72 protein-coding genes, 2 tRNA genes, 3 rRNA genes, 1 other RNA gene and 1 pseudogene (1 of these 79 only partly in view) are annotated in these 115343 nt (G+C 33.6%); 34 read left to right on the plus strand and 45 right to left on the minus strand.

Annotated features, from left to right (window positions below; all coding sequences use genetic code 11):
* From LNP27_RS10575 to LNP27_RS10585, 4 genes are all read right to left on the minus strand, one after another.
* Window positions 1–1354 carry the 5' portion of an alpha-ketoacid dehydrogenase subunit alpha/beta gene (locus LNP27_RS10575; protein WP_229941575.1) on the minus strand. The gene continues 1055 nt to the left of window position 1, outside the view, so 1354 of the gene's 2409 nt are visible here — the first part of the coding sequence; the start codon lies at window positions 1352–1354; its stop codon lies off the left edge, out of view.
* Between the two features lie 186 nt (window positions 1355–1540).
* Window positions 1541–2239, minus strand: a complete 699-nt coding sequence (locus tag LNP27_RS15305) for a hypothetical protein (protein ID WP_346432386.1) — start codon at window positions 2237–2239, stop codon at window positions 1541–1543.
* Complete coding sequence (locus LNP27_RS10580) at window positions 2240–4288, minus strand: gluzincin family metallopeptidase (protein WP_346432387.1); 2049 nt, start codon at window positions 4286–4288, stop codon at window positions 2240–2242.
* A gap of 188 nt (window positions 4289–4476) precedes the next feature.
* Window positions 4477–5205 carry an LOG family protein gene (locus LNP27_RS10585; RefSeq protein ID WP_229941576.1) on the minus strand — a complete coding sequence of 243 codons (729 nt, stop codon included), beginning with the start codon at window positions 5203–5205 and terminating at the stop codon, window positions 4477–4479.
* 486 nt (window positions 5206–5691) lie between these two features.
* Between LNP27_RS10585 and LNP27_RS10590 the strand changes: the two genes are divergently transcribed.
* Window positions 5692–7899: a response regulator gene (locus tag LNP27_RS10590; RefSeq protein WP_229941577.1), complete on the plus strand. Its 2208-nt coding sequence runs from the start codon at window positions 5692–5694 to the stop codon at window positions 7897–7899.
* 139 nt (window positions 7900–8038) lie between these two features.
* Here the strand turns inward: LNP27_RS10590 and LNP27_RS10595 are convergent, their stop codons facing one another.
* Window positions 8039–9292 carry a DEAD/DEAH box helicase gene (locus tag LNP27_RS10595; RefSeq protein WP_229941578.1) on the minus strand — a complete coding sequence of 418 codons (1254 nt, stop codon included), beginning with the start codon at window positions 9290–9292 and terminating at the stop codon, window positions 8039–8041.
* Window positions 9293–9420: 128 nt separating this feature from the next.
* Window positions 9421–10461 carry a formimidoylglutamase gene (locus LNP27_RS10600; protein ID WP_229941579.1) on the minus strand — a complete coding sequence of 347 codons (1041 nt, stop codon included), beginning with the start codon at window positions 10459–10461 and terminating at the stop codon, window positions 9421–9423.
* A 90-nt stretch (window positions 10462–10551) separates the two neighbouring features.
* On the opposite strand from LNP27_RS10600, the gene LNP27_RS10605 reads away from it, so the two are divergent.
* Window positions 10552–11436 carry a hypothetical protein gene (locus LNP27_RS10605; RefSeq protein WP_229941580.1) on the plus strand — a complete coding sequence of 295 codons (885 nt, stop codon included), beginning with the start codon at window positions 10552–10554 and terminating at the stop codon, window positions 11434–11436.
* A gap of 49 nt (window positions 11437–11485) precedes the next feature.
* Here the strand turns inward: LNP27_RS10605 and hutI are convergent, their stop codons facing one another.
* Together hutI and LNP27_RS10615 are read right to left on the minus strand one after the other, a co-directional pair.
* Window positions 11486–12724 carry an imidazolonepropionase gene (gene hutI, locus LNP27_RS10610; RefSeq protein WP_229941581.1) on the minus strand — a complete coding sequence of 413 codons (1239 nt, stop codon included), beginning with the start codon at window positions 12722–12724 and terminating at the stop codon, window positions 11486–11488.
* A gap of 154 nt (window positions 12725–12878) precedes the next feature.
* Window positions 12879–13928: a glutaminyl-peptide cyclotransferase gene (locus LNP27_RS10615; protein WP_229941582.1), complete on the minus strand. Its 1050-nt coding sequence runs from the start codon at window positions 13926–13928 to the stop codon at window positions 12879–12881.
* An 88-nt stretch (window positions 13929–14016) separates the two neighbouring features.
* Between LNP27_RS10615 and ffs the strand changes: the two genes are divergently transcribed.
* From ffs to fsa, 3 genes are all read left to right on the plus strand, one after another.
* Window positions 14017–14114: signal recognition particle sRNA small type (gene ffs / locus LNP27_RS10620), an RNA gene on the plus strand.
* A 112-nt stretch (window positions 14115–14226) separates the two neighbouring features.
* Window positions 14227–15030 carry an SDR family oxidoreductase gene (locus LNP27_RS10625; protein ID WP_229941583.1) on the plus strand — a complete coding sequence of 268 codons (804 nt, stop codon included), beginning with the start codon at window positions 14227–14229 and terminating at the stop codon, window positions 15028–15030.
* A gap of 150 nt (window positions 15031–15180) precedes the next feature.
* Window positions 15181–15837, plus strand: a complete 657-nt coding sequence (fsa, locus tag LNP27_RS10630; RefSeq protein WP_229941584.1) for a fructose-6-phosphate aldolase — start codon at window positions 15181–15183, stop codon at window positions 15835–15837.
* A gap of 105 nt (window positions 15838–15942) precedes the next feature.
* Here the strand turns inward: fsa and LNP27_RS10635 are convergent, their stop codons facing one another.
* The 3 genes from LNP27_RS10635 to LNP27_RS10645 form a co-directional block, all read right to left on the minus strand.
* Window positions 15943–17379, minus strand: a complete 1437-nt coding sequence (locus LNP27_RS10635; RefSeq protein WP_229941585.1) for an MFS transporter — start codon at window positions 17377–17379, stop codon at window positions 15943–15945.
* Between the two features lie 169 nt (window positions 17380–17548).
* Window positions 17549–18250 carry a LytR/AlgR family response regulator transcription factor gene (locus tag LNP27_RS10640; protein WP_229941586.1) on the minus strand — a complete coding sequence of 234 codons (702 nt, stop codon included), beginning with the start codon at window positions 18248–18250 and terminating at the stop codon, window positions 17549–17551.
* On the minus strand, window positions 18240–19292 hold the full coding sequence (locus LNP27_RS10645; RefSeq protein WP_229941587.1) for a sensor histidine kinase: 1053 nt from the start codon (window positions 19290–19292) through the stop codon (window positions 18240–18242). Before LNP27_RS10645 ends, LNP27_RS10640 begins: the two co-directional genes overlap by 11 nt.
* Before the next feature lie 339 nt (window positions 19293–19631).
* Between LNP27_RS10645 and LNP27_RS10650 the strand changes: the two genes are divergently transcribed.
* The 6 genes from LNP27_RS10650 (at window position 19632) to LNP27_RS10675 (ending at window position 29588) form a co-directional block, all read left to right on the plus strand.
* Window positions 19632–20111, plus strand: coding sequence for a carboxypeptidase-like regulatory domain-containing protein (locus tag LNP27_RS10650; RefSeq protein ID WP_229941588.1), 480 nt, complete (start codon window positions 19632–19634; stop codon window positions 20109–20111).
* A 57-nt stretch (window positions 20112–20168) separates the two neighbouring features.
* Entirely contained in the window at window positions 20169–22664 is a 2496-nt protein-coding gene (locus LNP27_RS10655) for a TonB-dependent receptor domain-containing protein (protein WP_229944063.1), read from the plus strand.
* Between the two features lie 11 nt (window positions 22665–22675).
* The gene (locus LNP27_RS10660) at window positions 22676–24241 is read left to right on the plus strand and encodes a RagB/SusD family nutrient uptake outer membrane protein (protein WP_229941589.1); all 1566 of its coding nucleotides are present in this window, start codon (window positions 22676–22678) and stop codon (window positions 24239–24241) included.
* A gap of 332 nt (window positions 24242–24573) precedes the next feature.
* Window positions 24574–26604 carry a beta-N-acetylhexosaminidase gene (locus LNP27_RS10665; RefSeq protein ID WP_229941590.1) on the plus strand — a complete coding sequence of 677 codons (2031 nt, stop codon included), beginning with the start codon at window positions 24574–24576 and terminating at the stop codon, window positions 26602–26604.
* Window positions 26605–26751: 147 nt separating this feature from the next.
* Window positions 26752–27840 (plus strand): glycoside hydrolase family 18 protein, encoded by a 1089-nt coding sequence (locus tag LNP27_RS10670; protein ID WP_229941591.1) that lies wholly within the window; start codon window positions 26752–26754, stop codon window positions 27838–27840.
* Window positions 27841–27968: 128 nt separating this feature from the next.
* The gene (locus tag LNP27_RS10675) at window positions 27969–29588 is read left to right on the plus strand and encodes an ABC-F family ATP-binding cassette domain-containing protein (protein WP_229941592.1); all 1620 of its coding nucleotides are present in this window, start codon (window positions 27969–27971) and stop codon (window positions 29586–29588) included.
* 230 nt (window positions 29589–29818) lie between these two features.
* On the opposite strand, the gene tamL is transcribed toward LNP27_RS10675, so the two are convergent.
* The 3 genes from tamL to scpC form a co-directional block, all read right to left on the minus strand.
* Complete coding sequence (gene tamL, locus LNP27_RS10680) at window positions 29819–32113, minus strand: translocation and assembly module lipoprotein TamL (protein WP_229941593.1); 2295 nt, start codon at window positions 32111–32113, stop codon at window positions 29819–29821.
* Window positions 32106–37109, minus strand: coding sequence for a translocation/assembly module TamB domain-containing protein (locus LNP27_RS10685; protein WP_229941594.1), 5004 nt, complete (start codon window positions 37107–37109; stop codon window positions 32106–32108). The genes tamL and LNP27_RS10685 overlap by 8 nt, the downstream gene beginning before the upstream one ends.
* Before the next feature lie 498 nt (window positions 37110–37607).
* Window positions 37608–39113, minus strand: a complete 1506-nt coding sequence (gene scpC / locus LNP27_RS10690; protein ID WP_229941595.1) for a succinyl-CoA:acetate CoA-transferase ScpC — start codon at window positions 39111–39113, stop codon at window positions 37608–37610.
* A gap of 157 nt (window positions 39114–39270) precedes the next feature.
* Between scpC and LNP27_RS10695 the strand changes: the two genes are divergently transcribed.
* The 4 genes from LNP27_RS10695 to LNP27_RS10710 all read left to right on the plus strand — a co-directional run bounded on the left by LNP27_RS10695 (window position 39271) and on the right by LNP27_RS10710 (window position 44405).
* A complete protein-coding gene (locus tag LNP27_RS10695; RefSeq protein WP_229941596.1) occupies window positions 39271–40101 on the plus strand; it encodes an AraC family transcriptional regulator in 831 nt (276 codons plus the stop codon).
* A 381-nt stretch (window positions 40102–40482) separates the two neighbouring features.
* The gene (locus tag LNP27_RS10700; RefSeq protein WP_229941597.1) at window positions 40483–41727 is read left to right on the plus strand and encodes a TolC family protein; all 1245 of its coding nucleotides are present in this window, start codon (window positions 40483–40485) and stop codon (window positions 41725–41727) included.
* Window positions 41728–41764: 37 nt separating this feature from the next.
* Window positions 41765–42817 (plus strand): HlyD family secretion protein, encoded by a 1053-nt coding sequence (locus tag LNP27_RS10705; RefSeq protein ID WP_229941598.1) that lies wholly within the window; start codon window positions 41765–41767, stop codon window positions 42815–42817.
* Between the two features lie 4 nt (window positions 42818–42821).
* Window positions 42822–44405: an efflux MFS transporter permease gene (locus LNP27_RS10710; protein WP_229941599.1), complete on the plus strand. Its 1584-nt coding sequence runs from the start codon at window positions 42822–42824 to the stop codon at window positions 44403–44405.
* A gap of 160 nt (window positions 44406–44565) precedes the next feature.
* Here LNP27_RS10710 and LNP27_RS10715 read toward each other — a convergent pair whose 3' ends face one another.
* The 3 genes from LNP27_RS10715 to LNP27_RS10725 form a co-directional block, all read right to left on the minus strand.
* A complete protein-coding gene (locus LNP27_RS10715; protein ID WP_229941600.1) occupies window positions 44566–45003 on the minus strand; it encodes an acyl-CoA thioesterase in 438 nt (145 codons plus the stop codon).
* Window positions 45004–45205: 202 nt separating this feature from the next.
* Window positions 45206–45595 (minus strand): DUF1398 domain-containing protein, encoded by a 390-nt coding sequence (locus LNP27_RS10720; protein ID WP_229941601.1) that lies wholly within the window; start codon window positions 45593–45595, stop codon window positions 45206–45208.
* A gap of 247 nt (window positions 45596–45842) precedes the next feature.
* Window positions 45843–46172: a hypothetical protein gene (locus LNP27_RS10725; protein ID WP_229941602.1), complete on the minus strand. Its 330-nt coding sequence runs from the start codon at window positions 46170–46172 to the stop codon at window positions 45843–45845.
* A gap of 284 nt (window positions 46173–46456) precedes the next feature.
* Here LNP27_RS10725 and dnaK point away from each other — a divergent pair, with 284 nt between their 5' ends.
* The gene (gene dnaK / locus LNP27_RS10730; RefSeq protein ID WP_229941603.1) at window positions 46457–48343 is read left to right on the plus strand and encodes a molecular chaperone DnaK; all 1887 of its coding nucleotides are present in this window, start codon (window positions 46457–46459) and stop codon (window positions 48341–48343) included.
* Window positions 48344–48471: 128 nt separating this feature from the next.
* On the opposite strand, the gene uvrA is transcribed toward dnaK, so the two are convergent.
* Window positions 48472–51303, minus strand: coding sequence for an excinuclease ABC subunit UvrA (gene uvrA, locus LNP27_RS10735; protein WP_229941604.1), 2832 nt, complete (start codon window positions 51301–51303; stop codon window positions 48472–48474).
* Between the two features lie 299 nt (window positions 51304–51602).
* On the opposite strand from uvrA, the gene LNP27_RS10740 reads away from it, so the two are divergent.
* The gene (locus tag LNP27_RS10740) at window positions 51603–53180 is read left to right on the plus strand and encodes a GMC oxidoreductase (RefSeq protein ID WP_229941605.1); all 1578 of its coding nucleotides are present in this window, start codon (window positions 51603–51605) and stop codon (window positions 53178–53180) included.
* A 345-nt stretch (window positions 53181–53525) separates the two neighbouring features.
* Here LNP27_RS10740 and LNP27_RS10745 read toward each other — a convergent pair whose 3' ends face one another.
* The 9 genes and pseudogenes from LNP27_RS10745 to LNP27_RS10790 form a co-directional block, all read right to left on the minus strand.
* Complete coding sequence (locus tag LNP27_RS10745; protein WP_229941606.1) at window positions 53526–54443, minus strand: HipA domain-containing protein; 918 nt, start codon at window positions 54441–54443, stop codon at window positions 53526–53528.
* A 357-nt stretch (window positions 54444–54800) separates the two neighbouring features.
* Window positions 54801–55024: pseudogene (locus LNP27_RS10755) on the minus strand (helix-turn-helix domain-containing protein).
* Window positions 55025–55229: 205 nt separating this feature from the next.
* A complete protein-coding gene (locus tag LNP27_RS10760) occupies window positions 55230–56066 on the minus strand; it encodes a hypothetical protein (RefSeq protein WP_229941607.1) in 837 nt (278 codons plus the stop codon).
* Between the two features lie 27 nt (window positions 56067–56093).
* On the minus strand, window positions 56094–58970 hold the full coding sequence (locus tag LNP27_RS10765; protein ID WP_229941608.1) for a type I restriction endonuclease subunit R: 2877 nt from the start codon (window positions 58968–58970) through the stop codon (window positions 56094–56096).
* Between the two features lie 2 nt (window positions 58971–58972).
* Entirely contained in the window at window positions 58973–60511 is a 1539-nt protein-coding gene (locus tag LNP27_RS10770) for a Fic family protein (protein ID WP_229941609.1), read from the minus strand.
* Between the two features lie 255 nt (window positions 60512–60766).
* A complete protein-coding gene (locus LNP27_RS10775; protein WP_229941610.1) occupies window positions 60767–61144 on the minus strand; it encodes a GxxExxY protein in 378 nt (125 codons plus the stop codon).
* Window positions 61145–61355: 211 nt separating this feature from the next.
* Window positions 61356–62549 (minus strand): restriction endonuclease subunit S, encoded by a 1194-nt coding sequence (locus tag LNP27_RS10780; RefSeq protein WP_229941611.1) that lies wholly within the window; start codon window positions 62547–62549, stop codon window positions 61356–61358.
* Entirely contained in the window at window positions 62549–63556 is a 1008-nt protein-coding gene (locus tag LNP27_RS10785; protein WP_229941612.1) for a virulence RhuM family protein, read from the minus strand. Before LNP27_RS10785 ends, LNP27_RS10780 begins: the two co-directional genes overlap by 1 nt.
* A complete protein-coding gene (locus tag LNP27_RS10790) occupies window positions 63557–65131 on the minus strand; it encodes a type I restriction-modification system subunit M (RefSeq protein ID WP_229941613.1) in 1575 nt (524 codons plus the stop codon). It lies immediately after the preceding gene.
* Window positions 65132–65582: 451 nt separating this feature from the next.
* On the opposite strand from LNP27_RS10790, the gene LNP27_RS10795 reads away from it, so the two are divergent.
* Window positions 65583–66353, plus strand: a complete 771-nt coding sequence (locus LNP27_RS10795) for a hypothetical protein (RefSeq protein WP_229941614.1) — start codon at window positions 65583–65585, stop codon at window positions 66351–66353.
* On the opposite strand, the gene LNP27_RS10800 is transcribed toward LNP27_RS10795, so the two are convergent.
* Together LNP27_RS10800 and mnmE are read right to left on the minus strand one after the other, a co-directional pair.
* Window positions 66339–66557, minus strand: coding sequence for a hypothetical protein (locus LNP27_RS10800; protein WP_229941615.1), 219 nt, complete (start codon window positions 66555–66557; stop codon window positions 66339–66341). The two genes, LNP27_RS10795 and LNP27_RS10800, sit on opposite strands and share 15 nt — an antisense overlap.
* A 149-nt stretch (window positions 66558–66706) precedes the next feature.
* On the minus strand, window positions 66707–68110 hold the full coding sequence (mnmE, locus tag LNP27_RS10805; RefSeq protein WP_229941616.1) for a tRNA uridine-5-carboxymethylaminomethyl(34) synthesis GTPase MnmE: 1404 nt from the start codon (window positions 68108–68110) through the stop codon (window positions 66707–66709).
* Window positions 68111–68288: 178 nt separating this feature from the next.
* Here mnmE and LNP27_RS10810 point away from each other — a divergent pair, with 178 nt between their 5' ends.
* The 3 genes from LNP27_RS10810 (at window position 68289) to LNP27_RS10820 (ending at window position 71932) form a co-directional block, all read left to right on the plus strand.
* Window positions 68289–69119: a universal stress protein gene (locus tag LNP27_RS10810; RefSeq protein WP_229941617.1), complete on the plus strand. Its 831-nt coding sequence runs from the start codon at window positions 68289–68291 to the stop codon at window positions 69117–69119.
* 71 nt (window positions 69120–69190) lie between these two features.
* Window positions 69191–70024, plus strand: coding sequence for a universal stress protein (locus tag LNP27_RS10815; protein WP_229941618.1), 834 nt, complete (start codon window positions 69191–69193; stop codon window positions 70022–70024).
* A 135-nt stretch (window positions 70025–70159) separates the two neighbouring features.
* A complete protein-coding gene (locus LNP27_RS10820; RefSeq protein WP_229941619.1) occupies window positions 70160–71932 on the plus strand; it encodes a MutS-related protein in 1773 nt (590 codons plus the stop codon).
* A gap of 376 nt (window positions 71933–72308) precedes the next feature.
* On the opposite strand, the gene dnaN is transcribed toward LNP27_RS10820, so the two are convergent.
* The 5 genes from dnaN to LNP27_RS10845 all read right to left on the minus strand — a co-directional run bounded on the left by dnaN (window position 72309) and on the right by LNP27_RS10845 (window position 77234).
* The gene (gene dnaN / locus LNP27_RS10825) at window positions 72309–73427 is read right to left on the minus strand and encodes a DNA polymerase III subunit beta (protein WP_229941620.1); all 1119 of its coding nucleotides are present in this window, start codon (window positions 73425–73427) and stop codon (window positions 72309–72311) included.
* A gap of 104 nt (window positions 73428–73531) precedes the next feature.
* The gene (gene gldG, locus LNP27_RS10830; protein ID WP_229941621.1) at window positions 73532–75217 is read right to left on the minus strand and encodes a gliding motility-associated ABC transporter substrate-binding protein GldG; all 1686 of its coding nucleotides are present in this window, start codon (window positions 75215–75217) and stop codon (window positions 73532–73534) included.
* Window positions 75217–75942 carry a gliding motility-associated ABC transporter permease subunit GldF gene (gene gldF / locus LNP27_RS10835; protein WP_229941622.1) on the minus strand — a complete coding sequence of 242 codons (726 nt, stop codon included), beginning with the start codon at window positions 75940–75942 and terminating at the stop codon, window positions 75217–75219. Before gldF ends, gldG begins: the two co-directional genes overlap by 1 nt.
* Window positions 75943–76005: 63 nt before the next feature.
* Window positions 76006–76302 (minus strand): putative quinol monooxygenase, encoded by a 297-nt coding sequence (locus tag LNP27_RS10840; protein WP_229941623.1) that lies wholly within the window; start codon window positions 76300–76302, stop codon window positions 76006–76008.
* A gap of 92 nt (window positions 76303–76394) precedes the next feature.
* Window positions 76395–77234: an SAM hydrolase/SAM-dependent halogenase family protein gene (locus tag LNP27_RS10845; protein ID WP_229941624.1), complete on the minus strand. Its 840-nt coding sequence runs from the start codon at window positions 77232–77234 to the stop codon at window positions 76395–76397.
* A gap of 157 nt (window positions 77235–77391) precedes the next feature.
* On the opposite strand from LNP27_RS10845, the gene LNP27_RS10850 reads away from it, so the two are divergent.
* A complete protein-coding gene (locus tag LNP27_RS10850; RefSeq protein WP_229941625.1) occupies window positions 77392–78342 on the plus strand; it encodes a PhoH family protein in 951 nt (316 codons plus the stop codon).
* 34 nt (window positions 78343–78376) lie between these two features.
* Here LNP27_RS10850 and LNP27_RS10855 read toward each other — a convergent pair whose 3' ends face one another.
* Genes LNP27_RS10855 through LNP27_RS10865 form a run of 3 tightly spaced genes read right to left on the minus strand, consistent with a single transcriptional unit; the run spans window position 78377 to window position 80006 of the window.
* Window positions 78377–78796 carry an Rrf2 family transcriptional regulator gene (locus LNP27_RS10855; RefSeq protein WP_229941626.1) on the minus strand — a complete coding sequence of 140 codons (420 nt, stop codon included), beginning with the start codon at window positions 78794–78796 and terminating at the stop codon, window positions 78377–78379.
* Window positions 78797–78806: 10 nt separating this feature from the next.
* On the minus strand, window positions 78807–79061 hold the full coding sequence (locus LNP27_RS10860) for a ferredoxin reductase domain-containing protein (protein ID WP_229941627.1): 255 nt from the start codon (window positions 79059–79061) through the stop codon (window positions 78807–78809).
* Window positions 79062–79100: 39 nt separating this feature from the next.
* Window positions 79101–80006, minus strand: a complete 906-nt coding sequence (locus LNP27_RS10865) for a globin domain-containing protein (protein WP_229941628.1) — start codon at window positions 80004–80006, stop codon at window positions 79101–79103.
* Window positions 80007–80250: 244 nt separating this feature from the next.
* Here LNP27_RS10865 and LNP27_RS10870 point away from each other — a divergent pair, with 244 nt between their 5' ends.
* From LNP27_RS10870 to LNP27_RS10880, 3 genes are all read left to right on the plus strand, one after another.
* Window positions 80251–81087 (plus strand): Cof-type HAD-IIB family hydrolase, encoded by an 837-nt coding sequence (locus tag LNP27_RS10870; RefSeq protein ID WP_229941629.1) that lies wholly within the window; start codon window positions 80251–80253, stop codon window positions 81085–81087.
* A 33-nt stretch (window positions 81088–81120) separates the two neighbouring features.
* Window positions 81121–83469 carry a S9 family peptidase gene (locus LNP27_RS10875; protein ID WP_229941630.1) on the plus strand — a complete coding sequence of 783 codons (2349 nt, stop codon included), beginning with the start codon at window positions 81121–81123 and terminating at the stop codon, window positions 83467–83469.
* 109 nt (window positions 83470–83578) lie between these two features.
* A complete protein-coding gene (locus LNP27_RS10880; protein ID WP_229941631.1) occupies window positions 83579–84532 on the plus strand; it encodes a phosphoribosylaminoimidazolesuccinocarboxamide synthase in 954 nt (317 codons plus the stop codon).
* Between the two features lie 79 nt (window positions 84533–84611).
* On the opposite strand, the gene LNP27_RS10885 is transcribed toward LNP27_RS10880, so the two are convergent.
* The 3 genes from LNP27_RS10885 to LNP27_RS10895 form a co-directional block, all read right to left on the minus strand.
* On the minus strand, window positions 84612–85151 hold the full coding sequence (locus tag LNP27_RS10885) for an SRPBCC family protein (protein ID WP_229941632.1): 540 nt from the start codon (window positions 85149–85151) through the stop codon (window positions 84612–84614).
* Between the two features lie 23 nt (window positions 85152–85174).
* Complete coding sequence (locus LNP27_RS10890) at window positions 85175–85636, minus strand: DUF1801 domain-containing protein (protein ID WP_229941633.1); 462 nt, start codon at window positions 85634–85636, stop codon at window positions 85175–85177.
* A gap of 155 nt (window positions 85637–85791) precedes the next feature.
* Entirely contained in the window at window positions 85792–86880 is a 1089-nt protein-coding gene (locus LNP27_RS10895) for a M42 family metallopeptidase (RefSeq protein WP_229941634.1), read from the minus strand.
* Window positions 86881–86962: 82 nt separating this feature from the next.
* Between LNP27_RS10895 and LNP27_RS10900 the strand changes: the two genes are divergently transcribed.
* The 6 genes from LNP27_RS10900 to rrf all read left to right on the plus strand — a co-directional run bounded on the left by LNP27_RS10900 (window position 86963) and on the right by rrf (window position 93943).
* On the plus strand, window positions 86963–87637 hold the full coding sequence (locus LNP27_RS10900) for a DUF4294 domain-containing protein (protein ID WP_229941635.1): 675 nt from the start codon (window positions 86963–86965) through the stop codon (window positions 87635–87637).
* A gap of 1062 nt (window positions 87638–88699) precedes the next feature.
* Window positions 88700–90213: ribosomal RNA gene (locus LNP27_RS10905) — 16S ribosomal RNA — on the plus strand.
* A gap of 211 nt (window positions 90214–90424) precedes the next feature.
* Window positions 90425–90498: transfer RNA gene (locus LNP27_RS10910), tRNA-Ile, on the plus strand.
* 106 nt (window positions 90499–90604) lie between these two features.
* Window positions 90605–90678 (plus strand) — tRNA-Ala (locus tag LNP27_RS10915).
* A 138-nt stretch (window positions 90679–90816) separates the two neighbouring features.
* Window positions 90817–93705 (plus strand): 23S ribosomal RNA (locus tag LNP27_RS10920).
* Between the two features lie 128 nt (window positions 93706–93833).
* Window positions 93834–93943: ribosomal RNA gene (rrf, locus tag LNP27_RS10925) — 5S ribosomal RNA — on the plus strand.
* Together the 16S, 23S and 5S rRNA genes with 2 tRNA genes alongside form the textbook arrangement of a ribosomal RNA operon.
* Window positions 93944–94166: 223 nt before the next feature.
* Here the strand turns inward: rrf and LNP27_RS10930 are convergent.
* From LNP27_RS10930 to LNP27_RS10950, 5 genes are all read right to left on the minus strand, one after another.
* Window positions 94167–94961: a 4'-phosphopantetheinyl transferase family protein gene (locus LNP27_RS10930; protein ID WP_428979004.1), complete on the minus strand. Its 795-nt coding sequence runs from the start codon at window positions 94959–94961 to the stop codon at window positions 94167–94169.
* Window positions 94962–95089: 128 nt separating this feature from the next.
* The gene (locus LNP27_RS10935; protein ID WP_229941637.1) at window positions 95090–96361 is read right to left on the minus strand and encodes a thioesterase domain-containing protein; all 1272 of its coding nucleotides are present in this window, start codon (window positions 96359–96361) and stop codon (window positions 95090–95092) included.
* 36 nt (window positions 96362–96397) lie between these two features.
* Complete coding sequence (locus LNP27_RS10940) at window positions 96398–100408, minus strand: non-ribosomal peptide synthetase (protein WP_229941638.1); 4011 nt, start codon at window positions 100406–100408, stop codon at window positions 96398–96400.
* A 217-nt stretch (window positions 100409–100625) separates the two neighbouring features.
* The gene (locus LNP27_RS10945; protein WP_229941639.1) at window positions 100626–101537 is read right to left on the minus strand and encodes a cupin-like domain-containing protein; all 912 of its coding nucleotides are present in this window, start codon (window positions 101535–101537) and stop codon (window positions 100626–100628) included.
* Between the two features lie 18 nt (window positions 101538–101555).
* Window positions 101556–108146 (minus strand): polyketide synthase, encoded by a 6591-nt coding sequence (locus LNP27_RS10950; RefSeq protein WP_229941640.1) that lies wholly within the window; start codon window positions 108144–108146, stop codon window positions 101556–101558.
* A 763-nt stretch (window positions 108147–108909) separates the two neighbouring features.
* On the opposite strand from LNP27_RS10950, the gene LNP27_RS10955 reads away from it, so the two are divergent.
* From LNP27_RS10955 to LNP27_RS10965, 3 genes are read left to right on the plus strand one after another with little or no spacing between them, the layout of a single operon-like run.
* Window positions 108910–109443: a T9SS type A sorting domain-containing protein gene (locus LNP27_RS10955; RefSeq protein WP_229941641.1), complete on the plus strand. Its 534-nt coding sequence runs from the start codon at window positions 108910–108912 to the stop codon at window positions 109441–109443.
* Between the two features lie 4 nt (window positions 109444–109447).
* Window positions 109448–110179 carry a hypothetical protein gene (locus LNP27_RS10960; protein ID WP_229941642.1) on the plus strand — a complete coding sequence of 244 codons (732 nt, stop codon included), beginning with the start codon at window positions 109448–109450 and terminating at the stop codon, window positions 110177–110179.
* Window positions 110176–113187 carry a fibronectin type III domain-containing protein gene (locus LNP27_RS10965; RefSeq protein WP_229941643.1) on the plus strand — a complete coding sequence of 1004 codons (3012 nt, stop codon included), beginning with the start codon at window positions 110176–110178 and terminating at the stop codon, window positions 113185–113187. The genes LNP27_RS10960 and LNP27_RS10965 overlap by 4 nt, the downstream gene beginning before the upstream one ends.
* Window positions 113188–115343 lie beyond the last annotated feature (2156 nt).

A 115343-nucleotide genomic window follows, 5' to 3' on the forward strand; every position in this document is an offset into this window, starting at 1 on the left:
AAAAAACATTTAATGCTGTTTCTGAGAAAAGATTACTACTAAATTTCTTTTGCGTTTTAGCCGTGTAAGAAATAATCCATTGTGATAGTATTTCTTTCTCATTTTCATTACGTAGTAAACGCAATGCTTTTCGAGCTGTCACTAAAATTTCTTTTTTGATAGGAGATTTTATGCCATTCAATTCAGTTGCAAATTTTAATATTGCCTCTTGATTAACGCTTGTTTTTGCTATTTCTTGTAATACAGAAATTAGCTCTTTTTGTTCTGCAATTATAGGTTCCAAGAACGCATTCCAAGCTGCTTTTTTAGCTTCTAAAACCTCTTTTTTAGCTTGTGCATCAATAGCATCAAGTTCTTCAGGAGTAGCGATATTAATTGCAATCATCCACAATCGCATTTGGCGCAAACAATCATAATCTCGTTCCCAGGACAATCTTTTACCGTCCTTATATCGTTCATGTGAACCTGAGCTAGAATGTCCTTGCGGCTGAGTTAATTCAGTAACGTGAATTAATACAGGAATATGATTTACTCTAGCAATATCCGCGGCTTTTTCATAAGTAGCAATTAAGTCAGCATAATCCCAACCTTTTACTTTTAAAATTTCAAAACCATTTGTATTTTTATCTTTCTGATAGCCTTTTAATATTTCTGATATGCTTTCCTTAGTAGTTTGATGTTTGGCATGAACCGAAATTCCATATTCATCGTCCCAAACACTCATTACCATTGGCACTTGTAAAACTCCAGCTGCATTTATAGTTTCAAAAAAAAGTCCTTCAGAAGTACTTGCGTTTCCTATGGTTCCCCAAGCAATCTCATTTCCTTCATTAGAAAAATTAGAAGCATTTGGAATTCCAGTAACCTGTCTGTATATTTTTGATGCTTGAGCGAGTCCTAATAATCTGGGCATTTGTCCAGCAGTAGGAGAAATATCAGCACTTGAATTTTTTTGTTTTGTTAAATCTTTCCAAGACCCATCCTCATTTAAACTATGAGTAGCAAAGTGGCCTCCCATTTGTCGTCCTGCTGACATTGGTTCTTGTTCTATATCGGTTTGAGCATATAATCCAGCAAAAAACTGTTCGACCGTCAATTGACCAATAGCCATCATAAAAGTTTGATCACGATAATATCCAGATCGAAAATCGCCGTTTTGAAATGCTTTAGCCATTGCTAGTTGTGGCACTTCTTTTCCATCACCAAAAATTCCAAACTTTGCTTTTCCAGTCAATACTTCTTTGCGACCTAAAAGGCTGCATTCACGGCTTATTGTGGCTGTTGTATAGTCATTTAAAACTTCTATTTTGAAATCCTCAAATGTCAGTGTGGTGTTGGTATTTTCTTTTATCATAATTAAAAAGTATAACTTTATGCTGCAAATTTACGGAAAAACTAATTCTTTTCATAGTTGATTTTGTAAAATAGAATTTAATTTTTGTATTCTATTCTAATAAAAAGAACTTTATTTTTTTGATATATGTAATTTTATAGCAATTTTTTTAAGAATAATGTAGTTATTGGCAGCAGTTGTATTCGATTAAAACCATTTTCGATTAAAAAGATTGATTAATGTTTTAGGTGAAAAAGTGACAATAAAACGTATTTTTTCGTTATAATTATTTTGTGCCACTTCCCATCCATTGTTCGAATATATAGGGAAGTACAGTTCAAAATAGTCAGTTACGAGATTCATACGGATGCCGCTATCAAACACAAATTTTGGTTTTACGCCTTGATTTTTAATTAAACCTATGTCGCCATAAACTTCGATCCAGTTCCAAATGCTATAACTTGCGTTAAAACTAGTAATCCAGCGATTCGCATAAGGTGTTGCTATTTTAGATTTAAAACCACCTTCGGCAATAATGTATTGCTGGCTAAAAAAGCCTGTACTTTCAGATCTTCCTAAATAATTATAATCAAAAAGGTAGTCTGAAGGTCTATCTAGCGAGAAGCTAAAAAAATCCGATTGCGTTTTATTGTATAAAAAAGTCCCTGCGTAAAAACGTAAGTTAATTTGGCGATTGTCTTCAAAAAGTTTTCTGTACTCTAGTTCGCTGGTAATCTTTCCAAAATTGCTAGAAACTTGTATATTAGAAGCAAAATTAAAATGATTGGTTACTTCTGTTTTAGTATTGATATATCGCGCATCAAAAACTGAATAATTATCTGGAGAATTATCAATTACTAAGGCACTTTTCTCCTTGTTTACGATTACTTGCCTGAATAAAATCAATTATTTTCTATTGTCTCTAAAATTTGCTTCTCTAATCCTTAATTGTATTGTAGGGTTTAATTTTAGGTAAGTAGCATCCTCCGCGTAGTGAAAATAAGAACCACTAAGCGAATATCTGGCACTATAAAGCGTACTATTTCTAAAATAATGATTAGCGGCAAAAACACCTGAGCCAGATAAGTTATTAGACTTTGTGGAGTAGGATGGATTAATATCAAAGTTAAAAGGTTTTTCTAAGATGGTTTTATTATGCAATCGTAATCCTGGTGTTAGACCATCATATAAATTATATCCTAGTGACGGCACGTAAAGAATCTGATTGTAATACGGATCTTCTAAATCTTTCATAAAAGCAAATTTCACTGGTCTATTATTTGGAAAAAAGCCTTCTAGTTTATACCAGTTGTTTCTTAAATTATATTCTGGAACTTCATTTTTTAAATTCAATATAATTTTATCGATGTTGCTTCTAGGAATAGTGAAAGTACTGTCACATGCATCTATATCAAGCCATTGTTTAAAGACAATATCGCCGTTTTTAGTTCCATAAATGGGAATAGGAATGGGTGCTCCAGTTCTGTTTTTAACACCAAAAGTTATACTATCTTTTGTCTTTATTACATTGGAAAACTTATAATCTATAATTGTTCTTGAATTGATAATCGTATTAAAAAACCAATTAATGTTTTTAGTTGTATTTGCTTTTAATAACTCTTCAAAATCTGATTTGTAGACTGTTGCATGTGTGCTTTTTTTGTAAAATGCTCTAATGCTGTTTTCTACCGTATTGTTTTGTAAGTACTCATCTAGGAACCGAATACTTATTCCTGCTCTATATTTACTGGCAATTTGTTCATTAAATTTTATTAAAGAATTCTTTGGTACGCCTAAAGGCTGGTCTAAATTTCTTCGGGCCATTAGCATATAGAAATAACTGTATTGTCCGTTAAAATCTATTTTCGTTAAGTTGAAACTTTTTAGTAATTTCATGTTGGCAATACTACCCATCATTTTAATATCTGGGTAATACTCATCAATATATTTCATCATTGCATATACTTGAATTCCATCGTAAATCCAATTGTCCTTTCTTGGATCTAAGTGTAAACTTGTTTTTAAAAATTCATTCAAGTAGGTTTTTAAAAATTTAATTTCATAAATAAACTCGTCTGGGAAAGGGCTTAAAAACGATGGTAGTTGATTTAATCCATAGAAAGGGTTTCGCTCATAAGAGATTTGCGAAACTAACATTTTTTCATTGGGATATTTGCCAATTAAATCGTTAGTAAAATTAATAATCCTATCGATTGCCACCGCTTTCTGTATTTCGTTTAATTTGTTGTCTTTTAAATCAGTAAGAACTTTAAATGAAGCATTTTTGTAAGTTATAAAATTAGATTTTGGTTCAATAAATAAACTGATTATAGATCTATTTTTCCCCGTTAATCTGTACGAAATAAAACCATTTGCTTCTTGAGATTTTGCGCTATTTAAGTCAGTAGTAATTTCAAGCAAAGCAGGTATTTTTAAATTTATATCAAAATCAGAAATAGCATTTGCAATATCATCTAAGTTGTTATTGCTGTGCTGTACAAATGCATGATCTTCATAACGTGCAGGAGTAAGGTACCAATCTTTTAGTTTTAATGTTCCATTATCACTATAACCATACTTTGTGAATTTATCGCTTGAAATTTTTATAGTGTAGGAAAGGGTAAAAGTTACTTTCTGGTTAGGAACCAATTTTTCTTTAAGTTGAACAAAAATATAGTCCGGATTTTTTTTAGTTCTCTCCCAGAGAAAAGGCTGTTTATTTGCATCAGCGACAATCAAGTTATTTGTACTTCCGCGCTCCTCTTCTTTAGCTAAGTGAAAACCTCTATAGAATTCATCCGAAAAACGCTTAGCTAGCGGGGTGTTTTTATTTGAAAATGCATTGTTCCAATCATTCAATACAATAGTTGTCAAGGTGTCATTTGACTCATTGAAATAAGTGAGTTCTTGCTGTATCTGTAATGTTTTTTTCTCTGAATTTAACACTACAGCCATCTTCGAATGATGTTGTCCATATTGTTTTTGGGATACAAAGAGGACAACCAAAAATAAAATGATTTTACAAAATGATTTCAAGTATTAAATATTAAGATTTTTAAAAAACTAAATATAATTATAATTAGATTACAATGGTAAAATTGCAGTAAAATAAAAAAAAGCTGTCGGTTAGGACAGCTTCATGATTAAAAATTGGGTGATAGATCATATTTTTTGTAGAATGCGTTCAGTATTTCTACCACTTCATCCTCAGTATCTACAATTTTAAATAAGTTTAGATCTTCTGGACTTACAGTTTTTTCTTTTTCAATTAAAACTGTTTTTACCCATTCAATCAGTCCAGACCAAAATTTAGAACCCACTAATATAATAGGAAATTTTGCTACTTTTTTGGTTTGAATCAAAGTTATGGCTTCAAATAATTCATCTAAAGTTCCAAAGCCGCCTGGCATAACGACAAAACCTTGTGAATACTTAACGAACATTACTTTTCGAACAAAGAAATAATCAAAATTCAAATTTTTGTCATTGTCTATATACGGATTAAAATGTTGTTCAAAAGGAAGTTCGATATTCAAACCTACGGATGTACCGCCGCCAAGATGTGCGCCTTTGTTTCCTGCTTCCATAATTCCGGGACCGCCGCCAGTAATAACGCCGTAACCAGCTTTACTAATCTTATAAGCTATTTTTTCAGCTAGTAAATAATTTGGATCGTCTATTTTAGTTCTAGCAGAACCAAAAATGGAAACGCATGGACCTATTCGTCCCATAGTCTCATATCCATTTACGAATTCAGACATTATTTTAAAAATCGCCCAACTATCATTGGTTCGAATTTCATTCCAAGTTTTTTGCTTTAATCTATCTTGGATTACTTTATCCTCGTCATTGTCAAAATCTTCTAATCTCATAATTTATAATTTATTGTATAATTTCTTCTGGTCTTTTCGCCTCATCTAACGTTTTACAACGGTTTTGTCCAAAAGCCCAATTCACTAAATTAGGTCTTTTTTTGATATAGGTTCATACACTTCCTTTTTATTTTTATGTAACATTCGTAATCTATTGATTAGTAAGGCTGAATATCTGTATCGTTTTAAGAAATGGATATTTAAACTAGAGTTTTATAAGTAGATTTAAAAATTAAATTACTTTCGAATCTATCTATAGAAGATTTGGATTTTAATTGGCAACAGAAACACGCCTAAAAAATGTTGATGTTATCGAGATCGTATTACTTTGCATACCGTATTTACTGGGAATTACAGCCACTTATTTATGTCCGCTAAGAATTCATTTTTGTTTAATTATTATCCTCGTTTATTTTTAATACTAATTCTGCATAATTTCACTTATTTTTATTAATATAAAGTATATTTGATAAATTTATCTTAGCTATGCATTTAAAACGTATTATTTTTTTAGTACTCTTAACTTTACATTATTTTACATATTCGCTAGTTGCACAGACAAATACAATTTCGAAAAAGGAAATCAACGATTTAACAAATCAAGCGAGTCACTATTTAAAAGTCGCCGATTTTACTAAATCACTAGAAGTATCTAAAATTGCATTAAACAGAGCGCTTTTTTCTAAAGATTATTTATCAACTACTATTTCATACAATACGATTGCTGCAAATTATGCTGAATTAGCGCAATTTGACAAAGCTATTCTGTACTACAATAAGGCGATGGTTTATGCTAGTAAAATAAATAATGATACTTTAACAAATAAAATAAATAACAATTTGGGTAATATTTATTGCTTCGAAAAGAAGCAGTATCTTAAAGGGATTCGTTATTACGAAAATACCATTAAATACAGTGAAAAAATAGCTGATTCCAGTCAGATTTTCATGACGAAATTAAATATAGCTTGGGCTTATTTTGATGTTGGTCAATTTAAAGAGGGCTATCCTAATCTAGAATATGTCAATAAGTACAAAGAAAAATTTGGTAATGAATCGAATATTTCGGCTGTAAATATGCTAAATGGAATGTATTTTTCTCATAAAAATGATAAAGTAAAGGCTTCTTCTTATTTTTTAAGCGCTATAAAACTCGGAATAAAAACTAATCAAAAATCTGATTTATCTTATGCACACTTAGAATATTCTAAACATTTGTCAAAGATAGGAGAATACAAAAATGCCTATGAAAATCTTACTAGATATAATCAAATCACAGACGAACTTTACAACAAAGAAAAACTCGAGAAAGCTAATATAGCTGGAATGAATATAGAGTTAGATGAATACAGACGTCAGATTGATAAATTTGCAATTGAAAAGGAGGCTAATCTTAAAATAGTAGAAAAATCTAAAATAATTGTTCTTCTGTTTATAGTAATCGTGATAGTTTTACTTTTTTTGCTATATACATTAATCAAAAATAATAATTTCAAAAAGAAATCAAATAAGGAACTATCTAGTGCAAATAAGCAGTTAATAATTGCTAAAGAAAAAGCTGAAGAATCTACTAAACTAAAATCACAATTTGTTTCTACTATCAGTCACGAGTTGAGAACTCCGTTGTATGGCGTGGTTGGGATTACAGATATATTAATAGATGAAAATAAAGATTTAGCGAATAATCCGTATTTAAAGTCTCTGAAATTTTCGGCTAAATATTTACTTTCTCTTGTGAATGATATTCTTCAAATGAACAAGATTGAAGACAATAAAATAATATTGGAGGACTTTACCTTCAATATTGCGGATGAAATCGATATGGTCAAAGATTCCCTAAAATTTTTGGCACAAAACAATAATAATGAAGTAATACTTAATATTGATCCTGCTATTCCAGAATATTTAATTGGGGATAAATTACGTCTTTCACAGATTATAGTTAATTTGGTTGGAAACGCTTTAAAATTCACTAAAAATGGAGAAGTTGCTGTACATGTACGTTTACTAAAAATAGAGGGGACTTCTTGTTCTTTAGAATTTAAAATCGTTGATAATGGTATTGGAATAGCAAAAGAGGATCAAAAAAAGATTTTTGAAAAATTTGTACAAGTTGGTAGAAAAGAAACTGACTATCAAGGAACCGGTTTAGGACTGTCCATTGTAAAGCAGCTAGTAGGATTATTCAATAGTAATGTTTCTGTAGAAAGTGCTATTGATGTAGGAACAGAATTTAAATTCATAATTGCATTCGAATATAATCCTAGTAAAACACTTGAATTAATTAATAATATTCGTGTAAACGTAAGTGAAAATAAAGCTATTAATGTTTTAGTAGTTGAAGACAATTTGATTAATCAGTTAGTGACTAAAAAGACAATCGAAAAGAATAATTATAAGTGTAGCGTTGTAGATAATGGATATGCAGCGCTGGAATTATTAGATAAAGAAACATTTGATATCATACTAATGGACATTAATATGCCAATGATAAACGGTTTTGAAACTACAAAAAAGATTCGTTCAAAAGGAATTATAACTCCAATTATTGCGCTTACAGCTTTTGATAAATCTGAAATCACTGAAGATTCACTCGCTGCCGGAATTAATGATATTATCATTAAACCCTTTGATTCTGAGAAATTATTTAACATTATCACGGAGTTGACCACTGAAAAATTAGAAGTGGTTTAATGCTCCTCTTATTTATAGGTGAATAAAAAAATCGCTCAATGATTAGAGTCTTTTAGAGACCATAATCATTGAGCGATTTATGTATATTGTCTATAGAATAATTCCTTTATAAACGGAATATTCAAAAGACAATTGTAAATTAATACCAGCGTTTTTTATTTTGTTTTGAAACTTCCGACTTTCTAGACTTATGAGCTCCGCCACTTCTATTTGAATTGCTTTGTTTAGCTCCAGGTGCAGTTTCTGGGCTTCCTGAATGCCAGCCATAGGGATGGTCGCTTACTATTTTCACATCGGCTTTTATTAGCCTTTGAATGTCTTTCCAGTATTGATGCTCATCTTTACCGCAAAAAGAAATGGCTACACCTTCATTTCCTGCGCGACCCGTTCTTCCTATTCTATGTACATAAGTTTCAGGAATATTAGGTAAGTCAAAATTGATAACAAAAGGCAATTGGTCAATGTCAATTCCTCTAGCTGCAATATCAGTAGCTACAAGAACATTAACTTCTTTATTTTTGAAACCATCTAAAACACGTTGTCTCGCATTTTGAGATTTATCACCGTGAATAGCTTCGGCAGCAATGTCATGTTTTCGTAATGCCTTTACAACATTATCAGCGCCATGTTTTGTTCTTGAAAAAACTAAAACATTAGATAAGTTTTCATTTTTTATTAAATGATATAATAGATTTCTTTTTTCTCCTTTTTCAACAAAATAAACACGTTGTTCAACGCTTTCAGCAGTTGATGAAACTGGTGAAACGCTAACTGTTGCTGGATCTTTAAGAAACATCTCCGCTAATTCTCGTATCGCAATTGGCATTGTTGCTGAGAATAATAGTGTTTGCCTATTATTAGGTGTCAGTTTTACAATTTTTTTGACATCATTTACAAATCCCATATCAAGCATTTGGTCTGCTTCATCGAGCACCAATGTGTGTAAATGATCTAAATCGATAAAACCTTGTTTCACTAAATCTAATAAACGACCTGGAGTAGCAATTAGAATATCGATTCCTTTTTTAAGCATTTCTACTTGTGGAACTTGTGAAACTCCACCAAAAATGGTAAGTTGTACCAAGTTGGTGTATTTTGCATATTGATCAAAATTCTGACCAATTTGGACGGCTAATTCTCGAGTAGGCGTAATTACTAAGGCACGAATTGGGCTAGCTTTTTTAGATGAACCTACAATTCTATGTAATTGATGAATAATAGGAATGGCAAATGCAGCTGTTTTTCCCGTGCCAGTTTGTGCACAACCTATCATATCACGTCCTGATAAAACGATTGGTATGGCTTGTTCTTGTATTGGAGTTGCTTCTATATAGCCTTGTTCAAACACGGCTTTTTGTATACTTTTTGAAAGTGATAAATCTTCGAATAACATATTTTAGGTATTAAATATCTTGTAATAAGTACATAGATAGTGGTGCAAATATAGTATTAATATTTTTGTCACTTAATTGTATGTTAATTAGGATTTGATTTTAGGAGAATTATTAATGAATTTGTTCCTTAATTTATAGATGCTGAATTCGCCTTAATAAAGTCGGTTATCAAGTAGCCAATAAGTTTTCCTATCAAATGATTATTTTTTTCTTCACCTAAATCAGGAGCGCCTTCGCAAATATGCAAATAGGCTGCATTTTTATTTTTAGCAAAAAAGGATATAAATTGCCGAACCTGCTCAATCGAGTAACCGCTCAATGTCATGGCGCTGCTGGCAATATTAGGAATAGCGTCAAGATCTATTTCGAGTCCGAAGAAGTCATTATTAATGAATTCTAAAGCATTTTTCATCTCTGTGTCAAAATCTTTTTCTCGCCTAATATTTACACTATCATACGTATTATAACGCACACGATCTTCTATTTTTTTGATAATGTCCAAAACACTTTTAGAAACGTAATTTTCGTGTAATCCAAAAATAAAATATTTTTTTAGAAAGCCTTCTTCAAAAGCATACGAAAAGCCATTACCGCTATGGCGCCCTTCTAAAATTCTAAAATCAGAGTGTGCATCAAAATTTATAGCGTTGATAGGTTTGCCTTTAGCTAATGCTGCTCCTTTAATATTACCATAGGAATTGTTGTGTCCACCACCGATAATAATAGGTGTTTTACCTAGTTTTATCAAGTTGAAAATAATATGAGAAACATCCTTATCAATTTTGGTGACTAGTTGACTTAATTTCGAACGATCATCTATGTCATTAAAATCTAATTGATCCACGTTTTTCATTACTTCACAAACGTCCAATTGTCCCAAAACGATTAGCTGACTACCTTTACAAAAGCGATTGTGTTGAATATTTGCAATGTTTTTTATCGCAATTTCCCATGCCGAAGCGGCTCCTGGTCGCCCGTAATTTGCTCTTACACCTATATCTTCTGGAATGCCAAGTAAAACATATTTAGCGTGGCTAGATTTTATAAAATCAAGAGAATCAACATCTTTAGGAATGATTATCATTTTCTCTCCAAATTTTATTTCACCACTTCTATGATTGGTTATTCTTGAGAGATCTGTAATTGTGAAAGGGATAATTTTTTCCATTAAAAAAATAATTTTGTTCAAAAATACTATAATTGTGTTAAGTTTCGTTATTAGGTAGTTATATAATGTTAAATTTGAAAAAAAAACAGAATGGAAAATCAAAAAAGCAGTTCAAGTCTTAAGGCGGTAATAGCAGTATTGGCTATTTTATTAGTAGGTAGTTTAGTGTATATTTTTAAAATGTCTTCTGATGTCGATACAGTAAAGACAGAATTAAAAAGTACAATGACCGAAAAAGAATCGGTTATGAAAGATTTGCAAGAGCTTAAGTCAACTTATGATGCTGCGATATCAGAAAATACCTCAATGTCTGATGAATTAATTCAAGAAAGAGACAAAGTAGTTACTTTGATGGCAGATTTGAGTAAGTCTAAGGGTGATGTAGCTTCTTTGTCAAAATATAGAACTCAGTACAATGCTTTACAGTCGAATATGAAAGTTCTAATGGCTGAAAACGAAAGCTTGAAAAAAGACAACACTAAACTTACAACGCAACGTGATAGTACTGTAGTGGTACTAGGTGAGACTAGGAAAAATGTGGAAGCATTAAGTGGTCAAAACGAAGAACTAGCTAAAGCAGTGGAAATAGGTTCTAAATTAACAGTTTTAAATACTGCAGGATCTGCTTTTAAAGTAAGAAGTTCTGGTAAACAAATCGAAACAGATAAAGCAAGTAGAGCTGACGTTCTAAGAGTGAGCTTTACAATTGCTGAAAATGCTATTGCTAAATCAGGATCTAAAACGTATTATGTTCAAGTAATTGATAGTAAAAATAATGTTTTAGGTGAAAAGAAATCAGAGAATTTTGGAGATAATGTTTTAACCTATAGTTTTTTAACTAATGTTAATTATGAAAATAAAACAATACAAGTTTCTGAAGATTTAAGAGGAAAAGATTTTGCTAAAGGAACTTATTTTATCAATATTTTTGATAAAGACCAATTGGTTTCTAAAACAAGTTTTAATCTAAGATAATATTAGAAATTAGTAATACTAAAAAGAGGAGTGTAATGCTCCTCTTTTTTTATGTCAAAATTTCACCTTCTACAACTACTGTTTCAATAAGATTACTACCAAAAGCATAAGGCAATTGATAATACGAGGGAATAGGTTTTGTAATAATAAGATTTGCTTTTTTACCAATGGTTATACTTCCGTGAGTTTCTGAAATTCCCATAGCATAAGCACCATTTATTGTAGCTGCATTAATGGCTTCTTCGGGAGTCATTTTCATTTTGATACAAGCTGTCGCTACCACAAAATTCATATTTCCTGATGGAGTAGAACCAGGGTTATAATCAGTTGCAAGAGCTACTGGAAGTCCTGCAGCAATCATTTCTCGTGCTGGAGTATAAGGAATGCTTAGAAAATAAGAACATGAAGGCAAAGCCACTGGCATTGTTGCCGTATTTTTTAAAGCCAAAATATCTTCTGTTGTCATCACTTCAAGATGATCTACTGAAACTGCCTCGTATTTTACTCCTGCTTGAATTCCTCCAATAGAGTTGAATTGATTCACGTGAATTTTAGGTTTTAAACCTAATTTAATTCCAGCCTCCATAATCTCTTCTGTTTCAGCAGCAGTAAAATAACCGGTTTCACAAAACACATCAATGAATTCAGCAAGTTTGTTTTTAGCAATTTCAGGAAGCATTTCATTTAGCATGCATTCCATATATCCTTTTCGGTTTTCCTTGTATTCTGTAGGAAACGCATGAGCGCCAAGAAAAGTAGCTTTAATGGTTATAGGATAGTTTTGAGCTAGTAGTTGAATAACACGAAGCATTTTAAGTTCTCCTTCAACGGTCAATCCGTATCCTGATTTTATTTCTACAGCTCCAGTTCCTAAACGCATCACTTCTTCTAGTCGCGCTTTTGATTGCTGATAAATCTCCTCTTCAGAAGTTTCGTTGAGTTTTTTTGCTGAGTTTAAAATTCCGCCACCGCGATTAGCAATTTCTTCGTAAGACAATCCATTAATGCGATCAACAAATTCTTGTTCGCGGTTGCCAGCATACACAATGTGCGTGTGACTGTCACACCATGAAGGTAAAACGATCTTTCCTGTTGCATCTATTATTTTATCAGTAGCAATTTTTGGTACATTATCCATTGTCCCAAAATCAGCAATCAAGTTATCTTTAATTAGCAAAAAGGCATTTTTAATGGTAGGAAGAATAGCCATTTCGGCTCCAGAAACTTTAACAATGCTATTTTCTCTAACTTGCAGTAATTCCTTAATATTTGTAATTAATGTTGTCATTTTGCAGTTTTGTTTTTAGGTCTATTTTAAATTCTGTTTTGTCGCTAAGTATATTTTCTTTTAGTTTTATACCGGAAAGGCACTAAGGCACAAATTTTAAGTATAATTTAGTGCATTAGCGCCTTTGTGACAATTATTGATCCTCTAAATAATGTTATTCTGAAACAGAAATTTCAAACATTTTGTCCCAATTTTTTCCAGTTATAAAAATGGTTTTAGTTTTTGGGTTGTAGGCAATTCCGTTTAAAAAATCTTCTGGAGTTACATTTACTAATTTTCTTAAAGCTGACATATCTAAAATGCCATCAACTGCGCCAGTTGAAGGATCTACTATTGCAATGGCGTCTTTTTGCCAAACATTAGCGTAAATTTTCCCGTTAATCCATTCCAGCTCATTAACAGCTTTAATTTTAGAGCTGCCAGAATAAACATTAATATGGTCAATCATTTTTTGATTTTCGGGATTCATTCTCCATATTTTTTCGGTTCCATCTGATTGGTATAGGTATTTACCATCATTAGTTAGGCCCCAGCCTTCAATTTCTTTATCATAATGAAAAGTTTTTTCCAGTTTTAAAGTATTTGCATTGTAGATAAAACCCGTTTTTTCGGTCCATGTCAATTGGTAAATTTTATTGTTTAAAATTGTTATTCCTTCACCAAAATAAGCCTTGTCTAGATCGACTTGCTTAAAGACTTTTCCTGTTTTGTGATCGTATTTTCTGAAGTGCGATGTCCCGTTTTGGCCCGTACTCTCATATAAAGTGTCTTTGTAAAATTCTAGACCTTGGGTAAATTGAGTCGTATCGTGAGAAAAAGTGTTAACGATTGTATACTTATATAATTTGGGTTGCACATTTGAAACCACTTCTATTCTTGTAGTAGCTTCTGAATTTAATCCATCAAAATAAACAACTGCTTTTATATTTTGGTAGCCTAATTTTTGGTCTTTTAATTCAAAGGTTGCTTTTTCAAGATCTTTTTTGGAAGCAATTTTTTTATCATTTGAAAAGTAAACTATACTGTCGATAGTCTTGTTGTTTGGGTTCAAGATTCCCAGCTGTAACGACTCTTGTGGCTGGTATTGTGCCTTAAAAGTACTATTATCGATGGTAAAAATAGAATTTTCACCTTTTTTTGTATCACCACAATTGGTTAATGTAAATCCTAATAAAATGATAAATAGGAAGTTATGATTTTTCATAATTTAAATTTTAGAGTTAACAATATACAACGATATTTTATAGCTGCAAAGGTATTGCAAAAATATAAAAAGTGTTGTATATTTGCACCGGCAAGTCCTACACGACCAGCTCCTGCAGACTCCCCCAGGATGGGAACATAGCAAGGGTACGTGGTTGAGCGGTGCGATGTAGGTCGCTTGCCATTTTTTTTAAATCTTCTGTTTAGGAAGATTTTTTTTTGAAATAAAGATAATAATAGTCTTCCTTCGGGAGGATTTTTTTATTTTTATACATTTCGTACAGTAAATAGCATCAAAAATGGGTAAAGTAGTTCTTATTACAGGAGGTTCGTCAGGAATTGGGAAATCTATAGGCGAGTTTTTGCATCATAAAGGTTTCGTTGTTTACGGAACGAGTAGAAATCCAGAACGCGTATTGAATTCGGTTTTTCCTTTAGTGGCGTTAGATGTCAGAGATTCTAATTCGATTCGCCTGGCTGTAGCCAAAATTATTGCTACAACTGGTCAATTAGATATTGTGATTAATAATGCTGGTGTTGGAATCACTGGTCCTTTGGAAGAAATTCCACTGGAGGAAATGAAAAATAACTTCGACACTAATTTTTTTGGTCCTATTGAAGTTATGAAAGCGGCATTACCACAAATGCGGGAACAAAAATCAGGATTAATTATCAATGTTACTTCTATAGCGGGTTATATGGGTTTGCCTTATCGAGGTATATATTCTGCTTCCAAAGGTGCTTTAGAATTGATAACGGAAGCGTTGCGAATGGAAGTGAAGTCATTTGGTATCCAAATTACTAATGTTGCGCCAGGCGATTTTGCTACTAATATCGCTTCTGGTCGTTATCATGCACCGGTTATCAAAGGTTCCGCTTATGAAGTTTCGTATGGAGAATCGCTGCGAACTATGGATGAACATGTAGATGGAGGTAGTAATCCAAACGAAATGGCCGAAGCTGTTTATAACATTATTCAAACTCCTAATCCCAATATCCATTATAAGGTGGGTGCTTTTATGCAAAAATTATCAATTGTCTTGAAAAGAATCTTGCCTGATAAAGTGTATGAAAAAATGCTTATGAATCATTATAAGTTGTAATTTTGCACCGAATTTTAAAAGCGTGAAGGATTATAGTGAAAAGCCCACAGCATAATGCAGCAATAGCGGAATTATGTGAGTACTTGTAGCGGAAAGCCCAATCCTTGGGTCACGCCCAAATTATAAAACACACAATTAAATACAAATATTATGAAATTTTTTATTGACACGGCTAATTTAGCTCAGATTAAAGAAGCACAAGCATTAGGCGTTTTAGATGGCGTTACAACGAATCCTTCGTTAATGGCCAAAGAGGGAATTACTGGAAAAAATAACATTTTGAAACATTATGTTGCTATTTGTAATTTAGTTGATGGTGATGTAAGTGCTGAAGTAAACGCTTTAGATTACGACGGAATGATTAAAGAAGGAGAAGAGTTAGCTGATTTACATGATCAAATCGTTGTAAAATTGCCTATGACTAAAGAAGGAGTTATGGCTGCTAAATACTTTTCGGACAAAGGAATTAAAACAAATGTAACTTTAGTATTCTCTGCTGGACAAGCTTTGTTAGCTGCTAAAGCGGGAGCTACTTATGTTTCTCCATTCATTGGTCGTCTTGATGATGTATCAACTGATGGTTTAGCTTTGATTGAAGAAATTAGATTGATTTTTGATAACTATGGTTACGAAACTCAAATTCTTGCTGCTTCAGTACGCCACACTATGCATATTGTGAACTGTGCTAAAATTGGTGCTGATGTTATGACTGGACCACTTTCTGCAATTTACGGATTGTTGAAACACCCATTGACTGATATTGGATTAGCTCAATTTGTTGCTGATTTCGAGAAAGGAAATAAATAAGAAGTATAATTTTTTAGATTTCTTACTTACTAAAAAAATCCCATTTGCTAAGGCAAATGGGATTTTTTATTGGTTTGGTTTTTTGGTTATTATATGTAAATAGGATTAGTGGCCTCCTGATAATTTTTCGTCAAAACTTATTCCTTGACTCCTAAGTATTCCACTTACTTTCCAAGCATAAAAAACTAAATAAGCAAAGCACATAACACCAACTATGTAACTATTTTGAATCCCAATTACTTCAGAAACGGAACCTTGTAACCAACTTATAATTCCTCCACCCATAATCATCATGATTAAGAAGCTACTTCCTTGACTCGTATTTTTACCTAGTCCGCTTACCGCCAAAGTAAAGATACATGGCCATAAGGTGCTACAGAATAAACCAACACTTGTAATGGCGTAAACACTTACCATTCCGTGTGTAAACATCCCAATTAGAAGCGCAACAATCCCTAAAGAAGAGAATATAAGTAACATTCTAGCTGGGTTTCCTTTACTCGCAATATCAGCAGCAATAAGCACTAAAATTATTAATCCGTAGATATAAAATGGTGTTAAATCATGTTTAGCAATAGCATTTACCCCTAAAAATACTCCAAAAGCTAAATAAGGAGCTAGGAAACGCAATATTTTTCTTAAGCTAAGATCATTGGTAAAAGCTTCAACAGCTCCTGTCCAACGACCAATCATTAAACTCGCCCAATATAATGATATATATGGCGCAACATCTTGTGTCAAAAATCCTAAATGCGTTTCCATATAAGCTGGTAAATTACTAGCTGTAGATACCTCAACACCTACGTATAGAAAAATGGCAATCATTCCTAAAACCAATTGTGGATATTGTAAGGCCATTTTTTTTGTAGTTGTCGTTTCGTCTGCAACTTCAAGAATAGTTGCTGGACGTTCCGGAATAGAAGAGAATTTTAATAAGATTGCTACCAGCAAAAAGGCTAATCCTAGAATTAAATAGGGAATTTTTACACTCTCGATACTCATGGTAGTGGTTCCATTAGTATTAGCTCCAAAAATAGCGTAGCTAACAATAAGTGGACCAATCGTAGTTCCGAGATTGTTGATTCCTCCAGCCATAGTTAATCGTTGAGAACCCGTTGCAATAGGTCCTAAAGCAATCGCTAATGGATTGGCAACTGTTTGTTGTAAAGAGAATCCTAACGCAACTATAAATAAACCCGATAGCATCAATGGAAATGAACCAGTGTTTGCTGCTGGATAAAACAATAAAGTGCCTACAGCAGAAATAGTTAATCCTAGTGCTAGTCCGTTTTTATATCCAATTTTATTGACAATATCTTCTTTTATTAAAATAGAAATTCCCATGTATATTAGTGAACCCACCGTATAAGCGATGTAAAAGGCTAAAGAAACCCATTGGCTTTCACTTTGTGTTAAATCAAATGCAGTCTTGAAAACTGGTATTAAAATATCATTACTAGCAGCAACAAATCCCCAAAAGAAGAATACAATAGCTAAAGGGATAAATTGCCCCCATTTGGTTTGTAAATTTTCTGAATTCATAATTTAATTTTGGTTAATTTTTATAGATTAATAATTTTGTTCAATGCGTAAATGTATCTTTTAAGGAAATTAAAAAAAAATTATTCATTAAAAAAATGAATAATTTTATACCATCGACACTATTTCTCTTATAAACAGTACGATTCTATTAATAGAATAGAGAAAGTGATTACTCTAAAATTCTAATTTTTACATCTTTGCTATAATTTCGGCCAATTGGTAAAGTATAAGAATGAACTTGTATTCTATTGCCTTCTATAAACTTTACTTTATTGACTGCAATAATATACGATTTATGAATACGGGTAAATTTATCTTCTGGTAACTCTTCGGAAAGGGCGGTCAGTGATTTGTGGGTAATATAAGTTTTATCAGCGGTTACCACTTTTATGTATTCTTTCATCCCTTCGATAAAAAGAATTTCATCGATGATTATTTTTACCATTTTCTTATCAACTTTAATAAAGATATGCGGGTCTATTTTAAGAGTGTCCACTTTCAGGTTGTTTTTCAAATTGAAATCAGCTTCAATTTTGTGGATGCATTTGATAAAACGGGGAAGCGGAATAGGTTTTACTAAGTAATCCAAAACATCTAATTCGTAACTCTCCGCAGCAAATTCCCTAAAAGCGGTGGTAATTACAATTTTAGTTTTATTCTCAATCAATCGGATTAACTCAAATCCTGTCATTAAAGGCATGTGAATGTCTAAAAATACAATATCAATGGTATTATTGTTTATAAAATCTAAAGCTTCTATCGAATTGTGAAAAGTGCCAATGATTTCAAAATCTGCAAAATTCGTGAAATAATTTTGCAGAATTTTTGTAGCTAATGGCTCATCATCAATCAAAACACATTTAATCTTCATTTTGAACAGGTATTTGTAATCGAATGATATAATAATTAAATTTTACTGTTTTTTCTAAAGTGAAATTGTTTTGGAAAATCAATTTCAACCTCTTTTTAGTATTGGATAAACCAATGCCTTTTTTAGTTTTTGTATTTTGTGAAAGTACGAAATTATTTAGTATTTCAAATTGTAGAATCGTATTGTCAATAACTTTACAATTGATCTTAATTCTAAGGTTATTGTTGCAAGGACCTCCGTGTTTGAAGGCATTTTCAATTAGCGTAATCACTAATAAGGGAGGGATTTTTATGTCGTCAATATTCGATTCTATGTTTACGGCCACTTCTACATGCTCAAAACGAAGCTTCTCAATTTCGATATAATTCTGTATATAATCAATCTCTTTTGTCAAGTCCACCATTTGCGTTCCTTTAATATCATACAATACATATTCCATTAATCGCGAAAGCTTCAAGATAACATCAGGAACTTTCTTAGAGGATTCTAAGGACAAAGCATAGAGATTGTTAAGCGTATTGAAAAAGAAGTGCGGCTGAATTTGAGTTTTTAGGTATTTCAGTTTCATCTTAGACTGATTCTGCTTCATAATCGTATTACGGTCTCTTTCCTTTAACCAATTCATCGTAGAGAAAACAGACGAAGCTATAGATAGTACATAAATTTCGCCAATTGTTACCGCAACAATATGGTTAATATCAAATGGGTGATATATTTTATTGGCTTCTGGCCAAATATTCTCGGAAATCATATAATAGGTTAAGCCTGTTTTTGCTATATAAATAACTGCTAAACTGGCTAATAGCGCTAACGTATATTTATAATATTCGAATTTTACAATATAACGCGGAATAAGAACTAACAAGTTAAAGTACACAAATGGGATGTGTAAGGAAAACTCAATTAGATTCGATTTGAAAGAGTAGGGATAGTCATCAAAGTAGGATCCCCAACGCAAAAAGTTTATTAGAAAAAAGATAATCCAAAACCCAACATGGTTTCGGAATTCGGTATTGAATTTTATTTTTTTAATTGGTTTCAATAAAAAATAATTTTTTAGATTAATAGTTCCCTTTTCGAAAAGATTAACACGATTCTTATGCAACTTTAAGGATTTTGAAAGCAAAAATCGAATTTTATTGTCCTAAAATCTAAAACAACAGGATTTTAACATATTAACGACTTTGAAAAAACAGTTGGTATAAGGAATAATGTCGTTCGTTGAAATATTTTGAAATTATTTTGCTAAAAAGTATGTCAATGTACACATTGTATGTAGAAGTAAGTGGTTAATGTTAAATTTTAGGTCGTTAGTATAATTTCTTTTTTTAAGGCATTTTTAACAGATACATTTACACTATAACTAATAAAACCAATAAAAATGAAACAAATTATTTCAATCTTAATGATACTTTTCACAGTGCAAGTTTCGCTTGCGCAAATGAAAACGATCAAAGGTTCGGTAACGGATGGAAATGGTGCTCCAATACCAGGAGTAAATATCAATGTGCAAGGAGAAAAAGAATCCGCAAGTACAGACTTTGATGGTAACTTCTCTATACAAGTTGCTAAAAGTAAAACATTAATTTTCTCTTATTTAGGATTGGAAACTAAAAATGTACTAGTAGGAGAATCTAGTACTATTAATGTACAAATGATAGAGGCCGCTACAAATTCTTTGAATGAGGTTGTTGTAACTTCATTAGGAATCACTAAAGCAAGAAAAACATTAACTTATTCTGCTCAAGAGCTTAAAGGTGAAGAGCTAACTAGAGTGAAAGACGCTAACATTATTAATACAGTTGCAGGTAAAATAGCTGGTGTAGCGATTACTAAAAGTTCCTCTGGTTCAGGAGGTTAGACTAAAGTAGTCATAAGAGGTAATTCCTCTTTTACAAACAATCAACCTTTATATGTAATTGATGGTATTCCATTGTCAAACGGAGGATCGGTACAGCCTAATGGAACTTTTGGAGATTTAGCTGGAGGAAATAGAGATGGTGGAGATGTTGTTTCCTTAATTAATCCAGATGATTATGAGGGAATGACTGTGCTAAAAGGTGCGGCCGCTTCTGTATTATACGGTAGTCAAGGTGCAAATGGTGTTATATTACTTAGTTCTAAAAAAGTAAAAGCAGGTGTAGAAACATTCAATGTAAACTCAGTTACTACATTTGATTCGGAAGCTTATTTACCTGAATTTCAATCTGATTATACCTCAAATGTAGGAGATGCGAAAAGTTGGGGAGCAAAGCAAAAAGTAGAAGGTGATATCAAAGGCTTTTTCAATACTGGAACCACGCAAATTACTTCTATGTCTTTCTCTAAGGCTACTGATGGTGCTTCAACTAGTTTAACGTATGCAAATACAGACGTGTCTGGAGTAATACCAGGAAATCATTTGAAGAAAAATAATTTTGGAATTCGTCAAACATCAAAGTTTTTTGATGATCGATTGAATGTAGCTGTAACCGGTAATTATGTTTCGCAAAAAATTAATAACAGGCCTGTAAATGGTTTATACTTTAATCCAGTGAGTGGTGTTTACTCTCATCCTAGAGCTTTTAGCCTAAATGATTTGAAAAACTATGAAGTTTTTGATATTACTAAAAACTGGAATGCTCAAAATTATCCTGGATTTGCAGCAGTTAATGAAAGTAATGAAAATCCATACTGGCAAATTAACAGACAAAAGTCTTTTGATACAAATAACTTCTTTAATGGCGCTATTGCTTTAGATTATAAAGTTACTGACTGGTTTCGTTTAACTTCTAGATATAGCTATAACAGAAGCGAAAGTGTTTTTGAAAAAGAAATGTATGCTACTTCAGCGTCATCATTAGTGCATCCAAAAGGTAGATATATTAATTCTAGTACCGTTGGAACTCAAAACTATGCAGATATAATTGGTTTAATAAATACTAAATTCTCAGAAGATATCTCATTTAGCGGAACTATTGGAGCAAGTATTAACAATGGTAAAACTGCTGGAGTTACTTTAGATTCTGGAATTGGTGGCGGATTGAAAAATGCAAATATTTTTACTTTAGGAAATTTTGCTAATAATAATGGAAATTTTCAAACTGCTTATCAACGTGAAGTGCAATCCGTATTTGCAGCAACAACATTTGGCTACAAAGATTATTTGTTCTTGGATGCTGCCGCTAGAAATGACTGGTCATCTACTTTAGTAAATACAGATGATCCAAGTTTCTTTTATCCTTCTTTGGGATTAACTGGAATAATTAGCGAAATGACTGCCATGCCAGATTTTGTTAATTTTGCAAAAGTGCGTGCTACTTATGCTCAAGTAGGTAATGACATTGCCGCTTTTATTACAACACCTACTTCTTCTATTATAGCAGGACAACCTGTAAATCCTCCTGTAGGGCCAAGACCTGGAACTACATTGAAACCAGAATTAAAATCAGAATACGAAATAGGAACGGAGTGGAGAATGTTTAATAACAGATTAGGATTTGAAGTTTCATATTACGACTCAAAAACTAAAAATCAATACATGCAAGTTCCTGCTGAATCTACAAATGAAAATGGATACTTAAACTATGCAATTAATGCAGGTAGTATTTCTAATAAAGGATTTGAGGTTGTTTTATTTGCTGATATTGTTAAAAGTGAAAAATTCAATTGGGAATCTAGAATTAATTATTCTCAAAATAAGAGTAAAGTAAATGATATTCCTTCTCAAAATATAGAAGGTAGAATCGTACTGACTGATCCTGGGTCTAACAACTATAGATATTCATTAATTGAAGGGAGACCTTTTGGAATAATTGAAGGGAAAAATATTCAAAAAGATGCTCAAGGGCGCTTATTAGTTGGTACAACTGGAAAACTATCTGTAAATGCTGATTGGGAAGAAGTTGGAAATGCAAATCCAGATTTCATGCTAGGTTTTTCTAACACATTCAAATTTGGAGCTTTTACAGCAAACATTCTGATTGACGGTCGTTTTGGAGGTGAAGTTTTAAGTTTAACAGAAGCTATTAATGACTTTAACGGCGTTTCTAAAGCTAGTGGTGATGCCAGAAATGCGGGTGGTGTAAAAATTAATGGTGCTAAAGCAGATGGAACGGCTGTAACTACAATGGATGCTTTTGATTACTACGACAAAACGGGTGGAAGAAATGGTGCCACAGGAGAATATGTATATGATGCAACTAATGTGAGTGTAAGAGAAATTTCTATAGGGTACACTTTCAACAAAACCAAGTTGCCATTTATGCAATCTGCAAGTATTTCTTTAATTGCTAGAAATTTATTCTTTATTTATAAAGACGCTCCATTTGATCCTAATGTGGCATTGAGTACAGGTGAAGGTTTGCAAGGGGTGGATGTTTTCGGTTTGCCTTCAACAAGAAGTATTGGTCTTAATTTGAATTTAACTTTTTAATCTTAACAATCATGACAATAAATAAAATAAAAAGAACAGCATTATGCCTCTCTTTCCTTACGGCTTTTAGTTGTACGGATAATTTTGAGGAGATAAATACAAACCCAGAAGGAGCAACTACAGAACAATTAGATCAAGACTATAATAGTATCAAATCTCTATTTAAACCAGCTTTTAATCATTTGTATATTTGCGAAACTACATGGCAATACCAAATTCAGCAAAGTTTACAAGCTGATGGGTGGTCAGGTTATATGACTACTCCAGTTCCTTTTGGACCACAAAATAATCATGATTATGTTTTGAATGGAGGATGGAACAGTTATGCCTGGGACGATGCTTACGTTAATATTATCTCGTATTTATACAAGGCAGAACAACGTTCAAAAGATAAATTTAATCAATTTTACGCTTGGTCACTGATATTGAAAGTTGCTACTATGCAAAGAATTACGGATATGTACGGACCAGCTGTTTACTCTAAATTTGGTAAAGGTGTTGCTACTTACGATTCGCAAAAAGACATCTATAATCAAATGTTTAAGGATCTAGATTTTGCTGTTGCAGAGCTAACAAAAAGAAATGCTGCGGGCGAAAAAACAGCATTTGATGAAACTGATTTGTCATTGTATGAGGGGAAATATGCAAACTGGACTAAGTATGCTAATTCCTTGCGACTAAGAATGGCCATGCGTATTTCTAAAGTTGACCCTGCCTTAGCAAAAACGGAAGCAGAAAAAGCGATCAGTCATTCATTAGGAGTTTTTACAAATAATGGTGATGCGTTAAAAATTAAATCTCCTACTGATCTTAACGTAATTGATGTTATGAGTCATAGTTGGGTAGGTTTATTTATGGGCGCTGATATGGAATCTATATTAGGAGGCTATCAAGACCCAAGAATAGCTAAATATTGGAATACTTCAAAAATCACTCCTGGAGAGTATAAAGGTGTAAGAACCGGAATTGTATATCCTTCTGGAAGTACTTATTCTAAATTCTCTCAAACAGGTCCTAGAACTAAAACTGGGGAAATTACTTGGATGTCTACCGCAAAAGTTTATTTTCTTAGAGCCGAAGGTGCTTTGAGAGGATGGAACATGGGCGGAACTGCTAAAGATTTATATGAGGCTGGTATAAAAGCGTCATTTGAGCAAAATGGTGTAGAAGGTGCTGCAGCTTACAGTACAGATAACACTAAACTCCCTAAAGATTATATAGATCCACTTAATCCTGCAAATAATGCACAAGCGATTAGTAAAATTACTGTTGCTTGGGGAACTGACAAAGAAAAAAATCTAGAGAAGATTATTACCCAAAAATGGATTGCTACTTATCCTGACGGACAAGAAGCTTGGTCAGAATTTAGAAGAACTGGATATCCAAAATTGTTCAGAATATCAAATAACCAAAGTAATGGTATTATTAGTACCGAACTTGGCGTTAGAAGGTTAGCTTTTTCAGATTCAGAAGTAACTAATAATAAGGAAGGAGTAGCTTCAGGAGTAGCTGCCTTAGGAGGCCTTGACAATGGAGCCACAAGACTTTGGTGGGATACTACTGCACCAAATTTCTAAGAATTTGAGTTAGTGTCAAATGGCATAAGTAAGCAATTGCTTGTGCCATTTTTTTTGTCAATATTTTACCTTTTTGAAAATTAAGTTTTTCTAAAACGTTTTATTGATTAAATTTAGCTGCTCGTAAAAATTCAATAGTATTCCTTATACTTTAGCGATTTCATAATTATTTAAATTCTAAGATTTAAAAAGTAACCTGAAGGGAACTCTTCAAAAAAAATATTATTATTTTTCTTTAGCAAATGAGCCAGTAGGTTTTTCTAAGAGCTGAAAAAAGCAAATTCAAATGCTAATGATTATTAAAAACAACATTTAAATTTAGTTACTACTATATGAAATATTCCTTAATCTTATTATTTGTGGCTTTTATATCAAATGCCCAAATAAAAAAAGAACAATTAGATTTGATGCCCTGGCCTCAGAATATAAATTTGAGTGACGGTACCTTTGCTTTAAGCAAAAACTTTAAAGTAAACATTACAGGTAATCCTAACCCTAGGATTTTTACAGGTGCAACCAATTTTTTACGACGATTAGACGGAAGAACAGGATTGTTTTTTCAACAAGGCTTTGTGACCAAAATAAATCAAGATCCAACAGCTGAATTACAAATAAATTGTGTTCAAAGTGGTAAAATTGGACTTTATGAAGACGAAAGTTATCAGTTAGACATTCAATCCAATAAAATAACGATAAATGCAACTTCAGATCTTGGTGCACTTCACGCTTTAGAGACATTATTGCAACTATTGCAAAATAATAGTACTTCTTATTATTTTCCTACTGCCAAAATCACTGATTTACCAAGATTTACTTGGCGCGGGCTTATGATTGATGTGGCTAGACATTTTCAGCCAATTGATGTGATCAAAAGAAATTTAGATGCAATGGCAGCCGTAAAAATGAATGTTTTTCATTGGCATTTGACAGACGATCAAGGTTGGAGAATTCAGATAAAAAAACACCCAAAATTGACTGACTTAGCTTCTGATGGTTTGTTTTACACTCAGGAGGAAATTAAAAGTGTTGTTAAATATGCTAATGACAGAGGGATTCTAGTGGTTCCTGAAATTGATGTTCCCGGACATGCCTCGGCAATTTTGACGGCTTATCCTGAAATTGGAAGTAAAATAACAGCTATTTCGACTAATAAAATCGAACGCAATGCGGGAATATTTAATCCAACTTTAGATCCATCAAATCCTAAAACCTATCAACTATTAAGTGAGATTTTTGATGAGGTTTGCCCTTTATTCCCTGGAGATTATTTTCATATTGGTGGAGATGAAAATGAAGGTAAAGATTGGGATTCTAATCCAAAAATTCAGGAATTTAAAAAGAAAAATAAGTTAGTAACTAATCATGACCTTCAAACTCATTTTACAATGCAGTTAGTTCCAATGTTGAAGAAACATGGAAAACAATTGATGGGATGGGAAGAGATTATGACAAAAGACATGTCTAAAAATGCCATTATTCATTCGTGGAAAGGTCCAAATGAAGGTCTCCCAGTTGGACAATCTGTTGCAAATGCAGCAAAAAATGGATATAAAACCGTTTTGTCAAATGGCTTTTATATTGATTTGATGCAAAGCGTAAATGACCATTATTTGAATGATCCCATTCCGCAAAATAGTACACTTACTGCGGAAGAGAAAGCTAGAATATTAGGTGGTGAAGCCACTATGTGGACTGAACTAGTAAGCCCTATGACGTTAGATTCTAGAATTTGGCCAAGAACAGCTGCGATTGCGGAAAGATTATGGTCTAATCAAGATGTTGTTGATTTGAACAGTATGCACAAAAGACTCAAAAATGTTTCATTTCGATTGGAAGAACTTGGAATTACGCATATCAGAAATAAAGCGGTACTTTTAAGAAACATCGCTAACAATCAGGAGATAAAAGCGCTAGAAGATTTTTCGAATATTTGCGAACCACTAAAAATTTATTCCCGAAATAAAGGCGGAACCGAATATCAAATGTATTCCCCACTAACTTTATTTGCAGATGCATGCGCACCTGATGCCTCAGACGCGTTAGATTTCGAAGCGGCAGTAAATCTTTATTTAAAGACCAAAAACGCTAATAATCAGCTATTAGTTAGCAGCTTCTTAAGAAAGTGGATTGCGATTAATACTGATTTAGTGAACTTAAGTTCAAACGCACCTCTTGTGCAACCCATTTTACCTTTATCAAAAAGTTTAAGCGATTTGTCACAACAACTTTTATTGGTAATAGAAAACAAACAAACACCGAATGCAGTTCTTTTGAATGATTTGATAAAACAATGTAATTCTAAAGATCATGCTGATGTGGAATTAGCCGTTTACACTAGTTTGAAAAAATTGATAGGTGCTTAAAAGCGTAATGTACTAAAGTGAATTATTTTTATTGACTTACATTATTTGTGTTTAGATTAGAGGATTGACCTGATAATTTTTTATCAGGTTTTTTCTATTTTTACTAATGAATGCTATGACTACAATATTTAACTTAAATTACTATTCATGAAGTACTTAAAAATGTTTCTTTTAGTAGCTGTTATAACAATAGCGCCTTCAGTTCTCGGACAAAAAAAAATAGCAGTTATTGCTTATTATACTGGTGATGATAAGAAAATTGATGAATTTGAGATTAATAAACTCACCCACATTATTTATAGTTTTTGTCATTTAAAAGACGGTAAGCTAAGCGTAGATAATGCGCAGGACTCACTTTCAATAAAACACTTGGTTTCTCTTAAAATCAAATATCCAAAACTTAAAATCATGCTTTCTTTAGGCGGTTGGGGCGGATGCGCTCCTTGTTCTGAAGCCTTTTCAACATCAGAAGGACGTTTACTTTTCGCAGAATCAGTAAAAAAAGTTAATGATTATTTTAGAACCGATGGGATTGATTTGGATTGGGAATATCCAACTATCGAAGGGCATCCGGGACATTTATATCAAGCGGCCGACAAGAAAAACTTTACAGACTTAATTGTAATGCTACGAAAAACATTAGGGAAGAACAATGAACTTAGTTTTGCTGCAGGAGGATTTCAAAAATTTTTAGACGATGCTGTAGAATGGAAAAAAATAATGCCTTTAGTTGATCGTGTTAATATTATGAGTTACGATTTAGTTAATGGCTATTCAAAAGTTACAGGACATCATGCTCCATTATTTAGTACTAACTCCGCTGAAGAATCAGCAGATCGTGCCGTGCAATATTTAGTTAATATCGGGATACCTTCTGAAAAACTAGTTATTGGAGGGGCTTTTTACACAAGAGTTTGGAAAAACGTGGCAAATAGTAATAATGGCCTATATCAATCTGGAGTTCATACAACAGGCATAACCTTTAAAAATTACACAACTACTTATACAAAAGAGAAAGGTTGGAAGTACTTCTGGGATGATAAAGCGAAAGCGGGACATTGGTACAATGAAACGGAACAATTATTTGCTACAGGTGATGATTTAAATTCAATAGCAGAAAAAACACACTATGTTGTCAAGAACAAGTTAGGAGGAATTATGTTTTGGGAGCTGGTTCAAGACACTCCTAGAAATGGATTGTTAGCTAAAATTCACCAAATTAAAACAGCAAAATAAAATTGGTTTTTTAATTTAAAACTAAAGCAAGCTATTTAAAGAGCGCTGTTTCTAGATAGCCGTTTTTCTAAACCAAAAAATCAGTATTTTTTTCGTACTTTTGCAAAAATTTTTATAAAAAGATATTCATGTTAACAGTTAATAATTTATCAGTTCAGTTTGGCAAAAGGATTTTGTTTGACGAAGTAAATACGACCTTCACCCACGGCAATATATATGGAGTGATTGGCGCTAACGGTGCTGGAAAATCAACTTTTCTTAAAATGATTGCAGGTGAAATGGATCCTACTTCAGGACATATTCACTTAGAACCTGGAAAACGTATGTCGGTTTTAAACCAAAACCACAATATGTTTGACGACAGTACTGTTCTTGAAACCGTAATGATGGGAAATAAAACCTTGTACGCAATCAAAAAAGAAATGGATGCCTTGTATCTTGACTATAATGACTCTAATGCGGATAGAATAGGGGAGTTGCAAGTGCAATTTGAAGAAATGAATGGCTGGAATGCTGATTCTGATGCTGCATCTATGTTATCAAACCTTGGAATTAATGAGGAGCATCATTATACTTTAATGGGTGATTTAGAAGGAAAAATAAAAGTACGTGTACTTTTGGCGCAAGCCTTATTTGGAAATCCTGATTTGCTAATTATGGATGAGCCTACCAATGACCTGGATTTCGAAACTATTGCTTGGTTAGAAAATTTCCTAGCAAATTATGAAAATACTGTAATTGTTGTTTCACACGACAGACACTTCTTAGATTCAGTTTGTACACATATTTCCGATATAGATTTTAGTAAAATAAACCACTACTCAGGAAACTACACATTCTGGTATGAGTCAAGTCAGTTGGCGGCAAAACAACGCGCACAACAAAACAAGAAAGCCGAAGAAAAGAAACAAGAATTAGAAGAATTTATTCGTCGTTTTAGCGCGAATGTAGCCAAATCAAAACAAGCTACTTCTCGTAAAAAAATGATTAGTAAGTTGAATATATCTGAGATAAAACCATCAAGTCGTCGTTATCCTGCTATTATTTTTGACCAAGAGCGTGAAGCAGGAGATCAAATTTTGAATGTGCAAAATTTGAGTGCTTCTATTGAAGGAGATGTTTTATTTAAAGGTGTTGACTTGAACATGGCAAAAGGAGATAAGATCGTACTTTTCTCTAAGGATTCACGTGCTACCACGGCTTTTTACGAAATTTTGAACGGAAATCAAAAAGCGGATTCTGGAACTTTTGATTGGGGAGTTACGACTAATCAAGCCTATTTACCAGTTGAAAATCATTCTTTTTTTGAGAGTGATTATACACTTGTTGATTGGTTACGCCAATGGGTAAAAACGGAAGAAGAACGCGATGAGGTAAACATTCGTAGTTTCCTTGGGAAAATGATTTTTTCAGGTGAAGAAGCTTTAAAAACCTGTAGAGTGTTATCTGGAGGAGAAAAAGTACGTTGCATGTTGTCTCGAATGATGATGGAACGTGCTAATGTATTAATGCTTGATGAGCCTACAAATCACTTGGATTTAGAGTCTATTACCGCTTTTAATAATTCATTGAAAAACTATAAAGGATCTGTGATTTTTACTACTCATGATCATGAATTTTCTCAAACTGTTGCAAACAGAGTTATCGAATTAACTCCTAATGGTGCTATTGATAGATATATGACCTTTGATGATTATCTGGATGATGAAAAAGTTCAAGAATTAAGAGTTAAAATGTATACTGTATAAAAGCTACTTTATAATTAGTCAAAAAAAAATCTCCTGAATTTCAGGAGATTTTTTTGTATAAAACCGTTTGTTTTTATTTGATAACAATGGTTTAGTAAGTAGTAAACATCGTATAATTTCGTATTTTAAAATTAGTTAAAAACGACACAACAGGTTGGTTTTAAGGGATTATTCGCAATGTTTCTTCTTTCGACTTTATGACTTTCGACTTGCTTATATTGTAAATTTTATTAAAAAGGATATCCAATAGCCAAGTTAAAAATTAGATTTTCTTTGCGCCAGGAACCGCTTCCAAAATCTACTTTATCTAAAACCCATCTATTCCCCTCAGATAAATACGGTTTACGTATGGGAAAGGCAAAATCAGTGCGGAGAATTAAAAATGAAAAATCGAAACGCAATCCCGCACCAGCTCCAATAGCTAATTCGCTCATGAATTTTTTTGAAAATTTAGCTCCTGGTTTCTCAGGATCTTCATTTAGTAACCAGATGTTTCCAGCATCTAAAAACAGCGCACCTTTTACTAATCCATAAATTTTAGCTCGGTATTCTGTATTGAACTCTAATTTTATATCTCCTGATTGATCTGGTAGAAAAGTACTTGTATTTGTTGCGGCACCATCAAATGTTCCAGGTCCAACAGAACGCGCTCTAAAAGCCCTTAAACTATTAGTTCCACCAATAAAGAATTGTTTTATAAATGGCATTTCACGTGAATTTCCGAACGCGTATCCGGCTCCCACAATTAATCTGCTCGCTAATTGAGAATCACGTCCTAATTTGTAGTAATGTCTAAAGTCATTTTCTATTTTTATAAACTGACTAAAAGGTACTTTAAATATATTTATGGTATCTCCTTTTTTAATATTTGCTCCAGTAACTAAACCAGCAATATTTCCAGCTAAATCAACAGTACCTTTATAATAGAATGTGTTTTTTTTTCTCTTTTGTGCAGTGTTAGTGTAGGTGTAAGAATATGTTGGTCCAAAAATTAATTGTTTCTCAATAACTTTCCCTAAAGATTCGTTTATTAAAATTTGATCTTTATAAAGCTGTGTAACATTCTGAGGACTGGCAAAAGTGATTTCAGTAACATTCAGCAAATGCTCTTTCCTCTCGTTTTCTTTCCACAAATATCCAAACGATCCTTTAAAAGTTTGTAAAGAGTACAATTTGGTTCTGTTTTGATATTCGTACCCTAAAGTAAATTTAGTTTTTGGTACAAAGCCAGTAGCGGAATGTAACTTGAATGGTGCTACCAATCGTGGCCAAATTAAATTCGCCTCACCTCCAAAACGATACACATTAAAACCATTATTCTGACCAGCAACTTGGACTTCAACACCAGCAAAAGTAGAAATAGTTAACAACTCAGCACCTCCAATCGCATTGCGATTGCTCCAGTTCAGGTTAAGTTCAGTTCCGGTATAATTAGCAGAGTTCGTTTTTGCTAATAATTCTAATCGTAAAGATTTTTTGGGCAACGGGGTCAAAAAATAAATAGCATCTAAGTAGTTACCGGTAGTATCAGAAACCATAAATTGGTTTTTTACAAATTTGAAAGTTCCTAAATTTACTAGTCTATTTAAGGTTAAATTATGGTCAGTGCGATTGTAAAAATCATTTTTATTAAAATTTAAAGCCCTCTCAAAAACATACGGTTTAAACATATTTGTTGAATCGACTATAGTTAAATCCTTGTACTTTTTTATTGATTTACTATTGTCTTTTAAACTATCAATACCTATCGAATAATTTGGATAAACAACAATTTTATTTATTTTATAAGGTGTTTCAGCTAGTTCTGGAGTTTGATCCTTTACTTTTACAATTAGATCCACTTTGTGATCAGCAACAGTACTATCGACTTGTACGATAATATAATCTGGATTAAAGTAGTAATATCCTTTTTCCTTCAATCTTCCGTCAATTCGAATTCTTTCCTGCTTGATTATTTCTAAATTGTATGGCTGATCTTTCTTAAGTAAACTTCGACGACCTGTATTGCGTATTGCTTTTCCTATTACCGATGAATCAGTGGGGAATTTCACATCTTTAATTGTATACCGTTTAGCAGGCTTTACAAGATATTCTGCACTTGCTTTTTTACCCCTTCTTGTAGAGTCAGCAGAAGTTCTCGCATTAAAGTAGCCACTATTTTCTGTGAAATTTTGTAACACACTTTTATTATATTCTAAATCTACTTTGCTGAAATAAACAGGCGCTTCACCCACTTTGTTTTTTAGCCAATGGCGAAAGCCTTTATCTTTTTTAGGAGTTCCAGCAATATTATAAATGTATAATTTAGGTCGCAATCCTAAAATAGTAGCATTAGGTTTTGGTCTTACCAATTCTTTTAACTGGTTTTTAAGTTCTTTCTTCTGCTTACTTGTGGCTTCTTTTCCTTCTACTTTTATGCTTGCACCAGTGTACAACAATTCGCCTTCAGGTAAAAAACGCGTGTTGCTGCAGGATGAAATAAGTACTCCTAAAAAAAGACAATATAACAAACTACTCTTACTCATCTATTTTCTTTTTTGATTCTTGTTTTGTTTTTTTAAGGGCCTTTTTAGATTGGCTAGACGCAATTAACTCTCTGAATTTGTTGTAATCTAAAGTCATTATAAAAGCCACTCCAGTTTCTACAACTTCGCCTTGTAGTGCCACTTGGTATTTATTGACACGATAGGCTCGTAATTTATATCTTCCATCTTTTGACAATTGATAATCAATACTAACATCACCTGCTATATTATTAGCATTTTGATTGGTTTGTTGCGGTCCTTCGATTCCAAAACTACTTCCTACAGTTACTTTCAAACGGTCATTTAGTAATTTTTTAGAGATTCCAATATTCAAATCTGTTTTGTTCTGTCTTTGTCCCGTTGTATAATCGTCAGAGCTATTCAAATCAAAATTGAGTTCTACACCATCAATTAAATCTGCGGCTAAATTATTTAGTTGTTGCGATAAAATTTTACTTACACTTTCCCTTGCTAGTGACGAAACATTAGCTCCACCAGATTCACTTGCAAACGGATTTTCTCCAATAAAGCGATTTAGTAAAAGCAGAGCAAAAACCTGCTTATTCAATTCATCCGTTTGTAGACGTATTTGATTTAGTTTTGCTTTAGTGGTATTGATAATTTCTGTCGATACGCTATTATTTCCCTCGGGCAAAATAATGTCAAATGAAATATCAGGCTTCATCAATTCGCCTGTAATTTTTAAAGCAGTTTCGAAAGGGATTTTCTGTTTGTACGTATTTCTAGTTTCCGCGCTAACAGATCCTAATTGGTCGTTTACTAAGTCAATAGGAGCGGCTTCTGTTTTATAAAGAGCGGTAATATTCACATCAGCACTTGTTGGTTCACCAGTCCAAAGTATATAACTTCCTTTTTTGATATCAAATTTTCTTTTGATAGTATTGAAGCTCATTTCATAACTTCCTTCGGATAATTCATATCGCCCGGTTAATGTTGTTTTACCCGATGGGTCAATACCACCATTCAGCTGAGCTTCCCCTTTTAATTTAATAAAATCTCCATTGGCTTTATCAATTACCAAGGACAATTCAGCGTCTTTATCTATTTCGATATTTACTGAAGCGTTTACGCCTCTTATGTCCATTTCGCTATTCAATTTTTCTAGTGTAACGGTTTCTATAATCTGCGGTTTGTCTTGATCAATAAACTCTATAATTCCTTCTCTGTCGGCTATAGATGGATCAGATTGAGGCAGTACTATAGTAAATTTAGTGTCTTTATTGATTTTGATATTTCCCTCTACAAATGGGTTACCAAGTGTTCCTGTTACTTTCAAATGATTGTCCATAAATAATTCGCCATAGTACAAATCATTGTCTTTTTCTTTTGAATTTACGGCTTGGAAATTCTCCGCATCAACAGTTAAATTGAATCCAAAATTGCTAAAATTAGTACTGTTTATTTTACCATTTATCGCTAAGTCATTGTCGTTTTGGTCTTTGATAGTGAAATTGTTGAAGATAATTGCATCATTTGAAAATACAATTTTATCATTTATAGATTTGAATTTAGCGTTAAGTTGAGTTGCTTTAAATCCAGCATCATTAAATTTCAATTCGCCAATTATTTTTGGTTGCGAAGTGTTTCCTGTAATTTCGAAATTACCATTAAGAAAACCAGTGCTTTCTGTGAGGTTACCCAATGTGAAGCCTTGAATACTTTTTAAATTAAGCTTCTCAATATCTAAATTAAGGTTGAAACTACTTAATTCTGCTCTGTAAAATCCTTCTAGATTAACTTGATTTCCTTGTCCTGTTATTGCTATTTTAGCATCATATTGATTTGGAATTGTATTATTAACAGTAATACTGATGTTACCAACCGTATCTTTTTTAAACGCAAAATCAGTAATATTTAAATCTGAAGTAAAAAGTGGTTTAGTATTTAAATCCTTCACCTTTGCATTCCCATTAATTTTACCACTCAATTGTAAATCACTTTTCTCTACAAAACTAGTTAAAGTATTGATGTCAAAATCCTTAAAGTCGATTGCAATTGGCGCATTTACAGCTTTGGATTCTGATTGAACGATGATATGACTTCCTGCTTTACTTAAATCAAAATCACCTACATAAATTCCTTTGTTACCAATGCTGATTACATTTTCAGGTGCTATTTTCCAAGATTCATAATTCAGTAATAAATTACTAGGTTCTAGACTTACCTCATTATTTCCATCTATACTTTTTAAAGTCCCAGCGATTAAGAATCGTTCTTTTTCTTTTACATCTTTTAACTGTAACGTATAATCAAGAATATTTTCCTTTACTTTTCCTGCAAGACTAGTATAAGGTAGCTGAATTTGTTTGTTTTGAATGTCATCAATAATTAAACTGTAAACTATAGCGTTATCTTTAGTATTAACATCCAAAATTGCATTTGTAATCGTGTTTTCGCCGTAAATAAGTTTGGGAACTGATCCTTTCAAAACAATAGAATCATTGACAGAATTGTATTTTCCTGTCATGTTAATAGGCTCTAGATTCTGTAAATTAGGAATTAATTTATAGATAATTGGATCGTCTTTTACCGCAATTTTAAAATTGAAATACTGATTTTCTACTGCTACTTTTTTAGCATTAGGATTACTGTCATAATATTTTGCAATTGAGTTTGATAAAGCATTTCCGATTTTAGAAAGTTTGTACTTCCCTTCAATATCTGCAACTAGAAAAGGCGAATTTATAGACAGTGTATTAGCTAGCGCAGTAGATTTTGCTACAATACTTATAGAATCTATTGCAAATTCATTTTTTTCATTAATCACATTGATACTGTGTGCATGCACGGTTCCGTTTAAGTAATCTAAATTTGCAGATATAATGTCAGCATCAACAACTCCTCTTATTTTTAAAGGTCCAGCATGCAGATTTAGTTTTTCTAAATCAGCTATATCTACGTTTAGTCTTATTTTTCCAGTAGGATATTTATCTTTAAAACTTCCACTACTGACTAAATCAAACGATAAATTAGGATCATTTGCGGTCGCATTTGCTTTAAAGTTTCCATTAGCAATTGCACCCTTTAAATTCAAATTTTTATATGTATATTGATTGTAATACGCTTTTAAGATAGTTCCGTTTACTGTAGCTGAGGCTGTTTTTGGGTCAAAACCAGTTCCTTTTACGTTCGCTTTTAAACTTATTTTTCCAATAGAATCATTTTTTATTAATTTACCCAAATCAAAATTAATCAGCTCGGTTTGAGCATCGTATTTCTCGCGTTTTTTTCTACTTTGGTCGAAAAACGCTTTGATTTTTGCATCACCAAAACTGCTTTTCAAATTCAAGTTGGTATTAAAGCTGGCAATTGTTCCTTTAAAAGTACCTTTGACATCAAATTTTGAAGGCAATTTGATGTTATTCGGAACTGTTCCCTTTGGTAAAAAATTAGCAATATCTTTTTCAGTCGATTGTAAATCTTTGATATTTAGGTCAAAATAGGCTTTATTGATGTCTGGTAAACCAACGATAGTTCCGCTGGCAGCTAACTTTGTAGCACCAATTCCGCTAACTTCCAGAGCAGGAAATTCTATATTTTTTAGTTTCCCTTTAACTATTCCGTTTATTAGCAGTACCGCATTTGGATTTGTATTAAATGGGCTTGTATTGTTTAAGGTAGGGACGAACAATAGGATATCTTTAAATCCGAGTTTGCTGTTTTTAAAATTAGCAACAAGACCTAGTTCTCCTGGATTTTTTGCTAAAGATTCAATGGAAGGATAACCAATACGAATCTCATCTCTCAATTCAGTTTGGGGAGTTTTTAGATATAATTTTTTAAAAAATGCATTCTTTTTTCCATAGAAAAATTCAGCTTTAAAGTCTTGAATATTCAATCCACTTTTGTCCTTAACCGATAGTGAATTAGCAATGCCAGATATGTTTTCAGTATTGTAATTCAGTGTGTTTAGTTTTAGATTCAAACCTGTGATGTCTATATGGTTGTAATCTAAACCCTTTGATACCGGTGCAAAATTATTGTTGTCGAAACGGAAATTCACTCGTTTGAACTCAGTAGAGTTTACCTTTACTTGCCAACCGCTAGATTCTACAACATCAATAGCTTCTTCGATTTCTTTTTTTTCTATTTTTCCAATTGCTAAATTACCTTCAACACCAGTCAGATCTAGACTTTCAATAATCGCAAATTGATTGTTGAGATCCATTCTGTCAATTTTAGCAAGTAACTTTTTAATGTAAAAAGCAGTTTGTAATTTTGCCGACTCGCTTTTGAAGTCCACGTCAATTTTTGCCAAATCAATTTCCCCAAGTTTTAATTTTAATATAGGTTCAGGTTCATTTTTTTTAGTTGAAGATTCGTTGCTTTTTGAAGACTCAACTATACCTTGTTTGAATTTGAATTTTAAACCATTGATTTTTGCCTTTGGAATTTCAAAGTTCATATTGGTTAGATCAAATGTTTTAATGTTGGTTTGAAAATTATTTAAGTAGGCGTAAATATTATTTTTAGTAATTAAATCATCATACTTAAATTGAATACGATCTAGTTTAATTTCTTGTACTGAAAATTGCATTGGAGGTGAGTCACTCTTCTGTTTTTCAGGAGAAGCAAAGGCTTTGACTATGTAATCAAAATTAAAAACGGAATTGGAATCTCGATTTAAATGGGCGGTTATTCCTTCCAGCTGAACGGAATTTATTTCGACTTTGTTGTTCATTAATTGAAACAAACTAATATCTAAAGCCAGTTTTTTACCAGCAAAAAGAGTGTCTTTTTTTTGGTCTTCAAAATAAACACCTTCAAGAATTACTTTTTTCGGAAGCCCAATTTCAATACGGTTTATTTTAACCTTCGTTTTAATTTTTCCTTCTAAATAAGTAACTGCTTTATTTTTAGCAAAATTTTGCACAGAAGGAACCTGAAGCGCTATAACAAGAATAAGGAATAATAGAATTATGCTTCCCATTATCCATAGCAAAACTTTCAGACTTTTCTTTAAATATTTTTTCAAATCCGGATTTTTTATGGGTTAAAAATAGCGAATTATAATTAGAATTACAATTTCATTACTAAACTCACTAGTTCGTAAAGATCAAGAAATTGACGTAAAAGTCTTTATAAAATTTAAAGATAAAGTTGTAAAATTTAAGTATCAAATTTGCTAATGTTTTTAGTAAAGTAACTTCTGTAAATTGAGATTTAATAAAAAAACAGTAGTTATCTAGTATAATAAAAGCTTTTTAAGAATCATTAACATTGCATTATATTTTGGTAAAACCTCTCTTTTTTACTTGATGGGCGCTTCTATTCTATTAGGTTGTTTAAAATGGTTCTATAATTTTATTTGAAATTTAAAGATAATTAAATTTCATTGTGATTGGTATTGAAGCAACTAGGTATTTATTGTTTTCATATAAATGAAAATAATAAAAAACACGGTCAAGGTTAGTATAAAAAAAACTACAACTTTTTAGGCTGTAGTTTTCAGTATAACATAGAAAAAAGGGAATTAGATTGTGGTTTGCTTCTTCATACTTCCTGTTTCTATAAATCGTAAGTTAAGTTTAAATGCTTCTTCGAGAAGGTGAGGAGTATGACCTCCACGCAGACAAGCACGGTTAAAATAATCAAATAATTCCGCTTTATATTCTGGATGCACACAATTTTCAATGATGACTTGAGCTCGTTCTCTTGGAGCAAGTCCTCTTAAATCAGCGACTCCTTGTTCCGTTATCAAAATGTCGACATTGTGTTCGGTATGATCTACATGAGAAACCATGGGCAAAACGTGAGAAATAATATTACCTTCTTTTGAAGACGATTGAGTGACAAATATGCTCAAATAGCCATTTCTGGCAAAATCTCCCGAACCGCCAATTCCGTTCATCATTTTAGTTCCGGAAATATGTGTGGAATTTACATTGCCATAAATGTCAAATTCAATGGCTGTATTAATTGTAATGACGCCTAGTCTTCGGATTACTTCTGCCGAATTGCTGATTGCTTGCGGTCTAAGAACTATCTTGTCTTTATAAAAAGCGAAATTTTGAAGAGTTTTTTTATAACAATTTTCAGAAACCGTGATCGAAGAGGCTGAAGCAAAACTCATTTTTCCGCTGTCAATGAGTTCAAAAGTGCTGTCTTGCAATACTTCTGAATACATGACTAAATTTTCAAAATTACTTTTGGCAAATCCTGACATAACTGCATTAGCGACTTTCCCAATTCCGGCTTGCAATGGCATTAGTGAATTGGTTAAACGACCTTCTTTAATCTCATTTTCAAAAAATAACAACAAATGATTGGCAATAGCAGCCGTTTTTGGATCGATTTCGGTTGGTTTTGCAGGGCTATCCAGAATTTCTGTAAAAACGATTCCAACCACTTTTTTAGGATCAATACTAATATAATCTTGGCCAATTCGACTATCTGTTGCAGTGATGTTTAAAATCTCTCTATTCGGATACGATTTAGAGGTGTAAACATCATGAATTCCTTTAAACTCCAAAGGGATGGAAGTATTTATTTCGATGATTATTTTATCTGCTAAATGCGCAAAAGTGGCGGAGTTTCCCACAGAAGTTGTAGGTATAACATTTCCGTTTTCATCAATGTAAGTGGCTTCAATTACTGCAATGTCAATTTTAGGAAGATGTTTATTTTCTAATAATTCAGCAGTTTCACTTAGATGTTGATCGATATACAATATCGTACCGTCATTTATTTTTTTTCTCAAACTAGCATCTGATTGAAAAGGCATTCTTTTATATAAAGCATTATTATTAGCTAAATCTGTATCTGTAGTTTGCCCTAAAGAAGCGCCTGTAATCAATGTTATTGCGATCGTTTCCGTTTTAGCCCTTTCGGCAAAAGCAGGTAAAACGGCTTTACTATCGCCTGCTTTTGTAAATCCGCTGGTTCCAATAGTCATTTTGTCTTTGAAAAAAAGAGCGGCTTGTTGCGCAGAAATAACTTTGTCTTTGTAACTTTGAAATCTGATTCTGTCCAATTGCATAATTTGTTTTTATTTTGAAATAAAACACCTAAAAAATGATGTTTCCTTAATGAATGAATTGATTTTTTTGAATATAATTTGTAGGTCTACAATTTTAGCAAAAAATGAAATTGGATAAATATTGTAAGAAGCCATAAAGATATTCATTTCAGCCAGCATGGAAGAGCCTACGATTTTAGCAGAGAAATATTATACGAGAGAGGTTGATACTGATAAAAAAAGTATTTATTGCCATCATGATTTAATGGGAGAATTGAGGATTCCAAGTCATAAACATGAAAAAGGCCAAATGCTGTATGCAGAGGGCGGAATCGTGTATGTTACCACGGAGGCTAAAACTTATTTTCTTCCGGCACGACATTTTATTTGGATTCCTGCTGGAATTGCACATAGCATTCAACCCAATTTTCAAAGCGTAATGATGCGTAATTTGTATTTTCCGGTAGAAATGAATGAAGATTCCTTTTATGGAACCGAAGGGATTTACCCCATCAATGATTTATTGTTGCAAATGATGCTTTTCACCAATCGATGGAATGGAAATCTGAAAAAGGGAAGTCGTAATTATAGTATTGCCCTTGCGATTAAAGCTATTTTACCAGAAATCTGCTTGACAAATTTGCCTTTATCGCTGCCTTCTCCAAAGGATATTCGGTTGATTAAGATTATTTATTATTTAGACAAAAACTTAGGAGACACAATACTTTTTTCGGATTTAGCAGATCGATTTGGTTTTAGCGAACGCTCTTTATACCGTTTGTTTCAAAAAGACTTGGGAATGTCTTTTATTCAATATTTCACAATTCGAAGAATTTTAAAAGCCATTGAATTATTGCTTGAAAAAAAACTTTCGGTAAATGAAGTGGCTCAAGCAGTTGGTTATAATAGCGTACCAACATTTAGTAATACCTTTTTCAAAACTTTAGGACAACGACCTTCGGATTATTTAAACGGTGTGGAGATTCTAAAAAAGAATAGTTATATATGAGTTATCAGTAAAAAGGATGTCGTTTTTTGAAACCTATAAGAGATGTAAGTTTTTTAATGAGGGTAAATTCTATTTATAAGAATGACAATATTCAAATTTCAACAACAATTGTTTAATCCAAATAAACTATTTTTAATAATTGAATTTCGCAATACAATAGTCTTTTATTTTGTCCGAAATGAATAAATATATGACTTTTGTTAATTTTACCACATGAAATAGAGTCGATACCTTTGCGGTAAATACTTTTATATTATGTTTCTCATAAACTGGGTTTTTTCAAACCAATCGAGAATTAATTTTCTGCGAGTTCTATTATCAGCTTTCCTTTTTTTTCAAGTTTCCATAGGATTACATGCGCAGGAACCAAAAGGCCTTACTTTGAATGAAGCAATCCAAGTTGCAAAAGAGAATAATAGGACAATCCAAAAATCCCATATTTTAAAGAAAATTTCCGAAGTCGGAATTCAAGAGGCCAAAAATCTTCGTTTACCGGAAATTGGTTTTAATGCGATGTATTCTAGATTGTCAGATGTTACCTTATGGGAAGGTGGTGGATTTACCAAGCAAATAGTGGTCGCTCCAGAACCTGGTAATACTATCTATGATGCGGTTACTCAATTTGATTTGCCACTTTATGAAGGAAGTAAGATCAAAAATGAAATTAAAAAATCAAAACAAGAAAATGAAATTGCTGAAATAAAAGTGGAGAAAACGCAGAACGATGTTCAATTAGAGGTTACAGCTACTTTTTTGGGAATTTACAAGATGATGGAACTCCAAAAAATAATCGAAGAAAGCATTAAAGAAGAACAAGAACGATTAAATGAAGTGAAAGCATTTAAAAGCCATGGAATCGTTACCAAAAATGAAGTCCTTCGTGCCGAATTACAACTTTCTGACCGTGACTTAAGTTCTTTAACCAATAAAAAAAATATCAGGATTGCACTTCAGGATTTAAAGACACTATTGCAGTTGCCGGAAGACGATGATATTGCGATTAATACAGCTGGCTTGATTGAAATGACACCTGATTTGAAACAGTATGATTTTTATTTTAAGGAAACGATGCAAAACGAAGAAATGCGTATTGCAAGCAGAGAAATTGATGTCAAAAAAACGGAGTTGAAGATGGTAAAGGCAAATGCTTTACCCAAACTAGCCTTGTTTGGAAATTATAATTTAAGGTATCCGATGTATTTGACTTTTAGTCTAGATATGCCTTTTATGTACACTATAGGGCAGGTGGGGATTGAGGCTTCTTATGATATTTCAAATTTGTATAAAAATAAAGCCAAAGTTCAGCTTGCTAATTTGAAAGTACAATTGCAGAAAAATGAATCTGAAATGGTGAAAAATGAGATGGCAGATAAAGTATTTCGTAATTATACACAGTATCAGGAAATCCTAGATAAACTGAAAGTTACTGATAAAGCTTTGGTTTTAGCCCAAGAGAATTATCGTATTGTCAAAGCAAAATACCTCAATCAGTTGGTTCTAATCACCGAAATGGTCGATGCCGATAATGCGTTGCTTCAAGCAAAATTCAACAAAATTTCTACCAAAATTGATGGTGCTATGAAACAATATGAATTGCTTCATACCGCCGGAATACTTAATAAATAACAATCAAAGTTTTCAATAATTTTAGTTTCATTTCTATATGATAATAGCAGAAAATAAATCAAGAGCCCATAAATCGTTTAGCAAATTAATCACTGTTGTTGCCAGTATTCTGGTTTTCAGCGGAATTATTTTGGGTATTTGGTTCTATATTTTTAATAAGAACCATGAAGAAACTAATGACGCACAAGTTGATCAATATGTTACGCCTATTATGGCAAGAATAACGGGATATGTTCAGGAAGTACGTTATAATGAAAATCAGTTTGTTCATAAAGGAGATACTTTGATTGTGATGGATAACAAGGAACATACATCGCATTTGAATGTGGCTTTGGCCGATGTTGAAAATGCAAAAAGTAATTTCACAACAGTAGAAAAAAATGTGGCTACAACTGCTAATACGACTTCGGTTAGACAATCTCAATTGGCGGCTGCCAAAACTCAAGTCTGGAAAACAAAATTAGAATACAACCGCTACCAATCTTTGTTAAAAGAAGATGCCGCAACAGAACAGCAACTTGAAAAGGTAAAAGCGGATTATGAACTGGCCAAAGCACATTATGGCGAAATAGCAAACACCATTCAGTCGGCGGTATTAAATACTTCAGAAGCTTCTGCTAAAATACCAACTGCTCAAACGGTAATTCAGTCCAAACAAGCCGTTGCTGATAACGCTAGTTTGTTTCTATCTTTTACGGTAATCACCGCTCCTTATGATGGTTGGGTGGGAAAAAAGATAATTCAGCCGGGACAAATGATAAAGGAAGGACAAACTTTGGTTTCTATTGTCAGCAAGGAAAAATGGATTACGGCTAATTTTAAGGAAACGCAACTGCAGTATTTGTCTGTTGGACAAGAAGTTGAGATGAGAGCTGACGCTGTTGATGGAAGAAAATTTATCGGAATCATCGAATCTTTATCACCAGCAAGTGGGGCGCGTTTCTCGCTATTGCCGCCAGATAATGCAACGGGTAACTTTATTAAAATCGAACAAAGGATTCCTGTTAGAATAAAATTGAAAGAAAATGATCAACAAACTGATTTTCTTAGAGCGGGCATGAATATGGTGGTTGTGGCTGAACATAAATAAGCAGATGTCAAATACACAGGTCTTTAAATCTTGGGTTCCCAATTGGGCTATAATCGCTATTATATTTTTCTGTCTGTTGCATTCGATGGTTTTGTTGGGCGTTTACACTTCCAATGTGACGTATGCTGCCAGTTTTTTGGATGTGGAGCCAGAAGATTTACAGTTTTCAATGATTGTTACGTATGCTACTTTTTTGACAACTATATTGGTCGAAAGTAGATTGTTTAAGTTTTTTCCAACCAAAAAATATTTTCTGACAATATATAGTCTTTCTGCGCTAACATTCATCTTAACAGCTTACATCGAAAATTTTTCGATATTTATTATTCTTAGAATGGCTGAAGGCGTATTAATGGCATTGCCTTGTGTTCCTTTACGACAATTTCTGATTTCAAGATTCAAGTCAAAACACGCATTAATTATTGGTTTTACCCTTAATTATAGTGCTTTATTTTTGGCAACACCTTTTATAATGAATATTGCAGTTTGGCTTCTTGAAAATTACGATTGGAAATACATGACGTATGGTTCTGCATTTTTCCAAATCGTATGTGTGGGTTTAGTTATGCTTACTTTTAAAAGTCATCGTTTTCATAGAAAAATACCATTGTATCAGGTGGACTGGTCAAGTTTTATTTTTTTGATTACCTCACTTTTGTCAGGAGCTTATTTCTTTGTTTATGGCGAAAAAAAGTATTGGTTTGATTCCCAACAAATTGTAATAGCGCTTGTAGTTTCATTACTAACAGGCGGACTTTTTATCTTGAGACAAATGCTCGTCAAACGACCTACTTTTGACATGAGAGTATTTCGCTATGCCAATTTACGAACAGGATTATTTATATCGGTTTTCTTTTATATTGCGAGATCGACTTTAAATATTTGTCATAGTACGATGTTTACCGTTTGGAATTGGGAACCTTCTAGAGTGGCAAATGTGCAATATTTGAATTTGGTAGGTAATGTTGTAGGGATGATTTTGGCAGGAATATTTTTGGCTAAATCAGTTTCTTCAAAGTATATGTTTATTATTGGATTTTCTCTTTTTGCAGTGTTTCACTTATGGTTTACTTTCCTTTTTGTGCCTGATGTTTCATTGTATGATATTGCTATTCCGTATATGTTGCAAGGAGTTGCAGTTGGAATCATATTTGTGCCATTAGTGTTGTTTACAGTATCTGCTGTACCTACTCATTATGGGCCATTTGCAGGAGTTGTTGGAGTTGCAGGACGTTTTTGGGGGAGCATAATAGGTTTTGCTATTATTCAAAATGCGGGAGTATTTTTACAAAGAAACCATTATTTAAAGTTGAGTCAATTTGTTCTACCGGAGAGTCCCGAAACTCAAACGCGTGTAGTGCAAATCACCCAAAGTTTTATTGCCAAAGGATATGCTGACGATAACGCTAATAAATTAGCCATTAAGCAAATTGTGAGTTCCGTATCCAAACAATCGATTTTATTGTCCAACATGGAAATTTTTACGTTTATGGGTTACGCTATGCTTATTATTGTTGTTTTATTGTTGGTCAATCAGCATTTGAAACAAACATTTGATATTTTTAGAAATAGGATTTGGGGAAACTAGAACAGCAATTAGTAATCTTAATGCTACTATTTTGATTTTCAAAAGAACATGTTCCTGTTGAGATTATGATATGTATTGTAAATAAAAAACTATTCGAAATTTGGAATTATTTAGATTTCAATTTCTAAAATATCCCAAATTTCGAATAGTAAATTACTATTTAAAGTCGAATAAAGTCTTCGCTTTTAGGGAAATGGCTAATCGCCTGTATAGCAATTTCAGGGGTTGGATCTGCTATTTTTCGCAATTTGGTGTCCATCCATGCGCCATCAACTGTTATTACTGCACATAATTTGTTTTCTTCGTTCATGAATTCATGTACAATTGACCAACGGGAAGCGTCCGGTTTCATTTTAGAAATTTTAGTATGTAGTACAATCTTATCAGAAAGTTTAATCTCTTTTCTAAAAATACATTCTTCTCTAAATAATATGGGGCCAAAATGTTGTTGTTGCAAAACTTTCATTGTCAATCCTAGGCTCTCTAAAATCTCTATACGATGTTGTGCGCCAAAATCATAGTAAGCACTATGACGAACATGAAAATTTGGATCTAAGTCAGACCAACGCAAGGATAATTGTTTTGTGAATGATGTCATTATTTTTTTATGTTTTAGTAAAGTATTATGTTGCTTCCCCAAGTAGCTGAATTTGAGAATTTACTATTGTGCTGCCACCTGCTATAAAATTCGAGTAGTAGGAAAGGTAAGGACTGAAAAAAGACTTCTTCAAAGTATGACTTTGGGGAGCGATTAATTTATCGTTGTTACTATATTAGGTATCAAAATATAGTTTTATTTACTAAATTGGTATCTTTTCAATTAAAATAGGCACACCCGAACTGTCAAAATAAGTACAAGTCATTTCCATAATATCAACGCGCCAAGATGCGATTCCGCAATTAGCAGCATCGTTGCAAAATGTGATATAATCAGTTTGTCCATCTTGATGAATTACCAGAAATTCTATAAAGCGTTCTTTATTTGCTGTGGGAGTTATCTGTATGGCAGGATATTTTTCAGTAGCGCTAATCGAAAAGTCATCCACGCCAAAATACGATACTTGGCCGTCTTTCACGTAAGTGTCGTAACCGCGCACGCCTAGTTTAATAAGATCTTTTATGTAATTTGGGAAATCGGCACCTGTTTGAACTTTATCATGTGCTTGCTTTATTTGCTCGATTGTAAACATGTTTTTTAATTTAATGAATGACAAAAGTATTGGTTTTATTTAAAACAGGTAATTAATTAGAACTAAATTCAGGATTGCGACAGAAGTTTTCTTAACTAATAAGTCCTTTATAATTTTAAAATATTCAATATTAATGATCTTTGGAACACTATGGTTTTTATTTATATTTTAAGCGAATGAAAGCTAAAATACAAATGCTAATTTAGATGATATTATTTTACTAAATGATTAAGTCCTAGTTGTATTTTTAGTAATTATGATATACAATTTGCATAATTACTCCAAATACAATAAAAAGAGATATAAAAAAAAGCACTAATAATGATGATCTAGGAGATTTTATAATTGGAATCCCGTCTTTGTAGAAATCCATAACGACACCATTTGCACCATAACCCAAAATTATTTTACAAGGTACTGTTCGATCTTCTTCAATTATAGTAAAAGTGTGTGTTGCACCAGTGATCGATTTTTTTTTGGAAACAGTTTCGCCGTTCAATTGTATGGTTTCTTTTCCTAAATAAGAATTGAAAATTTCTATTTTATTGGTTCCTAATTGTATTGTTGAAAATTTCATGTTTTTTTTTAAATATAGGAATTGAATTATAAATAAGCCAATCAATTTCTGATTTGATTTATTAAATAGATATTGGCTATAGTATCTTTATTAGGATAAAGATGCGCTATAATTATTGAGCTGTACCTATGTCAGTCAGTCTAAAATGTCATCTTGTCATATTTATTAATATCAATTTTAACATAAACTGACATTTTAATAGTGTCATTTGTATTGGCACAAAGATTGACTTAAGGACTTCGAGTGATTAAAACTAATATACAATAAAATTAAATATAGTAAAAATGGGTAAAATAATCGGAATTGATTTAGGTACGACCAACTCTTGTGTTTCTGTAATGGAAGGTAATGAAGCAGTTGTTATTCCTAATGCAGAAGGAAAAAGAACAACACCATCTATCATCGCTTTTGTTGAAGGTGGAGAAATTAAAGTAGGAGATCCTGCTAAGAGACAAGCGGTAACTAATCCAACTAAGACTATTGCTTCTATCAAACGTTTTATGGGACATTCTTTTAGCGAAGTTTCTGCTGAAGCAAAAAGAGTTTCTTACAAAATTGTAAAAGGAGACAACAATACACCACGTGTTGATATTGATGGTCGTCTTTATACTGCACAAGAATTGTCAGCAATGACACTTCAAAAAATGAAAAAAACAGCTGAAGACTATTTAGGTCAAACAGTTACTGAAGCGGTTATTACTGTTCCTGCTTACTTTAATGATGCACAACGTCAAGCTACAAAAGAAGCGGGTGAAATTGCAGGTCTTAAAGTAATGCGTATTATCAACGAGCCAACTGCTGCAGCTTTAGCTTACGGTCTTGATAAAAAAGGAAAAGATCAAAAAATTGCTGTTTACGATTTAGGTGGAGGTACATTTGATATCTCTGTTCTTGAATTAGGAGATGGAGTTTTTGAAGTATTATCTACAAACGGAGATACCCACTTAGGTGGAGACGATTTTGACCACGAAATTATTGACTGGTTAGCTAATGACTTCTTGAAAGAAGAAGGTATTGACTTACGTCTTGATCCAATGTCATTACAGCGTTTGAAAGAAGCTGCTGAAAAAGCAAAAATTGAATTGTCTTCTTCTGCTGAAACTGAAATCAACTTGCCATACGTAACTGCTACAGCTTCAGGACCAAAACACTTAGTTAAAAAATTAACTAGATCTCAATTTGAAAAATTAACTGATGCTTTAGTAAAACGTTCTATGGAGCCAGTTGCTAAATCATTGAAAGATGCAGGTTTATCTGTTTCTGATATTGACGAAGTTATTCTTGTAGGAGGTTCAACTCGTATGCCAAGAATCGCTGAAGAAGTTGAAAAATTCTTTGGTAAAAAAGCGTCTAAAGGAGTTAACCCTGATGAAGTTGTTGCAATTGGAGCAGCTATTCAAGGTGGAGTTCTTTCTGGAGATGTAAAAGATGTATTGTTACTTGACGTTACACCTTTATCTTTAGGTATCGAAACTATGGGTGGAGTTATGACTACATTAATTGAGTCTAACACTACTATTCCAACTAAAAAATCTCAAGTTTTCTCTACTGCTGCTGATTCTCAACCAACTGTTGAACTTCACGTTCTTCAAGGAGCTAGAGCAATGGCTGCTGATAACAAAACGATTGGTCGTTTCAACTTAGACGGTATTCCACCAGCACCAAGAGGTGTTCCACAAATTGAAGTAACTTTTGATATTGATGCGAATGGTATCATCAAAGTTTCTGCAACTGATAAAGGAACTGGAAAGTCTCATGACATTCGTATTGAAGCTTCTTCTGGATTAACTTCTGAAGAAATCGAAAGAATGAAACAAGATGCTGAAGCTAACGCTGAGTCTGACAAAATCGCAAGAGAAAGAGCTGAAAAATTGAACGAAGCTGATGGAATGATCTTCCAAACTGAAACTCAATTAAAAGAACTTGGTTCTAAATTAGCTGATGATCATAAAGTTGCTGTAGAATATGCATTAACTGAATTGAGAATGGCTCACCAATCTCAAGATATTCCTGCAATTCAAACTGCTCTTGATAATATCAACGCAGCTTGGAAAACTGCTACTGAAGCAATGTACGCTCAAGGAGAACAAGGTCAACAAGAAGCTGCACCAAAAGGTGAAGCTACTCAAGGAGACAATGTTGAAGACGTTGAATTTGAAGAAGTAAAATAATAAATACTTGTAAAGACTTGATTTATCGAGTCTTTACTTCTTTTATAAAGAAAAACCGTTCATTTTAGTGAACGGTTTTTTTGTGAATTAAAAACAAAAACTACTGCATGACACAGTAGTTTTTTACTTTATTCCAATTCCTTTTTTAAATATTTTGCAGTATAACTTTTTTTGCTTTTAGCAACTTCTTCCGGAGTTCCTTTAGCGATAAGTTGGCCTCCACCTTTACCACCTTCTGGACCAATATCGATAATGTAATCTGCCAGTTTAATGACATCCATATTGTGTTCGATAATTAAAATCGTATTTCCTTTATCAACCAGCTTATTAATAACTTCCATCAATACTCTGATATCTTCAAAATGCAATCCTGTTGTGGGTTCATCGAGGATATAAAATGTGTTGCCAGTATCTTTTTTAGATAATTCTCCAGCTAGTTTTATGCGTTGTGCTTCGCCACCAGAAAGCGTTGTACTTTGTTGACCTAATGTTATATAACCCAAACCAACATCTTGAATGGTTTTTACTTTTCTGTAGATCTTCGGAATCATTTCAAAAAACGGAACCGCTTCATCTACTGTCATATTCAACACATCCGAAATAGATTTTCCTTTGTATCGAATTTCAAGTGTTTCTCTGTTAAAACGTTTTCCTTGACAGGTTTCACATTCGACATATACATCCGGAAGAAAGTTCATTTCGATGGTTCGAACTCCAGAACCTTCACAGGTTTCGCAACGTCCGCCTTTTACATTAAAGCTAAAACGTCCCGCTTTATAACCTCGAATCATACTTTCTGAAGTCATTGTAAACAGATTTCTAATTTCTGTAAAAACTTCGGTATAAGTCGCAGGATTCGATCTTGGTGTTCTTCCAATTGGACTTTGATCAATATCAATTACTTTATCGATATGTTCCAAGCCTTCAATTTTTTTATATGGTTTTGGTTTTTTGACGCCATTAAAATAATAGGCATTCAAAATAGGGTAGAGGGTCTCGTTAATCAAAGTAGATTTTCCGCTTCCTGAAACTCCAGTCACGCAAATCATTTTCCCTAACGGCAGCTCTATAGAAACATTTTTAAGATTATTTCCAGTTGCTCCAGATAGTTTTAAAAACTTTCCATTTCCCTCTCTACGCTTTGCAGGAACTTCAATTTTCATTTCACCATTCATATACATCGCCGTAATCGTTTGATGTTTCAGGATTTCTGCGGGTGTTCCTTTGCTAATTATTTCGCCACCGTATTTACCTGCTTTTGGTCCAATGTCGATTACATAATCCGCACGTTCAATCATGTCTTTATCGTGTTCTACGACAATCACCGAGTTTCCAATATCGCGTAATTGTTCTAGAGAATGGATTAGTTTATCATTGTCTCTCTGGTGTAAACCAATACTTGGCTCATCGAGAATATATAATACGCCAACCAACTGCGAACCAATTTGAGTTGCTAAACGGATGCGTTGTGCTTCACCGCCAGAAAGTGATTTTGAACTTCGGCTTAAAGCCAAATAATCTAAACCAACATTCATCAAGAAGTTCAATCGATCCTTAATCTCTTTGATAACTTCCGTTGCGATACGCTTTTGTTTATCAGATAAATGGCTATCTAAGTCATTAAACCAAGCGGTCAAATCCGAAATGTCCATATCGCACAATTCAGCTATGTTTTTTTTATTTATTTTAAAGAACAATGCTTCTTTTTTCAAACGAGAACCATCACAAACCGGACAGTTTACTTCGTCCATAAATTCCTTAGCCCATCTTTTTATCGATGTCGATCCGCTTTCATCATGTTGATTTTTGATAAAATTTGAAATCCCTTCAAAGTCAATTTTGTATTCTCGGGCAACACCTAAATCTTTGGAATTGATGGTGAACTTTTCTTTTCCACCATTTAAAATCATTTCCATAGCTTCAGCTGGGATTTTTTCGATGGTGTCTGTCAATTTAAAGCCGTATTTTTCTCCAATAATTTCTAATTGTTTAAAAATCCAAGAGCTTTTATATTCGCCAAGTGGTGCAAATCCGCCTGCTTTAATGGTCAATTTAGGATTTGGAACAATCTTCTTAGTATTAATCTCATTCACCGTTCCTAAACCGTTGCAATGATCGCAAGCACCTTTTGGAGAATTGAAAGAAAATAAATTAGGTTCTGGATTCTGATAGGAAATTCCAGTTGTAGGACACATCAAATTTCTACTGAAATAACGGACTTCACTAGAATCTTGATCTAAAACCATTAACACATTTTCACCATGATGCATGGCGGTATTGATGCTTTCTGATAATCGTTTTTCATTCTCAGGGGATTCATCAATAACCATTCTATCAACTACAATTTCGATATCGTGTGTTTTGTAACGGTCTAATTTCATTCCTAAAGTAATGTCAAGAATATCATTATTTACACGTACTTTAAGGAAGCCCTGCTTGGCTATTTGTTGAAAAAGTTCTGCATAATGTCCTTTTCTAGCGCGAATAACTGGCGCTAAAATATTAATTCTTTTTCCAGAAAAATCCTGAATAATCAAATCTTTGATTTGCTCATCAGAATAGGAAACCATCTTTTCTCCAGTATTGTAGCTATAAGCATCAGCTCCACGAGCGTAAAGTAAACGCAGGAAATCATAAATTTCAGTAATGGTTCCCACTGTAGAACGAGGGCTTTTACTAGTAGTTTTTTGTTCAATAGCAATTACAGGCGAAAGTCCATCAATTTTATCGACATCAGGACGTTCTAAGCCACCAAGGAATTGTCTCGCATAAGCCGAAAATGTTTCTACATAACGACGCTGGCCTTCGGCATAAATAGTATCGAAAGCTAGGGAGGATTTTCCAGAACCAGAAAGTCCAGTAATTACAACTAGTTTTTCACGAGGAATGGAAACATCTATATTTTTGAGATTGTGAACGCGAGCGCCTTGAACTTCAATGGTATTGTCTGTGTCTAACATAATTTTTGCAAAAAAGCAAAGTTACCATTTTGATTTATTCTTTCGATACAACAGTTTAGAAGTTTATGTTAAAGATTATGTGCTTTTATTTAAATCGGCAAGATGAAGTATTTTAATTATTCGCCTGAAATCTATTAAACTGTGAAAAATTTAAATGCAAATCATATGTTCTAATTCCTCTTTTAGTCTAGTAAAGTCAATCAATTGTAAATTAAAGGTCTGATTCTCTAGTATCGATTTTAGTATGCGTGCATATTATTCAAATTAATTGTTTATTTTCGATAGATAAATTAAAAACAATGCGATACGATTATGACTATATTATCATAGGAAGTGGTTTTGGAGGCTCTGTTAGTGCTTTGCGATTATCTGAAAAAGGATATAAAGTTTTAGTTATTGAAAAAGGCAAATGGTACAAAGCGAGTGACTTTGCCAAGACTAATTGGAACCTACGTAAATGGTTGTGGTTTCCGTCAATCAAATTTTTCGGTATTATGAAGATGAGTATCTTTAGGCATATCGTCATAATTTCAGGGACAGGAGTCGGTGGTGGTTCCTTGGTTTATGCTAATACATTACCTGTTCCTAAGACATCATTTTACAAATCAGGAAGTTGGAGCGAATTAGCAGATTGGGAAAATGAACTCAAACCATTTTATAAAACGGCTTTAACCATGCTTGGTGCGGCACGAAATCCCCAATTATTTGATGGTGACATTGCCTTAAAAGAATTAGCAAAAGAAATTGGAAAAGAAGACCAATTTGAAAATCCTGCGGTTGCTGTTTTCTTTGGTAAGCCAGGAGTAAAGGTCAAGGATCCTTATTTTGAAGGTCAAGGCCCAGAAAGAGAAGGTTGTAATTTCTGTGGAGGTTGTATGACAGGCTGTCGCTATGGTGCTAAGAATACCTTGGATAAAAATTACCTGTACTTAGCACAAAATTTGGGTGCAGAAATCCTTGCTGAGAATGAAGTTTATGATGTATTACCTATTGATTCTAATAATGGATCGACTGGATATAAAGTTTATCTTAAATCGAGTACTCAATTCTTGAAAAATAAAAAAGAATTTACCGCAAAAGGCGTCGTTTTTTCCGGCGGAGTTTTGGGAACAGTTAAGTTATTACTTAAACTAAAATCAAAATCACTTCCATTATTATCTGATAAACTAGGGGAAGACATCCGTACTAACAATGAAACCTTAATTAGCGTATCTACTTTAGATAAAAGCAAAAATGTATCAAAAGGGGTAGCGATAGGAAGTTTACTACATACAGATGATAATAGCCATCTTGAGATTGTAAGATACTCTGAAGGTTCTGGTTTCTGGAAATTATTACATCTTCCGCTGTCGAATGGTATAAACACGCTGACTCGCTTAGGAAATATGACAAAGCAAGTTTTTAGCTTGCCTACTCAATATTTCAAAATCTATTTTGTGAATAGTTGGTCAAAAAGCACTGTAGTTTTGTTGTTTATGCAATCTATAGACAGTACTTTAAAATTCAAGACTAATTTCTTTGGAGGTATGGCATCGTCCGTGGGAAAAGGAGTAAAGCCAAGTGCTTACATTCCAGAATCTATGGCGTTAACAAAAAAATATAGTGAAATTATTGATGGAGTTCCTACTTCATTTGTATTAGAATCCATTGCTGGAATTCCTTCAACGGCTCATGTATTGGGTGGGGCAGTAATGGGAAAAGATGCTTCGCAAGGTGTAATCAATAAAAATAATGAAGTGTTTGGATATAAAAACATGTATGTGATAGACGGTGCAATGATATCAGCAAATCCTGGTGTAAATCCCTCGTTGTCAATTACCGCAATTGCTGAAAGAGCTATGGCGCAAATCCCTGCACATGAAAATATAAAATTGTAGATCCTATACTATATAATTGTTTTTAGAATTTAGAAATCAATTTAGAGGCGAACTAGACGTAGACGTGTTCCTTTTTAGAATGAGTAAATTCTTTAACACTCCCTAATGCCGTTAATTTGCCCCAGTTTAAGGTGTCTTAAGTATAAATAAGAGTATATCAGTAAACGTAAGCGCCATTATTTGCCCCCTAAACAAAAAATAAAGCAATAAATTTATTTTGAGGTACAAATAAGGTAAAAATCTAATCAAAATAAACATAATATCAAAAAGAAAATATAAATAAAAACGAGTTAAAACATTGTTTATCATGTAAAATTAGAAGAAAAAGGAATTGGTTAAGAAGCATTATAGGAATAAGGCTATGTGTCTTTCTTCTAAAAGTATAATATATTTTTGTTTGTATTCGTCGGATAGGAAAGAGTTATTAAGCCATTGGATGGCGATCGGCTTATTTTTCTGAAATCGTTTGGCAATTCCTTTTAGTTGTTTGTCGTTTAAGTCTAATGATTTTCCCAATCGTTCGAAATGTTCCCATTTAAGTTTTTTCTTTTTTCCTTCCAGAGGTAAAGCCAGTTCTTCCGTGTCGTCAGGATTTACAATATTTACGTTCAGAAGATCATCGGCAGGAGCTAACGTCCAGGAGTCACTTGTGTTTATCTTGGAGAAGTTCTTGAGATGCATATCATTATTTCGTGTTAAGAAGCTAAAAATTGCTAATTCCAAGAAATACAATTTATCCAATAAGGTATTATCAGAATACTCGTTTAGGGCTTTGCCAATTTTTTCCATCGAGCTTTTGTATTTATCAAAAGCTTCAGTGATTTGGAACATATCTACCATGTGGATTTTTTCACCTGTTGCTGTCCTGTCAATGCGTTTAGTTATATAGGAAAGCTCTCCGGATTGTAATCGTATCAAGCTTGATTTTACCGTATTAATTCCAAAAGCTTCTGCAATGCGCATGGTTACATGTTCATTTGCGGGCATTTCAGGAAATTGTTTGGATGGCGGTTTGAAAACATAATTACCGCCCAAAGCACCTACTACTGTGAGATGCCCTTTGTTTCCCTGCTGAATCGTTTCATTTACAAGCGATAACGAGAATTTTGGTTGTGCCCCAGGGATCGCGACGCTGCGCTCCACCACATTTAGTGCTAAAGCTGTCATTTGTTGTAGGATATGTGCAAATGTAGGTTGGCGTTTTGTTCCAAAAAAATCTAAGCTGCACTTCTCATGAAAATCGCCTCCAATTGTATCATCCAATATTTGATAACACTATAAACATTTTTTATTCATCTTCGTTTGGTATTGCTTGGACACTAGCGGCTCCGATACAATTTTGGCAACAGGCCAAGAGTAATCCCATTCGGTCGTTTTGATTAATTTTCAAGTTCTTGGATGCGATATCCAGTAGCTAGCCTTCCGGGATTAGCCCTTCAAAAAAAGGAAATAATCGTTTATCGGTATATGTTTTAGTGTTTACCAGCATCGTAAATGTGATGAACTACTTTGGATACTCACTTATATACTTTTCTTCATACTGAAAGGTATATTCTCCCTCATCTGTTTCGGTTAGTATTCCCGCTAAGACGTCTTTATAATATATTGATGCCTTTCTCATTATTCTTTCTTATCATTTTTAGATAATTCTCTTGCATTTACTGGTGCTAGGGTATGCCCAAACATTCTGAGCAACTGATTTACCTTCTCCAGATTTAGACTTTCCTTTCCTTGCTCTATTTTTCTAATAACGGTAAGTGCCACTCCAGCCCGTTCCGCAAATGCTTCCTGTGTGAGGTTTACTTCATTTCTTTTTCTTTTACAAAGTCGGCTAGTGTTATCATGGTTATATGCATTTACATCGAATCAATAAAAATATAATGAATTATATGTTAAAGCATATAATTTTATCGATTAAATCAGTTTTATATGCTTTTGCATATACTTATAGACAGTAATTACTTTGAAAAAACGTTGTCATTTAAGTCGATTTATGCCATTTATGTCTGAAAGTGTCAATGGCTTAATTTTAAAGTACAAATTAAAGTATTATTTATATGTTAACGATTTTTCAAACGATTTTAAAAAATCAATACATATTTGACCTAATCTATCAATCAAATCATTGCTAACCATGCTTAATTGATTGGTATGAATTAATAATTTGGTAGGTTTTTCTATATTATCATAATGGACATTGATGTATTCTTTGTTTAGTCCTTGAGAAAGCTTATTGGAACGTTCTTCGTGAAACTTCATTTCAAAAAGTCCCTGTAAATCAATGTTAAAATCTCGAACATAATGACCAACAGCTACAATGGTTATTGGAAATTCTTTAAAAAAAGATTCTCTCAATAATTCAATTCTGTTGTTAATACTTTCTTGTCTAAGCTTTTTTGGAACGTCCTTACTGTAACTTCCTGTAACTTGATTAAGCTCTGTAATAAATGCATTTTCATGAAAGTTTATTAAATCGCTTTTAAGGTTGCTACAATAAACGATATCAGCTATTTTTTGATAATTGTACCAAGTTTTACTCGTTCCCTCTTTTCCTCTTACAATATCACCTTTTTCATTTCGACTTTCTACAGTGTTTCTTTGTCCTTGGTATGGATACAAAGGATTATATGTTGGAACACAATCTCTACTAAACCAATTATCAACATCGGAAAATTGTAGTTTATTATTAAAATTGTTTTCCCAATCATTTGCATTATTGATAACCTCTCTTTTATGCTGTTCGGAAGATTTTAGTATATTTATAGCAGCTTCTTTTCCAATAAATAAGATTTTAGCGTTGGGGTTTCCAGTGCCTAAAAACAATTCCTTATCTTTTGCTAATTGAATTGTTTCTTTAAATTTTGAACTATAAATTACGTTACTCATATTTTTTTTAAATTACTATATAATATACTAAGCCATCATCCCCTTAACAAAAACCTCCACAAACTCCTTCATTTTGGCAATGATTCGATCGCCAATGGTTCGTGCTTGCAAAACGCTGGGTCTGTTGTCCAAACATTGAAAAACTTCGTCTTTTATGGGTTCTCTACCGCTGTATATGTAAGCATCTATTAAAGCTTTGAATTGCGCTTTGTCCAAATGTTCGTCTTCGCAAAGTTTGCCTAATGCCAGCACTTTTTGATCTTGCCAGAATTTCTCAAACTCATCTTCGATGGTATCACCATCTTTGATGTTCGGCATATTCTCGTCAATGAATTTCTGAATCAATTCACGTTTGCTTCGTAGCTGAATATCCGCTCCCAATAAATCAATTATGGCTTTCTTTTGAGCGGCTGCCGCCGATGGTGTTTTTTCTCCTTTCAGTTGTGCTAACAATTTCAGGATATAGGCCACATTAATTTGGTCTCTGTGAATTAATTCTAATTCAAAATCAATATCATCCAGTATCGATGTTTTTTGCTTTTGGGTATCTCTTTTTACTTTCTCGTACAAATCAAGATACTTGCTTTTGTATTTTTCAAATTCCTGTTCCTCAATAGGTAAATCGTCCCAATCAAAATCAGTGTAGGATTGCAAGACATTCATGGCCCGCATTAATTTCCTAAAAGCTTGAACAAACAATGCTTCGGCTTCTTCGTCTTTTAAATCATTTACGCTTTCATAAGTGGGCGTAATTTCTCGTAAAGCTTTTAAAGCTTCATCAAATTTTTCTGCAATTTTTTCATAGTCGGGCATCGTAACCACTTCGATTGCCTCTTTGTTGGAAAACAAAGTAATGGCATCGTCTGTGGCTTTTTTGAGGTTTCTAAAGGATAAAATATTCCCTTGCGACTTCTGTTCGCCTAATATTCGATTCGTTCTGGAATACGCCTGAATCAAACCGTGTTGCTTCAAGTTTTTATCGACATACAACGTATTTACTTTTTTGGCATCAAAACCTGTAAGCATCATATTCACTACAATAACAATATCCAAGCGGTCTTTCTCGTGGTTGAAGTTTTCTTTCTCTCGGTCTTTTAAACGTTGACTTATATTTTTGAAATAGTTCTCAAATTGCTGGGGGTCTTTGGTCGAAAAACTCGTACCATACATTTTGTTATAATCGCCAATATAGGTTTCTAATTTATCTCTGCTGTGTTTGGATTTGTAGATGGTTTGCGGTTCGGCGGCAATATCAAAATCTTCATCACTTGGTAAGTAATCTTGTGCTTCGTCTGAATCTTCGTTTGTGCCATATGTAAAAATAGTAGCAATACGCAAATCGTGTTCTCCAGCGAGTTTCTTTTGCTGAAACAAATCATAATACTGAATCACATTATCGATACTGCTTACCGCCAACAATGCCGAATAATCTCTACTAAAGGTTTTTTGGTTGTGATAGGCAATAATATAATCTACAATTTTATTGATTCTTTTCTCCGAATTCAATACTTCCTGTTTGTCGATATCTTCTACTTCAATATCGATAAAAGTATTGCTCTTGTTTTTGTATTTCCCAATGTATTCTATCCCAAAACGCAATACGTTTTGATCCTTAATGGCATCCGTAATCACGTATTTGTGTAAGCAGTTGCCAAACAAATCTTTGGTGGTACGTTTTCCGTAATCATTCATGGAAGCATTTTCAGCAAATATGGGTGTTCCCGTAAAACCAATTAACTGACTTTTCTCAAAGAATTTGGTAATACGGTCGTGGGTATCTCCAAATTGTGAACGGTGGCACTCATCAAATATAAATACGATTTTCTGATGGCGTAAGCTTTCTATTTTGCCCGCAAATCGTTCCGAAATAGCGTTATTTAATTTCTGAATCGTAGTTAAAACCAATTTGGTGTTATCGGTCAATTGCCGTACTAACGATTGGGTGTTATTGGTAACATCAACGCTGTCTTTCTTGAACGCATTGAACTCATTCATGGTTTGGTAATCCAAATCTTTTCGATCCACCACAAAAACCACTTTGTACACTTCGGGCAATTCCATCAAAATTTGGCTTGCTTTGAAAGAGGTTAGCGTTTTTCCCGATCCTGTGGTGTGCCATATATAAGCGTTGTCATTCGAGTTTTTAACTTGATGAATAATGGCTTCGGTAGCAAAATATTGGTACGGTCGCAACACCATCATGACCTTATGGGTTTCGTTAATCACGATATAATGCGCCATCATTTTACCCAAATGTGCTGGATTCAAAAAAGCAGCTGTAAACTCGGGTAATTCGGTGATGTTCTTATTTTTGGCATCTGCCCAAAAGAAGGTTTGCTTCACCGATTGTAATTTATTGTTGGCCAAATATTTTGTATTCACTCCATTGCTAATCACAAACAATTGCACGTATTGAAACAAGCCGTGATTGCTCCAAAAAGAATGCATTTGATACCTATTAATTTGGTTAAAGGCTTCTTTGATTTCGATACCCGAACGCTTCAATTCTATTTGTACCAAAGGCAAACCATTCACCAAAAGCGTGACGTCAAAACGATTTTTGTAACTTCCTTCTAATGAAATTTGATTGGTAACCTGATATAAATTCTGACTCGTATTTTCGGTATTAAAAAAACGAACATAAAACGAAGTACCATCTTCTTTATCCAATTGAAAACGATCCCGAAGCATTTTGGCTTTTTCAAATACATTGCCTTTGGCCAAATGATTCAAAATAGCATCAAACTCTTTGGTTGTAAAAGTAGTTTCATTAAAAACTTCTAATTGACTTTTTAGATTAGAAACTAAAGCTTCTCCATCCTGAATTTTTACTGCGGAATATTTTAAACCTATCAATTGCTTGATTAAATTATTTTCTAATGTGGCTTCGGATTGATGGCTCATAGTTATTCTTCTATAAATATTTCGTGATAAGTACTTTCTATTTCCTTTACTTCTGATTCTTCCAAAGCAGAAAATTCTCTATTCAAAGCACGTTTGGATAATATGCCTGCTCCTTGTTCTAAAAACCGAACTAATAGCCCGACCATATCATCTGGCATTTCATACGTATCATCAACATACCGCTTAAATTCATCGTATTTACGCAAATAATCGACTTCGGCAGGAATAATATTTACCATAGTATCCTGAACGCAGTCGTAAAGAAATTCTGCTTGTGCGGTTGCATCAAAATAACGGTAATAGTCTATGGTGTCATTTAGGATTTCAACGTTTTTATCCGATGAAGTTTTCCATTTAATTTGATCCAAAACAGGATGTGAATACGATTCTAATGTTTTGCTATAATCATTGATATGAGATAAAATAGATGCCGAAACAGGAAAAATCATTCCTTGCTCTGAATAGTGCATCTTTGCTAATATGTGGTGAATAATATAGCGGTGCAAACGACCATTACCATCTACAAATGGGTGAATAAACACAAATCCAAATGCTATTTTAGTAGCCACAAGAACTGGGTCTAATTTTGAGTGGACTAGAATTTCTTTTGTTGCAAATAGTCCTTTTAGTAAGGAATCTAAATCCTCCTGTTTAGCCGAAATATGATCTGGAATGGGTTCGCCCGTTTCTCGATCTCGATCGCCTACAAATCCTTGTTGTTTTCGAATACCCATTTGGGTAAAGCGATTGCTTTCAATTACTAATTGTTGCAATCGGGTTAATTCATCGATGGTTAAAGGATTAACTCCCGCTTGTCCTATAGCATTTCCCCAGCGTGCTGCGCGATTATTTCTAGGTTTTTCGCCTTCTATGGTAAACGATGCCTTCGAATCTTTTAGCAATAGATAAGCAGAAGCACGTTGTAGCACATCTTTGTGCATTCGTTTTAAATAAGCGTTTTTTTGATTCCCAATATTCGACTGAATATACTGTTCTAACTTTTCGGTTTTTCGAATCAAAGGACAAAAAAGTACCGAACCAGGCAAATTATTGATAATTCGATGGCGTGGCGAACTGATGCCTTCAATAGCATATTGCAATTTTTCATCCACTAATGGAATTGCTTTTTTAATCGTTAAGTCAGGAATGTCTAATTTTTCATTTCGCAACCATTCATATAAAAACCATATTTTTCGGCTGTATATACCTGTTGGCTCGATTTTTAAAAGTGCCAATACTTCTTCGGTTGTGAGTTTTTCAAAGAGTTTTTTGAAAAACAACAAATTGATTCCTTCGTATTTTAAAGCAAATACAAGGTGTTTGTAAAAGCTATCTTCAAAAGCATTTCGGGAAGAAAATACTTTCCAGTTTGCCGTACTATAACTTTTTCTTTTTTCGCTTATAAGCGCCAATTGCTCTGGAAAAGGCATTGGCAGTTGCAAGCTATTTAGTAAGGCACCGTAGCCTACAAGTACTCCTTCTTCTGGTGTTTCCTTCCCTTGAAAAATAGTTATTTTATGAGAATACTGCTGGTGTATCATTGGGTTGTCTTTAAATCACTAAGGAAAAATAGGTATTTATTTGGAATTTTAGGTATTTATTTAATTTTATATGCAAAAACAGGTATTCTTACACAAACATCTCCTGCAACAATCCCTTTTTAAAACTTTGCATTTGATTCATTTCTTGACTCTTGTTTAATGTCAGAACCTTGATTTTCTTGATTTTTTTGAATTTTCTAAATTTCTTGAATTTTCCAAAAAAAAATCCTTTTTAATCCTTTCCATCAAGAAAAATTATGACTTAAGACTGTTATTATGAACTCTTTTAAATTGAAGACTTTTTGCTCCAAAATTAATTAGCAAACCAATCTCGACATTATACGCTTCCAAATAATTCATAGCTTGTGCCATATGAACATCTTCCATTTGTATTAATGCTTTTAGCTCTACCATTATACAATTCTCAACAAAAAAATCGACTCTGCGTCCGCCAATTCGTTCTTTTTTATAAAAAATATCCATTTCAAATTCTCTCTGATAATTTAAACCCATCGCATGCATTTCAATTTCAAGCGCACGTTGGTAAATTACTTCTTGAAAACCATTTCCCAAAGTTTTGTGCACTTCCATAGCCGCACCAATAATCTTTTGAGTAATTTCTTGATATTTCATATTTATTGACTTTGATTATCTTGATTCTTCTTATTGTCTGAACCTTGATTTCCTTGATTGACCCTGATTTTCTTGATTGCCACTAAACGAAATCCTTTTTAATCATGTTTCAGACATTTATCGGAAATATGATTTTCTTGATTGCCACTTAACGAAATCCTTTTTTTCCTTTTAATCCTTTTAATCATGGTTCAGACTATTTAATCATGGTTCAGACAAACATTTGCTGCAACAATCCCTTTTTAAAACTTTGCATTTGATGGATTTCTTGCTTCGTACTTTCTATTTTGACATCGATACTCGATAAAAAAGTGGCGATTTTTTGTTGTTCTTCAATTTCGATTTCAGGAATTTTTAATACCCCCAATGAACTGAAATTTAATGCTGGCATTGTCGTAGAGCTTGATAAATTCATAATGTCTTTTTTTAAATGTGTTAAGACATACAAATAAAACTTATTGTGAACGCTCTTTTTGGGAATCAGTCTAAATAGATTATTTGCAATTACTCCATTGTACCCATAACCTATTAATCCTGGAACTCCATATCTTACCATAAATAAATCATCTTCAAAAATCAAATTTCCTTTGTCTGTGTTTTTTATGAATCTTGGAATTTCTTTATCACTTGTTAAATCAATAATCCTAATAAATCTTTCCATATTATCTGATTTTTCTAAAAACTGATCCTCAATACCACATTGTATACCTTGTTTAAACGAAAATAATTCATTCATTTTTACGCTTTCCCAATCCGCATAATCAGTTCCATTTTCATCTTTGAAGCGCAATTTGCCCGAGAACAATTGTTGCATTACGCCTTTTTTGTATTGTTCTACTAATTCCTTTTTGCGAGAAAGTTGCTGTATTTTTTCATCTACCGCACTTAAAAAAGAAGCAATTTTTTGTTGTTCGAGGGGGGATGGAAAAGGAAAAATAGTTCCTCTTAAGGTTTTTAATGACAAATTTTTAATTGTTGAACCCGTTAATTCCGAGATAAAAAAGTTTTGAATTTTATCTGTATGAAAAACATGAAAATAAAAGTTTGTACTTTCTTTAAAATTAAAATATCCAACACTTTTCCCAAGCATTACCTTTTCATTATTATACTTTGCAATATTTCCAATTGTACCATTTAAAGAAATTAAAATAGTGTTTTCATTTAAGCTTTTATCATTTTTTTTAAAAATGGCATAATCAACTTTTTTAGTTTTATCTGTAATTTCAATTTTACCATTAGTTAAATTATTACCATTGATAAAACAAATATCAGAATCATCTGAATATATTGGCGTACCGTGCAATCCATCACCAATTTTTTCAGCTAATTTCCCTAGTTTTATCTTCTCCCATTCTCCCTTAAACCCAGGAAACCGCAATTTTGGTATATTTTGTATCGTAGCCATTAGTTGCGTTTGTTTTTTAATTTATCTTCCAATTGCTTTAGCTCTTCTAAATCTTGTGCATCGGCTTTTTGAGCATCAAGTTTTTTTCGTTGTGTATTGAACTTTTCGTAAATGGCATACACTTTTTCTTCCATTTGGGCGTGACTTACTTCTCCTTTATGGTCTAACACTTTTTTATCATTAAATTCAATAATCCGATCTATATTGGTTTTCCAAAAATCCATTGTAATATCTTGTCGGTTTTTTGCTCTTAATTCGGCAGTTTCTAGAAATACCACAACAAAACGATTTAAGGTATCTATTTCATCAGGAGTCAAATAGTTTTTTGCAATATAAATATCTTGTTTCCGCACCACGGAACCTTTCCAAGACGTTAATGCCATATTAGGATCGTTTGGATTGGCACGAGAAACTACAATTTCGGCAGCTGTTTTTTCGGTAACAGCGAATAGAATTTTATTTTGAGCTTCGGCAAAAAACATTTGGGTTGCTTTGTCGGTTTTATCATAATCATTACTCAATGAAAATAAATCACGCACTTTTTGATAAAATCGTTTTTCAGAAGCTCGAATGTCCCGAATTCGCGCCAGTAATTCATCAAAATGATCAACTCTGCCATTAGGGTTTTTCAGTCGTTCATCATCCATCACAAAACCTTTAATCATATATTCTTGAAGGTTTTGGTTTGCCCATTGTCTAAACTGAGTACCTCTTTTACTTCGCACTCTAAAACCAATGGCCAAAATCATTGCAAGCGAATAGAAAGTAACGGAATAATTTTTGCCATCTGAGGCAGTTGTAAAGTAATTCTTTACAACTGATTTATCCTCTAATTCTTTGTCTTCCAGTATACTTGCGATATGTTGGCCTACATTTTGTTTAGAGGTGTCAAAAAGTTCGGCAAGCTGATTTTGATTCATCCAAGCGGCACCATCTTTGGTCATAAGTGCGACCGAAGATTTTCCATCTATCGTATTGTATATGATGACATTTTGTTCTTCCATCATTTAAAACGGTGTTTCAATTCCTAATTCGGTACAAAAATCCGCAATCGTCGCATCGGTCGTTTTAGCAAGAGTTGCTAATTCTCTCAATTCAGAAGTTATCGCTTTTAAATCAATCGCATCTTCTTCTTCAAACGTATCTACATAACGAGGGATGTTCAGGTTGTAATCATTGGTTGCTACTTCAGTTAAATTCGCCAAATGGCTGTATTTCGCTTCTTCGCTTCGGTTTTTATAAACGTCAATAATCTTATCAATATCTTCTTTGCGAAGCGTATTTTGAGTTTTTACCTTTTCGAAATGTTGGCTAGCATCGATAAACAAAATACTTCGACTTCGCTCAGTATCCTGGTTTCGGTCTTTCTTCAACACCAAAATACAAGTCGGAATACTCGTTCCATAAAATATATTGGCAGGCAAGCCGATCACGGCATCCAAATAATTTTTCTCTTTGATTAAATACTCACGAATATGACCTTCGGCACCGCCACGAAACAAAACCCCGTGCGGAAGTACAATTGCCATCGTTCCGTTATCAGCCAATTGATGCACCATGTGTTGCACAAAAGCAAAATCGGCTTTGCTACTTGGCGCCAATTTTCCGTAAGCCGAAAATCGGTCGTCATTCATAAACAAAGGACTCGCACTCCAGTTTGCCGAAAATGGCGGATTAGCTACTATGGCTTCAAAACGCAAATCGTAATGTTGTGGGCGTTCCAGCGTATCTTCGTTCTTAATATCAAAACGTTTGTAGTGCACATCGTGCATAATCATGTTCATACGGCACAAGTTGTACGTAGTAGGATTCATTTCCTGTCCGTAAAAAGCACTTACGTCTTTTACTTCCTTAGCCACACGCAACAATAGCGAGCCTGAACCACAAGTCGGATCGTAAACGCTTTTGAGTTGTTCTTTGCCCACCGTTACCAGTTGCGCCAATATGCTACTGACTTGTTGTGGCGTATAAAATTCACCTGCTTTCTTGCCTGCTCCACTGGCAAATTGCCCAATTAAATATTCGTAAGCATCGCCAAGCACATCGCTATCGGTATTTTCTAAATCAAAGTCGATTTCGTCCAAATGAACCAAAACCTTTACAATCAGTTCGTTTTTATCCGCTTCTGATTTTCCTAGTTTATGAGAAGTTAAATCCAAGTCAGAAAACAGATTCCCAAAATCTTCTTCACTTTCTGAACCCATCGTACTTTGCTCAATATGCGTGAGTACTTTGGATAAATCGCCCAGGATAAAATTGTTTTTTCCGCCTGCATTTCCTCTTCGTGCCAATTCGGAAAACAGTTCAGACGGCAGTAAAAAGTAACCGAGTTTGTCTAAAGCTAATTGTTTGATTTCTTCTAATAAGGCAGCTTCTTCAGCATGTCCTTCAATTTCCTGAAAAGTTAAACCGTCTGGTTGTAGGATGGTGTTGGCATACAAGTCCATTTTTGTACTTAGGTATTTGTAGAAGATAAAACCTAATATGTAATCTCTAAAATCGTCAGCATCCATTTTCCCACGTAGGGTGTTGGCAATATTCCAAAGTTGTTGTTCTAATTTTTGTTTTTGTTCGGCTGCCATTAAGCAAGTATTGTTTTTGAATTAAAATAAATGCTAAAGTATCGAATATTTAATGAAGTGTAATGAGGAGAACTGTAAGAAAGTAAAAAAAAACATACTTTTTTGTTTTCCTTTAGTTTCTAATAGTATCCTTTTAGTGATCTTTCAGCTTATAAGCTGTCTTAAAAGCTTTAAATGTAAATACTAATTATACCTCTCTCGTAATATATTTGCGTTTGAAATAAAAAACAATGCCTTTAATTACCTATAAAGTAATAGTTTAAGCTATATGTTTTATTAATCTTAATAAAAGCTATTTATTAATTATTATATAAAAAGTATTTGACTTGTAATTTTAAACAATCACTATATGAATCATTACCCAATTAAAGAACAAGGTAGTAAATTTGATTTTCTATCAAAGGACGAGATGACCGCCTTAATGAAAGAATAATACGAGGATCGGATTGCAATGACAGCCTTAAAAACAAAATACAAACTTCCTCAAAACAATAAGTTTGAAGAGCAGTTTCCATTGAAACAAACAGGCGAAATATGTACTCTATGTAGTGGCGCAATTGTTAAAGTACCACATCATAGAGATTGGAGAGCCAATAAACCTGTGTGCAGAAACTGCGGCCATACAAATGAAGAAAATTGTCGATGTAGAACTTGTTGCGAACAAGAACGTCAAGAGTTAATCAAGAAATATAAAGCTAAAAAAGACCTCATTTTAAATAAATTGCATTCTGAGGGGGCATTGAAGATTTCGTTTGAGAAACTTTCGGTTGAAGAGAGAATAACGCTAGGTATGTTAGTTAGAAATATGTCATCTGAAGATTTAACGTACATCGTTCCGTTTTCCAGTAAAGAAAACTGGAAAAACCACAAAGATTTCATACGTCCGCTTTATAAATCAAAGATTTTAACTGTTCATCCCGAAAGCGATTATAGCTTCATCGAAGTAAAAGAAAATAAATTCAAGGAAACCATTCTTTCTTTTGAACTTCATAAAATGAAATGGAGTATCAATGTTTTAAAAGATGATTTATCAAACGAAGAACTGTACAATTACTTAGCTAGGGCAGAAGATCAATTAAAATTAACCAATGAAGAACTTTTTTTATACTGGAAAAAAATTGCTAAACATGAAGCTCAATTATATCTTGCTTACAATTTTAATCAGGTGCTCAAAATAGAATTTGAGAATGATTTTGCAATAGATAATCTACTGGATAGATAATATCTGTTCGCTTAAAGTATCAATTTCTTTGTTTTCTTTTTTTTCGCTGGCAGTTTTCGGGTCTTGATGTGGGTATAGTTTTAGATACTCAAAATCTCTCAAGTGAATACGTTTGCCAGCGGCATTTACGGTTGATCCTTTGTAGTATTCGAGATATAAACTGAATTTACCGTTTTGTAATTTCTTCTTTAAACTAATTATCATAAGGTGTACATTTTTACACCTTATTTTTGATAAGGTGTACTTAAAGTGTAACAAATGTACAAACTAAAGATAATATAAGAAAGTAAAAACACATCCAAATCAATGGGAGTCAACTAATAGAAAGTATTGGAAAGTTAAAGAAAATGTAATTATTTCCCGATGCAGAAGTTGGCAAAAATATTACCTAACAATTCATCGTTAGAAACTTGTCCTGTAATCGTCCCAAATTGATACAAAGCTTCCTTAATATCAAGCGCCATTAAATCACTAGAAAGGTTGTTTTCTAATCCGTTTTTTACTTTTTGTATTTCATCTAATGCTTTTAGTAATGAATCGTAATGTCTTGTATTTGTTATTATTGTCTCATTATTTCTCAATGCGCCTGTATTGACAAAGGATAATAATTTATTTTTTAAATTATCGACACCAATATTTTGTTTAGCAGATATTAATAAGATATTTGGGATTTGAGTTTGCAGATTTAGGATTTGTTCCTCTGAATATAAATCCTTTTTGTTGCCAATAATAATTAAAGGTTTCAACGGGAATTGATTTTTTATTTTTTCAATTTCCAGCTGTACTTGTTTTATATTTTCACTGTCTAGTGTTCCTCCTTTTGGAGTTAAGGGACTCAAATAGATCACTACTTGAGCTTGCTCGATTTTTTCAAAAGTTTTTCGAATTCCTATGCTTTCTACTATATCTTGAGTTTCGCGAATTCCGGCAGTATCTATAAATCTGAATCCTATGCCGCCAATAACCAATTCGTCTTCGATGGTGTCACGGGTAGTTCCAGCAATTTCAGATACTATCGCGCGTTCTTCGTTTAGTAACGCATTCAAAAGCGTTGATTTCCCTACATTTGGTTCCCCAACAATTGCAACAGGAATTCCATTTTTTATTACGTTTCCTACTGCAAAGGAATCTATCAATCTTTTTAGAACAAATTCGATTCGGTTTAATAATTCATGAAATTGAGCTCTATCGGCAAATTCTACATCTTCTTCGGCAAAATCGAGTTCGAGTTCTATTAAAGAAGCGAAATTTAATAGCTCTTCTCGTAATTTGGCTATTTCATTAGAGAAACCGCCACGCATTTGCTGCATAGCGATTTGGTGTGAGGCTTCATTGTCGGACGAAATCAAATCAGCTACAGCTTCTGCTTGTGATAAATCTAGTTTTCCGTTTAGGAATGCCCTTAGTGTAAATTCACCTGGATCTGCCATTCGACAGCCTTTCCTAAGTAATAGCTGAATAATTTGCTGCTGAATGTAGGTAGAACCATGACACGAAATTTCGATCGTGTTTTCGCCTGTGTAGGAATTTGGACCTTTAAATAGTGATACTAAGACTTCGTCTAGAGTCTTGGAACCATCCATTATGTGTCCTAAATGTAAGGTATGTGTTTTTTGAGTGGTTAATTCCTTATTTTTAATCGACTTAAAAACAGAGTTTCCTATAGCAATGGCATCTTGGCCAGAAATACGAATTATGGCAATAGCTCCCGCTCCTGAAGGAGTTGCAAGTGCTACTATGGAATCATTGGGTATCATACTTGTATTCAATTTTATGCAAAAATAGGTAAAATAGATAAGGCGACAAGACTCAATTTATAATCGATTCAATTAATGTGTTCTGGTAAAAAAATGCTAAACTGATATTTATCATGCTATTTTCCTTTTTTGTTTTGTATTTTTATATATTTAGTTGATAATCAATAAATTGAATTTAATGTCTAAGAAAATACTTTTTCCTACTGACTTTTCTAAAGCTGCTAAGAATGCATTTATATATGCATTGAAATTGGCTGACTCTATTCATGCCGAAATAGTTACAGTACATTTCTACCAAATGCCGCAAGCTAATTATATCAATGTTTCAGAGTATTTAGGAGAAATATATGACGTTAATGAGCTTAGTAACTTTGAAAATTACAAACAGGAGGTTCCTACATTAAGACGAATTGCGGAAGGAAATAATTTAGGTCATATCAAAATTAGCCACGCCTTGATATTAGGCGATGTAGTTCATGAAATTAAAATACTTGCCGAAAATAAAAATTTCGATTTTATTGTCATGGGAACTAAAGGCGCAACTGGATTGAAAGATGTCTTATTTGGTACAATTGCTACCAAAGTAATGAATGAAGTAAGTATATTAACACTCTTGATTCCAGAGGATTGTGAATACAAATTAATTGATAGAATTCTATTTCTAACGCAGTATGATTTAATTGAAATAGAGCCGTTTAATACGGTCTTATCTTTTGCCCAATTATTTCAATCGCATGTTGATTGCTTAAGAATTGTACCTAATCAAGATCGAATAAAAAATAAATGTCTAGAAGAATGGAAGGCTTTATCAGTCCAGAAATCCGTATCTTTTTCTACTAAAGTAGGTAATGACATCGAAGGAATTATTTTAGATTCGATAAAGTCAATAGAAGCAAATATGCTTGCTATGCACGTGCATCACAAAAACTTTGTTGCAAACCTTATTGATAGTAGTCTTTCAAAAAAATTGGCACTTCACATTAATATCCCTATTTTAGCTATTCACTAGCTTATAACTACATACTGACCCTCTCTAAATTATTGCAACATTTAACACACACCTATAAAAACCTCTAAAAAATGAAAAAAATATTATTTCCCACCGATTTTTCAGACACGGCAACTAATGCGTTTGTACATGCTTTAGAATTTGCAAATAAAGTAAATGCTGAAATTATTTTGTTACATACTTTTGAGCTTCCGGCGGTTAACGACCAATATTTTCCTCAGAATTATGCCGATATTTATCAGTCGATAGAGTTAGCTCAATTTGATATGTTTAAAAATGAAATTCCAAAGCTCCGAGCGATTGCTGAGGAGCGCAAATTGGATAAAATAAAAATGGCGCATAGGCTTATGGATGGCGATTTGCTTCATAATATTAAACAGGCTATTAAGGAAGAAAATATTGATTTTGTTGTAATGGGCACAGCGGGGTCAACAGGTTGGGAATCCTTTTTTTTAGGAACAAATGCAGGGTCTGTTATATCAGGGATTAATGTTCCTATGTTGTGCGTTCCTATAGATGCAAAGTTCAAAAAAATAGAAATTATGGGATTCACCACGCGATTCCGACCTAAAGATAAAATAGCATTAAAAATGGTCTTGAAGATCGCTAAGAAAAGCAAGGCTAAAGTGAAATGTCTGTACGTAAAAACAAGCAGTTCTGATGTTAGCCCGCAAACTATAAAAAGTTGGGAGGAGGAGTATGCTAATGAGCCCGTAGACTTTTATGTTGTAGAAAGTGATGATGTCGAGGCCGTTATTTTAGATTTTATTATGTACAAAGAAATTGATTTATTAACTATGCTTACTTATAAAAGAGGTTTCTTTGATCGTATTTTGAATCCAAGTTTGACTAAAAAGATAGCTATAAACAATGAGATTCCAATTTTAGCAATTCCTATAGAGTAAATCTTATTTTTGCAATTGTCATAGCCATTGATTTTAGACTTTTGTCATTGCAATTGATTTTTGCTTGTGACATTGACACTGCCATTGATTTTTACAATCGAATTTGCTTACATTTGTAATTCATTAAAATCAGGAATGGAAATTTACAACGCGAAAAAAGAAGGTTATTTAGTGCAATTAAATAGTATTAACAAAAAGTATAATAGTATAAGTTTTTTGAGGCTTATTTCTATTGTACTTTTTTTTCTTTCAATATATTATTATCTTAAAACTTCTGCCATTTTTTATGTTTGGGCAGCAGTATTACTTTTCATAACTTTTATAGTTTTGATGCGAATTCATTCTAAATTGCTATTCAAAAAACAAGTTAGTCAAGCCTTGCATACGATCAATGACGATGAAATTGTGTACCTAGAAAGAAAAAAAATTCCTTTTGAAAACGGAATAGAATTCAACGATTTCCATCATCCTTATGCGTATGATTTAGACATTTTTGGGGGCCATTCTCTTTTTCAAAATTTGAATCGAACGGCAACTTATATTGGTAAAAAAACATTAGCGAGCAAGTTGCTTACTCTTCTGCCAAATGACGAAATTTTGAATAATCATGCTGCGGTCAAAGAGTTAACAGAGAAGTTAGATTGGCGTCAGGAGTATCTGGCTTTCGCCAAAATTAGTAATGACAGTCAATCCAATTATGAAACTTTACTGAAATGGGGTTTGTTTAACAGTGCGCCTTTGTCAAAGTTTTTGGTCTTTATTTCCTATTTTTCACCCATACTTTTCTTGGCAACGTTAATTGCCTACGTAGTAACTTCAAATGTTACTTTTGTGTCTGTTTTGTCTTATTTATTTGTTTTAAATTTAGTCGTATTGGGTATGGTTACAAAGCGTATTCAATTAGAAATTGCGAATTCTTCGAATATTGACAAAACAATTCATCAGTACAGTTTGTTGCTAAAGAAAATTGAAGAGGAAACTTTTGAATCTGAAATGCTTATCAATTTGCAAAAAAAGTTAACCTTCAAAAAAGAAAATGCAAGCATACATTTTAAACATTTATCTAGTTTATTTTCTAACATGGATACCATTGGTAATTTGGTAACCGCAGTTCTGTTCAACGGAACTTTTCTTTTTAATCTGCATATTTTTAAATCGTTGCTGCAATGGAAAAAGGATCATACCGAAGCACTGGAGGATTGGTTGCAAGTAATAGGAGAATTTGAAATGTTAAACAGCTTGGCTAATCTATCTTATAACAATCCTGATTTTGTATACCCAAAATTAAATACTAATTATGAAATTGAATTTACAAATCTAAGCCATCCTTTGATAAATGAAACTACTAGAGTAGGGAATGATGTACGTTTTTATCCCGAATCTTTTATGATTTTGACTGGTTCTAATATGTCGGGGAAAAGTACATTTTTGCGTAGTTTGGGTATCAATATGGTTTTGATAGGAATGGGAGCTCCAGTTTGCGCCAGTAAGGCAAATGTGCATCCGTTGCCAGTTTTAGTTTCGATGCGATTATCTGATTCATTATCTGATAGTGAATCGTACTTTTTTGCTGAAATCAAACGCTTAAAGCAGATTATGGACGAATTAGAAACCCAACCAGCCTTTGTATTATTAGATGAAATATTGCGAGGAACTAATTCTGATGATAAGCGAAACGGTACGATTGAGGTGGTAAAAAAAATAATAAGCAAGAAAGCTATAGGAGCAATTGCTACGCATGATATTGAGGTTTGCCTAACAACTAGTGATTATCCAAATATATTGACTAATAAATGCTTTGAGGTCGAAATTATTAATGATGATTTGCATTTTGACTATAAACTACGTGATGGGATTTGTAAAAATAGAAGTGCTTCTTTTTTAATGAAGAAAATGGGAGTGATTTAGAGAGGGATGTAAGTGGTATGAGCTACGAATTACGAGGTTAGATTTATGAACGTGGAATGGGGGAATTCAAAAGACGAAATACGAGGTGCTAGGTACGAGATTCGAAGTACAAGTTACAAGGTTTTGCAATTTAATACTATTTGTGTTTATATATTATCAAAAAAAAAATGGCTCGCTGAGCGCTGTTGGAACGCTGTTTTTTGATTTTTCGAAAGGAACTGAAATGAGACGTTTCCAGCATGACAAACCAAAGTAGAAAAATGTAGAAATAGAAAGATGATAAAGCAAAAAAGCCGTTTCGAGAAATCGAAACGGCTTTTTTAAATATAAAAAAATGGTTTGGTTAATAGCGTATTTTAAGAGCTAAATGCGCTGATTAGCTATTTAGCATTACTGGCATTACCAGCATAGTAACTGTTTCGCCTTCTTCTAGTCCGTCTACAGGAGTTAGAATTCCAGCTCTGTTTGGTAAAGACATTTCCAGCATAATCATGTCTGATTGCAAGTTAGTCAACATTTCAGTCAAAAAACGAGAATTATAGCCTATTTGCATGTCATCCCCTTGATAATCACAAGTCAATCTTTCTTCCGCTTTATTAGAATAGTCGATATCTTCAGCAGAAACATTCAGTTCAGCACCTGCAATTTTTAAACGAATTTGGTGTGTAGTCTTGTTTGAGAAGATAGCTACACGACGCACAGAACTCAAAAACTGAGAACGGTCAATCATTAATTTATTTGGATTTTCTTTTGGAATTACCGCTTCATAATTTGGATATTTTCCATCAATCAAACGACACATTAAAACGTAGTTGTCAAAAGAGAAAGTAGCATTTGAATCGTTGTATTCTATTTTAACTTCAGCATCAGAAGTTCCAAGAATATTCTTTAAGATATTCAAAGGTTTTTTTGGCATAATAAAATCCGCAACTTGAGAAGCTGTTACATCAGTTCTTGCGTATTTTACTAATTTATGAGCGTCAGTAGCCACAAAAATTAATCCTTGCGGTGAAAATTGAAAGAACACTCCAGACATCACTGGGCGTAAATCGTCATTACCAGCAGCAAATATAGTTTTACTTATCGCTGTTGCTAAAACATCAGCAGGCACAAGCGTTACAGATGGATCGTCTAAGTTAACTGATTTTGGAAATTCGTCTCCGGGAGCATACGCTAGCGCATATTTTCCAGAATTAGAACTAATTTCTATAGTGCTATTTTCTTCAACTGTGAATGTTAAGGGTTGTTCAGGGAAAGTTTTTAGGATTTCCAAAAGTAATTTTGCAGGAACAGCAACACTACCTTTACTTTCTGAGTCAATTTCTAAAGTAGCAGACATAGTAGTCTCTAAATCAGAAGCAGAAACGGTTAATACTTTGTGATCTAAGTCAAATAAAAAGTTATCTAAAATAGCTAAAGTGTTGCTACTGTTAATAACGTTACCTAAAACTTGTAATTGCTTTAATAAGTACGAACTCGATATTATAAATTTCATCTGTTTTGTTTTATTTTAGAACGTACTTCACAAAAAAGTTAAATACGTAGTAGTGTACAAATATATCTTAAACTATTCTAGTTTCACAATTTTTTTATCAACATCTATTTACTGTATTTTCTTTTTCTAATAAATGTAAAAACAGCACCAAAAAGTAGTAAAATCACTATTGGTAGTCCGATAGTTATGAGTTGCGTTTGCGTATAGTTTGCGTAAACTTTTTCTTTATCCAATAAAGGTAAATTTAAATCTTTACTTCGAATGTTAATAAGTCCGTTGTCGTCCAGCAGATAATTAACGCAATTTATCAAAAAATCTTTATTGTCATACAAGTTGCCGGAACGTTGGTCGTAGCCCAATTCAACCGGTTGAAAGTTTTTATCTAATTGATTTTTTATCAAATCACCATCAGAGATGACAATCATTTTATTAGCTTTTCCAGACGCTTTAAATGATTTTTGTTCGAAAGGTAAAACCCTGTTTTCAAACATAGAATGAAACGAACCTTCGAGTAAAACAGAAAGTGGAAGATTTCCTTTATTTACGTAATCACTGGGCTCTGTTTCTTCTGAAACACTATTCAGGTTTATTTCTGCCGGCGTACCTATTTTTTTCGAATAAGGCGATGATTGAAGCAAAGCGGTCTTTTTAATTCCGTTTTTCAAAGTATCGATAGGATTGGCAAAATCAAATTTTATTCCACCTAAATTCTTCACAATAGGATGCGAACTTTTAGGATATACCTGCGGTGCAAATTTCCAATTGAATTGCTGGTATTGAGTAGCGCTTCCAGCTTCACCAGTAGCTAATTTTATTGGACTTCCTTGTTCATCTTTTACAATATCTGGATTGATTCGGATACCATATTTAAAAAACATATCGTTCAAATTCAAATCTCGAGGATAAGCTAATGTACTTCCTGACGAGTTGTATAAACTATCCATCTCTGCGGAAACTTGGTCAATCAACCATAACGTTTTTCCTCCATTAATGATAAATTGGTCTAAAACTTGTTTCTCTTCATCCGAAAAAGTTTCGGTAGGTTTAGCAATAACAGCTAGATCGTATTTCTCTAAAGCTTGCAAACTCCCCATCGGATTTTTAGCTACTGAATCTAATGTAAATGGTCCTATGAAATAACTTTCGCGAATTTGCATTAGGAATTTAGCCATTACAATTTCCTTTAATTCACCATTTCCTTTAATGATTGCAATTTTCTTTTGCTTGGCTTTAGTAATTTTATTCAAACCTTCAGCTATAGAATATTCGAGATGTTGCACTGAACCAATCACTTTTTGAGTAGTTGAAGCACCCATTATGTTTTTTAGTAGGGGAATATTAACTTCCTTGTTGTTGTAAACGGCAATTGCCCAAGGGAAAACCATTTCCTGTGATTGTTTCCCTTTGTCATCAACCGTTATGTTAACGGGAGTTAGACCTTTGCGATACAAATCTTTTATCTGATCCATACTTTCGTCTTTGTTTTCCAATGGATTTACAAATTCGAAAATTATGTTTTTGTTATACGCTTGAAATTCTTCAAGTAATTGCCTGGTTTCTTGTTGCAAACGCTTGAATTCAGCAGGAAGGTTTCCTTGCATATAAACCTTTATGTACAAAGGGTTTTCTACCTGTTTGATAATGTTCAAGGAAGTAGCAGAAAGTGTATATCTTTTATCACTTGTTAAGTCAAAACGATGAAAGAGGGAACTGCCTATAAAATTTAAAAGTAGTAAAACAGCAATTATGATTGCAACTGATTTTATATTGTTTTTTTTAGCTGTCTTCATTACGATTTAAAAGATTTTAGATTAAAAACAGTAAACGAAAGAAATGCAATTGTAATGCTTACAAAATAGATGATATCTCGAGTGTCTATTACACCTCGGCTCATACTTTTGTAATGATCTTGCATCCCTAAAGCTGAAATAAAGTTTGAAATATTTGGAACAACCGTTGCTAAACCTTCAAATCCAAAGTACAGAAAAAAGCATAGAAAAACAGCAACAATAAATGCTACAATTTGGTTTTCAGAAAGAGTAGAAGTAAAGATTCCAATTGAGGAATAACCTGAAATCAAGAATAACAATCCAAAATAAGAGCCAATTGTACTTCCCATATCAATATTGCCTTCCGGCATTCCTAAGCCATAAATTGTCCAAACATATATAAATGTTGGTACAATTGCCATTAGGATTAAAAGTAAAGCTCCAAGGAATTTTCCATTTACGATTTGCCAAATAGATAATGGTTTAGTAAATAATAATTCTAGTGTTCCTTGTTTTTTTTCATCCGAAAAACTTCGCATGGTTACAGCTGGAATCAAGAATATTAATATCCACGGTGCCAAAGTGAAGAACGGAGTCATGTCAGCAAAACCTGTTTTCAAAATATTATATTCACCTTCGAAAACCCACAGGAATAGACCGTTCATAAGTAGAAAAATGGCAATTACTAAATAGCCAATGGGTGAGCCAAAAAAAGATTTTATTTCGCGTAATACTATTGATTTCATAATGTCATTGTGAGGAAAGAAGCAATTTGACCCTCTTTGTGTTATTACTATTATTTAAAATATTTAAACTAAAGAAGCTAATTTATCGACGCTCCATGCTTCTGGTTTATCATTGAATAATTTCTTGGTAAAACTCCAAATTTCATTAAAAAGCTCTGAATTTCTATAGTTTTCTAAATCCACTTCAGTTTCCCAATAACTGTAAGTAAAGAAAATACTTTTATTGTTTTTATCCTGATACAATTCTAAGAAACGATTTCCTGTAGCATTTCGTATTTTATTTTTGTTCAGCTCGAAATTTTCTAGAAAAGCAGGAATATTTTCCTCATGAAAACTCAATTTTACAATACGTACAAACATTTTTATTTTAGATTTTAGATTTGGAACTCAAGAATTTGTATCTACAGCTATTTGCATTTACTATTATTAAAAATTAAAACTACTTGCTAAAATTATATTTTGACTGTACCAAATACTATATTAATAATAGATCTATGATTTAGTCCAAGTAAACTTGCAGCGCAGCCTGTAGTAGCAGGATTGCTTCTAAAAATAGCGATTTCCAGGAACCCAGCTTCATTAAAAATGGCTAACTTTTCTCCTTCGTAAGACTTAATAGGATATTTATCAGAAATAGCTACAGCCGAATAACTAGGCAAAATTGTTTTGATGTTTTTAGTTTTTAATTCAATTTCATAAGGCCTTCCTTTTGCAACTTCAATAAATTGTTTTTTAGAAATATTTGTAACCACATTTCCAAAATGGTCAATATAAATCACATTTCCTTTAATCGAATTTCCATCTGCAGCAGTAACTGAATGGAGATGTGTGACTTCTTTTATAGCACTTATTTCCTTCCCAATTACGTTCATCAAACCTCCTTTGGAAATATGACAGGCTACTTTTACAAAAACATCAAGATCAGCAGCACCAGTTGGTAAAAGGCCATGAATATTTATAGCTACTATTTTTTGAGGGATAATTTTTTGCGAAAGCATACTTAAAATACCATTATCTGCTGCAATAAAGTAATGATCATTCCATTGCATAACGATATGTCGGTTTTCTTTATTCGCTTCCATATCCACTCCTATAAGGTGAACTGTTCCTTTTGGGAAACTAGCATATGAAGCGCTAATGATGTAACTTGCTTCAGCTGTGTTAAATGGATCTATCTCATGCGAAATGTCAATAATTTTAGCCTCATAATGTTCAGATAAAATCTTCCCTTTTAGCGCACCTACAAAGTGGTCTTTCAAGCCGTAATCCGTAGTTAGGGTAATTATTGACATAAATTTATTTATAACTATTAGTTTTTTTAAACCTAAATTTCATTAAATTTGAGAAGTGCAAAGCTAATAATAGTAAATTCAAAAAAGCTAAAAACAAAACACTAATTCAAATTAATACCGCAATTAATAGATTCATTTTAATTTAAAACAATTTCATTTGAACGAAAGACTAATTGAGCTCATAGACATCGCTCCAAAAGAATTTTGGGGTGCTCAAGACACTCATCTTGAAACGATAAAAAAATATTATCCGAAACTGAAAATTGTAGCGCGCGGAACGACATTAAAAGCTTTTGGAGAAAAAGAGGTCTTAGACGAGTTCGAAAAACGTTTTCAACGTTTGATGCTGCATTTTACGAGATACAATAATATTGATAATAATGTAATTGAGCGCGTCATTCTAGGGGACGCTCAAGAAGACCGAAAATTCCAAGGCCAAGATAGAATTTTAGTACATGGTGTAGGCGGGAAGATTATAAAAGCAATGACGCCTAATCAACAATTACTTGTTGACACGATGGAGAAAAACGATATGGTTTTTGCAGTTGGACCAGCTGGAACAGGAAAAACCTATACAGGAGTTGCGATGGCTGTTAAGGCACTCAAAGAAAAGCAGGTAAAACGCATTATTCTGACACGTCCAGCAGTTGAAGCAGGGGAGAACCTTGGTTTTCTTCCAGGAGATATGAAGGAAAAACTGGATCCATATATGCAGCCTTTATATGACGCTTTGCGCGATATGTTACCTAATGAAAAGCTCGAGGATTATATCTTGAAAGGAGTTATACAGATAGCTCCATTGGCATTCATGCGAGGAAGAACGCTTGATAATGCTTTTGTAATTTTAGATGAAGCTCAAAACACAACGCATTCCCAAATGAAAATGTTTTTGACTCGAATGGGCAAAAGTGCTAAGTTTATGATTACTGGTGACCCAGGTCAAGTAGATTTACCGCGAAGAACTATTTCAGGACTTAAAGAAGCTCTGTTGGTTTTGAAAGATGTTGAAGGTATAGGAATCATTTATCTGGATGATAAAGATATTGTACGCCACCGACTCGTCAAAAAAGTGATTGACGCTTACAAAATGATTGAGAATAATGATTAAAACAAAAAAGACTTCACAAGAAGTCTTTTTTGTTTTAAAATATGGAGCTCCAATTTGTAAATTCTAAATCAGAGAGTTTGTATTGATTTAAGCTTTGAATAAATGCGAGATACGCGGTGTTGAAAACTGATTTTAATTTACAATTGTGTGATTTGAAAACACATGGTTTTGAATCGCAATTTACAACCGGTGTATCATCTTGTTCTAAGAGATGAATTAAATCTCCCAGTAGAATTTCTCTGGCTTTATCTGAAATTAAAATACCACCATTTTTTCCTCTTTTGGTTTGAACCAGTTGATTAGCAGCTAAAAATTGAACCACTTTAATAAGATGATTGCGCGAGATTTTAAAATCAGTTGCCAATTCATCTAAAGAACTTTGCTGATTTTCTTTTTTTTGATCTAAATACATCAAAACGCGCATACTAAAATCAGTAAAGTGATTCAATTTCATAAAAGTAATATTAGTTAAGGCTTAATAATTGTGGGCCAAATTCTTCATAAAGTATATTTTCTCTGCTTACTCCAAGACCAACTAAAGATTGATATTGCACTTTAATAAAAACCGCAGGTCCGCAAATATAATATTTTGCATCTTTAATAAGAATTTCTTCTTTTATTTGTTGCAGGTCTATTCTTCCTTCGATAGCATTGGTTTCTGTTTCAGGTAAAGTTTCATAGAAAACAAAAGATTTTAACCATGTTTTTTCGTTGTTCAACTCTTCAATAGTATCTTTAAAAGCATGAACGTTTTCATTTCAACAACTGTGAATCCAAACCGTTTGGTTTCTTTGCAATGCATTTTTATTGGTTTCCACCATACTCATCATTGGCGTAAGACCAACACCACCACTTACTAAAACTAATGGATTTTTAGCTTCTGGATCTGCATAAAATAGTCCTGCAGGAGCACTAACTTGTAGTAAATCACCAACTATTTTATCGTGTAATGCATTAGAAACGATACCGTCAGGTGTGGTTTGTCCAATTTCTTTTTTTACTGAAATTCTATAATATTCGTTATTAGAATTGGAAGACAAACTGTATTGTCTCGGTTGTTTATGTCCTAATTCTGGAATAAATGTACTTATTGATACGTATTGACCTGGAAAAAAATCGGCTATTTCTTTGTTGTCTTCAGGAGTTAGATAAAAGGAATTAATTTCGCCACTTTCTGCAACAATTTTAGAAATCACAAAAGATCTCCAACCTTTCCAACCGCCTTTTTTGAGACTATTTTTTTGATACATATCGGCTTCATTACGGATCATTATTTGGGCTAGTTCAGTGTATGCACAAGTCCAAGCTTCAATTAATTCAGTAGTTGCTGCTGTGTCTAAAACCTCAATAATAGAGTTAATTAAATGATTTCCTACAATATCATATTGTTCTGCAGCTATGTTCAAACTCACGTGTTTATTTCCAATTGCTTTTAAAGTATTTATCAAAACGGTAGGATCATCGATGTTCTCCGCATAAGCCAAAACTGCTCCTGTTAATGCATTTTGTTGTTTGCCACTGGCTTGATTTGCTATGTTGAAGACATCTTTTAATTCGGGATTATTAGTTAGCATTCTTTGATAAAAGTAAGAGATTAAATCATTTCCCTTTGCTTTTAATACGGGAACTGTTCCTTTTACTAATTCTTTTTGACTTGTATTCATTAGTGTTTATTTAAGTTTTTTACAAATATAAAGACTAATTCTAATTGTTGTATATAAAACGCAACAATTAAGATGTCTTTATTATCATGCTATTTATTTATGAAATAAAAATCATAAAAAGGAATAGTGTTGCTTTTTTTTGGTTAAAATAAATTATAAAAAGTTAAATGGCATTCTGTATTTCTAAACTAGTAGGAAACGTTGTGATTCTCTTTTAAATTGAATAAATTTGGAAATAATAAAAATGAGAGTCAAAAAACAAATGATGTTAAAAGAAAAAATTAAAGTAGTTATTACTGATTTAGATGGAACTTTACTCAATTCAGACCATAAAATTTCTGCTTATACGAAAGCAATTTTTCAAGAATTACACCAGCAAAATTATTTACTAATTGTGGCTACAGGGCGGCATCATCTGGATGCGCACAGTATTGTGGCTGGTCTAAATTGCCCCGTTTATCTTGTAACTTCCAATGGCGCCCGAATTCACTCGCCAAATCATGAGCTTCTTTATTCGATAGATATGGAAAGTGATCTTGTAAAAGGTATTTTTGACCTTGATATTGATTCGGAGATTACTTCAGTACTTTTCAAGGAAAATAAATGGCAAACTAATCATAACAATGATAAACTGAATAGCTTTTCTGAAGAGTCAAAATATTTACCTGAAATAGTTGATTTTAATACTTTGCAAGATTTTAAATCAATAAAGTTATTTTTTACCCACCATAATCACCAAAAGTTAGTTGATCTTAAGGATCAAATTTTAGAAAACTATTCTGATATGTTTAGCTTTGCATTTAGTCTTCCCTTTTGTTTAGAATTCATGGACAAATCAGTCGATAAAAGTGTCGCGATTGCTAAAATATTAGAAATGGAGAACTTTATTTTTGAAGAATCTATTTCTTTTGGAGATGGTTTTAATGATGAAAAAATGCTAAAATCAACAGGAAAAGCTTTAATAATGGGGAATGCACCACAAAGTTTGATGGATACACTTCCGCATTTAGAAACAATATTGTCAAATGACAACGATGGTGTCGCTAAATATTTGTCAGAACAATTTTTAAACAGTCTATAATTATCTCCAAAAAGCACAATTTAAAACCCTAGTATGAATAAAAAAATTATCCTATCCTTTTTCGTTTTGTTCTCTGTTGCAGCTCAAAGTCAAACTTTAAAAATGGAGGAAATCATGAAAGGCAACAGTTTCATTGGTGTTCAGCCAGAAAATGAAAGATGGTCTTTAGATGGTCAAAAAGTATATTTTGATTGGAATCCAACTAATGAATTGGGCAACAGTACTTATTTCTGGAAAAATGGGTTGTCAAAACCAGAATTAGCAACTGCAAGTGATGCCGCTTTTTCAAAAATTGATATTAAAAAGTCATCCAATCCAGATTTGTATTATTACGTAGATAAAGGAAGATTATTTTCTTATTCATTAAAAACTAAAACGGCTAAAAAATTATACCAACAAAGTAGTCCAATTTCTGGTTTGCAAATGGGTTCTGAAGCTGGAGTATTATACTTCAGACAAAATGAAAACCTGTTCCAATTCAATACCAATCAAGGTTCAATCATTCAACTGACTAATTTCAAACGAGGAAAAGGAGAAGATAAAACAACAGAAAAAGAATCGTTTTTGAAAAGCCAACAACAGGAATTGTTTCAGTTTGTCAGAGATCAGGAAGCCTTAAAAAATTGGAATTTATCGAAATCAAAAACTACTAAATCTGATTTTCCAAAACCGTATTATTATGGGAAATATAATTTTGGAAGCTTAAAAGCAGATCCAAAAGGAAATTTTGCTACTTTTAGATTGATTCAAGATTCAGAACGCAGAAATGAAAAAATGGAACTCTTTATCACTGCAGATGGTTACAACCAGATTGTAGATACTAAAGAAAAAGTTTCGGTAGATAATTTATTGTCAACTAAATTTGGAATTTACAGTGTGGCTAAAGATTCGGTTTATTTTGTTGATTTTTCATCGTTAAGTCATATTCAGGATGTTCCTAAATATTTAGAATCCTATGAAAAATTAAAAACTATTGAGAAAAAAGATAAATTAATTGTCGTTCAAGAACCCGTTTATAGTGAAAATGGATCTTATGCTATTTCTGAAATCAGAAGCCAAGATAATAAAGACCGTTGGATTGTAAGTTTAAATTTAGAGAATGGAACTTTTCAAGAACTAGATCATCAACATGATGAAGCTTGGATTGGCGGACCTGGAATTCCTTCTAATTCATACGGAAGAGGAACGCTTGGATTTCTTGGTGATAATGAAACGTTTTATTTTCAGTCAGAAGCAACCGGTTATTCTCATTTATATACTTATAATTTAAAGTCAAAAAAGAAAGTTCAATTGACAAAAGGGAATTGGGAAGTTCGCGATGTTACTTTGGCGAAAGACAAAAAATCTTTTTATTTAACGACCAATACTACGCATCCAGGAAATAGAAATTTCTACAAAATGGAAGTTTCAAATGCTATTTTACAACCTGTTTTGACGAAAGATGGTGCACACGAAGTGAGTTTGTCTCCAGATGAAAATACGCTATTAGTTCGCTATTCGTACAAAAATAAACCTTGGGAATTGTATGTAGCACCTAACAAAAAGAATGCATCTCTTAACCCAATAACGGCTTCTACAACTGAAAGTTTTAAGTCTTATAAATGGCGTGAACCAGAAGTAATCACTTTTGAAGCGCAAGACGGCATTGATGTTTATGCTCGTTTGTACAAGCCAGAAACGAATAATGTTAATAAAGCGGCAATTATTTTTGTGCATGGAGCAGGATATTTGCAAAATGCTCATAATTACTGGAGTAGTTACCATAGAGAATATATGTTTCATAACTTACTGACTGATTTAGGTTACACCGTTCTTGATATTGATTACAGAGCTAGTGATGGTTATGGTCGTGATTTTAGAACTGGAATCTACCGCTTTATGGGCGGAAAAGATTTAACAGATCAAATAGATGGCAAGAATTATTTAGTTAAAAACTTAGGGATTGATGCGAGTAGAATAGGGATTTATGGTGGTTCTTATGGCGGTTTTATTACCTTGATGGGAATGTTGACCACGCCTAACGAATTTGCTTCGGGGGCAGCATTGCGCTCTGTAACAGATTGGGCACATTACAATCACGGGTATACTGGAAATATTCTAAATTTTCCCGAAACTGACCCAGAGGCTTACAAAAAAAGTTCTCCTATTTATTTTGCAGATAATCTGCAAGGAAAGTTGTTGATGCTTCACGGAATGGTAGATGATAATGTTGAATACAAAGATATTGTTCGTTTGTCGCAACGTTTTATAGAGTTAGGTAAGAAAAACTGGAGTCTTTCATCATTTCCTGTTGAAGCACATGGTTTCAAAGAAACCTATTCTTGGGTGGATGAATACAGCCGAATTCTAGATTTATTTAATAGTACGTTGCTAGAAAAATAGATTTTAGTATAAAAATAAAATGTAAGAGTTCCGTTCTTTTCTTTGCGTAACTCTATGAAATAGTTTTAAATTTGCAGCAACAAAAACAACAACACAACACTTAACAAAGATGAGTAATACAATTACGACAACCGACTTTAATTTTCCCGATCAAAAATCGGTTTACCGAGGTAAAGTAAGAGAAGTTTATAATATAAATGATGACCTTTTAGTAATGGTGGCTACGGATAGGCTTTCGGCTTTTGATGTTGTTTTGCCAAAAGGAATTCCATATAAAGGGCAAATTTTGAATCAAATTGCCACTAAATTTATGGAACTGACTCAGGATATTGTACCAAACTGGTTGATTGCTACTCCAGACCCTAGTGTTGCTGTAGGTCATTTATGTACACCTTTTAAAGTAGAAATGGTAATTCGTGGTTATTTATCAGGACATGCTTCACGCGAATATGCTCTTGGTAAAAGAGAAATTTGTGGAGTAAAAATGGTAGAAGGGTTGAAAGAAAATGATAAATTTCCCGAGCCAATCATCACCCCAACTACAAAAGCAGATAATGGCGAGCACGATGCAGACATTTCTAGAGAAGCTATTTTATCAAAAGGAATTGTTACCGAAGAAGATTATTTAGTTTTAGAAAAATACACTAGAACTTTGTTTCAAAGAGGAACTGAAATTGCAGCCAGTCGTGGATTGATTTTGGTTGATACCAAATACGAATTTGGAAAAACTAAAGATGGAGTTATTGTTTTGATTGACGAAATTCATACACCTGATTCTTCACGTTATTTCTATGCTGAAGGATATCAAGAAAGACAAGATAAAGGGGAGGAACAAAAACAATTGTCAAAAGAGTTTGTTCGTCGTTGGTTAATTGAAAATGGTTTTCAAGGTTTAGAAGGACAACAAATCCCAAATATGACTGACGAGTACATAGAAACAGTTTCTGAAAGATATATCGAACTTTATGAGAATATCCTTGGAGAGAAATTTGTAAAAGCTGATATTTCAAATATCAACGAAAGAATTGAAAAAAATGTTGTAGCGTATTTGGCAAATAAATAATCAAGTGCATATAATATAGAAAAACCGCAATTTTCAAATTTGAGAATTGCGGTTTTTTATTTTTAGTTTAACTTCTAGTTTAGTTTTCCATTTTTGCCTTAAGATTTTCCAGTCCTTTTTGTAAATCATTTCCGATCATCTGGTCCATTTTCATAAAAGGAAGCATTAGATTTATTGGATATGGAATTATGCCATTAATTCCCCATTTTACTTTAGTTTGATTCTCCGAAACCATTTCAGTTGACATAAATCCCATTGCAGTATCATTCATAGGTTCTTTGAAGCGAATTTCAAAATCTAGGCGCTTTCCTTCGTTGATTTTGGTGATTTCTTGTTCACCAATTCCCACTTCTTTTACTTTGCTTTCCCAAGCTGAGATTGCGCCAACTGCTCCATCGGTACCTGTAAAAGTAGATTTCATATTTGGGTCAATATTCGCCCAAACACTAAATTCATTTTGGTTTTTTAAGTATTTTACATATTTAAATACGGAATCAACTGGCTTGTTGATTGTGACTTCTCTTTCAACGGCATATTCTTTAGGCATGAAAAGTGCAGCGATAAGCAGCAAGGCTATAATTCCTAAAAGTCCAAAAAAGATTTTTTTTATCATGTTCATAATATCTAAATTAAGGTTAAAAGTTATTTTTGTTTAATAAAATTTGATTCATAACACTTGATCCATTCATCTACTGATATTTTTCGCATTAGTTCTGCAATCAAATTAAACGGAATTTGTTCTATTTTTTTAAAGCGAATGCAACTTTTTCCCATATCTAATTTCTGATTGCTGTATTTGGGAAATTCATCAACAAACCATTCTAATAAATCAGGATTAGCGTAAATTCCCATGTGGTAAAGAGCTATGAAATTTTTCTGGGAAGCGAGGTTTATGAATGGTAAAGGCAATTTTGGGTCACAATGATAGCCTTTTGGATATGTAGAATGTGGCACGACATAACCGATCATGCCATAGCTCATTTGTTCAACAAAACCATTTGGAAGATTTCCAATAATGATTTCTCGAAGTTTATTCATTGGTATTTTTCGATCTTCGGGAAGTTCCTTTAAATAATCGGTTACATTATTAGATTTTGACTGCATCTATAGAATTTTTAGTAAGTAAATTTAACATAAAAGCCGTAATTCTACGATAGAATTACGGCTTTTTATTATAGCCCTGATAGGAGCGATATCCTTTTGTCTCGATTTTCACGAGACAAAAGATAAAGCGGATAGCGGGATTAGCTCCTTAAATATTATTTAAAATAAGAAAAAGTGTCTTCGTTTTCTAATTTTAATAGCGTTTCATAGATTAATTTGATCACATTTTCTACGTCATCACGGTGTACCATTTCGACAGTAGTGTGCATATAGCGTAAAGGTAAGGAGATTAATGCTGATGCAACGCCGCCATTACTGTATGCAAAAGCATCAGTATCTGTTCCTGTAACACGTGAGGAAGCCAAACGCTGGAAAGGAATTTCTTTGGCCATAGCAGTTTCCAAAATTAATTCTCTCAAATTATTTTGAACTGCAGGTGCGTAAGTTACTACTGGACCTTTTCCTATTTTTGTATCGCCTTCAATTTTCTTATCTATCATTGGAGTAGTGGAGTCGTGACAAACATCAGTAACAATGGCCACATTTGGTTTGATAGTCTTGGTAATCATTTCGGCACCGCGAAGACCAACTTCTTCCTGGACAGAATTAGTAATATACAATCCAAAAGGTAATTTTATCTTGTTTTCATGAAGCAAACGCGCCACTTCAGCAATCATAAATCCACCCATACGGTTGTCAATAGCACGGCAAACAAATTTATTTTCGTTCAAAATCATAAATTCGTCAGGGTAAGTGATAACACAGCCCACATGCACGCCCATTTTATCAACTTGTTCCTTAGTTTCACAACCAATGTCAATAAACAGATTGTCAACTTTGGCTACTTCTTCCTTTGCTCTATTACGTGTATGGATTGCTGGCCAACCAAAAACACCTTTTACAATTCCATTTTTAGTGTGAATGTTCACGCGTTTTGATGGTGCAATTTGGTGATCTGAACCACCATTGCGTATCACGTAGATCAATCCATCATCAGTAATGTAGTTTACATACCATGAAATTTCATCTGCATGCCCTTCAATCACTACCTTATAAGGAGCATTTGGATTAATAACTCCTACCGCAGTTCCATATGTATCGGTTATAAATGTATCTACATAAGGTTTCAAATAGTCCATCCATATTTTTTGACCTTCAGCTTCAAAACCAGTTGGAGAAGCATTATTTAAATATTGCTCTAAAAATGTGATAGAGGATTCCTTTAATATCGATTTTGTGCTCATAAAAATATTTTTTTGCTAAATTATAAATTTGGCATTACAGTTGCGTATATAATGTATAATTTTGGCAATTAAAATTTCCTATATGAAGCTATTTAAATTATTGATGTTTTCTCTTTTTAGCATTATGTCAGTAAACGCTCAGGTAACACCTCAGGATACTACAAAAATGGGGTATGAATTACAGGAGGACGACTCTATACTAAATGACACCATTCAACTACCTGAAGTGCTAATATTTAAGGATAAAATGACTCCTGAAGCGAGGAAACAATTCTTAATTCTTCAAAACCGGGTGTATGTTACCTACCCATATGCAAAACTTGCGTCAGAGCGCTTGACTAATTTAAATAAAGGTATGGCGAACCTTAAAACCAGCAGAGAGAAAAAAAGATACTTTAATATAGTTGAAAATTATCTCAATAATGAATTTGAAGCTAAACTCAAAAAACTTTCCCGAAGCCAGGGAAGGATTTTAGTAAAGTTAATCCATCGCCAAACAGGTAGCACGACTTTCGAACTAGTTAAAGATCTTAAAAGTGGCTGGAAAGCATTTTGGTCTAACACGGCTGCAAGTATGTTCGATATTAATCTCAAAACTAAATATGCACCTTATGAGGTTAACGAAGATTATTTAATAGAATCCATATTAGTCCGTGGATTTGAATCAGGACGATTACAAAATCAAAAAACGGCAACACCTATAGATTACGGAAACCTAAATGAGTTTTGGATATCGAGAGCAGCTAAAGCTAATTGAAATTTTCCTTTTTAGCATTTCCCTTTATAAAAGAGCCTTTATTACTTTTTTTAGTAATAGGGGCTCTTTTATAAAGTGTCGGGCTATTTGGCTGCAAGTCCTTGTCAAGTTGCGTTGCACTTCACCTGCCTGTGTGCTTTCCACTACTATCCCTAATGCGATCCTGGATTTAAAATCAGGCTTACTACTGTATATGTGTGTTATTTTAAAATCAGGATCACTCCTATATATAAGGTATAGAGATAAAACTTAAATTAAATATGCTTAATCATCGCTGGTGGTTTCAGCCTTGGGCTGATCTACGGTTGGATTTCGTAGTAATAAGCACTCCGCTACTTGCTATAATAAGCGATACATAGGACTACCTAGATATAGTAGGTATAAGAAGAAGAACAGGAGCGTGCCTAAAACAAGAACAATCAAATCAATCAAAAGACCCTACGGGACTAGTTCTTGCGTTATTTGAGTTACTCTATTTAAAGGGTAGCAATGATTAAGAAAAAAACTTTTCACTTCAAGCTTCAGGTTTAGAGCGGGTTAAAAAAAATGTTTTAAAATTTTTTAAAAAAGCGCTTAAAAAGTATTGAATAGTGTTTTAAACTCCCTACTTTTGCACCCGCAACAACGCAGGCGTTCTTTAAAATACTGACAAGCACATCAAATTAAGATTAGAAATTATTTTCTAAAAAAGATTTAAAAAAGCTTGTGAGATTCGAAAGTCCTTACTACATTTGCACCCCGCAAAACAAGCAAAGTTCCTTGACAGATTGATAAGAAAACCAGAAGAAAAGAGGGATAAAATTTCTCAAAAAAAACTTCAAATTTTTCTTGCCAGTTAAGAAAACAAGTTTTACTTTTGCAGCCGCTTCCAGAGACACACCATGTGAGTTGAACGAGGCGAAAAAAAAACAAGAAGAACACGTTCCTAGACATATTGAATTGACAGCCGTCACGCTAACAAGCGTGACACAAGAATAAGAGTAATAGAATCGAAAGATTTGAATAACACCGATAGAATTGGAGTCGCATAATAATAGTCAAGCTTAGCTTGACGCACAATATACGATGAAGAGTTTGATCCTGGCTCAGGATGAACGCTAGCGGCAGGCTTAACACATGCAAGTCGAGGGGTATAGGTTTTCGGACCTAGAGACCGGCGCACGGGTGCGTAACGCGTATGCAATCTACCTTTTACAGCGGGATAGCCCAGAGAAATTTGGATTAATACCGCATAGTATAGCAGTTTCGCATGAAACCACTATTAAAGTCACAACGGTAAAAGATGAGCATGCGTCCCATTAGTTAGTTGGTAAGGTAACGGCTTACCAAGACTACGATGGGTAGGGGTCCTGAGAGGGAGATCCCCCACACTGGTACTGAGACACGGACCAGACTCCTACGGGAGGCAGCAGTGAGGAATATTGGACAATGGGCGCAAGCCTGATCCAGCCATGCCGCGTGCAGGATGACGGTCCTATGGATTGTAAACTGCTTTTATACGAGAAGAAACACTACTTCGTGAAGTAGCTTGACGGTATCGTAAGAATAAGGATCGGCTAACTCCGTGCCAGCAGCCGCGGTAATACGGAGGATCCAAGCGTTATCCGGAATCATTGGGTTTAAAGGGTCCGTAGGCGGTTTAGTAAGTCAGTGGTGAAAGCCCATCGCTCAACGGTGGAACGGCCATTGATACTGCTAGACTTGAATTATTAGGAAGTAACTAGAATATGTAGTGTAGCGGTGAAATGCTTAGAGATTACATGGAATACCAATTGCGAAGGCAGGTTACTACTAATGGATTGACGCTGATGGACGAAAGCGTGGGTAGCGAACAGGATTAGATACCCTGGTAGTCCACGCCGTAAACGATGGATACTAGCTGTTGGGCGCAAGTTCAGTGGCTAAGCGAAAGTGATAAGTATCCCACCTGGGGAGTACGTTCGCAAGAATGAAACTCAAAGGAATTGACGGGGGCCCGCACAAGCGGTGGAGCATGTGGTTTAATTCGATGATACGCGAGGAACCTTACCAAGGCTTAAATGTAGATTGACCGGTTTGGAAACAGACTTTTCGCAAGACAATTTACAAGGTGCTGCATGGTTGTCGTCAGCTCGTGCCGTGAGGTGTCAGGTTAAGTCCTATAACGAGCGCAACCCCTGTTGTTAGTTGCCAGCGAGTCATGTCGGGAACTCTAACAAGACTGCCAGTGCAAACTGTGAGGAAGGTGGGGATGACGTCAAATCATCACGGCCCTTACGCCTTGGGCTACACACGTGCTACAATGGCCGGTACAGAGAGCAGCCACTGGGCGACCAGGAGCGAATCTACAAAACCGGTCACAGTTCGGATCGGAGTCTGCAACTCGACTCCGTGAAGCTGGAATCGCTAGTAATCGGATATCAGCCATGATCCGGTGAATACGTTCCCGGGCCTTGTACACACCGCCCGTCAAGCCATGGAAGCTGGGGGTGCCTGAAGTCGGTGACCGCAAGGAGCTGCCTAGGGTAAAACTGGTAACTAGGGCTAAGTCGTAACAAGGTAGCCGTACCGGAAGGTGCGGCTGGAACACCTCCTTTCTAGAGCCTTAGTGTTAGTAGCAATACACGCTAGGGAAAGAAGACAAAGATTTTATAGGTATAGAATGTGGATATTTTATTACTCTTGCTGTTAGTTCAAATAATACAATTAAGTAAAAGATAAATGATTTAGGATTGTTGAATGCTGATTGTTGATTGCAGATTTTAAATCTGAGATCAAAAGTCGTTAATCATAAATCAGAAATCACCTTGTCTCGTAGCTCAGCTGGTTAGAGTACTACACTGATAATGTAGGGGTCGACAGTTCGAGTCTGTCCGAGACAACAATTACTTAAAAAAAAAGAAGAATCTAGAGTTAGCAATTCACAACTCATTTGGATGTACGGTAAAGTTACAGAAAACTGAACACTGAAACATTGCCAACTGTATTGGGGGATTAGCTCAGCTGGCTAGAGCGCCTGCCTTGCACGCAGGAGGTCAACGGTTCGACTCCGTTATTCTCCACAAGATGCTGAAGTAGATTCAGCATAAAAGTTCATTGACATATTGAGATAAGAAAATAATAAAAAGTAGAAAGCATTTTTTACTTGTTTATCATTAGGCAAGTAAAAGAAACGGCACATTTTAATTAATGTGTTGGTACAATAAGCAAAATAAGGGCGTATGGGGGATGCCTTGGCTCTCAGAGGCGATGAAAGGCGTGATAAGCTGCGAAAAGCTACGGGGACGAGCACACATCGATTGATCCGTAGATACCTGAATGGGGCAACCCACTATGTTGAAGACATAGTACACCGATAGGTGGGCAAACCCGCTGAACTGAAACATCTAAGTAGGCGGAGGAGAAGAAAACAAAAGTGATTCCGTAAGTAGTGGCGAGCGAACGCGGATTAGCCCAAACCAAAGATGTTACGGCATATTTGGGGTTGTAGGACCACGACATTTGTTGCGGATAGAATTAGAATCTACTGGAAAGTAGAGCCATAGAAGGTGATAGCCCTGTATAAGTAATAGAAGATAACGATAGTGGTATCCTGAGTAGGGCGGGGCACGTGAAACCCTGTCTGAATTTGGCGGGACCATCCGCTAAGGCTAAATACTCCTGAGAGACCGATAGTGAACCAGTACCGTGAGGGAAAGGTGAAAAGAACCGTGAATAACGGAGTGAAATAGATCCTGAAACCATACGCTTACAAGCGGTCGGAGCCCTTTTGTGGGGTGACGGCGTGCCTTTTGCATAATGAGCCTACGAGTTAACGTTGCTGGCAAGGATAAGTGGTTAAGCCACGGATCCGTAGCGAAAGCGAGTCTGAATAGGGCGCTTTAGTCAGTAGTGTTAGACGCGAAACCGTGTGATCTACCCATGGACAGGTTGAAGCTGTGGTAACACACAGTGGAGGACCGAACCCGTTGACGTTGAAAAGTCTTGGGATGATCTGTGGGTAGGGGTGAAAGGCCAATCAAACTCGGAAATAGCTCGTACTCCCCGAAATGCATTTAGGTGCAGCGTTAGTTATAAAGTTATATAGAGGTAGAGCTACTGATTGGATGCGGGGGCTTCACCGCCTACCAATTCCTGACAAACTCCGAATGCTATATAATGTTCACTAACAGTGAGGGCTTGGGTGCTAAGGTCCAAGTCCGAGAGGGAAAGAACCCAGACCATCAGCTAAGGTCCCCAAATATATACTAAGTTGAAAGAACGAGGTTTGTCTGCCCAGACAGCTAGGATGTTGGCTTGGAAGCAGCCATTCATTTAAAGAGTGCGTAACAGCTCACTAGTCGAGCGGACGAGCATGGATAATAATCGGGCATAAGTATATTACCGAAGCTATGGATTTACGATTTATTTCGTAAGTGGTAGGGGAGCATTCTAACAGGGTTGAAGGTGTGTTGTAAAGCATGCTGGACTGGTTAGAAAAGAAAATGTAGGCATAAGTAACGATAATGCGGGCGAGAAACCCGCACACCGAAAGACTAAGGTTTCCACAGCTATGCTAATCAGCTGTGGGTTAGTCGGGACCTAAGGCGAACCCGAAAGGGACAGTCGATGGACAACGGGTTAATATTCCCGTACTAGTTATTACTGTGATGGGGTGACGGAGTGATGAAAGCGCCGCGAACTGACGGAATAGTTCGTTGAAGTACCTACCTATAAGGCCCGCAGGCAAATCCACGGGCTTTGGGGAAATACGATAGTACTCGGATACTTCGGTAGAAGAGATAGTGCGCCTAAGGGCTTCCAAGAAAAACCTCTAAACTTCAGGTAATAAGTACCCGTACCGCAAACCGACACAGGTAGTCGAGGAGAGAATCCTAAGGTGCTCGAGAGATTCATGGCTAAGGAATTAGGCAAAATAGACCCGTAACTTCGGGAGAAGGGTCGCCAGCAGTAATGCTGGCCGCAGTGAAGAGGTCCAGGCGACTGTTTATCAAAAACACAGGGCTCTGCAAAATCGTAAGATGAAGTATAGGGCCTGACACCTGCCCGGTGCTGGAAGGTTAAGTGGAGATGTTATGAGCAATCAGAAGCATTGAAATGAAGCCCCAGTAAACGGCGGCCGTAACTATAACGGTCCTAAGGTAGCGAAATTCCTTGTCGGGTAAGTTCCGACCTGCACGAATGGTGTAACGATCTGGACACTGTCTCAGCCATGAGCTCGGTGAAATTGTAGTAACGGTGAAGATGCCGTTTACCCGCAGTGGGACGAAAAGACCCTGTGCACCTTTACTATAGCTTAGTATTGACCTTGGATAAATGATGTGTAGGATAGGTTGGAGACTGTGAAGTGGCGTCGCTAGGCGTTGTGGAGTCATTGTTGAAATACAACCCTTTGTTTATCTGAGGCCTAACCCCGTGATTGCGGGGGACATTGCTTGGTGGGTAGTTTGACTGGGGTGGTCGCCTCCAAAAGAGTAACGGAGGCTTCTAAAGGTTCCCTCAGTACGCTTGGTAACCGTGCGTAGAGTGCAATGGCATAAGGGAGCTTGACTGAGAGACATACAGGTCGATCAGGTACGAAAGTAGAGCATAGTGATCCGGTGGTTCCGCATGGAAGGGCCATCGCTCAAAGGATAAAAGGTACGCCGGGGATAACAGGCTGATCTCCCCCAAGAGCTCATATCGACGGGGGGGTTTGGCACCTCGATGTCGGCTCGTCACATCCTGGGGCTGGAGAAGGTCCCAAGGGTTGGGCTGTTCGCCCATTAAAGTGGCACGCGAGCTGGGTTCAGAACGTCGTGAGACAGTTCGGTCTCTATCTACTGTGGGCGCAAGAAATTTGAGTGGATCTGATTCTAGTACGAGAGGACCGAATTGGACAAACCTCTAGTGTATCTGTTGTCACGCCAGTGGCATGGCAGAGTAGCTACGTTTGGAAGGGATAAGCGCTGAAAGCATATAAGCGCGAAACCCACCACAAGATGAGATTTCTTTTAAGGGTCGTGGGAGATGACCACGTTGATAGGCTATAGATGTAAAGGCAGTAATGTCATAGTCGAGTAGTACTAATAACCCGTAAGCTTATGTACGCTTTTCCTCCGTGCTTCGGCCCGGAGGAAGAAACTTTCTAATAATTTACTTTTTCTTTATCTCAGTATGTTAAGATATTGTGTAATGTTAATTAGCTCCAGGCTAGTTACCCATTGCAAAACGACCTTAAGGTGGTTATTGCGGCGGGGCTCACCTCTTCCCATCCCGAACAGAGTAGTTAAGCCCGCCTGCGCAGATGGTACTGCAGTTATGTGGGAGAGTATGTCGTCGCCTTTCTTTAAAAACCCTTCATCAAGAGATGAGGGGTTTTTTGTTTTATAAAAGGTTCGGATTTTAGCAGCTATACGTATAATTTAAAAAAATATAAATTTTGCATTTAAATATATAAATGCATTTTTAGTCTCTTTTTTATAATTTCTTCAGTCAATTTTTATTCTCAAAATAATGACGCTCTAAAAGCATCACCAACTATTTTTGACTGTTAAAACGATTTTAGCAGCTAACCGTTTATTTTTTGAGCCATCTCATATAGCTCTTTCATTGTATTTGGTATAGCATGCAATAGTAAGTTTTTAGGAATGATGGAATTACTTTCAAAAGCGATCGAACCAACATATTTGTTCGTAAGATCAAAACTTACAACTTCCCAATCTTGATCGCTTTTAAGTAAATCATAATCAACAGTGTGCTTTCCTTCTAAACACGGAATATATTTAAAATCTTCATCAATTCCTTTTCCTAAAGCTTTTACAAACGCTTCTTTACGTGTCCATAAAGTGTAAAAAGTCTCCTTAGTATTTGCAGCATTTTCAATTGATAATATTTCACTATTATCAAAAGTATCTGGGAGGAGATCTGTATATTTAAAATCTTCGCTCATATATTCTATATCTATTCCAATTTTTTTATTCGAAATTGCTATGACTGCATAATCTTCAGAGTGTGAGATATTAAAAAATAAATATGGGTGTGACTCTAAATAAGGCTTTTTATTAAAATCTAGACTGAGATTAATGTTTTTAACATCTAATTTTGTGTAGGCAGCTAGTATAAATTTCAAAATTGATCTATATATAATAAAGCGTGATCTATCTATGTCTTTGTAAAAGCGCTCCGATTTTTTAATTTCCTTGGAACTTAGGAATAGTGATAACTCGTCTTTAATATGGTTAAAGTTTGGCAAATAAATATTAAAAATTAATAAATCATTTGCTTTAAGTGCATAGTCTTTACTGGAGATAAATTTTACCCTGTTTAGATATGACGAAGAAATAGAGAGATTAGACATTATCATCTTTTTTATTTAAAATATCCTGAAGCATTGTTGCTAAAACTTTATCATTTGGTGGGGGGTGGGGCTATAATATTAACATGATTGTACGTGACGTTATTGATATAGCCCCCTTTCAAAGCTGCTTTTTTTCATCCTAAGTGAACGGCGTCAAATTTATAATTTTGATTATCTTTTGCTCGAAGTAATTCTACTTGAAAATCTTGAGTAATTAAATGGTAACTACCCACGATTTTGTTGATCATAGCACTAGCTTCTTCAAATTTCTTGAGTGGAATTACTTCTTGTTCAATCAAGCTATCCTTTGAACTGAAATATTTTTTTTGCAGGTACAATTTTCTAGAATTCAAACGTATTTTAATTGATTTCCAGTTAGTTACTATTTCTTTTACATAATCTAATCGTCTATAGCTTCGATCAAGATATTGTATTGCTTTTTTTAGAGAATAGGAGGCATAGTAGTGCAATGAGTCTAAATGTTTGTCTAGTAATATATTAGTACTGACTATCTTGCCACTTTCTTTTAATTGTTTAGCGATTTCAAAAGCAACGATTCCTCCAAAAGAGAAGCCAGCCAAAGCATATGGATCGTTTGGATCCACTTTTATAATAGATTTAATATATTCAGACGCCATTGCTTCAATAGATTCAAACCAATTTTCGTAACTATTTGGCCCTCCTTGAAAATCATAAATTGGTTGATCTTCATCGAAATGATTAATTAAATGTGCAAAATTCAATATATTTAGGCCTTCGCCATGAACACTAAATAAAGGAGTTTTGCTTTCATTTGGTTTCATTGGAACCAAGTGCTCTGATACCATTTTGTCTTCTATGTTGAAAATTTTGGCGCATTTCTGAATAGTTGAATATTGAAATAGAGCAGATGATGGAATCCGTACTCCAGTTATTTTCTCTATTTTGATCATAACATTTACGGCCATTATAGAATGTCCGCCGATTTCAAAAAAGTTGCTAAAGGAGTCAATTTGTTCTTTTTTTAAACTTTCTTTCCAGACTTCAGCTACTAGTTTTTCTTCAGTTATCCTAGGAAGATTGCATTCTTTGGTGGCTTTTGTATTTGATTCGTATTGTAATAACTTTTGCCGATCTATAAATGCTGGTAATTTATATATATTCATAAAGTTCCCGTCAGAACTAAATGATGCTCTCAAACTTTCATGATGTAAGACTAAAATATGTAAAGATTGTTCAAATGCTTCTAAAACAAATTCGCATTCAAATTTAAGCGAATAAGATAGATTGTATGCATTATTTGCACCACTACCTCCAATTAAACAGTCAGTCCAAATCTCTAACTGTGTAGTTGTGGTATGGATAATACATTCAATCTCTGTAGAAAGAGCATCAAATTGTATTTCATTGTGATCTTTATCTATCATTTTAATTAGATTTTTTTGTTTGAAATCTATTTCTTCTTAAAAATTCATACAAATTTTTGAAAACAATAAAATCAAACTTAAATATCTTTTGTCCAAAATATCCTGTAAAATTCTTGCTAAAATCTTATCATTTGGAGGTGAAAATAATTCAAAGTGATTACCTGGAATATCATGTACATGCACACCGTTTAAACCAATTTTACCCCAACCTAAAGTAATTCTATCTTGTCTGTAATAATTTTTATTCTCAGCTCGGAATAAGTCTAATGTACATTTTCGAGGAATTAGAAGGTATTTATTACCAGCAATAATATTCATCTTGTCTAATTTGTATTGATTTTGATGATTTACCTGGTACTGTTTTTCTTTTCCATGTTTTAGTTCTAATAAAAAATTTTTAATTTTTTTTACTTGAGTATTGATTCTTTCTTTTGCTTGATTTCGATCAGTAAGCATTTTTGATAATACCCATACATCATTTTTAAATTTACTTGTTATTTTTTCAATCATTTTTCGAGTAGGATTTGCATAACAACTGTGAGTGTTAACGTCGGTGTCTAATAATCCAATCATTGTTACCTTTTTTCCTCTCATTTTAAATTGATGTGCCATCTCGTATGCAATAACTCCTCCAAAAGAATATCCAGCAAGTGCATATGGTCCGTGACTATTTACTTTCATTATGCAATCTATATAGTATGAAGCGATTTCCTCAATTGTACCAAATGGTTCGTCAATTCCATTCAGTCCCTTTGCTTGTAAACCAAATACTGGTTGATCTTCATCTAAGTTTTTTGCGAGTGCATTAAATGTTAATACGTTGAGACCTGCTCCGTGAACCATATAAAGTGGCGTTTTAGTACCATTAGGTTTTATTGGAACTAATGAATCCCAGCCTATAATTGTTGTTTTATCTTCTAACAATTGAGCTAATTTTTCTATTGTCGAAGATTGAAAGAGTGATGATAAGGGTAATCTTTTCCCTGTCTCTTTCTCTATTTCATTCATTACTTTTACTGCAACTATGGAATGGCCTCCAATTTCAAAAAAATTGCTATATATATCAACCTTTTCTATGTTCAAGCACTTTTTCCATATTTCTGCGACTAACTTTTGAGTTTCTGTTTTAGGATAAGTATAATTACCTTTTTTATTTATTTTGTATTGAGATAATGCTTTACGGTCTATCTTACCATTAGGTGTCGTTGGCATTTTTTCTATTATATTGAAGTCTTGAGGGACTAAGTGTGGTGGTAATTGTGAATTTAAAGTATCACGCCATGAAGATATTTGATTTTCAGCAGTTTCTATACTACCATTAGGGACAATGTGGGCAATCAGAAAGTTTTCATTTGCTAATACAACAACAAACTTTATACCATCGATAAGTAGTAGAGCTTCCTCTACCTCTCCCGGTTCAATTCGTTGACCTCTTATTTTAACCTGCTGGTCTATACGCCCTAAACATTCTATTTCATTTGTAGGGAGTAATTTTCCCAAATCACCAGTACGATAAAGAATATTGTTATTTGTAGTGTAAAGGGAAGTTCTAATGAATTTTTCGTTTGTTAGTTCCGCGCTCTTCCAATAGCCGCTTGCCACACCGTCTCCACCTATCGCAATTTCACCAATGTTTCCTGGTGCTACAAGCTGACCCTGGTCATTAATGATATAGAATTGTGTGTTAGCAATGGGTTTACCAATGCTTATCAGAGCATCATCAGCTTTTACTTGCTTTAAAGATGACCATATTGTGGTTTCTGTTGGTCCATAAACATTCCAAACGGTATCACATTTAAATATAAGTTCTTTGGCAAGATCTGCAGTCATTGCTTCACCGCCACATAGAGCCTTGATTGGTAATGATTTAGACCAGCCGGAATCTAAAAGCATTGACCAAGTTGTAGGCGTGGCTTGTAAAAAATTGATTTTTTCATTTTTTATTAATTCTAATAAAAGTCGTCCATCTCTAGCTGTTTCATGATCAGCGAGTATTAATGTTGCACCTTTTATTAATGGCAAATATAATTCCAAAGCAGCAATATCAAAGGATATCGTAGTTATTGAAAGTAATCTATCATTTTCATTAATACCAGGTTCCAAAGCCATACTGCAAAGAAAGTTAACCAAATTTTTATGGGTAATAGGAACGCCTTTTGGATTTCCTGTTGATCCAGATGTGTAAAGTAAATACACCACTTCTTCATGATTGACTTGGGTTTCTAACTTTGTGACTGGATATTTTTTTAATGATGCGATAGTATCTTCTATTAAAATTGTATTAGCTAATTTGGGTAAGGAAGCAGATAGATCTTTAGTAGTTAGTAAAAATTTAGCGTCAGAGTCCTCCAACATAAATTGTAGCCTAGAAATGGGATATTCAGGGTCTAAAGGAAGGTACGCCGAACCACATTGCATGATAGCTAACAATGAAATTACAAGTTCTGGGCTACGAGGCATTGATACAGCAATAATATTACCACGTCCAAAACCAAGATCTTTCAAATAATGAGCCATTTGGTTAGTCTGAATGTTCAGTTTCTCATATGAAATAGTATTGCCAAGAAATTCTAATGCTATATTTTTTGGTGATTTCTTAGCCTGCTGGGCAAATAAATCATGAAGAGGAATATGGGGATAACTTGTTGTTGTCTCATTTAGTTGTCTGTATTCAATTGTGAAATTTTTAAATGTAATTTCCTGCAAAGTTTTTGAAGGATCTTCACTAATTTTTCGAATTATATTTTCAAAAGAATTCATCATTTTAGTGATGGTTTCTGGTTTAAAAAGAGCCTGGTTAAAGGACCACTCAAAAACAAGATTTTTTTCATCACCACTTGCATTTACAAAAATTTCAAAAGCCTCATAAGCTCTCGGATTGCTTATTAATTTATACGTTAAATTAGAAAAATGTACACCATCAATCATACCCAAATCTATATTGAATGCAATTGGCACAAGAGGAATTCGAGAAGCATCTCGAGAAATATTTAATGTCTGCAAAAGACGACCAAAGGTTAATTTTGAATGATCATATGCATCAAAAAGTTCAGATTTACGTTGTTTTAAATAGGCTGAAAAACTCATTTCTGGAAGTGGTTTACTTCTCAATGGAAGTAAATTAACACAGTGCCCAATTAGGTGATTCATTCCGTTGACAGGTTGTCCCGCATAGGGCAATCCAATAACAATATCATCCTGACCAGTTAATTGACATAAAAAAACCTCAAAACTAGTCAACAATGTAGAAACTAAACTAGCACCTGAGCTCAATCCAGTTTGCTTCAAATTGGATAACAAGTTTGCGTCTAAAGCGAAATCTAAACGTTGACTTTTATAAGTTCTAATTAGTGGTCTAGGATAGTCAGTGGGAACATTTAAAACAGGTATGGAGTTTTCATACATTTTATACCAGAACCTTTCGCTTTTTTTATTTTCGTCGCTTTTTGAAAACAATTGTTCTTCATTTGCATAATCACTAAATCGCAAAGGAATAGGTAAGTCAGGTAATTCATGTGAAACAAGAGCAGAATAAATCGCACCCAAATCTTGAAGTATAATTCCGATAGACCAACCATCACATATTATATGATGAACAGTAATTACCAACTTGTGATCTTTATCGGAAATTTTTAGCAAACCAACTTTAATCAATGGACCCTGAACTAAATCAAAAAGGAAATTTATATCTTCCTTAATATATTGATCTATTGTATCTTGTTTGTGAATTTCTTCTAAATTTGAAATATCTACTTTGGTAATTTCTATTATCATTTCTTTGAAAATCGACATGTAAACACCATCGGTGCTAAAAGTAGCCCGAAGCGATTCATGTCGCTCAAGCAATTTTTGAATTGCTTGATCCATTGAATCCACGTCTAATGAACCTGTAAAATCTAATGAAATTGACTCATTGTAAGCTCTTGTAGCATCTTTTCCACCAAAATAGCATGCGGTCCAAATTTCAGATTGCGCTTTTGTTGTATAAACAACACAATCTAATTCAGGGCCTGCAAAAGGATCAAATTGGGAAGTTACATCTAACATATTTTCTTGGATGTTTAACTTTGTTTATAAATAATTTACATTTACTCAAATTATATTTTTTTCTTATTAATAGTGGTAAAAAACTAACACTTTAATTTTGTCTAAAATTGTTGAGTAAAATATTCAAATGTTCTTTATTATTTGTACCTTAATCTATAATTTATAATAAAATTTTTATTCATTAAATTATAAGAAGTAATTAAATATGTTTTCGTAATTAATTATTTAAATTCTTTCTCTTCATTCCAAGCCGATCTAGAACTCTTATTAAGGATACGATTCCAGTAAGATAAATTTTTCCTACATATGCTTTAGTACTTTTTCGTTCTGATAAGTTTCGAAAGACTTCTTCTTTAAATTGCGATAAATTGGAAGTGTTTAAGCAATCTTGTGCAATGGAAATAGTTGACGTTAAAGAATGTGCTGTGTGCCACCAACCACATGGTATAAACAATGTTTCTCCAGGACCTATAGTAAATGTAATTGGCGTCAAATTTTTAGAAAGAGGATATTTAGTAATGTCGATATTTTTTATATTCGGTATTTCTGAAACCCAAGGATTATCTTTTTTCTGATAAATATAAGGGGTTTGATTAGGAGGAATAACGGTAAATTCTTTTACTCCATGCAATTGCGTTATAAAAGCATGCAAGCATAGATAATCATAATGAACATAGGGAAATTGTCCACCTGGACTCCCAAAGAATATTTCTAAAGTATCAGCACCACCTAAAAATTTTTCAGGTATTAATTTACTATGAGTCCAATCAGGCATCGAATATTTAAAACGAGGTGATACATCAGGAATAAGTTCTGGATAGTCATAATCCATCTGAAGTTTGCATGGATAAGGAGCAGGATTTTCTTCTGTTGACGTTTCCATTAAAGCTATATAATCTTTAAGCTTAAATTTCTGTCCTTCTACATTAACTTCCCTATCACCATACGAAGATTTGAAAAACTCGAGAGAAAATTTTTCTTTAGCTTTCCAATCTTTACAAGCATCCCCTATAACTACAGGATAATTTGCAAATAAATGTTTTTTTGCAAATTCATCGTATGTCATACCGTATTTTTTTTCGACGATAAGATCTCCATCACGAACTAGTTCAACTGTTTTTGTAGCCATATTTAAGATATTAATTTCTTATAAATCGATTTTAACGTATTCACCAATAGCACTAGCATCTGGTACAAACCATGCAGGATTTCCTTCTTTATCTCTTCCTAGTTTTGCTCCCTCTACAGGTGGTTTATTACTATTAATAACCACAGATTTTTCTGAAGGTATAATGTGAGATGCACTTATAAAGAAACCAGCGGATATCATTTTCGTGAGACAAATTTTGAACGTTTCGATGATCATTGTTACATCTTCTTCTTTATAAGCTTCTGTTAAAAAGCAAGGAAAACCATCCCAAATATGAATACCGTTTTCGCGAAGTAAAGTGAATAATAATTCTCCATAACTAACGTCCTCATTAAATTTAATTCTCCATAATGAACCATAATGATTTATTATCATTGGTAAATCTCTTTTCTTGAATTCAGTATTTAACTCAAATGCCAAACGAGAAGTCATTTCATTTAGTTTTTTTTGTAAATCAGGACCTTGGATTTTGAGATGAATTAATGATGCTTTTGAAGCTGCTAATGCTAATGGATGTCTTACAAAAGTTCCAGCAAAATAAGTAACTCCTACTTCAGGAATAGAATCGTCTCCGTATTGCCAATGACCTCCGTCTAAAGCATCCATATATTTTCGTTTTCCTACGATGGCACCAATGGGCATTCCGCCACCAATTACTTTACCATAAGTTGCAATATCAGCTTGAACTTCGAAAAGGGCTTGAGCTCCACCAGGATGCATTCTGAAGCCTGTAATAACTTCATCAAAAATAAGAGGTATTTCATATTTAGTCGTGAGATCGCGCAGGTTATGTAAAAAATCTCTTGGTTGAAATTCTGGTCTTCTACTTTGTACCGGTTCAACAAGTACAGCAGCTAATTGATCTGCTCTTTCTGCAATTATTTTGAGGCTTTCTTCTGTTCCGTACTCTAAAATTAACATGTTTTGAACGTTTTCAGGCATAATTCCAGGAGCGGCAGGATATGTAACTAATTTTTTTGAGCCACGTACCAAAACTTCGTCTATTATACCGTGATACGAACCAGAGAATGCAATAATTAAAGATTTTCCAGTGACAGTTCTTGCAATTCGCATGGCTCCTAATACAGCTTCAGAACCCGTGTTACAAAGCGCAGCTCTTTCTAGTTTTGTAAATTCACAAAGCAGTTCGCAAACTTCTCCAGCTAAAGGATGTTGAGGTCCGACTTCATATCCATTTTCAATCTGTTTATGAAGAGCTTCTTTTATAAAATCAGGTTGATGTCCAAAAAAACAAGAGCCAAACCCATTAAGGGTGTCAATATATTCGTTGCCATCTATATCCCAAAGACGATTTCCGCTTGATTTTTCAATAACGATTGGATAAACTATTTCTTTAGTTAAGGGTTTAAATCCAGAAACAACTCTGGGATCAGCCATAGTACTTCTGTTTTTTTGTGCATACTTTTTACTAGAACTCGTTTTTTTAGTATAGCTCGCTATTAACTGATTGAGAAATTCTGTTTGTGAATGACTCATTTCATTAGCTTTTTTTTCAATCCTTGGAGATGCACCAAAGGGTTTTTGATGTTCTACAATTTCCTCTGGCGTTCTAAAATCTTGTGTTTTGGCACTACTTTTTATGGATGGAATATTTTGCTCATATTTTTCTTCCGATACTCCATTGGAATACACAATATTAGTGCCTTGAAGCAGTTCAATTTGCTTACCTAGAAGTTGAATTTGTTGAGCTATTAATCCTAAAGCTGTGCTGTCTTGACTTTGTAAAGAAGAATTAAAATTATTAATAATTGGGGCAGTTCCTATAATTGAGTTTTGAGAATTATCATTTTGTATGTTATTGTCGGACTCTCCCTTTGGAAGATTTTGATCAATATAATCTGCTAGCAGGATTGGTGAGCCATACTCTTCGTTAAGTTGACGAAAAGTAACAGGAAGTTTAAAATCCTTCTTTAAACTAATTGCAAGTTGTGTAAGAGTCAATGAATCTAGTCCTAAGTCAAGAAAGCTATGAGAGGAAGCATCAATTGTATACTCGATACCTGACGTTTGACTCACAATTGTTGCAATTTTATTAAGTATTGTAGTTTTTCGCATGGGTCTATTTTCATTTAAATTTTTAACTGTATTTGGAGTTGTAATTACATTGGATATTAACTGCTGTTTTTGAAAGTTAGGAGGATCAATCCAGCAAAGTTTGCGATCAAAAACGTAGCTAGGTAGTTCTATTTTCTGCCTATCTTGATCCCTATAAAAAGCATTCCAGTCAGGATCTAGTCCTCTAAGCCATAATTCCCCTAAACAATTCAGTATGGTACTATAGTTATTTTCTTCATTTTTGGGCAGCGTTATACTAACAAATGAGGGGATTATTTTACCAATTCCTTGCTGTTTAACTAATGAAGTTAATGTTTGACCGGGGCCAACTTCTATAAAAATTGGATCTTCTAATTTCAATAATGTATCTGCGGCGTTTGCAAACCTAACGGTACTTCTCAAATGACCTGACCAATATTTTGGGTTAACAGCATCCTCATCAGTCAGAAGTAAGCCAGTAACTGTCGAAACTATGGAAATATTAGGTTTATTAAGTGTTAATTTTTTGACTTCTGCTTCAAAAATATCTAAAACAGGATCCATCATAGATGAATGGAAAGCGTGACTAGTTTGCAATAACTTATTAGCAATTTCCAAGACATCTAATGATTTTGCAAATTCTTTAATTAAATTATCTTCTCCAGCAACGACACACAGTAAGTTTGAATTAATTGCTGCAATTGATAATTTTTCTGGAAGAATATCTTTTAGCTTATCTTCTGTAAGTCTTACTGATAACATACTACCTCGCGGCAGTTCACTTACAAGACGACCCCTTATCGCAATTAAGTGCAATGCATCTCGTAAATTTATAACTCCTGCTATATGCGCTGCGACAAACTCACCAATACTGTGGCCAGACAAGGCAGTTGGTTTTATTCCCCAACTTAACCAAAGTTGAGATAAGGCATATTCAGTTACAAACAAAGCGGGCTGTGTGAACTTAGTATCTTTTAATTTGGCCTCAGATTCTGGTGTAACTATTTCTGGATACAATATTTCACGAATATCTAGTTTTAAATCCTCTAATAAAAATTCAGCACATTCGTCTACTGCTTTTTTGTAAACAGATTCATTGTTATAAAGGTCAAAGCCCATTTGTGAAAATTGAGATCCTTGCCCAGGAAAAAGAAAAACTAACTCGTGTGGCGCTATTTTTAGTACCGAACTTCTAGTAGATCTATTTGCTTCTGATAATAACTCTCGACTTGCATCTAAGTTGTTACTTGAAAGAAGAAAGCTTCGATGTATAAACGAATCACGCGTCTTATTTAATGAAAATGCAACGTCAGCTAATGACAAATTAGGTTTTTCTTTAAGGAAGTTCCCCATTTTTTTTTGGTAACCTCTTAAGCTATTTTCAGATTTTGCAGACCACATTAATAATTGTAAAGGTTTACTTGGACCAGATATTTTTTGTTGCTCAGGGTAGTCCTCTAAAACAATATGCACATTAGTTCCTCCAACTCCAAACGAGCTAACTCCAGCTCTTAAAGGACCTTTAGCTTCCCACTCCCGTAGTTTTGAATTCACAAAAAACGGACTATTATCAAAATCTATAACAGGATTTGGTGTTTCATACCCTATTGAAGGTGGAATTAATTTGTTATTCAAAGCCAAGACTGTTTTTATCAATCCAGCTACACCAGCAGCAGCAGTTAGATGCCCCATATTGCTTTTTATCGAACCAATTGCGCAATAACCATTTTTTGATTGTTTACCAAAAGCCATTGTAAGCCCTTCGATTTCTATGGGATCTCCCAATGGTGTTGCGGTTCCATGAGTCTCAATATAACTTATTGAATCTGGCGTAATTTGAGCGTCCTGAATTGCTTTCTTAATAGCAATAGCTTGTCCTTCAGCACTTGGAGCAGTAAAGCTACCTTTATTTCCACCATCATTTGTAACGCCAATTCCTTTTATTATTCCAAAAATCTTGTCACCATCCTTTTGAGCATCCTCTAAACTTTTTAATAATACTACGCCTGCGCCATCGCTAAACACAGTTCCTTTTGCCGCAGTGTCAAAAGAGCGACAATGTCCGTCAGAGCTTAACATGGAGCCTTCTTGATAAAGGTGACCACTAAAAACAGGAGCAGTTACACTGGAACCTCCAGCAATTGCAATATCACACTGACCACTCCTGATAGATTCAACTGCTTCTGCAATAGCTAGTAGCGAGGTAGAACATGCGGAATGTACACTCACCGCAGGACCTTTTAAATTTAAATGATACGCTGTTCTAGATGCTATGTAATCTTTCTCGTTTACTGTTTCTGTTAGAAGATATCCTATACTTTCTACTATTTCTGTATTAGGTAGAATATTCTTTTTATAATAGGTATTAGTTCCTATACCAGCATAAACACCAGCACTACCATTAAAATGTTTTGGCAAATAACCAGTTTGCTCAAGTACTTCCCATGCAATTTCTAAAAACAGTCTCTGCTGTGGGTCCATAACTTCTGCTAGTTTGTTATTAATTCCAAAAAAAGCAGGATCAAAGGTATTTGCTTCAACGATAATTCCACGCGCTGCAACATAAAGCGGGTCTTTTCTTACAGACTCTGAAATGTTTAAATCAAGTTCTTCTGGCTTGAAAAAAGAAATAGTTTCTCTACCTTCTTTTAAGACTTCCCATAATTCATTTATTGATTGTGCTCCTGGAAACCTTCCAGCCATCCCAATAATGGCAACATCTGTTGACGTATTATTTTGTTTTACTTTCGAAAAATCCTCAAACTTTGACAATTGATCTGCAGATTCCCCAAATTTACATAGACTTGAAATTGTAGGATACTGATACATATTAGTAACGGATATATCTAGATTGCTACTTTTCCTAATTGTGTAAACCACTTTTTGAGCTAACAATGATGTTCCACCCATTTCGAAAAAGTTATCATCAATACCTATTATTGGTATTTGCAGTAATTTACTCCATATTTCAGTAATTTCTTTCTCAATTTTTGTTGTGGGTCTTCTCAAAAGAGGTGCTGAGGTAGGTCTGCTATATTGTGGACTAGGTAAAGCTTTTTTGTTTATCTTTCCACTAGAAGTACGCGGAAAGTTTTCAATTAATATAAAATATGAAGGAATCATGTACTCAGGAAGCACGTTTACTAGTTCTCCACGAATACGTGCAACATCAATATGTTCTTCAGTAGGTTTTATATACGCAACTAACTGTGTTTGTCCTAACTGATTGGACGCAAGGACAACCGCTTGATGTATACCACTTAACGAGTTAATGGCTAATTCTACTTCAGCTAGTTCTATTCTATGTCCACTAATTTTTACCTGATCATCTTGACGACCAAGAAATTCTATATTTCCATCTGGTAAATATTTAGCTATATCTCCTGATCGATATACACGAATCTCTGCGCCTTCCGGTGATTTCCAATCGAGAAATTTTTCATCAGTTAACTGTTTGTTATTTAGATAGCCTTCCGCTAGACACTTTCCAGCAATGTAAAGTTCTCCAATCTCACCATCAACCAAAACTTCTTTTTTCTGGTTGAGGATAAGTATTGAGGTGTTGCTAATAGGCTTACCAATTGTAGGCAGCGATGGCCAATTAGTGGGATTACCTTGTAATTTTAATTCAGTTACTACGTGACACTCAGTAGGACCATATTGATTATAGAGGGCACAGTGACTTAGCGTTGTGAAAAAAGCTCTTATCACAGGGGTAATTTTAAGTTGCTCACCTGCAGTCATCACTTCATTAAGAGAGTAGGGGAATTCTCCTATGCTTAGAGCAGCTTCTGCTAATGCTTGTAATGCTACAAAAGGCAAAAAAAGTCTATTAATTTTTTGCTCATTTATAAACTTTAAGAGTGCAGCCATGTCAAGTCTTATAGGGTCATCAATCAGTACAAGAGTTCCTCCAGTGGTTAACGTAGCCATGATTTCTTGAAAAGAGACATCAAAAGTTAAAGGAGCAAATTGTAAAGTACGAGCTCCTTTTGTACTTATTGAGTTTTTATTTTGCCAATTAATAAGATTTATAATAGCTTCTTGTCCCATGCAAACGCCTTTAGGATCTCCCGTGGAACCGGAAGTATATAATATATACGCAGCATTCTCAGACATTGAATCTTGTTTATATTCTGTCGAGCTATGTTTAATACCATATTCTAATAATCTAAGTCCAGATGACACTACAATATCTTCATCAACTTTGCTTGCCAAGCAAAAGTTAAGGTTTGAATTTTGGATGATATTTTGTATACGAATTTTCGGATAATTAAAATCGATTGGTAAATATGCTTTTCCAGATTTTAAAACTGCCAAAATAAAAATTATTTGCTCGATACATCTAGTTGTAGGTACTCCAATTATTTTTTCATTATTAGCAAATTCTATGATATTACCGTACACTTTCATTACCTCATCATCTAACTGATTATAGGTAAGTCTGTTGTTGTTAAAAATTAAACAACAATCCTCTGAATAAAGTTTTGCGGCTTTTTCAAAAAGTGAATAGATATTGTTAGCTGCTTCCATCCTATAAGATGTTAATATTATTATTAAAACGCAAAAAAGAAATTATAATCGAAATTCACTTCTATGATCAGATAAGTGTGGCTGATTTTTTAACCTTTTTTAAATCAATGGGTTAATGTTAGAATTATAATGAAATAAATAGTTTGTATTTTAAATTAGATCATATCATATAATCAAAATAAAGAAAAAAAAAGTAGTTATAATTACATCTTCTGTATAAAGCTATTATTCTCGATGAATTACATTTTTTATATTACTAAAGTTAAATCTTAGAAAAAAAATAGTATTATATCATAATATATTTTTTACTACATGGTTATTTTTTGATATCATGTTTATCTTTTTGCATATCGATATTTATTCAAACAAATAGATTTGCAAATTAAATGGTCATTTTAGGAGTAAGATTTAATGTTGTTCATTGTCTTTTTTATTAAGTAATTTTTTTTAGTATTTAACAGTGTAAAAGAAAAAAAAACTTTGTGCAGTAATAAAATAATTATATTAAGAAAATGACGTTATGTTATGACTATTAGTTTATTACCTTTTATTTGAGTTATTGCTCTTGATTAGCCGTGCATCTAAACGTCTTTTTTAAAATATTGAGAATAGTTTCGATTTTGAATATTTATTCATGTAAGTAATTGACCATTAAACCAATACATTTTGTGTATTTTGTCGATTATAATAGGCGTTATGTCGATATTTTTATGGTAATTAAATACTTTCGCAGCTTAAATTTTTTTAAAAAAACTTTTAACCTGTGAAGTATTTACAATTAAAAACAATTAATCTTTTTATAATAGTACTATTATTTTTATCTATTAAAGTTAGTAGTCAAAGTTCTAAAGTTGGTGCGAATAATTTAATGGAAACAATAGTTACGTCGGGTCACAATGCAACAGGTAATTCTGGTACAGTTGCATATTCAATTGGGCAAGTGTTTTATACATATGTAGGGCAACCATCAGTTTATAATTTAGCGCAAGGGATACAGCATGACGAAAAGAGCGATTCCTTAGGTCGTCCTGAAGTCATTATAGATACTAAGACTGAAATATTTATTTTTCCGAATCCGACAACAGATTTTGTAAATGTGAGTATGCAAGGGGATGAGGTAGAAAATGGTCAACGTGGTTATAAGCTTTATGATATTCAAGGACGACTTTTAAAACAAGGCAAAATTGATCAAAATCAAACTCAAATTGGTATTAGCCATCTTACCTCATCTATTTATATACTTCAAGTGTATATAAATAATAAATCAGTGAAAACATTTAAAATATTAAAAAAATAAAATAATGAAATTATTATTAACCATAGCTTTGTTTGTGACTGTTACTGTATTTGCACAAGCACCAGAAAAAATGAGTTATCAAGCAATTATTCGAGCACAAGACAATAGTTTGGTACTTAATTCGAATATTAGTCTTAAAGTGATTGTACATCAAGGTTCATCCACAGGAACTAATGTTTATCAAGAATCACATTTCAGTAAAACAAACGGTAATGGTCTAGTTTCACTTGAAATAGGAGCTGGTACTGCAATTTCAGGCAATTTCACTACGATTTCTTGGGAAAAAGGACCTTATTTTATAGAAACACAAGTCGATGTTGCGGGTGGATCTAATTATAATATTATTGGAATTACACAGCTGTTGAGTGTTCCTTATGCGCTTCATTCAAAAACTGCTGAAAGATTAGTTGGTGGTGTTAGTGCTTCTCCTAGTAGAGCTGCTATAGTAACATTTACTGGTTCTCGAAACATAGCTGTTTCGGATATTAATAATACAATTGAATGTACCGCATCGGCAACTTTAACGTTGACATCTGGATTTGGATCTATGTTAGTAGGTGATACTATTAATTTAGAAGCACATAATGGTGCAGTACTAACTATACAAGCTTTGTCTGGAGTGATGATTAACTATAATGCAAATAGTAGTGCAAAATTTGCAAGCACAACTGGCAGCGTAAGATTTGGGTTTCTTAGAAAAACTGGCACAAATTCCTATATAATATCTGGTCAATGAAACATTTAATTTACTTTTTACTCTTTTCATCAGTAGTTTTTTCGCAAAACTACCAGTATGCAATTGAAGAAGGAAAGAACAATAGCTTGAGTGCTCCAACTGGTTTAATAGTAGATCAAGTTACTGAAAATAGTGCATTTTTAACTTGGGTTGCGCCTACCAATAACAGTTCGATCGTGGAATATGGTATCTACAGTAAAAATGTTTTCTTGGGTAAATCTGATGGTACAAATTTAAGCTTTAGATTAACAGATTTAACTCCCGAAACAGCATACACATTGTCGGTTAAATCGATCGATAATACAGGTAAGATGTCACTTGATAGTGAATATCTTATATTTATTACAAAAAATGTGGTCGGTCAACCGATTCTTTTAGCGCCGAGTGGTTTGATTGCAAGTCTAATAACAGACAGTAGTGTAGTGTTAAATTGGACAGCTCCCGCAGTTAATAGTTCTATAACAGATTATGGTATTTACAGTAAAAATATTCTGTTAGTTAAATCTACTGGAACAAGTTCAACCTATAAAGTAACGGGATTAACGCCTGAAACGGCTTATAGTTTAACGGTTCGATCGCTTGATCAAAGCGGTAATAGTTCAAATGATAGTAATGTCTTAACATTTACAACTAGTAAGGTGTCCGCGCCAACGAATTTAGTAGCAAGTCAAATAACTGAAAGCAGTGTAGTTCTGAATTGGACAGCTCCCGCAGTTAATACATCTATTACTGATTATGGTATTTATAGTAAAAATGTTTTGTTAGTAAAATCTGCTGGAACAAGTACAACATATAAAGTAACGGGATTAATGCCCGAAACAGCGTATAGTTTAACCGTTCGGTCGCTTGACAAGACAGGCAATATGTCATTGGATAGTAATGAACAAACATTTACAACAAATAAGACGGTAGTTGCCGCAGGAGTAAGTAACCAATTAGAAGAAATTGAATATTTCAATGCTTATTTGTTACCGCTTGCACAAAAAGCGACGCTACAAGCTGCTTTAGATAAGTATGGTTCTGTACGATTAGAAAAAGGGGATTACTCGGGTGTGCCTATTGTAATGCGTAGCAATCAACGCCTATATGGACATCCTAGTTTGACGCAAGTTTCTGATATAACAATTGCAGCAGGAAGTAATAATGTTCATTTAGAAGATTTATTCCTTAATTATAGCTATATAACTTTTCAAGCTGGCGGAGTTATTTCGGGATGTAACATTAAAACAATTAAGTATGGTACTATGCGAGGTACAAATGTTATGCTCGAAAACAATTCAATTATAAATTTTCGAGGTACATTAAATTTTGATTGCAGTCAGTCAGGTTATATAAGAAATAATAAGATAATTAAAAACCAATCAGGTTCATTATCAAATCTTCTTGTTATGAAGGGAAATGCCATAACGCCTAGTTATGGAAATGTACATTTACATACTAATTTTTTAACACCTCATGGAGATTCTGCAATTTTAGAAGGTCTAGAATCTGCCACGTTTGTGGGTATAGATGCTGAGGGGTGGAATTTTGCAGGAAAGGGAACAAAAGCTATGTTTTACGCAAGAAGTATGGGGGACGTGAAAATTACAGACTTAAGCGGAGGTAATAGCTATGGAACTTGGCAAACTCCATCTTATGACATTGAAACTAATAATTTTTTATTAATGAATAGAGATTTAATAGAAAGTGGAACAGTACCTACAATGTCTAATAAAACGAATTTCTTATCGTATTACAATCAATTAGATAACTACACAAGATTTGGTGGAGGAACTACTGGGTTTGACCTAAAAGCTCAACATTTTGATAAAAATTATAATAAAAATTCTGATGTAAAATTAAATAACGTTGTTCAAACTTCTACCATCTCAAATCAAAGTCCAATAATAAATGCTATTTTAGGAACTAAATACACGCCCTGGGCTAGACCTGATTGGGAAATATTGCCAGATCCGTTAGGTGCGAATTGGGAAGTAGATAGAATTGGGAAACCAGATAGTAGAGCTTACATTCAAAACTTAATAGATACCAATAAAATTGCTGAGTTACCAGAAGGAGTATTTTATATAAGTTCTACACTAATGATGCCTACTATAGATTTCAAGCACGGTATTGTTGGTCAAGGAACAGGAAAAACAGTAATTGTTGGCTTAAAGGATGATTTTCCGTTAATATCAACTACTGCAAGTCAGGACGGTAGTTTTATATTATCAAATTTAACTCTTCAAGGAGGAAGTGTTGGTATATACACTTCCTTAAATTATGGAGCGTTAAAAATTGCATGGCAGAATATAAAATTTGTAGTTTTTAGAAATCAAACCTATGGTATTCACTTGGATAAAAACGGTGGTTGGGATAACACCTTTCTTGATAATGTAGGTTTTGTAGAATGTAATATTGGTTTTTATCAAGAACCCGCAATTGGCAGTGACAAAAGTGAGTTAAATTCTACTTATGTCGACAAGACAATGTTTTATAAAAATCAATTTATAAAGTGTACAACAGCAATTTCTATGATAGCAACTAGAGCCGATAATGTAAATGCTTGGGTAGATTGTAAATTTGATAATAATGCTATATCTCTTAACATTGAGAATCAAAAATTTCCAATTGTAGCTAATTGTGATTTTACTAATCATAGAGGAGCAAATATTATTAAGGGTGCAGCACTATCAATGTACAATTGTAATTTTTATAATAATTCAGTAACAGACGCTACTTTCAAATCAGCAGGAGGATTTTTTGAAGGTTGTAATTTAATGGATGACGTAAAAATGTTTGCTGATTATTATGTAGACACTCGAAGCTATATTATTAACTCCACAGTTAAAGGGAATGTAATAAAAGCTGGTAGTAGCATCTTTCAAAGTGTACTTGTAAACTCTGTTTTATTATCAAATCCATCACTTAGTAAAATGCTTGTTAATATCAAAGATAGAGTTCCTACTGTTTTAATAAATGAAGCATCAACTCCTTACCCTCAACTTTTAGTAACACAAAACAAATAAACACAGTGTATAATATAAGTAATTCTGTGATTTTTTTTAGGAAAATTTAAAAATATCTATTACTCAATAAGATTGTTGGTTCAAATTAATCAGACTTAATTTGAACCAACAACTTTGTTAAGTTAACTTAAACTTTGCAAGAGATTAGTATTCGATTTATCTTGATCACATTCCCTATCATCTTTCCATTGAATTTAGAGTAATTTCTATTGTTTATTTTTTAGTTTACTATCTTTATTAAGTTGTCAGGCAAAAAATGATGAATAATTATTACTAAGCCAATGTTTGAAAATTCCATTTTTTAAAGTGTATAAGTTTTTTTATCATTATTATAGATAGTCATTGCTTAAAAAGCTATTAATTTAAATTTATAATAAAATAGTGATATTGTAAAGTAAAAAGTATAACAATTATTATAACCAAAAAATAATTTGCTCTTTGATTTGGTTAAATCTGAGCTTTAAATTGTATCCGATTCCTGCACATACCGAACTGTGAATATATCCAACAACACTTTTGAGGGATTTTAGCTCTAATCAATAATTTTTTTTAAATATAATATTGGTGGGTCAATTACTAATCTTGCTCTAAGTCTCATTCATGCAACTTCTTGTTTGAATCTTGTACTTTGTGTTTTTGATGCAAGCGGTTTTTGATTAATGTACACTTTAAATTTTATCCTTGCTATCTCCTTCTTGTGAGAGTACTTTTTTATATTTGACTAACGCACTCTCATATTCTTTTAAAATCCCTTCTGTTTCCTATTATTAGTAATTTTTTTCTAGGTGCTAATGCTTTCTGTTTTTTCGCTTAAGGTAATGACTAAAATAAGCATCTCAAAGATATTACTTGACTACTCTTTTAGAGATCTATCTATGAACATTATCTTTTAAATTACCAGTTTTAGTAGAATTATCAATTATTTTCTGTGTTAATTTGGCAGACGTAGGAAAGATGATATTCTTATCTAAAGAAATGGTTCAATTTGAACTTCTTTTTCGTTTTAACTTCATGATCCAATTAAAATGTTTGATAAAAATGAAATTCTAAACCACTTTCTTGAAGTATTTTTCTAAAGTAAGGAAATTGACTATGGTCAAACGGTTGCTTATTTTGAAAAAGATCTTTTCCAGTAAATATTACAATAATTATTTTCAATCTAACGATATAAAAATTAATCATCACCTTCTTTAAACATTACTATTAAAAGTAATAAATCTGCTATTTTTTTTCCTAATTGGTGATGCTAGGTGGTCTGAATATAATTTTTGAAACTCTAACTCCAATTTATTCCAATCAAGCTAATGAGTAAGTTTAATTAACGAATGTGCTAATTTATTAGATCTGTTAGCCTGATATGAAAGAAATTTTTTAAAATTTGGGTTTTATTTCACCGAACATATTCTAGCTTTTTTAATCTAAAATATATCTTTTAAGACGGTTTAACTGGCTGTTTTTTAATTTTTTTATCGGTCAAATTGTTAATAAACAGATTGTTGATTTTTTTTTAAAATGGTTGGCTAAATAATAGGTTGTTGTTATATTTAATATTTTGCCTTTAATCGGATTTTAAATTCTTTTGGGCCGATATATTATTAAAAGTTGAAAGACTTATATAGTTTTGAGAAGATTAATAATAAATGATAAAAAATATTACTTGATTTTAAGTTAATATTAATTTTATTTTTTTATCTAAAAGATTTAAATAATTCTGTAATAATTTAAGAATGTCTTTTATAATTTAATTTTTGGATAGTTAATTTTGTGACTTTCCAGTAGGGTACCTTTTTTAAATTTTAAATATTTAAAATGTTTTGTGCCATTTTTTTATAAATTAATCAATATTGCAAAATACAATTAATTAATGTAAACTATGAAAACTGGAATTAACTTTATTGTTTTGATTTATTAAATACGGGGTCTGCTAATATATTACAAAAAGCGAAACTTCATTTCGATTATTTAATTGGTATAAAGTAGGATCCTATTGTTAATTTTCCAGAAAAAAAACTAAGCACACAAACTACTCTTGAACGATACATACAATTAAAGGCTTGCAGGTTTTTGGATGAAGTGATTACCTATGGAACTGAACAATATTTTTAAAGTCTTTTAATAGTGATTTGTGTATTGTTGGAAATGGTTATAAAGTCAGA

Origin of the sequence: Flavobacterium galactosidilyticum, from assembly GCF_020911945.1 — a bacterium.
GTDB lineage: Bacteria > Bacteroidota > Bacteroidia > Flavobacteriales > Flavobacteriaceae > Flavobacterium > Flavobacterium galactosidilyticum.

What these genes read in the sequence shown, in the direction of transcription:
- LNP27_RS10585 (WP_229941576.1), bottom strand. Translation starts at nt 5,205, where the DNA reads ATGAGATTAGAAGATTTTGACAATGACGAGGATAAAGTAATCCAAGAT.
- LNP27_RS10840 (WP_229941623.1), bottom strand. Translation starts at nt 76,302, where the DNA reads ATGTTTGTACGTATTGTAAAATTGAGTTTTCATGAGGAAAATATTCCT.
- LNP27_RS10615 (WP_229941582.1), bottom strand. Translation starts at nt 13,928, where the DNA reads ATGAAAAATCATAACTTCCTATTTATCATTTTATTAGGATTTACATTA.
- LNP27_RS10855 (WP_229941626.1), bottom strand. Translation starts at nt 78,796, where the DNA reads ATGAAATTGAATCACTTTACTGATTTTAGTATGCGCGTTTTGATGTAT.
- LNP27_RS10880 (WP_229941631.1), top strand. Translation starts at nt 83,579, where the DNA reads ATGAGTAATACAATTACGACAACCGACTTTAATTTTCCCGATCAAAAA.
- dnaK (WP_229941603.1), top strand. Translation starts at nt 46,457, where the DNA reads ATGGGTAAAATAATCGGAATTGATTTAGGTACGACCAACTCTTGTGTT.
- LNP27_RS10965 (WP_229941643.1), top strand. Translation starts at nt 110,176, where the DNA reads ATGAAACATTTAATTTACTTTTTACTCTTTTCATCAGTAGTTTTTTCG.
- LNP27_RS10960 (WP_229941642.1), top strand. Translation starts at nt 109,448, where the DNA reads ATGAAATTATTATTAACCATAGCTTTGTTTGTGACTGTTACTGTATTT.
- LNP27_RS10785 (WP_229941612.1), bottom strand. Translation starts at nt 63,556, where the DNA reads ATGATGGAAGAACAAAATGTCATCATATACAATACGATAGATGGAAAA.
- LNP27_RS10635 (WP_229941585.1), bottom strand. Translation starts at nt 17,379, where the DNA reads ATGAATTCAGAAAATTTACAAACCAAATGGGGGCAATTTATCCCTTTA.
- LNP27_RS10760 (WP_229941607.1), bottom strand. Translation starts at nt 56,066, where the DNA reads ATGAGTAACGTAATTTATAGTTCAAAATTTAAAGAAACAATTCAATTA.
- dnaN (WP_229941620.1), bottom strand. Translation starts at nt 73,427, where the DNA reads ATGAAATTTATAATATCGAGTTCGTACTTATTAAAGCAATTACAAGTT.
- fsa (WP_229941584.1), top strand. Translation starts at nt 15,181, where the DNA reads ATGAAATTTTTTATTGACACGGCTAATTTAGCTCAGATTAAAGAAGCA.
- LNP27_RS10715 (WP_229941600.1), bottom strand. Translation starts at nt 45,003, where the DNA reads ATGACATCATTCACAAAACAATTATCCTTGCGTTGGTCTGACTTAGAT.
- LNP27_RS10780 (WP_229941611.1), bottom strand. Translation starts at nt 62,549, where the DNA reads ATGGCTACGATACAAAATATACCAAAATTGCGGTTTCCTGGGTTTAAG.
- gldG (WP_229941621.1), bottom strand. Translation starts at nt 75,217, where the DNA reads ATGAAGACAGCTAAAAAAAACAATATAAAATCAGTTGCAATCATAATT.
- LNP27_RS10815 (WP_229941618.1), top strand. Translation starts at nt 69,191, where the DNA reads ATGAAAAAAATATTATTTCCCACCGATTTTTCAGACACGGCAACTAAT.
- LNP27_RS10930 (WP_428979004.1), bottom strand. Translation starts at nt 94,961, where the DNA reads ATGATAATGTCTAATCTCTCTATTTCTTCGTCATATCTAAACAGGGTA.
- LNP27_RS10875 (WP_229941630.1), top strand. Translation starts at nt 81,121, where the DNA reads ATGAATAAAAAAATTATCCTATCCTTTTTCGTTTTGTTCTCTGTTGCA.
- LNP27_RS10775 (WP_229941610.1), bottom strand. Translation starts at nt 61,144, where the DNA reads ATGAAATATCAAGAAATTACTCAAAAGATTATTGGTGCGGCTATGGAA.
- LNP27_RS10710 (WP_229941599.1), top strand. Translation starts at nt 42,822, where the DNA reads ATGTCAAATACACAGGTCTTTAAATCTTGGGTTCCCAATTGGGCTATA.
- LNP27_RS10665 (WP_229941590.1), top strand. Translation starts at nt 24,574, where the DNA reads ATGAAATATTCCTTAATCTTATTATTTGTGGCTTTTATATCAAATGCC.
- LNP27_RS10625 (WP_229941583.1), top strand. Translation starts at nt 14,227, where the DNA reads ATGGGTAAAGTAGTTCTTATTACAGGAGGTTCGTCAGGAATTGGGAAA.
- LNP27_RS10945 (WP_229941639.1), bottom strand. Translation starts at nt 101,537, where the DNA reads ATGGCTACAAAAACAGTTGAACTAGTTCGTGATGGAGATCTTATCGTC.
- LNP27_RS10885 (WP_229941632.1), bottom strand. Translation starts at nt 85,151, where the DNA reads ATGAACATGATAAAAAAAATCTTTTTTGGACTTTTAGGAATTATAGCC.
- LNP27_RS10810 (WP_229941617.1), top strand. Translation starts at nt 68,289, where the DNA reads ATGTCTAAGAAAATACTTTTTCCTACTGACTTTTCTAAAGCTGCTAAG.
- LNP27_RS10900 (WP_229941635.1), top strand. Translation starts at nt 86,963, where the DNA reads ATGAAGCTATTTAAATTATTGATGTTTTCTCTTTTTAGCATTATGTCA.
- LNP27_RS10670 (WP_229941591.1), top strand. Translation starts at nt 26,752, where the DNA reads ATGAAGTACTTAAAAATGTTTCTTTTAGTAGCTGTTATAACAATAGCG.
- LNP27_RS10795 (WP_229941614.1), top strand. Translation starts at nt 65,583, where the DNA reads ATGACAGCCTTAAAAACAAAATACAAACTTCCTCAAAACAATAAGTTT.
- LNP27_RS10820 (WP_229941619.1), top strand. Translation starts at nt 70,160, where the DNA reads ATGGAAATTTACAACGCGAAAAAAGAAGGTTATTTAGTGCAATTAAAT.
- gldF (WP_229941622.1), bottom strand. Translation starts at nt 75,942, where the DNA reads ATGAAATCAATAGTATTACGCGAAATAAAATCTTTTTTTGGCTCACCC.
- LNP27_RS10865 (WP_229941628.1), bottom strand. Translation starts at nt 80,006, where the DNA reads ATGAATACAAGTCAAAAAGAATTAGTAAAAGGAACAGTTCCCGTATTA.
- LNP27_RS10935 (WP_229941637.1), bottom strand. Translation starts at nt 96,361, where the DNA reads ATGATAGATAAAGATCACAATGAAATACAATTTGATGCTCTTTCTACA.
- LNP27_RS10895 (WP_229941634.1), bottom strand. Translation starts at nt 86,880, where the DNA reads ATGAGCACAAAATCGATATTAAAGGAATCCTCTATCACATTTTTAGAG.
- LNP27_RS10595 (WP_229941578.1), bottom strand. Translation starts at nt 9,292, where the DNA reads ATGTTATTCGAAGATTTATCACTTTCAAAAAGTATACAAAAAGCCGTG.
- mnmE (WP_229941616.1), bottom strand. Translation starts at nt 68,110, where the DNA reads ATGATACCCAATGATTCCATAGTAGCACTTGCAACTCCTTCAGGAGCG.
- hutI (WP_229941581.1), bottom strand. Translation starts at nt 12,724, where the DNA reads ATGACAACATTAATTACAAATATTAAGGAATTACTGCAAGTTAGAGAA.
- LNP27_RS10770 (WP_229941609.1), bottom strand. Translation starts at nt 60,511, where the DNA reads ATGATACACCAGCAGTATTCTCATAAAATAACTATTTTTCAAGGGAAG.
- LNP27_RS10890 (WP_229941633.1), bottom strand. Translation starts at nt 85,636, where the DNA reads ATGCAGTCAAAATCTAATAATGTAACCGATTATTTAAAGGAACTTCCC.
- LNP27_RS10765 (WP_229941608.1), bottom strand. Translation starts at nt 58,970, where the DNA reads ATGAGCCATCAATCCGAAGCCACATTAGAAAATAATTTAATCAAGCAA.
- LNP27_RS10640 (WP_229941586.1), bottom strand. Translation starts at nt 18,250, where the DNA reads ATGAAGATTAAATGTGTTTTGATTGATGATGAGCCATTAGCTACAAAA.
- LNP27_RS10660 (WP_229941589.1), top strand. Translation starts at nt 22,676, where the DNA reads ATGACAATAAATAAAATAAAAAGAACAGCATTATGCCTCTCTTTCCTT.
- tamL (WP_229941593.1), bottom strand. Translation starts at nt 32,113, where the DNA reads ATGAGTAAGAGTAGTTTGTTATATTGTCTTTTTTTAGGAGTACTTATT.
- LNP27_RS10790 (WP_229941613.1), bottom strand. Translation starts at nt 65,131, where the DNA reads ATGGCAGCCGAACAAAAACAAAAATTAGAACAACAACTTTGGAATATT.
- LNP27_RS10650 (WP_229941588.1), top strand. Translation starts at nt 19,632, where the DNA reads ATGAAACAAATTATTTCAATCTTAATGATACTTTTCACAGTGCAAGTT.
- LNP27_RS10695 (WP_229941596.1), top strand. Translation starts at nt 39,271, where the DNA reads ATGGAAGAGCCTACGATTTTAGCAGAGAAATATTATACGAGAGAGGTT.
- LNP27_RS10590 (WP_229941577.1), top strand. Translation starts at nt 5,692, where the DNA reads ATGCATTTAAAACGTATTATTTTTTTAGTACTCTTAACTTTACATTAT.
- LNP27_RS10675 (WP_229941592.1), top strand. Translation starts at nt 27,969, where the DNA reads ATGTTAACAGTTAATAATTTATCAGTTCAGTTTGGCAAAAGGATTTTG.
- LNP27_RS10950 (WP_229941640.1), bottom strand. Translation starts at nt 108,146, where the DNA reads ATGGAAGCAGCTAACAATATCTATTCACTTTTTGAAAAAGCCGCAAAA.
- LNP27_RS10940 (WP_229941638.1), bottom strand. Translation starts at nt 100,408, where the DNA reads ATGTTAGATGTAACTTCCCAATTTGATCCTTTTGCAGGCCCTGAATTA.
- LNP27_RS10800 (WP_229941615.1), bottom strand. Translation starts at nt 66,557, where the DNA reads ATGATAATTAGTTTAAAGAAGAAATTACAAAACGGTAAATTCAGTTTA.
- LNP27_RS10705 (WP_229941598.1), top strand. Translation starts at nt 41,765, where the DNA reads ATGATAATAGCAGAAAATAAATCAAGAGCCCATAAATCGTTTAGCAAA.
- LNP27_RS10740 (WP_229941605.1), top strand. Translation starts at nt 51,603, where the DNA reads ATGCGATACGATTATGACTATATTATCATAGGAAGTGGTTTTGGAGGC.
- LNP27_RS10600 (WP_229941579.1), bottom strand. Translation starts at nt 10,461, where the DNA reads ATGGAAAAAATTATCCCTTTCACAATTACAGATCTCTCAAGAATAACC.
- LNP27_RS10845 (WP_229941624.1), bottom strand. Translation starts at nt 77,234, where the DNA reads ATGTCAATAATTACCCTAACTACGGATTACGGCTTGAAAGACCACTTT.
- LNP27_RS10870 (WP_229941629.1), top strand. Translation starts at nt 80,251, where the DNA reads ATGAGAGTCAAAAAACAAATGATGTTAAAAGAAAAAATTAAAGTAGTT.
- uvrA (WP_229941604.1), bottom strand. Translation starts at nt 51,303, where the DNA reads ATGTTAGACACAGACAATACCATTGAAGTTCAAGGCGCTCGCGTTCAC.
- LNP27_RS10725 (WP_229941602.1), bottom strand. Translation starts at nt 46,172, where the DNA reads ATGAAATTTTCAACAATACAATTAGGAACCAATAAAATAGAAATTTTC.
- LNP27_RS10605 (WP_229941580.1), top strand. Translation starts at nt 10,552, where the DNA reads ATGGAAAATCAAAAAAGCAGTTCAAGTCTTAAGGCGGTAATAGCAGTA.
- scpC (WP_229941595.1), bottom strand. Translation starts at nt 39,113, where the DNA reads ATGCAATTGGACAGAATCAGATTTCAAAGTTACAAAGACAAAGTTATT.
- LNP27_RS10720 (WP_229941601.1), bottom strand. Translation starts at nt 45,595, where the DNA reads ATGTTTACAATCGAGCAAATAAAGCAAGCACATGATAAAGTTCAAACA.
- LNP27_RS10580 (WP_346432387.1), bottom strand. Translation starts at nt 4,288, where the DNA reads ATGGCTGTAGTGTTAAATTCAGAGAAAAAAACATTACAGATACAGCAA.